Annotated in this window: 77 protein-coding genes, 1 tRNA gene and 2 pseudogenes; 58 read left to right on the forward strand and 22 right to left on the reverse strand. The window is 41.8% G+C overall.

All coding sequences use genetic code 11. The annotated features are described in order from the left end of the window. Positions 1–299: 299 nt before the first annotated feature. Positions 300–486: pseudogene (locus tag JMY09_RS14540) on the reverse strand (SAM-dependent methyltransferase); the annotation flags it as partial. A gap of 183 nt (positions 487–669) precedes the next feature. On the opposite strand from JMY09_RS14540, the gene JMY09_RS08950 reads away from it, so the two are divergent. From JMY09_RS08950 to JMY09_RS08990, 9 genes are all read left to right on the forward strand, one after another. Continuing rightward, positions 670–1,242: a YraN family protein gene (locus JMY09_RS08950; RefSeq protein ID WP_201623252.1), complete on the forward strand. Its 573-nt coding sequence runs from the start codon at positions 670–672 to the stop codon at positions 1,240–1,242. Between the two features lie 286 nt (positions 1,243–1,528). Continuing rightward, positions 1,529–2,320 (forward strand): BON domain-containing protein, encoded by a 792-nt coding sequence (locus JMY09_RS08955; protein WP_201623253.1) that lies wholly within the window; start codon positions 1,529–1,531, stop codon positions 2,318–2,320. 274 nt (positions 2,321–2,594) lie between these two features. Next, positions 2,595–3,590 carry an alpha/beta hydrolase gene (locus tag JMY09_RS08960; RefSeq protein WP_201623254.1) on the forward strand — a complete coding sequence of 332 codons (996 nt, stop codon included), beginning with the start codon at positions 2,595–2,597 and terminating at the stop codon, positions 3,588–3,590. Positions 3,591–3,803: 213 nt separating this feature from the next. After that, complete coding sequence (locus JMY09_RS08965) at positions 3,804–4,049, forward strand: BolA family protein (protein ID WP_201623314.1); 246 nt, start codon at positions 3,804–3,806, stop codon at positions 4,047–4,049. Positions 4,050–4,117: 68 nt separating this feature from the next. Next, entirely contained in the window at positions 4,118–5,386 is a 1,269-nt protein-coding gene (gene murA, locus JMY09_RS08970) for a UDP-N-acetylglucosamine 1-carboxyvinyltransferase (RefSeq protein ID WP_201623255.1), read from the forward strand. A gap of 246 nt (positions 5,387–5,632) precedes the next feature. Next, positions 5,633–6,358, forward strand: a complete 726-nt coding sequence (gene hisG, locus JMY09_RS08975) for an ATP phosphoribosyltransferase (protein WP_227677253.1) — start codon at positions 5,633–5,635, stop codon at positions 6,356–6,358. 244 nt (positions 6,359–6,602) lie between these two features. Next, complete coding sequence (hisD, locus tag JMY09_RS08980) at positions 6,603–7,898, forward strand: histidinol dehydrogenase (RefSeq protein WP_201623256.1); 1,296 nt, start codon at positions 6,603–6,605, stop codon at positions 7,896–7,898. A gap of 169 nt (positions 7,899–8,067) precedes the next feature. Continuing rightward, complete coding sequence (gene hisC, locus JMY09_RS08985; RefSeq protein ID WP_201623257.1) at positions 8,068–9,195, forward strand: histidinol-phosphate transaminase; 1,128 nt, start codon at positions 8,068–8,070, stop codon at positions 9,193–9,195. Positions 9,196–9,201: 6 nt separating this feature from the next. Beyond that, entirely contained in the window at positions 9,202–9,681 is a 480-nt protein-coding gene (locus JMY09_RS08990) for a DUF523 domain-containing protein (RefSeq protein ID WP_201623258.1), read from the forward strand. Positions 9,682–9,772: 91 nt separating this feature from the next. On the opposite strand, the gene JMY09_RS08995 is transcribed toward JMY09_RS08990, so the two are convergent. Then, positions 9,773–11,605: an anthranilate synthase component I family protein gene (locus tag JMY09_RS08995; RefSeq protein ID WP_201623259.1), complete on the reverse strand. Its 1,833-nt coding sequence runs from the start codon at positions 11,603–11,605 to the stop codon at positions 9,773–9,775. A 3-nt stretch (positions 11,606–11,608) separates the two neighbouring features. Then, positions 11,609–12,847 (reverse strand): beta-ketoacyl-ACP synthase II, encoded by a 1,239-nt coding sequence (locus tag JMY09_RS09000; RefSeq protein ID WP_201623260.1) that lies wholly within the window; start codon positions 12,845–12,847, stop codon positions 11,609–11,611. Positions 12,848–13,449: 602 nt separating this feature from the next. Between JMY09_RS09000 and JMY09_RS09005 the strand changes: the two genes are divergently transcribed. The 6 genes from JMY09_RS09005 (at position 13,450) to JMY09_RS09030 (ending at position 21,065) form a co-directional block, all read left to right on the forward strand. Then, the gene (locus JMY09_RS09005) at positions 13,450–14,796 is read left to right on the forward strand and encodes an EcsC family protein (RefSeq protein WP_201623261.1); all 1,347 of its coding nucleotides are present in this window, start codon (positions 13,450–13,452) and stop codon (positions 14,794–14,796) included. A 343-nt stretch (positions 14,797–15,139) separates the two neighbouring features. Beyond that, positions 15,140–15,514 carry a 30S ribosomal protein S12 gene (gene rpsL, locus JMY09_RS09010; protein WP_201570224.1) on the forward strand — a complete coding sequence of 125 codons (375 nt, stop codon included), beginning with the start codon at positions 15,140–15,142 and terminating at the stop codon, positions 15,512–15,514. Between the two features lie 206 nt (positions 15,515–15,720). Continuing rightward, positions 15,721–16,194, forward strand: a complete 474-nt coding sequence (rpsG, locus tag JMY09_RS09015) for a 30S ribosomal protein S7 (RefSeq protein ID WP_201623262.1) — start codon at positions 15,721–15,723, stop codon at positions 16,192–16,194. 428 nt (positions 16,195–16,622) lie between these two features. Beyond that, the gene (fusA, locus tag JMY09_RS09020) at positions 16,623–18,749 is read left to right on the forward strand and encodes an elongation factor G (RefSeq protein WP_201623263.1); all 2,127 of its coding nucleotides are present in this window, start codon (positions 16,623–16,625) and stop codon (positions 18,747–18,749) included. A 237-nt stretch (positions 18,750–18,986) separates the two neighbouring features. Further along, positions 18,987–20,177, forward strand: a complete 1,191-nt coding sequence (gene tuf / locus JMY09_RS09025) for an elongation factor Tu (protein ID WP_201621893.1) — start codon at positions 18,987–18,989, stop codon at positions 20,175–20,177. A gap of 255 nt (positions 20,178–20,432) precedes the next feature. After that, positions 20,433–21,065 carry a hypothetical protein gene (locus JMY09_RS09030; RefSeq protein WP_201623264.1) on the forward strand — a complete coding sequence of 211 codons (633 nt, stop codon included), beginning with the start codon at positions 20,433–20,435 and terminating at the stop codon, positions 21,063–21,065. Between the two features lie 132 nt (positions 21,066–21,197). On the opposite strand, the gene JMY09_RS09035 is transcribed toward JMY09_RS09030, so the two are convergent. Next, positions 21,198–21,407, reverse strand: a complete 210-nt coding sequence (locus tag JMY09_RS09035) for a hypothetical protein (protein ID WP_201623265.1) — start codon at positions 21,405–21,407, stop codon at positions 21,198–21,200. Between the two features lie 80 nt (positions 21,408–21,487). Here JMY09_RS09035 and JMY09_RS09040 point away from each other — a divergent pair, with 80 nt between their 5' ends. After that, on the forward strand, positions 21,488–23,395 hold the full coding sequence (locus tag JMY09_RS09040; protein ID WP_201623266.1) for a DUF637 domain-containing protein: 1,908 nt from the start codon (positions 21,488–21,490) through the stop codon (positions 23,393–23,395). Between the two features lie 80 nt (positions 23,396–23,475). Further along, positions 23,476–24,033 (forward strand): hypothetical protein, encoded by a 558-nt coding sequence (locus tag JMY09_RS09045; RefSeq protein ID WP_201623267.1) that lies wholly within the window; start codon positions 23,476–23,478, stop codon positions 24,031–24,033. 115 nt (positions 24,034–24,148) lie between these two features. On the opposite strand, the gene JMY09_RS09050 is transcribed toward JMY09_RS09045, so the two are convergent. Continuing rightward, positions 24,149–24,676 (reverse strand): PX domain-containing protein, encoded by a 528-nt coding sequence (locus tag JMY09_RS09050; protein WP_201623268.1) that lies wholly within the window; start codon positions 24,674–24,676, stop codon positions 24,149–24,151. 239 nt (positions 24,677–24,915) lie between these two features. Between JMY09_RS09050 and JMY09_RS09055 the strand changes: the two genes are divergently transcribed. From JMY09_RS09055 to rplL, 7 genes are all read left to right on the forward strand, one after another. Beyond that, a tRNA-Trp gene (locus tag JMY09_RS09055) sits at positions 24,916–24,991 on the forward strand. 53 nt (positions 24,992–25,044) lie between these two features. Continuing rightward, positions 25,045–25,530, forward strand: a complete 486-nt coding sequence (gene secE / locus JMY09_RS09060) for a preprotein translocase subunit SecE (protein WP_201623269.1) — start codon at positions 25,045–25,047, stop codon at positions 25,528–25,530. A gap of 73 nt (positions 25,531–25,603) precedes the next feature. Beyond that, a complete protein-coding gene (gene nusG / locus JMY09_RS09065; RefSeq protein WP_201623270.1) occupies positions 25,604–26,134 on the forward strand; it encodes a transcription termination/antitermination protein NusG in 531 nt (176 codons plus the stop codon). Between the two features lie 145 nt (positions 26,135–26,279). Further along, on the forward strand, positions 26,280–26,711 hold the full coding sequence (gene rplK, locus JMY09_RS09070; RefSeq protein ID WP_201623271.1) for a 50S ribosomal protein L11: 432 nt from the start codon (positions 26,280–26,282) through the stop codon (positions 26,709–26,711). Then, the gene (gene rplA / locus JMY09_RS09075; protein ID WP_201623272.1) at positions 26,711–27,412 is read left to right on the forward strand and encodes a 50S ribosomal protein L1; all 702 of its coding nucleotides are present in this window, start codon (positions 26,711–26,713) and stop codon (positions 27,410–27,412) included. Before rplK ends, rplA begins: the two co-directional genes overlap by 1 nt. A 501-nt stretch (positions 27,413–27,913) precedes the next feature. Continuing rightward, complete coding sequence (gene rplJ, locus JMY09_RS09080) at positions 27,914–28,441, forward strand: 50S ribosomal protein L10 (protein ID WP_201623273.1); 528 nt, start codon at positions 27,914–27,916, stop codon at positions 28,439–28,441. A gap of 122 nt (positions 28,442–28,563) precedes the next feature. Beyond that, positions 28,564–28,935 (forward strand): 50S ribosomal protein L7/L12, encoded by a 372-nt coding sequence (gene rplL, locus JMY09_RS09085; RefSeq protein ID WP_201623274.1) that lies wholly within the window; start codon positions 28,564–28,566, stop codon positions 28,933–28,935. 2 nt (positions 28,936–28,937) lie between these two features. Here rplL and JMY09_RS09090 read toward each other — a convergent pair whose 3' ends face one another. Next, positions 28,938–29,228 (reverse strand): hypothetical protein, encoded by a 291-nt coding sequence (locus tag JMY09_RS09090; RefSeq protein ID WP_201623275.1) that lies wholly within the window; start codon positions 29,226–29,228, stop codon positions 28,938–28,940. Positions 29,229–29,523: 295 nt separating this feature from the next. Between JMY09_RS09090 and rpoB the strand changes: the two genes are divergently transcribed. The 3 genes from rpoB to JMY09_RS09105 all read left to right on the forward strand — a co-directional run bounded on the left by rpoB (position 29,524) and on the right by JMY09_RS09105 (position 38,813). Beyond that, complete coding sequence (gene rpoB / locus JMY09_RS09095) at positions 29,524–33,642, forward strand: DNA-directed RNA polymerase subunit beta (RefSeq protein ID WP_201623276.1); 4,119 nt, start codon at positions 29,524–29,526, stop codon at positions 33,640–33,642. A 180-nt stretch (positions 33,643–33,822) separates the two neighbouring features. Beyond that, the gene (gene rpoC / locus JMY09_RS09100; protein WP_201623277.1) at positions 33,823–38,058 is read left to right on the forward strand and encodes a DNA-directed RNA polymerase subunit beta'; all 4,236 of its coding nucleotides are present in this window, start codon (positions 33,823–33,825) and stop codon (positions 38,056–38,058) included. A gap of 221 nt (positions 38,059–38,279) precedes the next feature. Beyond that, a complete protein-coding gene (locus tag JMY09_RS09105; protein WP_201623278.1) occupies positions 38,280–38,813 on the forward strand; it encodes a DUF6586 family protein in 534 nt (177 codons plus the stop codon). A 190-nt stretch (positions 38,814–39,003) separates the two neighbouring features. On the opposite strand, the gene JMY09_RS09110 is transcribed toward JMY09_RS09105, so the two are convergent. Then, positions 39,004–41,736 carry a penicillin-binding protein 1A gene (locus JMY09_RS09110; protein ID WP_201623316.1) on the reverse strand — a complete coding sequence of 911 codons (2,733 nt, stop codon included), beginning with the start codon at positions 41,734–41,736 and terminating at the stop codon, positions 39,004–39,006. A 190-nt stretch (positions 41,737–41,926) separates the two neighbouring features. Between JMY09_RS09110 and JMY09_RS09115 the strand changes: the two genes are divergently transcribed. From JMY09_RS09115 to JMY09_RS09165, 11 genes and pseudogenes are all read left to right on the forward strand, one after another. Continuing rightward, a complete protein-coding gene (locus JMY09_RS09115) occupies positions 41,927–42,973 on the forward strand; it encodes a pilus assembly protein PilM (RefSeq protein ID WP_201623279.1) in 1,047 nt (348 codons plus the stop codon). Next, on the forward strand, positions 42,973–43,641 hold the full coding sequence (locus tag JMY09_RS09120) for a PilN domain-containing protein (protein ID WP_201623280.1): 669 nt from the start codon (positions 42,973–42,975) through the stop codon (positions 43,639–43,641). The genes JMY09_RS09115 and JMY09_RS09120 overlap by 1 nt, the downstream gene beginning before the upstream one ends. Then, positions 43,638–44,360: a type IV pilus inner membrane component PilO gene (pilO, locus tag JMY09_RS09125; RefSeq protein WP_201623281.1), complete on the forward strand. Its 723-nt coding sequence runs from the start codon at positions 43,638–43,640 to the stop codon at positions 44,358–44,360. Before JMY09_RS09120 ends, pilO begins: the two co-directional genes overlap by 4 nt. Next, positions 44,360–44,893, forward strand: coding sequence for a pilus assembly protein PilP (locus JMY09_RS09130; RefSeq protein WP_201623282.1), 534 nt, complete (start codon positions 44,360–44,362; stop codon positions 44,891–44,893). Before pilO ends, JMY09_RS09130 begins: the two co-directional genes overlap by 1 nt. Positions 44,894–44,920: 27 nt before the next feature. After that, positions 44,921–47,272, forward strand: a complete 2,352-nt coding sequence (pilQ, locus tag JMY09_RS09135; protein ID WP_201623283.1) for a type IV pilus secretin PilQ — start codon at positions 44,921–44,923, stop codon at positions 47,270–47,272. Between the two features lie 179 nt (positions 47,273–47,451). Further along, positions 47,452–48,030, forward strand: a pseudogene (gene aroK / locus JMY09_RS09140) (shikimate kinase AroK); the annotation flags it as partial. A 317-nt stretch (positions 48,031–48,347) separates the two neighbouring features. After that, positions 48,348–49,448, forward strand: a complete 1,101-nt coding sequence (gene aroB / locus JMY09_RS09145; RefSeq protein WP_201623284.1) for a 3-dehydroquinate synthase — start codon at positions 48,348–48,350, stop codon at positions 49,446–49,448. Positions 49,449–49,539: 91 nt separating this feature from the next. After that, a complete protein-coding gene (locus tag JMY09_RS09150; RefSeq protein WP_201623285.1) occupies positions 49,540–50,601 on the forward strand; it encodes a hypothetical protein in 1,062 nt (353 codons plus the stop codon). Between the two features lie 886 nt (positions 50,602–51,487). Continuing rightward, entirely contained in the window at positions 51,488–55,951 is a 4,464-nt protein-coding gene (gene gltB, locus JMY09_RS09155) for a glutamate synthase large subunit (protein WP_201623286.1), read from the forward strand. A 206-nt stretch (positions 55,952–56,157) separates the two neighbouring features. Next, the gene (locus JMY09_RS09160; protein WP_201623287.1) at positions 56,158–57,579 is read left to right on the forward strand and encodes a glutamate synthase subunit beta; all 1,422 of its coding nucleotides are present in this window, start codon (positions 56,158–56,160) and stop codon (positions 57,577–57,579) included. Positions 57,580–57,830: 251 nt separating this feature from the next. Next, positions 57,831–59,066, forward strand: a complete 1,236-nt coding sequence (locus JMY09_RS09165) for an FUSC family protein (RefSeq protein WP_201623288.1) — start codon at positions 57,831–57,833, stop codon at positions 59,064–59,066. A 182-nt stretch (positions 59,067–59,248) separates the two neighbouring features. Here JMY09_RS09165 and JMY09_RS09170 read toward each other — a convergent pair whose 3' ends face one another. Next, complete coding sequence (locus JMY09_RS09170; RefSeq protein ID WP_256932936.1) at positions 59,249–60,379, reverse strand: ABC transporter substrate-binding protein; 1,131 nt, start codon at positions 60,377–60,379, stop codon at positions 59,249–59,251. Between the two features lie 406 nt (positions 60,380–60,785). On the opposite strand from JMY09_RS09170, the gene JMY09_RS09175 reads away from it, so the two are divergent. The 3 genes from JMY09_RS09175 to JMY09_RS14690 all read left to right on the forward strand — a co-directional run bounded on the left by JMY09_RS09175 (position 60,786) and on the right by JMY09_RS14690 (position 62,602). Next, the gene (locus tag JMY09_RS09175; RefSeq protein ID WP_201623289.1) at positions 60,786–61,583 is read left to right on the forward strand and encodes a 3-oxoacyl-ACP reductase; all 798 of its coding nucleotides are present in this window, start codon (positions 60,786–60,788) and stop codon (positions 61,581–61,583) included. A 75-nt stretch (positions 61,584–61,658) separates the two neighbouring features. Continuing rightward, entirely contained in the window at positions 61,659–61,922 is a 264-nt protein-coding gene (locus JMY09_RS09180) for a hypothetical protein (protein ID WP_201623290.1), read from the forward strand. A 545-nt stretch (positions 61,923–62,467) separates the two neighbouring features. After that, positions 62,468–62,602 carry a hypothetical protein gene (locus JMY09_RS14690; RefSeq protein ID WP_265088011.1) on the forward strand — a complete coding sequence of 45 codons (135 nt, stop codon included), beginning with the start codon at positions 62,468–62,470 and terminating at the stop codon, positions 62,600–62,602. A gap of 105 nt (positions 62,603–62,707) precedes the next feature. Here JMY09_RS14690 and JMY09_RS09185 read toward each other — a convergent pair whose 3' ends face one another. From JMY09_RS09185 to JMY09_RS14695, 5 genes are all read right to left on the reverse strand, one after another. Then, entirely contained in the window at positions 62,708–63,544 is an 837-nt protein-coding gene (locus JMY09_RS09185) for a Cof-type HAD-IIB family hydrolase (protein ID WP_227677254.1), read from the reverse strand. 237 nt (positions 63,545–63,781) lie between these two features. Then, a complete protein-coding gene (locus tag JMY09_RS09190; protein WP_201623291.1) occupies positions 63,782–64,630 on the reverse strand; it encodes a Cof-type HAD-IIB family hydrolase in 849 nt (282 codons plus the stop codon). A gap of 79 nt (positions 64,631–64,709) precedes the next feature. Continuing rightward, positions 64,710–65,030 (reverse strand): YbbR-like domain-containing protein, encoded by a 321-nt coding sequence (locus tag JMY09_RS09195; protein WP_227677255.1) that lies wholly within the window; start codon positions 65,028–65,030, stop codon positions 64,710–64,712. Positions 65,031–65,098: 68 nt separating this feature from the next. Continuing rightward, positions 65,099–65,845, reverse strand: a complete 747-nt coding sequence (locus JMY09_RS09200) for a hypothetical protein (protein ID WP_201623292.1) — start codon at positions 65,843–65,845, stop codon at positions 65,099–65,101. Positions 65,846–65,887: 42 nt separating this feature from the next. After that, positions 65,888–66,016, reverse strand: a complete 129-nt coding sequence (locus JMY09_RS14695) for a hypothetical protein (RefSeq protein WP_265088012.1) — start codon at positions 66,014–66,016, stop codon at positions 65,888–65,890. Between the two features lie 208 nt (positions 66,017–66,224). Here JMY09_RS14695 and JMY09_RS09205 point away from each other — a divergent pair, with 208 nt between their 5' ends. Continuing rightward, a complete protein-coding gene (locus JMY09_RS09205; protein ID WP_201623293.1) occupies positions 66,225–66,761 on the forward strand; it encodes an REP-associated tyrosine transposase in 537 nt (178 codons plus the stop codon). A gap of 87 nt (positions 66,762–66,848) precedes the next feature. On the opposite strand, the gene JMY09_RS09210 is transcribed toward JMY09_RS09205, so the two are convergent. Both JMY09_RS09210 and parC read right to left on the reverse strand, forming a co-directional pair. Next, positions 66,849–67,349, reverse strand: coding sequence for a hypothetical protein (locus JMY09_RS09210; protein WP_201623294.1), 501 nt, complete (start codon positions 67,347–67,349; stop codon positions 66,849–66,851). An 85-nt stretch (positions 67,350–67,434) separates the two neighbouring features. Continuing rightward, a complete protein-coding gene (gene parC / locus JMY09_RS09215) occupies positions 67,435–69,741 on the reverse strand; it encodes a DNA topoisomerase IV subunit A (protein WP_201623295.1) in 2,307 nt (768 codons plus the stop codon). Between the two features lie 466 nt (positions 69,742–70,207). Between parC and JMY09_RS09220 the strand changes: the two genes are divergently transcribed. From JMY09_RS09220 to JMY09_RS09245, 6 genes are all read left to right on the forward strand, one after another. Next, the gene (locus JMY09_RS09220; RefSeq protein WP_227677256.1) at positions 70,208–72,004 is read left to right on the forward strand and encodes a vWA domain-containing protein; all 1,797 of its coding nucleotides are present in this window, start codon (positions 70,208–70,210) and stop codon (positions 72,002–72,004) included. Between the two features lie 294 nt (positions 72,005–72,298). After that, positions 72,299–74,032 (forward strand): AMP-binding protein, encoded by a 1,734-nt coding sequence (locus JMY09_RS09225; RefSeq protein WP_201623296.1) that lies wholly within the window; start codon positions 72,299–72,301, stop codon positions 74,030–74,032. A gap of 373 nt (positions 74,033–74,405) precedes the next feature. Further along, positions 74,406–76,130, forward strand: coding sequence for an AMP-binding protein (locus tag JMY09_RS09230; RefSeq protein WP_201623297.1), 1,725 nt, complete (start codon positions 74,406–74,408; stop codon positions 76,128–76,130). Positions 76,131–76,626: 496 nt separating this feature from the next. Then, entirely contained in the window at positions 76,627–77,343 is a 717-nt protein-coding gene (gene rph / locus JMY09_RS09235) for a ribonuclease PH (protein ID WP_201623298.1), read from the forward strand. Between the two features lie 79 nt (positions 77,344–77,422). After that, on the forward strand, positions 77,423–77,914 hold the full coding sequence (locus JMY09_RS09240; RefSeq protein ID WP_201623299.1) for a hypothetical protein: 492 nt from the start codon (positions 77,423–77,425) through the stop codon (positions 77,912–77,914). 161 nt (positions 77,915–78,075) lie between these two features. After that, on the forward strand, positions 78,076–79,137 hold the full coding sequence (locus JMY09_RS09245) for a hypothetical protein (RefSeq protein ID WP_201623300.1): 1,062 nt from the start codon (positions 78,076–78,078) through the stop codon (positions 79,135–79,137). A gap of 303 nt (positions 79,138–79,440) precedes the next feature. Here JMY09_RS09245 and hemJ read toward each other — a convergent pair whose 3' ends face one another. The 6 genes from hemJ to serB all read right to left on the reverse strand — a co-directional run bounded on the left by hemJ (position 79,441) and on the right by serB (position 85,265). Further along, a complete protein-coding gene (gene hemJ / locus JMY09_RS09250) occupies positions 79,441–79,875 on the reverse strand; it encodes a protoporphyrinogen oxidase HemJ (RefSeq protein ID WP_201623301.1) in 435 nt (144 codons plus the stop codon). 68 nt (positions 79,876–79,943) lie between these two features. Then, entirely contained in the window at positions 79,944–81,077 is a 1,134-nt protein-coding gene (gene bioB, locus JMY09_RS09255) for a biotin synthase BioB (RefSeq protein ID WP_201623302.1), read from the reverse strand. Positions 81,078–81,368: 291 nt separating this feature from the next. After that, entirely contained in the window at positions 81,369–81,875 is a 507-nt protein-coding gene (locus tag JMY09_RS09260; RefSeq protein WP_201623303.1) for an SCP2 sterol-binding domain-containing protein, read from the reverse strand. A 284-nt stretch (positions 81,876–82,159) separates the two neighbouring features. Then, a complete protein-coding gene (gene aciT, locus JMY09_RS09265) occupies positions 82,160–82,567 on the reverse strand; it encodes an AciT family ciprofloxacin tolerance protein (RefSeq protein WP_227677257.1) in 408 nt (135 codons plus the stop codon). Positions 82,568–82,772: 205 nt separating this feature from the next. After that, positions 82,773–83,789: a DUF368 domain-containing protein gene (locus JMY09_RS09270; RefSeq protein WP_201623304.1), complete on the reverse strand. Its 1,017-nt coding sequence runs from the start codon at positions 83,787–83,789 to the stop codon at positions 82,773–82,775. Between the two features lie 156 nt (positions 83,790–83,945). After that, positions 83,946–85,265, reverse strand: coding sequence for a phosphoserine phosphatase SerB (gene serB / locus JMY09_RS09275; protein WP_227677258.1), 1,320 nt, complete (start codon positions 85,263–85,265; stop codon positions 83,946–83,948). Positions 85,266–85,653: 388 nt separating this feature from the next. On the opposite strand from serB, the gene JMY09_RS09285 reads away from it, so the two are divergent. From JMY09_RS09285 to JMY09_RS09305, 5 genes are all read left to right on the forward strand, one after another. Continuing rightward, a complete protein-coding gene (locus JMY09_RS09285) occupies positions 85,654–87,132 on the forward strand; it encodes a hypothetical protein (RefSeq protein ID WP_201623305.1) in 1,479 nt (492 codons plus the stop codon). Positions 87,133–87,271: 139 nt separating this feature from the next. Further along, positions 87,272–87,499 carry a PA3496 family putative envelope integrity protein gene (locus JMY09_RS09290; protein ID WP_201623306.1) on the forward strand — a complete coding sequence of 76 codons (228 nt, stop codon included), beginning with the start codon at positions 87,272–87,274 and terminating at the stop codon, positions 87,497–87,499. A gap of 259 nt (positions 87,500–87,758) precedes the next feature. After that, positions 87,759–88,316, forward strand: a complete 558-nt coding sequence (locus tag JMY09_RS09295; RefSeq protein WP_201623307.1) for a YecA/YgfB family protein — start codon at positions 87,759–87,761, stop codon at positions 88,314–88,316. Positions 88,317–88,547: 231 nt separating this feature from the next. After that, positions 88,548–89,003, forward strand: coding sequence for a heavy metal-binding domain-containing protein (locus tag JMY09_RS09300; RefSeq protein ID WP_227677259.1), 456 nt, complete (start codon positions 88,548–88,550; stop codon positions 89,001–89,003). Positions 89,004–89,048: 45 nt separating this feature from the next. Next, positions 89,049–89,516, forward strand: coding sequence for a YbjQ family protein (locus JMY09_RS09305; RefSeq protein WP_201623308.1), 468 nt, complete (start codon positions 89,049–89,051; stop codon positions 89,514–89,516). A gap of 226 nt (positions 89,517–89,742) precedes the next feature. Here the strand turns inward: JMY09_RS09305 and JMY09_RS09310 are convergent, their stop codons facing one another. Then, a complete protein-coding gene (locus JMY09_RS09310) occupies positions 89,743–90,903 on the reverse strand; it encodes a formate/nitrite transporter family protein (protein WP_227677260.1) in 1,161 nt (386 codons plus the stop codon). Between the two features lie 476 nt (positions 90,904–91,379). Here JMY09_RS09310 and JMY09_RS09315 point away from each other — a divergent pair, with 476 nt between their 5' ends. The 5 genes from JMY09_RS09315 (at position 91,380) to JMY09_RS09335 (ending at position 97,527) form a co-directional block, all read left to right on the forward strand. Continuing rightward, complete coding sequence (locus JMY09_RS09315) at positions 91,380–94,337, forward strand: valine--tRNA ligase (protein WP_201623309.1); 2,958 nt, start codon at positions 91,380–91,382, stop codon at positions 94,335–94,337. A gap of 85 nt (positions 94,338–94,422) precedes the next feature. Beyond that, complete coding sequence (locus tag JMY09_RS09320) at positions 94,423–94,860, forward strand: hypothetical protein (RefSeq protein ID WP_201623310.1); 438 nt, start codon at positions 94,423–94,425, stop codon at positions 94,858–94,860. Between the two features lie 48 nt (positions 94,861–94,908). After that, entirely contained in the window at positions 94,909–95,901 is a 993-nt protein-coding gene (locus JMY09_RS09325) for a hypothetical protein (protein WP_201623311.1), read from the forward strand. A gap of 78 nt (positions 95,902–95,979) precedes the next feature. Beyond that, complete coding sequence (locus tag JMY09_RS09330) at positions 95,980–97,305, forward strand: AAA family ATPase (RefSeq protein WP_201623312.1); 1,326 nt, start codon at positions 95,980–95,982, stop codon at positions 97,303–97,305. 3 nt (positions 97,306–97,308) lie between these two features. After that, positions 97,309–97,527, forward strand: coding sequence for a hypothetical protein (locus JMY09_RS09335; protein ID WP_201623313.1), 219 nt, complete (start codon positions 97,309–97,311; stop codon positions 97,525–97,527). Positions 97,528–97,624: the final 97 nt, after the last annotated feature.

Raw genomic sequence — 97,624 nt, forward strand, 5'->3', positions numbered from 1 at the left:
TATTTGGGGCTATTATCAGTCAGTGAGACCACACCGTTTTAATGACTATTTAACACCGCTAGAAAAAGAGAAACGCTACTTCAACAAAAACCTCTTATCAGGTGTCCTAAATTAGTTGACCACTATAATCGCACTATTATGTTCGTGGTAGGCCCATAATTTATTATGACCTTTTTTATTAGATGCTTCCTCTTTAGCTGCACCATTATCTGGCGGCATTAAAGAGTCTGATGAGTGGTTATCAGGGATACTGCTATTGTTCTGACTGAGCGTTTGGTCGGCACTGTTGTCTGTATTAGAGTCTTTATTAGACTTAGTGTCTATACCAAAATGCGCTAACAGTCGGCCAGAAGTACGGGTATCTTCACAAGCAATAATAGCCACTTGTTTGAGGGTATCCACCGCGCGTGCTGTCATATCGCCAAGGTTGCCAATCGGCGTGGCGACAATATATAGACGAGCTGGCATTTTGGTGGGAGCAGACATAAAAACCTCTTAAGCTTTATTTAGAATAGCTAAATATTAAGTAGAAAAAAAGGTTAGTTTACCATGTTGTGCTATGATAATTCTGCATTGAGCGTTTGTTAAACGGTTATAAATACTATTAGTGAGTTAACAAATCGGCTCTAATTATACTTCTGTTTATTTATACGGTTGTGAGCCCCTTATATGACTAACGATAATAGGACAAGCACCTACAAAGCTAAAGCTAGCTCTAAAAGTAGCCATACAGACAAGACGGTTAAAACTAATAATGCTAAAAATATTACTAATAAAAGGCTTACTGCCAAAGACAGTAAGCCAAGGGATCAAGCTCAACGTCCTTTATTAGCCACTTCACCTAAGCAGCTGCAAGGTAACTATTATGAGCAGCTGGCTTGTGAGTTTTTACAGCGGCAGGGTCTAACCCTAGTAGCAAAGAATTGGCAGCAGCCAAAAGTAGGGGAGCTGGACTTAGTGATGTTACAGCTAGGACCAAAAAGACCGACGTTAGTGTTTGTCGAAGTTAGACAGCGTCAACGCTCAAACTTTGGTGATGCTGCCTTAAGCGTTACTGCACGCAAACAGGCCAAAGTTATAAAAACCGCTCAGTACTTTTTACAACAGTATCCTCATTACGCTGACTATGAGTGTCGGTTTGATGTCGTGGTTTATGATATAGATAAAGGGCTAAGTACTCAAAAACAGCCTAATTGTCAGCCGAATTGGTTGATAAGTGCGTTCGTGGCTCAAGCTTGGTAACGTCCTATCATAAGTTATTGCCAATTTATAATGCTTACTACTTTATAATGAACCGTAATGTGGCAGATAACTGCTTTAATAGAGCTGTTTTGAAGTCGCCACCTATTTGAAGTCGTCACCGACAGACAGTAACCAATAAGGTATCGTTACCAAAAACCTAACGGCCAGCAGTGAAAATTAAGTAAAGTAGCGTTACGTTAAACCGCATATTTTAGATGAAAACCGCATTAGACCTTTAATAGCACTCAACAATCAACTTTAACCACCCTATTTTATGAGGCAGATAATGACAAGGATACATCGGTCCAAAAACCTTATCTCGTCACACCGAACTATGATCGGTGTCATGGCCATAACGGCTATAATCAGTACTGGCTGTACTACTAATTATCTGACCAGTAGTGCGCAAGGTACTTATGGGGTGCCAGTGACCGAACGTACTATTCCCCAGCGGTTACTTGATCGTAGTATTGAGCATACGGCCAAGATCAATGTTTATGCTTTAGATCAAAACCTACAACAGAACAGCCGTATAAGTTTTAATAGCTTTTATAGTGAAGTATTGCTCAGTGGTGAAGTGCCTAGTGAGACAATCAAGGCCCAAGTAGAGCAAGTGATTAGCTCTATGCCAGATGTGCGCCGCGTTTATAATGAGCTTAGCGTTGGCGTGGCTCGCGGCTACAGCGCTACGGTGCAAGATGGTTATATTAGCTCTAAGCTGACTGCCAAGGCATTCGCTAGTGATAAGATAAAATCTTCTCAAATCAAAACCGTAACTAATAATGGTGTGGTTTATGTGATGGGACGAATGACACCCACTCAGCAAAGTCTGTTAATCGATGTGGCTAATGATACTGCTGGTGTCACGGAGTTAGTGTTATTGACTACTTTAGTCAATGATAATGGCGCATCGATCAGCGATGAAGATATCATGTATGAGCGCAATTTGAACCCGACTGCTGAGGCCGCAGCGCTGCCAAACAATGCTCCTGTGGTTGCTCCGCTTCCAGCTATTAGAAGCAGTAGCGCTGTGCAAGGCTCATCTAGCCCTTATATTGATTTGTATAAGGATCCATAGCTTATTGATAGGCTGTCATTCGCTGTTGTATTAAGTAGTGCTATTTTTTATTTTTCTTTGCTCACAATCGTTAATAGGTTGTATAACAATGTTTCTATCCTTGGTCTAGGTTTAGCTATTCTTCACAATAAGCCCTAATAGATGTAACAGTAAAAATACGGCAAATATTAAACTAACGACTAAGATAATAATCAGATAGAAACAATGAGCAATAGAGTCCTAACTGGTCGAATTAATAGCGACTAAGCACTCAATACAACAGGGATACTTAATAATGAAGGATTCAGATCAAGCATCAGCACTATCAAATAATGAGTCATTGAATAGTGATAATGCTGATATACCTATTGCTAAAGTACGCGTCCTCAAGCTGGCTAGTATAGGGGTGAGTGCTGCCATAGCTTTAGGGGGGTTAGCTATCGCCACTCAGCAGGCACAAGCGCTATCGGCATTAGGTATCGTCAATGGTATCTCATCTAGTGGTGGTGTGGGTGTCAGTAAAGATATCGCTTATGGTGAGTCTAAGCTGCAAAACTTAGATATTTATTATCCAAAACCATTAGCGAAAGCGATGCAGGCACAGCATGCCATTAATGATAGCTATCCTATGGTAGTGTTCGTCCATGGCGGCTCATGGGAGAACGGTAACAAAGAGGATTATGCCTTTGTTGGTCAAAGCTTTGCGCAGGCAGGTTATGTCACGGCTGTAATCAATTATCGTAAAGCGCCGGAGCATGTTTACCCTGATTTTGTGCAAGATACTGCCAAAGCTATCGCTTGGAGTCATGATAATGCTACTAAGTTCCACGCTGATCCTAAGCGTCTGGCGGTAGTTGGACACTCGGCGGGCGCTTTTAATGCCATAGCAGCAATATCTGACGAAGATTTTTTGGCCCCTTATGGGCTTAGGGCTACTGATATTAAGGCAGTAGTCGGTATTGCTGGCCCTTATAGCTATGATTTCCGTCAATATGGTGGCACTAGTGCGTTCGCTGCTGATGCTACCCCAGATCAGGTGATGCCTGATCGACATATAAAAGGCTCGCAGCCTCCTTATCTACTGCTTACGGCGGAAAAAGATAAGATTGTCTATGATACTAATACTATTAAAATGACCAAAGCGCTTAAGGACTACGGGGTAACTGTTGAAACCGGTGTGATCAAAGGAGCCAGTCATGCTACTAGCATCGGCGCGATGGCTGCTCCTTTTCGTTGGGTCAATGATGTGCGCGCGCAAGTATTAACTTATTTAGACAAAGAGCTCAACTAAGCTGCGCTGAGATTGCATAAGTAGATGGCGACAGACAGTGCTGTAAGATAGTCAAACTCTTGTTATAATGTCGCCATTCTAAATATATTTTTTAATATTCTCACTATAGTATTTTTAATATTTTCACTATAGTGTTCACCCTATTTTTAAGCGGTTTTTTTAACTTGAGTTAAAAATAAACTTTCACCGCTGCAGACAGGATATTTTATGAGCATGAACGCTGACGATTTAATCGCATTTTTACAGCAGCATTATCCAGACGCTTTTATTGAAGCGGCTAATCAAGGTACTAAGTTCGATGTACGCGTAGTCGATGCTAGCTTCGAGGGTAAACGCTCAGTACAACGCCAACAAGCGGTCTATGCCTTAGTAAACGATAAGATTGCCAGTGGTGATATTCACGCACTAAACATTCAAGCCTTGACCCCTAGCGAGTGGGAAGTTCAACAGCAAAACTAAACACCTCGCCGCTACATTACTATTTTACTTATATCATTCCTTATCATTTTAATCAGGTTGTCACCCCTATGGATCAGTTTTTAATCACCGGCAGCAGTCGTATCGCAGGCGAAGTCAATATTTCAGGCGCCAAAAACGCCGCATTACCCTTACTTGCCGCTATGATATTGGCTGAAACCCCAACGACTTTGCATAACGTGCCGTCGTTACAAGATGTGCGTACTCTTATTAAATTGATTGGTGGCATGGGCATCGACATCGAAAAGCAAGAGTCTACGGTTACTTGCGACACTAAAAATATCGATAATTTTTATGCGCCTTATGACTTAGTCAAGACTATGCGGGCCTCTATCTTAGTGCTAGGGCCATTATTAGCTCGTTTTGGTGAAGCCGAAGTGTCACTACCTGGTGGCTGTGCCATTGGTTCACGCCCTGTAGATCAGCATCTCAAGGCCTTTGAAGCTATGGGTGCTGAGATTAGCGTAGAGAACGGTTATGTAAAAGCGCAAGCTCCTAAAGGTGGCAAGCTTATTGGCTGTAACTTCTCTTTTGATATGGTGACGGTTGGTGGTACTGAAAACGTCATCATGGCAGCAGCATTGGCCAAAGGCACTACAGTATTAGGCAATTGTGCTCTTGAACCAGAAGTCGTTGATTTGGCCAATATGCTCGTAGCTATGGGTGCTAAAATCAGCGGCATAGGCACAGCAACTATGACTATTGAAGGCGTTGAGCGTCTACATGGTTGTGAGTATTCTGTAGTACCTGATCGTATCGAGACTGGCTCATATTTGGCCGGCGCATTGATGACTCGCGGCGATGTAATTACCAAAAAGACTTCTTCTTTGTTATTGATTCCAGTATTAGAAAAATTTGAGTCGATGGGTGCGACGATCACTACAGGTGATGACTGGATTCGCGCTCAGATGACTGGACGTCCGCATGCCGTCGATATCCGTACCCAACCGCATCCAGGCTTTCCTACTGATATGCAAGCGCAGCTGATGGCTATTTCTTGCTTAGCGGATGGCACTAGTACTTTTATTGAGAATATCTTTGAAAACCGTTATATGCATGTTCCTGAACTGAATCGTTTGGGGGCTTCTATTCAAGTAGATGGTCATACGGCAGTGGTAAAAGGCGTTGAACACTTTACCGCAGCACCAGTAATGGCTACTGATCTACGGGCATCAATGTCACTAGTAATGGCTGCCGCTGCTGCTGAAGGCGAGAGTCTGATTGACCGTATTTATCATATCGATCGTGGCTACGAAGATGTTGAAAACAAACTACGCGCTTTAGGAGTCACTATCGAGCGTATCAATTCTAACGATTGATAATAATTAGCGTAATGGCGCGTTAAATAGCTAAGCTACTTCTAGTTAAGCGCTTGGCTATTTAAGTGCTTTGTTAGTTAAATGCCTAATAGTTTAAACGCCTAGCTATTTAAATGCTTAGTGATCGGCAAAACACTGGTACTTGGCTATAAAAATATCCTCTTTGCAGTGCTATAGAAGTTAAACATCTAATTGATGAGATGGCGTCGGCAAGAGGTAATAACCGTAGATGGACAAACAGCCCTTATGACTGATAAAACTGAGACTGATAAAAGCAACTTTGAGCAAACGGCAAGCTTGCAAGATGATGCTTTACTAAATGAAGTGGATAGTGAATTCAACGGTTTGACTTTGGCTCTATCTAAAGGCCGTATTCTAGAAGAAACTATGCCTTTATTAAAGGCCGCTGGTATTGAGTTACTGGAGGATCCTTCTGCTTCACGTAAGCTTATCTTTCCGACTACTAATCCTAATGTACGAGTATTAATCTTGCGGGCTAGTGACGTGCCTACTTATGTAGAACATGCTGCTGCTGATTTTGGTGTAGCAGGCAAGGATGTACTTCTTGAGCATGGCGCCAATCACGTCTATGAGCTGCTAGACCTAAAAATTGCTCAATGCAAATTGATGACCGCAGGTATCAAAGGCGCAGTATTGCCGCAGCGTCGCCTACGTATCGCTACTAAATATGTCAATGTGGCCCGTGCTTATTTTGCCAGTCAAGGTCAGCAAGTGGATGTGATTAAGCTTTATGGCTCAATGGAACTAGCGCCGCTAGTAGGATTGGGTGATTTAATCGTCGATGTGGTCGATACAGGTAATACGTTAATTGCTAATGGCTTAGAGCCGCTCGATCATATCTGTGATGTTTCTTCGCGTTTAATCGTCAACCAAGTCAGTTACAAGCGTAAATTTGCTTTGCTTGAGCCTATCCTTGAGAGCTTTAAAGCTAGTATCGCTACAGTTGCTTAAGTGCAGGCTCAAAGCCATTATTGGTTTAGTGGCATGAGCTAGAAGTTATGATTGATGATATGAATCACGGCTATACAAAATTTCAAACCAGTTTATAGCTATAAATTAATATAGCATGATAGACTGGTTTTGTTGCGTCTGTCCCTAGCGAATATAGAGCCCAGTAAGGGTCAGCTCTCTAGCTTTTTTTAATTTGACGGCTTTGATAGCTTTATGAATTTTGGTTTTAACATAGGATTGCGTTATGCGTCAACTGAGTACCCAAGATAATGATTTTGAGCAGCAATTGTCTGCTCTATTAGCCTTCGAAACCGTCAATGATGCTGAGCTGTTAAAAACGGTCGACGATATCATTAATAGAGTTCGTCAGGATGGGGATAAAGCCGTATTGGCATTGACCCAGCAGTTTGATGAGCATCCAGCAACCTCGATGGCTGAGCTGGAGTTGAGCCAAGAGTCTTTGGCGCACGCATTTGCAGAGCTTGATGAGGATGTAAAACAGGCATTGACTACTGCCGCATCGCGAGTACAGAGTTTCCATGAGCGCCAAGTGCAAGAGAGCTGGCATTATGAGGACGAGCTAGGTAACCGTTTAGGTCAAAAAGTCACGCCCCTGGATCGAGTAGGTATTTATGTACCAGGAGGTTTAGCCTCTTATCCCTCTTCAGTATTGATGAACGCTATTCCTGCTAAAGTAGCTGGAGTTAAAGAAATAATAATGGTAGTGCCAGCGCCAGCAGGGGTACTCAATCCCTTAGTATTAGCTGCTGCGTATTTGTCCAAAGTGGATAGAGTGTTCACTATTGGTGGCGCACAAGCGGTTGCCGCTTTAGCTTATGGTACAGACACTATTCCAGCCGTAGATAAAGTCACTGGGCCAGGTAATAAATACGTAGCAGCAGCTAAACGAGCTGTCTTTGGCCAAGTAGGTATCGATATGATAGCGGGCCCTTCTGAAGTATTAGTCTATGCCGAAGGTGAAAGTGGCGATCGTGCGGATTGGTTAGCGATGGATCTGTTATCGCAAGCTGAGCATGATCGTATTGCCCAAGCTATTTTTGTCACTACTAGTGCCGAACAGTTGGCTGAAGTGGCTCTAGAGATCGAAAAAGCATTAGCTGAGTTACCTAAAGCTGATATCGCTCGTGATTCACTACAGAATCGTGGGGCATTAATTTTAGTTAAAGACCGCAGTGAAGGTATGGCGTTAATTAATCGTGTCGCACCTGAGCATTTAGAGCTATCGGTAGATGAGCCTGATGAGCTGCTTGCTGATGTTCGTCATGCTGGTGCTATCTTTATGGGTCGACACACTCCTGAGGCTATCGGAGACTACTGTGCAGGTCCTAATCACGTGTTACCAACTTCGGGCACTGCCAGATTTTCCTCACCACTTGGGGTTTATGATTTTCAGAAAAAATCCTCAATCATCTATTGCACTGAGTCTGGTAGCAAACCTTTAGCCAAAATTGCGGATATTCTAGCGCAGAATGAAGACTTAGAGGCGCATGCGCGTTCCGCTCGCTATCGCTCTCAATAAAGGTGGCTCAAAGTATGAATGGCCAACTGCATAGCTAAAAACAGAGACAAAGCCCCAGACCTAACCACCCTTCTATAAAATCTGATGGGTGGTAGAAGATGTCAATGAAGGCCTGGTATTTTCAGGGTTTATAGGACTTTAATCAATAGCGCAAATAATAGGATGATTTATGAGTGAATTGAGAATCGATGATAGACTTTGGTCAGCGAAAGCCCGTAATTTGTCACCTTACGTGCCTGGTGAGCAGCCACAGCATGATAATCTGTGCAAATTAAATACTAATGAGAATCCATTCCCACCTTCACCAACAGTAGCTGCGGCGATTAGCCAAGTGTTGGCTGATCAAGCGGATGAGCTGCGTCTATACCCAGCGCCTGAGTCTGATGACTTGCGTCAGGCATTGGCCGAGTGGTATCAGCTAGATAGTAATCAAGTATTCGTCGGTAATGGTTCAGATGAAGTGCTAGCGTTAGTGTTTGCCAGTTTCTTTATGAAGGAGCGTCCGGTACTAACCCCTGACATTAGCTATAGCTTTTATCCTGTTTATGCGCAGACTTTTGCTGTTGAGCTGGTAAAGATTGCTTTAGCAGCAGACTTTAGCGTTGACCCTGATAGTTATCGTCAGCCTTGCAGCGGTATTATCTTTGCCAATCCTAATGCTCCAACCGGAATATTATTAGCGCTTGCTGATATTCGTAAGCTTGTCAGTGAACATCCTAATGCGGTAATAGTTATCGATGAAGCTTATATTGATTTTGCCGCTACTGATGATAACACTGCGGTCTCAGCCATAACCCTTATCAATGAGTTTGATAACTTGCTAGTGACTCAGACTTTTTCGAAGTCGCGTTCGCTTGCCGGTCTGCGAGTCGGTATGGCTTTTGGCAATTTATCGCTGATCGAAGCCTTAACCCGAATGAAAAACAGCTTTAACAGTTATCCGCTAGATAAGTTAGCACAAGCCGGTGCAAGAGCCAGTGTGTTAGACAGTGACTACTTTGAGCAAACCTGCCAAACTGTTATTAACTTGCGCGAGTCGTTGACCGCTGAGCTAACTGAGCTTGGTTATCAAGTGCTGCCATCACAAGCGAATTTCGTCTTTGCGCGTCCTAAGCAAGGTCATGCTAGTGAAGTAGCTAGCAAGCTACGTGAGCAAGGCATTATCGTCCGTCATTTTGATAAGCCACGTATCGAAGAGTATTTGCGTATTACTGTCGGCACTCAAGCACAGCATGAGCGTTTGATTGCCGCATTGAGAGCTATGCAAGCTGTTGATTCTGTCGATATTAGCGAGTAGTCAGGCATGGTTGCTAATAACGCTAAAGAAGCTTTGCTAGTTAGTGCTTGCCTACTAGGTCAGCGCGTACGCTACGATGGTGGTCATGCGCAGCTGGCTGATAATGAGCTATTAACCCAGCTGCGTAGTAAGTTTACCGTTATTGCTATTTGTCCAGAAATACTAGGGGGCCTAGCAACGCCGCGTCCAGCTGCTGAGATTCAACAGCGCGGTGGTGGTATAGAAGTAGTCGATTGTGCTGGACAGTCAGTGAGTGCCGCTTTTATTAAGGGTGCCGAGCAAGCTAGTATCATAGCCCAACAGCAGCAAGTCACCCGGGCTTTACTAAAGTCAAAAAGCCCATCTTGCGGTCGTGGTTTGATTTATGATGGCAGCTTTACTAGTCAATTGTGCCAAGGCGATGGCATCACCGTCCAGCATTTACAGGCATTAGGTATTGAGGTTTATCACGAAGGTGAGATTGGCTTATTATTAGATGATAATTAGAGCCTAAGATGCCGTTTATAACTTTTGTTTTATAAGCCGAATACTAGGGCGCGCTGAAATTATTTAGCAGTAGTAGGTTTTTTAACCTAGTTTATTTATCTGCTAAAACAGCTAGCAAGTTACCCACTTTATCGAGACATTCTTGATACTCAGCAGCGTAGTCTGAGGCGACAGTAATACCACCACCCGCCCACAAGCTGACTTGTTTTTCCCCAGTTGCTATTTGACTCGCTTGCAAAGTACGTATCAGTACATTCCACTGGCCACTACCATCGAAGTTCATATAACCCATAGTGCCACAATAAGCCCCTCGAGCGTCCACTTCTAATTCGGCAATAATCTCCACCGCGCGCTTCTTTGGCGTGCCTGTAATAGATCCTGCTGGCAGGCTACCAAACAATACTGCTAAGGGATGGGCATCCTGTTTAAGCTCAGCACTAATGGTACTGACCATGTGATGGACATTACTAAAACTTTCTATAGCGAATAATTGCGGCACTTTTACGCTCCCAGTCTTAGCGTATTTGCCTAAGTCATTACGTAACAAATCGACGATCATCACGTTTTCGCTGCGATCTTTATCACTATCGATTAACTGCTGCTTTAGTAACATATCTTGTTCGGTAGTAGCGCCACGAGGTGCTGTACCTTTAATAGGCTTAGTAAGAATATAATTTTGCTGGGTTTGCGAGTCTTTTATAAAGGTAAAAAACAGCTCCGGTGAGCAGCTTAATAACTCAAAATCATTATTATCTATGGCAGCACTGGCGCTATTACTAAGCGCTAGATAACCGGCAAATGGCGCTTGCGTATTGCGTTGTAAAGCTGGTAAATAATCTAAAAGTGAGTTGTTTTTTTTAGCTGGTTTAGTAGAGTTTGCTGAAGTATCAGAGTTCTGCAACACAGTAGCATTTGCTAAAGCAGGAGAGGGGGTTACAACAGTCGCAGTGGTCACAAAGCTACCTTGCCAAACTTGGGTCAGATTAATCTGATAACAGTCACCTTGCTGCAGATAACGCTGAGTCTGCGCAAAGGCAGTTTGATAGTCACTTTTATGCCACTTCGCTGTTAAGAGTAATGGGCTAAGTTTTGCAGTATTTTGCGGTGCTGTTTGATTAGCAGATTCCATTGTAGTCAGCTGATTATCTAAATGCTGTAACGCATCGATAATAGTGTTTAACACTAAGTCAGTTGCTGGTTTATCAATAATAGAAGTTGCAGGCCGAAAATTTAGCTGCCAGCCACTAGTACTTTTATCAAGGTAGACATCAGTAGCGTTATTGATACTTTGGCTAATAGGAGTCAAATAAATATCATAATGTCCAAGCACAGCACAAGGCTGTGAGGGCTGTTGGCTAGCTAGCGCTGGGCTCAGCTCGGCGGCAGCGATATCATAACCGATAAAGCCAATCAATCCATGCTGATAGCTAGGTTTAGCAGTAAGCTGACTAATAGGATCGCTTAAAAGGTGGTTGGGCTGATAGTTTTTATTGTAGTTATCACTGCTGTTATGATGGTCACTGCTGTTCTCGTTCTCATTGCTGTTATGAGCGCTGCTGTAAGCAATCAGCACCTGTTGCCAGTCGGCATAACTCATATAGTCAGTAGCAAGGGTCTGCTCATCACGGCAGGTGGTTAGTACTTTATAGCGCTGGGTTTTGTCTTTATCGTCTTGCGGTAGGGTAGAAGGGTTTTGCTCAGTATCGAAATACACTGACCAACTGACTTTAGGTCGCAAACCAATGATTGGATGGCCGTCATTATTTAGCCAAACCAGTTGCCACTGAGCATCGGCATCTATGGCGGTCAGATGCTGCTGTAATGGCGGTAAAATTTCTGCTGCTGACAAGCCAGCAAAACGCCATCGATTTACAATCGATGGCGTTTTTGTAGCAGATTCATTAGCACTAGCAAGTGTAGTCATTTATTAGGCATCAAATTTTTTGATAATTAGAGTGGCGTTAGTACCACCAAAGCCAAAGCTATTACTCATCAGCGTTTCAAGTTTGGCATCACGTTTTTCAGTGACAATGTCGAAACCTTCAGTAGCTGGATCTAAATTTTCGATATTGATACAAGGCGCTATAAAGCCTTCTTTTAGCATCAATAGACAGTATATCAGCTCTTGAGCGCCAACCGCACCTAAACTGTGACCAGTCATAGACTTAGTCGAGCTGATAGGGGGAACAGAGTCATTGCCTGCCGCGCCAAATACTTTAGCGATAGCCTTAAGTTCAGTGATGTCTCCTAAGGGCGTACTAGTACCGTGGCTATTGATGTAATCGACTGTATCTAGGCCTGCTTGATCTAAGGCTTGCTGCATGCAACGTACGGCGCCTTCACCGCTTGGAGCAACCATTTCAGCGCCATCAGAGGTCGCACCATAGCCAACAATTTCCGCTAAAATATTAGCGCCCCGAGCTTGGGCATGCTCTAAGCTCTCGACTACTACCATAGCGCCACCAGCGGCAATAATAAAGCCGTCGCGGTCTTTATCATAAGCGCGTGAGGACTGCTTAGGACTATCATTGTATTGAGTGCTCATCGCGCCCATAGCATCAAACATGCATGACTGCGTCCAATGCTCAGCTTCACTACCACCAGCGAGGACTACATCGGCTTTGCCCAACTGAATCAATTCAGCAGCATGGCCTATGCAATGAGTGGACGTAGCACAAGCAGAAGAGATCGAGTAGGAGGGGCCATGAATTTTTAGACCTGTTGCAAGCGCTGCTGATACCGAGCTGCTCATAGTTTTAGGGACGGCCATTGCTCCGACACCACGTAAGCCTTTTTCACGCATAGCATCGACAGCGATAACTACGCCTTCTGTGGAAGCGCCCCCTGAACCAGCGACTACCCCAACACGAGGGTTGCTATTGATAGTTTCTAATGACAGTCCAGACTGTTTGATTGCATCCAAAGCACAAACATAGGCATAAAGACTAGCATCACTAAAAAAGCGTTTCAGCTTACGATCAATGCCTGCAGTATCCAGCTCTGCTTTATCAACACTACCGCTTACTTGTGATTTAAAGCCATGCTCAGCATAAGACTCATTGAATACAATACCCGATTGCCCTTGCTGTAGGGCAGAGGTAACGGTTGCTAAATCATGTCCGATACAAGAAACAATCCCTGCTCCTGTGATAACCACTCTACGCATACTCTATTCCTTATGATGTTAAATGCTTATTTAAAATCTAGTTTATAATAAGCAATGACTGTTACGTCCATTTAATTTTATTGCAAAATATTTATTCAGTGTACAAGCATACCTTAATTGCAGCTATGATAGCTGATCAAACCTATAAAATCTTTGCTCAACGGTAAATTAATTTTAGAAAATATGTCACTCTCTAAATTAGCGTGGCTAAGTACAAAACTAAGACGGTAGCTAAGCAAAAAAATAAGCAAAAAACTAGGCCAGCTACTGATCCGAACTATTCTTTATTAATAATAGTGAAATCAGGGCTATTATCTGTAAATAAGTTATACCTTTAGATACAAACTTTATGACTGTAATAACATTGTTGACACTGACATCTTGTTCAAAACTTGGCTAAGATACCACTATAAATTATCGATAAAACTTGTTAATTATCAGCGAAGCTTGTTAGCGTTTATTGTTAACATGCAAGGATGTAAAGTTTTTAGCAGCGAATTTTTGAACACTGAACTTGAAGCTGCGAATTTTTAAGCTTCGAATAATGCACTGATTATAATACTTCTAACTTTTATACATATTACTAACTTAAGGACATAACAATGGCAAAGCGTAGCGTACTTTCTAAAGGTATCAGTACAGTAGGTCATTTTACTCGTAATAATCTTGAGCGTGTAGGCTCTCTTATCGATAGTGCTAACGCCAAGACTGGTAAGCCACGCCAATATAAAGCTGTGAATTTAGGGGATGAAGATTATCAACAAGATCTATTTCGTGAGCAAACCCTAAAAGCCACACAACAGTTACTAGGAACTCGCTTTGCGACTTATGGTAAGTATGCCAAAAAAGTCGTCCCCAACAGCTTATTCCAATCAACTGTTGATGGCGCATTTTCGCAAGTAGCCAAATTAGCCTCTACTTGGAGTCAAATTGATTTACCAAACGAGCATCGTTTCGCTGATATTTCAAGCTTTGATGATGAGCAACGTTATGCACTAGCTACTGATATCGCTAATCAAAACCGAGCGCTGGCAACTCTAGGCGGCTTGACGGGTTTAGCTGGTTTGCCAGGACTATTAGCGGATACCTTATGGCTGCTATTAGTATCACTGCGTACGGTTTATCAGTTAGCGGCGGTCTATGACAAGCCCTTGACTGGTAAGCAAGGGGTTAAAATGGCCTATGAATTACTAGCGAATGCTGATTTAAGCAAAATGCAAGAGAAGCAAGCATTGTTAGCTGGGATCGGAGTCGGTAAAGGCTTATTACAAAATGCACAAACTAGTGGTCTGCACAGCGAGCTGAAAAACTTAGGTTTAAAGAATAAGAACGTCAACTTCTATGCCGAGCAAGTAGACAGCATCGCTAGTCAAGTTGGGATAGATTTGGATCAGATTAATTTATCATGGATCCGTCGCTTGTTACCAGCTAGTGCGGTCATCGTCGGTATGCGTTATAACAGTCGTCTGATTGAAGAGGTTATCGGAGTAGCGCAAGCAACTTTTGCACCAGAGGCTAAGCTCGCTAATCGTGCCATCACTGACGATAGCGCTAGCGAAGCTGAAGTGAAAAAAGACGCAAGTACTGAACCTAGCCAAGAAGATAAAAAGCCAGAAGATAAAAAGCCAGAAGTCAAAGATCAGAAGACGACAGAGCAAACCGCTAGTCAGTCAGTTGATAAAGAAAAAGCTGCTGACAAATCGCAGGAAGCTGCTAGTAAAGAAAGCACTGATAAAGAAAGCACTGATAAAGAAAGTACTGATAAACAAAGTGCGAAAGTGGATAACAGCAAAAAAGACAGCACTGATAAAGAAAGTACTGATAAGGCTAGTGTTAAAAAAAGTGAAACTAATGCTGACAGTGCTGATAAATCTAAAAAGGACGACAAAGCGGATGTAGATACTGCTAAAAGTAACAGCAAACCACAGCCTGCAGAAGCAAAAAAGTAGCAGCAACTCGAAGTAACGCTAACTAATAGTGTTATTTAGTAGTTGAGACTATAACTATAAGTGGTGGTAATGATGGGGATTAACCCTTGAAAAACAAAACATTACCGCCATTTACTAGGAGCTCAAAGCAGTCACTGTATCGATTTACCAGCTCAAATGAACTTTATACACATCTTTCGGATGTTGTAAAGTACAAATAATGATAAATAGTTGAAATAGTAGTCACAAATCTTTATAATACATTGTCCTAAAAATGGGTACCCCTCAACTTCACGTATTATGTGTAGGAAAAGGTGGATTGACCCATTTTTTTGTTTTACACCCAACGGGAGACGGATGCCTTATGGCAACAACTAACCAATTAATTCGTAAGGGTCGCAAAACCATCAAGGAAAAGTCAAAAGTTCCTGCGTTGCAAGCGTGCCCACAGCGTCGCGGTGTATGTACTCGTGTATATACTACCACGCCTAAAAAACCTAACTCAGCCATGCGTAAAGTATGTCGTGTACGTTTGACTTCAGGCTATGAAGTTGCAAGCTACATCGGCGGCGAAGGTCATAACTTACAAGAGCACAGTGTTGTTCTTATTCGTGGTGGTCGTGTAAAAGATCTACCAGGTGTACGTTATCACACTGTTCGCGGTGCATTAGATTGTGCTGGTGTTAAAGACCGTAGACAAGGTCGTTCTAAATATGGTGCGAAGAAGCCTAAAGCATAATACTGATACTAGTATGCGCTTAGTTTCATTCGTACTACCCATTAACTGTGCATGGGATTGGTGTTGTTTCAAGACTCATATGCTGAGCTTATACCACATACCACCATGCAGTAAGGCTGACTGACAACTCACTACTACGCTCCATAAGTTAATAGCTGGTGTGAGATTGTGAATGTCAGACACTCCTGAAGACAAGGAAATTTATTATGCCAAGACGTCGCGTCGTAGCTACCCGTGAGATCCTACCGGATCCTAAGTTTGGTAGCCAAACCATCGCAAAATTCATCAACCATGTGATGAGCCATGGTAAAAAATCTACTGCTGAGCGTATCGTTTACGGTGCCCTAGAAACAGTAGCACAAAAGCGTAACATCGAAGATCCAGTAGCGTTCTTTGAAGAAGTGCTAGAAAACGTTCGCCCTATGGTTGAAGTAAAAGCTCGCCGTGTCGGTGGTGCAACCTATCAAGTACCAATGGAAGTACGCCCATCCCGTCGTACTGCCTTGGCTATGCGTTGGTTAGCTGAAGCTGCTGCAAAGCGTTCTGAAAAATCTATGGCATTGCGTTTAGCAGGCGAATTGAGTGATGCATCAGAAGGCAAAGGCAATGCTATGAAAAAGCGTGACGAAGTTCACCGCATGGCAGATGCTAACAAAGCATTCTCACATTATCGTTTCTAAGCTAGCTTAGAGATATAAGCATTTTTTGCAGTCAATAATTATCTGTGTTTAACAGTAATAGTTAATGATCATCTAATTGCTAAGCGTGGCTAACTGAATAATCAATTAGCCACGTTATTGTTTATTTACTCTACCGATTACTGCCAATATTTTTGATGCTAGCTAGGCTGTTACTATAGCCAGTTAGATATTTATTAGCGCTGGCAGCTATCTATCCCGACAGTATTACGACCCTTGTTTCACTGTCCGGTTATAAATTCTATAACTTTATATTCTTAACCTTTGCTTTTTATTGTCCGTATTAGGCTCATTAATAGTAGAACGCTAAAGCCAACTGCTGTTGCAGATGCCGCTTTTGTAGGATATAAAGTAGAGATACATCATACATTTATAATGTTTATGCAAACGACTTCCACTAGGAAAACACTATGGCTCGTATAACTCCCCTAAAGCGCTATCGCAATATTGGTATCTCAGCGCACATCGATGCTGGTAAAACCACTACTACTGAGCGTGTTTTGTTCTATACCGGTGTCAGCCACAAACTTGGTGAAGTGCATGATGGCGCAGCCACTATGGACTGGATGGAGCAAGAACAAGAGCGCGGTATTACTATTACTTCTGCTGCGACTACTTGCTTTTGGTCAGGTATGGCTAAACAGTTCCCTGAGCATCGCATCAACATCATTGACACCCCAGGCCACGTTGACTTCACGATTGAAGTTGAACGTTCTATGCGTGTTCTTGATGGCGCGTGTATGGTTTATTGTGCTGTGGGTGGTGTACAGCCACAGTCTGAAACAGTATGGCGTCAAGCAAACAAATACAAAGTTCCACGCTTAGCATTCATTAACAAAATGGATCGCGTTGGTGCGGATTTCTACCGTGTTGTAGAACAGATTAAAACCCGTCTAGGCGGCAAAGCAGTACCTTTGGTTATTCCAATTGGTAAAGAAGACGATTTCGAAGGTGTTGTTGACTTAGTTACCATGAAAGCCATCTATTGGGACGAAGCGTCGCAAGGTATGGAATACGAAGAGCGTGAAATTCCAGCAGAACTTCAAGAAAAAGCAGAAGAGTATCGTGAATACTTAGTAGAAAATGCTGCTGAAGCTAATGAAGAGTTGATGAATGAATACCTCGAAAATGGTGAATTGTCTGTAGAGCAAATCAACGCTGCTATTCGTCAATTGACTATTGATAACGAAATCATTCCATTGCTTTGTGGTACTGCCTTTAAAAACAAAGGTGTTCAAAAGATGTTGGATGCAGTTATTCAGTATCTACCAGCACCAATGGACGTACCTGCTATCAAAGGTATTCTTGATGACAAAGATGAGTCTGAAGGTTTCCGTGAAGCATCAGATGACGCACCTTTCTCAGCTTTAGCGTTCAAAATCATGAACGACAAGTTCGTTGGTAACTTAACCTTCGTTCGTGTTTATTCAGGCGTTATCAAGCAAGGTGGCAGCGTTTATAACCCAGTTAAAATGAAGCGTGAGCGCGTTGGCCGTATCGTACAGATGATGGCAAATGCTCAAGAAGAGCTTGCAGAAATTCGTACTGGTGATATCGCAGCCTTAGTAGGCATGAAAGATGTGACTACTGGTGATACTCTATGTGATGAAAGCAATGTTATCACCCTAGAGCGTATGGAATTTCCAGATCCAGTTATCAGCCTAGCGGTTGAACCTAAGACTAAAGCTGACCAAGAAAGAATGTCAATTGCTCTAGGTCGTTTGGCGAAAGAAGATCCATCGTTCCGTGTTCATACTGACGAAGAGTCTGGTCAGACTATCATCAGTGGTATGGGTGAGCTACATCTTGAGATCTTAGTAGATCGTATGAAACGCGAATTCAATGTTGAAGCTAACATTGGTGCGCCACAGGTTGCTTATCGTGAAACGATTCGTGACACTGTTGAACAAGAAGGCAAATTCGTTCGTCAGACTGGTGGTCGTGGTAAATTTGGTCATGTCTGGTTACGTCTTGAGCCTATGGATCCAGCGGGCGATGTTCTTTATGAATTCGCTGAAGAAGTGGTTGGTGGTACTGTACCAAAAGAATTCCATGGTGCGGTCGACAAAGGTATTCAAGAGCGCATGAAAAACGGCGTACTTGCTGGCTACCCAATCGTTGGCGTAAAAGCTACTTTGTATGACGGTTCTTACCATGACGTCGATTCGGATGAGCTATCATTTAAGATGGCTGGTTCTATCGCTTTCAGAAAAGGTTTCTTAGCGGCGAACCCTACGCTTCTTGAGCCAGTAATGAAAGTTGAAGTAGAAACTCCTGAAGATTACATGGGCGATATCATGGGCGATTTAAACCGTCGTCGTGGTATGGTTCAAGGCATGGAAGATCTACCTGGTGGCACTAAGCAGATCCGCGCAGAAGTACCATTAGCAGAAATGTTTGGTTATGCGACGCAAATGCGCTCAATGTCACAAGGCCGTGCTACTTATTCTATGGAATTCCAAAAGTACGCTGAAATTCCTAAGTCAGTTTCTGCTGAAATCATCGCTAAGTTCAACTCTAAAGATGATGACGAGTAAGTAATAAGTAGTTAAGAAACACCAGTTAAATAGGGCAGTATAGAGTTAATCTCTAGATTGCCCGCCTTAATTACCGCAATAATCCGTTAAAAGACTTGTTATTGGCTGTAATTTTCTTATAATATCTGCACATCGTATGTGCAAATTTTTAACATTTATCTTAATGTGGTCAGTATCGTCTTAACTCATGTACAAACATCCGTTAAGCACTGAACCCCAATAAAAGAGGAAATACTCATGGCAAAGGCCAAGTTTGAACGCAAAAAGCCACACGTCAACGTCGGTACTATTGGACACGTTGATCACGGCAAAACTACATTAACGGCTGCTATTGCAACTGTTGCGGCTATCACTTCAGGTGGCGAAGCCAAAGACTACGCGTCTATTGACTCAGCTCCAGAAGAAAAAGCACGTGGTATTACGATTAACACAAGTCACGTAGAGTATGACACTGAAGCTCGTCATTACGCTCACGTTGATTGCCCAGGTCACGCCGATTATGTTAAAAACATGATCACTGGTGCGGCACAGATGGATGGTGCTATTCTTGTAGTATCAGCTACTGATGGTCCTATGCCACAGACTCGTGAGCATATCTTGCTTTCACGTCAGGTTGGTGTTCCATACATCGTAGTATTCATGAACAAATGTGATGTTGTTGATGACGAAGAATTGTTAGAACTAGTAGAAATGGAAGTTCGTGAATTACTTAGCGACTATGATTTCCCAGGTGATGACACGCCAATCGTTCATGGTTCAGCTACTGAAGCGCTAAAAGGCTCACAAGAAAAATACGGTCAGCCTGCTATCGTAGAATTGCTAGGTATCCTAGACACTTATATCCCTGAGCCTGAGCGTGAAATCGATAAGCCTTTCCTAATGCCTATCGAAGACGTTTTCTCAATCTCTGGCCGTGGTACTGTTGTAACTGGTCGTGTTGAGTCTGGTATCGTTAAAGTTGGCGACGAGATCGAAATCGTTGGTATCCGTGACACTCAAAAAACTACTTGTACTGGTGTTGAGATGTTCCGTAAACTGCTTGACGAAGGTCGTGCTGGCGAAAACTGTGGTGTCCTACTACGTGGTACTAAGCGTGAAGACGTGCAACGTGGCCAAGTACTAGCTAAGCCAGGTTCTATCACTCCTCACACTAAGTTTGACGCTGAAGTCTATGTATTGTCAAAAGAAGAGGGTGGTCGTCATACACCATTCCTAAACGGCTATCGTCCACAGTTCTACTTCCGTACTACTGACGTAACTGGCGCAATCCAATTACAAGACGGTACTGAAATGGTTATGCCTGGTGATAACGTTGAGATGGGCGTAGAGCTTATCCACCCAATCGCTATGGACAAAGGTCTTCGCTTCGCTATTCGTGAAGGCGGCCGTACTGTAGGCGCTGGTGTTGTTGCTACTGTTCACGCATAAGCCACAATCCTAAGCTATAACTAACGCTAGCAGAGCGATCTGTTGGTCGTTAGCTAAAAAGCCACTCTCTTTATTGAGGGTGGCTTTTTTTTGGGTGATAGGAAGTAAAAGGTTAGTGATGTTTCAGGTATTAACAATGAATAATTTGATTGATTAGGTGAAGCTTGCAGTATTTAATAAATAGCTAGACTACAGCTTTTCATATTGCAGATGTGCAAATGGATAAGACAATTTTTGCTTCCGAAGGAAAATAAAATGAAGAATGAATTTTTACTATTAGGTAGTTTATTGATATTAACTAGCTGCGCTAAGCCAAACATATATGACCCTGGTGCTCAAATTATAGTGAATATAAATGATGACAAATACGTAATTCCGCTAAATCATATCACTAGACCAGATACTGGAAGTTATGCAAGCTTTGACACGAATATGGGTCTTAGTTATTTTTTTTGGCCAAGTGGTCTCGGTATGACAAATGAAGACAAAGATCCAAACGTTTTACAATATGATGCAAATATTGTGAAGTTTCATTGGACAGCTCAAAACTCTGGTATTGAAGGCAACGATATGTCTACAAGAGTAAATATCGTAAAAAAAACAAATCGTAAAAATACGGCACAAGATAAATTTAGGTTAAAAGCTTATATTGACAACAATGATGACTCAATAATAACCTACATAGGTAATATCTATCCTAATTCGCCGACTACTATACGATGTTTAATGGCAACTAACAAAGATCAGAATAGTGTTTGTCAGATGGAATACTTACATCCTATTTATAACAATAATATCTTGCTTGAGTTTTCTGGAAAAAACCTTGCGGATTGGCAGTCGATAAATGCTATGGCAGTCAACTATATGAAAAAATGGCATCAGGAATAGTCATCATATGCATTGGTTAATACTAAAACAACTTCTAATACGTGGCAAATTCGATTCTAAGAACTGCTAATTATTAATGATAATCAAAAAAGAAATGACCCTTAGCGCAGGCGGTGGCGCGGTTCGTACCACCTACATCACAGCTTTTCCTGTTGCTTTATCCTTAATCCAAATATTAGCGTAGCTGTCTCCACTGAACCATGACGTACCGATATCAGTAACGAAGTCTAATTGATAGTTTTTATTGGCTTCAGCGTTAAAGCTAATCTTAGTCGGTTTAGTATAGTGTCCCGCCATTTGATAGCTGACCGCCTGTTCAAATATGGCGTTGCGTCTAGTCATCTAGCATAGCCCTCCTTAGATTACCTATCACCAATCAAATCACCACCACGTACACTCAAGATAGAGAAAGCACGTTGTGGATGAAGACGGTCGATCAAGGCAGTGTCGTTACTACTGCCGCGCTACCTAAATTCAATCAAGTACCAACGATTACCTCACCTAATGGCGTGGTAGTAGCTGTCCCTGTTGAGGTTACTGTTGATGCCAACGCAAAAGCTAAAGCGGCTATCGAAAAGAGTCCAGCAGAGCTAGGTAAGATAGCACTTGAGCTATCTAAGCAGCCCGGCTACGAGTATCTCGCGACTCTAGACAAGAATAATGAGATCAACTGGGTACAAGTGGATCTGATTCAGAAGAATTGGGACTATACGCAAGAAGGACTGACGCCAGGGGCTGCAGCTTTGATAGCTATTGCTATTACTATTGCAGCAGGTCCAGCAGGTTCAGGTCTCACCGCATCTATGGTAGCGACTAATGCTGCTGGTATTGCGCTACAGACGCAAGCGGTTATTACACTCATTAATAATAAGGGTGGTATTAGTAAGACGTTAAAAGATTTGGCTAGTAGCGCTACTATACGTAGTATGGCAACAGCAGCATTGACAGCTGGTGTAGGAGCTAGATTAGGTTTAGGAAGTAGTGTTACTGATAGCTTTGGTCAAAAGCTAGCAAATGGGGTCAGCACTAGTCTTACTCAAGCCGTTGCTGATGCTACTATCAATGGTGTAAGTTTCGAAGAGGCACTGAAAAATAGTTTACTTAGTTCTTTAGTTGATGTGTTTGCAGCCAGTGCATTTACCAATCTAGTAAAACCTATTGACACTGATGAATTTGTTCGCAATCTTGCTCATAAATTAGTAGCTGCTAGTGTTGGTTGTGTAGCTGCTAGTGCCAAACAACAAAGCTGCGATGCTGGAGCACTTGGCGCTATGGTTGGTGAAATGCTTGGCGATTATTTAGTTGATGGAAGTCCATTAACACCCAAACAAGAATCAGATATCCTCAACGCTGCCAAGCTACTCGCAGGTTCTGTGGCGTTATTAACTAATGTTGATCTCAATACAGCAGCTAGTAGTGCTAGTTTAGCAGTTGAAAACAATGCTTTGCATCCAGGTGATTTTGTAAAAGTGGCTCGTGACTTTGAGAATCAATGCTTGAAATCAACGAATGCTGCACAATGTAGCTCTGCATTAAATAAATGGAAACAGACTTCTTACGATAGAGCTGGTTTAAAATCAAGCGAAGCTATACAAGGTTGGGAAGATTTTGCTTATTCAGAATATCAGCCTGCAATTGCAATTTGTAAGACTGATAGAAATTGTCTAGCCTTTGTTACGTCTAAGTTGGTTACTGATAGTATAAATTTTGCAGGTTCTTCTGTTGATTTGATTGAAGTTGCGCATATCGCTAAATTGTCAGCAGCTAAAATCATGAAAGATTCAGGTGCTTTTTTTGTCGCTGGTTTAGATGATTTTGGTTGGATGATTGGTTCAGGTGTTGTAACAGTTCCATCAAGGTTTACAGCCCCATTAATTTCTTTATATGCACAAAGTGGCAAGGTAGTTTCAGCCCCCTTATCTAAAGTACCTAGTATACTTGATCCTGCAAAATTTAGAAGCGGAATGCCATCTAGTTGGTTCAAAGCCTCATATAACCCAGCCACAAAAGCAGTGTCAATTTCTGTTGCAGAAATAAAAACAGCATCAGGACAAGTAGAAAGAGTCATGTCAGTTAGTGGTAATGCTTGGCATGGCGTTAATGCACCTAAAAGCCCAATCACATTGAATGGTATAAATTATAAGATAATAAAGGATATTCCGCAGAACCTAGCTGGTACTGCCAACCATGCTGGAAAAAATATTTTTGAGTACATCAATACCGCATATGCTAATCAGAGGGTTACCGTAAAATTAGGAGTTGAAAATACAAATTCTCGTGCACCAGGGTATGTGTGGTGGTTGAGGTACAGCTGTACGAGATCTATCTAGTAACAACAAGAATTTAAATATTACAATATATCAAGGATCTACGCTTGTACGTAATCCATAAAATTGAGGAGCTTTAATAAATGAGTCCATATATACAACAATTCATAGATGCTATAAGCCCAAATATATGCTGGGAATTATATCCTGAATACATTGAAGGGTTTACAGAATATCAAATAGATATTTATGCTGAAGCATTAGATATGGATATTAATGGAGCATTTAGACAATGGCTTTTGACCTTCGGAAAATGTTCTGGAGGTTTATTCACTCAAGATCACTTTAATCATTATCATGGTGGTAGTAATATTGAAGAAAATCTAGCATATTTAAAAATGTATCCAGAGTTTCGAAAAGACATGTTTGACGATGGAAGAATTACTAATGACCAATTAAATCTAAAACCATTTAATTTATATTGGGAAAATGAGGTTGACCATTATTTTATTTTGACTAAAGACCCTGAATTATTCGTCTGGTTCTATACTGATAGTTATGATAGTGACTATGCTATTAATACAGGACTAAAATTTGACGAATTCATCAAATTAAAAATAGGAAAATTGAGGTGTCGAAAAGGTATTTGGATCGATAAAGAAGACATAATTGAAATGTCTAGTTCTAACATTTTTAAATAAAGTCTTTAGATTTAAATCATCCAAATCTTTTTGTTAAAAGCCTTATATCTAACTACGTTTTAAGTAATGAAAATTTTTATCAAATAGACTTAAACACTGATGCTGATATTTTTAATTAATTATTGATAATAATAGGATAAGAAATAACCCTTGGCGCAGCAGGTAGTTGTGATCTTATCACATCCGATACAGGCTGCTGCGTTGCCTTATCCATCACCCAAAAGTCAACATAGCTATTTTTACTAAACCACTCCGTACCAATATCCGTGACGAAGTTTAATTGGTAATTTCTATTTGCTTCAGCATCAAAGATTATCTTAGAAGGGACAGCATAATGTCCACCTATTCGATAGCTAATCGTCATCGTATGCTCACCTGTAGCAATCGGATATATCGTATCCCATGTTGCGCTATAGTCTTCTTTACGTTCTTTCGGTACACGCTTCCCATTAATCTCCATAATATAAGCAATACGATCACCGACTAGGCTCATGTAGCCAGGCTCTGAGCTACCCATTATCGTTGCCGTCTGACCCAATACTGGTGGCTGATAAAGTAGCTCAGCGGGTAAGTCTTTAGTATTCTTCAGGCTCATACAGCCTGTCAATATAAGCAGCGCAGCTATTAATACAACTATTTTCATCTTTTATCCTCAATAGAATCCATTCGTGTGGTTATAATCTTATTTTATAGTGATTTTAGCAATGATTTATTAGCTATGTGACTTTATACTATTTGATTGGTCACCATCTATTATATTGTCATATTTATAATCTATTCCATGCCATAACATATAAGACAAACCCTCTTCACTAAAAAAATATACTGTTAAAACTTGCATTATATATAAAGCCATGTATAATAATCAGCCTTAACACCCCTAGGCGATTGGCTCAATTGGTAGAGCATCGGTCTCCAAAACCGAGGGTTGTAGGTTCGAGTCCTACATCGCCTGCCATCTTTTTTTATCCTATCTTTGTTGTAGTCTAGCAACTCCAAAGTGAGTCCTTTATGAGCAATGACCAAGATAACCTCGATTCAAAGTTATCTAATGCCAATGCGGTTACTGGCGGCATGCTGTCTAAAGGAAACCACATCTCAGCGACAAATACTTCTGCCGTTGAAGTGGCAAAGAAAAGCTCAGCAAAAGATATAGTATTGTGGCTATTAGCCATTGTTGCTTTAATTAGTGCAACTTTTGCCAATCAATATTTACCCGGTGTATGGCAGCCAGCCAACGACCTTTGGGTCCGTATTGGTATCATTGTTGTATTAGCAGTATTTGCATTATTTTGTTTGGCGATGACCCATCAAGGTACTGCTTTTAAAACCTTATTGAGCGATGCTGCAGTTGAATTACGCCGAGTAACTTGGCCAAGCAAAGACGAAACCTTTCAATACACATGGCAAACCATTGTCGTGATCGCGATTGCTGGGTTTTTTGTTTGGTTGTTAGATAACTTTTTTAACTGGTTCGTCGGTCTATTTATTGGTTAATATTAGAGGTATTACTCTTTTTTAACCCCAATTTTATTTATAACGACTTAGTTATAAAGATCAGGAGCGTGATATGCGTTGGTATATTGTCCAAGCGTTTTCAGGATATGAAAAACAAGTACAACGTTCATTAACTGATCGTATTAATCGTAGTGACTTCGCTGATTCTTTTGGTGATGTGTTAGTACCTACTGAAGAAGTCGTCGAAATGAAAGACGGCAAAAAGCGTAAAAGTGAGCGTAAATTCTTTCCAGGCTATGTATTAATTCAAATGGAAATGAACGACAGCACTTGGCACATCGTTAATGAATGTCCTCGTATTATGGGTTTCATCGGTGGTACTGCTGAAACGCCAGCACCCATTACTCAAGTAGAAGCTGACCGCATCTTAAACCGTCTTAATCAAGCTGAAACCAATCCACGTCCTAAGACTCTATTTGAGCCAGGCGAAGAGTTATTGGTTATTGATGGTCCTTTCACCGACTTTAAAGGTATGGTGGAAAAAGTCGATTATGAAAAGTCCAAGCTACAATTAACCGTAAACGTATTTAATCGACCTACACAGGTTGAACTTGAGTTTAGCAAAGTTGAAAAGCTAGACTAAATAACTATTATTAATGCAGTAATTATTAATTAATTCAGTATTCATCAACCGGGGAGCTGTTGTTAACTACTAAAGTTCTTTGAGACTCAGTCTCTTAAGTATATAAAGTATTTAACTGGCGCTATTACCCATTTAGGAGAAAATCATGGCTAAGAAGATTGATGGTTACATCAAACTACAAGTCCCAGCAGGTAAAGCGAATCCTTCACCACCGATTGGTCCAGCTTTGGGTCAAAAAGGCGTGAACATCATGGCGTTCTGTAAAGAATTTAACGCTGCGACTTCAAACCAAGAGCCAGGTTTGCCGATTCCAACTGAAATCACTGTTTATAGTGATAAGTCTTTTACCTTTATCATGAAGTCACCACCAGCTGCGTACTTATTACGCAAAGCTGCTGGTGTCGCTAAAGGTTCAGGTACGCCAAACACTGCTAAAGTCGGTAAAGTGACTCGTGCTCAGTTAGAAGAAATCGTCAAAACTAAAGATGCAGATTTAACCGCTGCTGATCTTGATGCTGCTGTTCGTACTGTTGCTGGTACTGCCCGTTCGATGGGTATTACCGTGGAGGGTGTATAATGTCTAAGCTAACCAAACGTCAAAAAGAAATCAATAGCCGTATCGATAATGATAAGCAGTACACTATTGAAGAAGCGGTACAAATCCTAAATGATTTGCCAGCGCTAAAATTCAAAGAGTCTGTTGATATTGCTGTTAACTTGGGTGTTGACCCACGTAAATCTGATCAAGTTGTTCGTGGTGCTACTAACCTACCTGCGGGTACTGGTAAAACTAAGCGCGTTGCTGTGTTCGCACAGGGTGCTGCTGCTGAAGCTGCTAAAGAAGCTGGTGCAGACATCGTAGGTATGGAAGATTTAGCAGATCAAATCAAAGCCGGTAACATGGATTTTGATGTAGTTATTGCTGCTCCAGATGCTATGCGTGTCGTTGGTCAGTTGGGTACAATCTTAGGTCCACGTGGTCTAATGCCTAACCCTAAAGTCGGTACAGTAACGCCAAACGTTGCAGAAGCTGTGACTAATGCTAAAGCTGGTCAAGCACAGTATCGTGTTGACAAAGGTGGTATTATCCATGCGACTATCGGTCAAGTTGGCTTTACTGCTGAACAAGTTATGCAAAATGCTCAAGCATTAATAGCGGATCTAAAACGCGCTAAGCCTGCTACTTCAAAGGGGATTTTCATTAAGAAGATCACTTTGTCTAGCACTATGGGTCCAGGTCTAACTATTGATCCTGTTCCTTATCGTATGGCCAAATAAGCTAGTTTTGATAAGCAAATGCTTTGAGAAAAATATTTTTACTATTTAGCTATTAGGCTTAAACAGTAATCCAATCAAATTTTAAAAATTAGGTCAGCGTAGTTTTTTGCTACGCTGTCTAAGACCGTAGGTAGAGAGCAGTTCTAAGGTATTTTTGATAGAAGACAGTAGTTGTTATCAGCTACTAGTTATTCTTATAAATAGCAACGAGTTGGTCTTGTTAATCGATGACAGATGAAAATCTTAATTGTCCTACGCAGACGGTGACCCACCCAGTTTAAGACTAGAGACGATAGGGTAGCATTACTATTAACTTAGTAGCGTTAGTTTATCATTCGACGTCATTCTGATAACGGTGCCGTAATCAGGCGTTACTTAAAACGAAAGTTTATGAGTAACGTGTCGTATCAAGTCAATCAACGCTGATAGCTTAATTTATTGAAGACTTAGGTCTTTAATTTTTATCTTGATAGTTGATTGGTAAGATTAAGGAGTTAACTTATGGCATTAACGCTAGAGCAAAAACAACAAGTTGTGGCTGAAGTGTCTGAAGTTGCTGCTAATGCTTACTCAGCAGTAGCTGCCGAGTATCATGGTATTGGTGTTGCAAAGCTTACTAAGCTGCGCGAACAAGCCCGTGATAAAGGTGTAGTTTTGAAGGTTGTGAAAAACACCCTAGCAAAACGCGCTTTTGAAGGCACTAAGTTTGAGTGCATGTCAGACAGTATGACTGGTCCATTACTTTTGGCTTTCTCTATGGAAGATTTGGGATCTGCTGCTAGAGTCATTTTTGACTTCAGCAAAGATAACAATGCTTTAGAGACCAAATTAGTATCAGTCGGCGGTGTGGTTTATGGTCCAGAAGAGCTAGAGCGCGTATCGAAACTACCAACTCGTGACGAAGCACTCTCTATCTTGATGGCTACTATGAATGCACCTGTGACCAAGCTAGTTCAAACTATGAACGCTGTTCCTAGTAAGCTTGTTCGCACTGTAGCAGCAATCAAAGACGCAAAAGAAGCTGCTTAATTGCTTGTTTTAACGTAAATTTATTATCGTTTGCTGCATTGATTGTTCATTCATTAAACTTTGGACAAGCAGTTTAAACGCTACTAGAATCAATTAATTTTATCAGATAACGGAGAGTTCTCATGGCACTATCTAAAGATGATGTGTTAAACGCAATTGCTGAAATGTCAGTAATGGATATCGTTGAATTAATCAGCGCTATGGAAGAAAAATTCGGCGTAACTGCTGCTGTTGCCGCTGCTGCACCTGCTGCTGCTGGTCCTGCTGCTACTGCTGAAGAGCAAAGCGAATTTGACGTTATTCTTACTAGCTTCGGCGAGAAGAAAGTTGGCGTTATCAAAGCTGTTCGCGAAGCGACTGGCCTTGGCCTAAAAGAAGCGAAAGATTTGGTTGAAAGTGCTCCAGCACCAATCAAAGAAGGCGCTAACAAAGCTGAAGCTGAAGAATTGAAAAAGAAACTTGAAGAAGTTGGCGCTACTGTTGAACTAAAATAAGTTCAGCTAAGCTCTAAATCTAAAGTTTTACAAAAAAAGCTGGTGATGCCTTGCATTGCTGGCTTTTTTTTATTATAATTACTAGCTTGACCTTTTGTGTCTGCCAATAGTCGTATCACAAGCGGTGGATACCCATCAAAAGGACACACGTTATACATGCAAGCAACCACAGTAGTTATGAGTAATAAATTAATATAGGCTAAACGTCGTTTGATGTTTGGCATTTTTCTGTGTCTGCATGCTTTCCCAATAATGGTAAATTTTGTTCCAATTTCAATTGATGTTTGTCTCATAGCCCTTTTGTAATTGTTTTTACCTACTATATATTATGTAGTTTAGCATGATTTTACTGTCAGTTCATAAGCTTGCCAACAGTGCTCGTAGACGGTAGATATTAGCGACCATACTAATAACGCATTGAGTTTGAATTTAAGCACTATTTTATAACCGTTTTAAAAGTATTTAAGAAAGGCTAGTTAAATACTAGTGAGTACGACTTTATTATCGTTTACGTTGCCAACTATGCATACTATTTATGCTTGCTGGTCACGCTTTCAATTTGTTTCCACGTTACTGTAAGGACTCCCGATGGCATATTCTTATACTGAAAAAAAGCGTATTCGCAAAAGCTTTGCTGAATTGCCAACTGTGATGGACATTCCCTATCTATTGTCTATTCAAGTTGATTCTTATGAGCACTTTTTGCAAGAGCACAAAAAGCCTAAGGCTCGTGAGAATACTGGTTTACAAGCTGCGTATTCCTCTATTTTCCCAATTGAGAGTCACTCTGGTAATGCTGAGTTACAATTTGTTGAGTATTACTTAGGCACGCCTGAGTTTGATGAGCGTGAGTGTATATTGCGCGGATCAACTTTTGCAGCACCTATGCGAGTTAAGATTCGTCTGATTATCAAAGACAAAGACAGCAAAGATAAAGATAGCAAAGCTGCGGTAAAAGATATCCGTGAGCAAAGCGTCTATATGGGTGAAATCCCACTGATGACCAATAACGGTACCTTTATTATTAATGGTACTGAACGAGTTATCGTGTCTCAGCTACATCGCTCACCAGGGGTGTTCTTTGATCATGATAAAGGTAAGTCACATTCTAGTGGTAAAGTACTTTATAACGCTCGTATCATTCCTTACCGTGGTTCATGGTTAGATTTCGAGTTTGATGCTAAAGACTTAGTTTTTGCTCGTATTGACCGTCGCCGTAAGCTGCTTGCATCTATTATTCTACGCGCTTTAGGTCTTAGTACTAATGAGATATTGGATCTATTTTTCCAAAAAGTAGCTGTATATAAAGGTGAAGAGCAGTTCGAAATCGACCTAGTAGCTGATCGTTTACGTGGTGAAATGGCTCAGTTCGATATCGTATCAGCAGAAGGCGAAGTGATCGTTGAGCAAGGCAAACGTATCAATGCTCGTCGTATCCGTCAGCTTGAAGAAGCGGGTATGACTAAGATTGCGGTACCTGATGAATACTTGTATGAGCGTATTCTAGCTGAAGACATCATCGTTAACGGTGAAGTTATTGCTAAAGCTAACACTCCTATTGATCATGAACTATTAGTCAAAATTAACTCGTTTGAAGCTAGTGATGCTATCAAACAAATTAGCATCTTGTTCACTAACGATATCGATCAAGGTAGTTATATTGCCGATACGCTACGTGCTGATAGTACTTCTAGCCGTGAAGAAGCGTTGATTGAAATTTATAAAGTTATGCGTCCAGGTGAGCCACCAACAGTTGAAACTGCTGAGAAACTATTCGACAGCATGTTCTTTAACGCTGATCGTTATGACTTATCAAACGTTGGCCGTATGAAGTTCAACCGTCGTTTAGGCCTTGAGTTCGATAATACTGACGATCCTGATATTCAGCGTGAGCGCAGTGTATTGACCAATGCCGACATCGTCAATGTTCTAAAAGAGCTGATTGAGATTCGTAATGGTCGCGGCGAAGTCGATGATATCGATCACTTAGGTAACCGTCGTATTCGTTCAGTAGGCGAAATGGCAGAAAACCAATTCCGTGTTGGTCTAGTACGTGTTGAGCGTGCAGTCAAAGAGCGTTTGAGCTCAGCGGAATCAGACAACTTATCGCCACAAGATTTGATTAACTCAAAACCTGTTGCTGCTGCAGTCAAAGAATTCTTTGGTTCAAGTCAGTTGTCACAGTTTATGGATCAGAACAACCCCTTGTCGGAAGTTACCCATAAACGTCGGGTATCCGCACTAGGACCCGGTGGTTTGACTCGTGAGCGTGCAGGCTTTGAAGTACGTGACGTTCATGATACTCATTATGGTCGTGTATGTCCGATTGAGACTCCTGAAGGTCCAAACATTGGTTTGATCAACTCACTAGCTACTTTTGCTAAAACTAACAGCTTTGGTTTCCTAGAGACGCCTTATCGCCAAGTAGTCGATGGTAAAGTAACTGACGTTATTGAGTATTTATCAGCTATTGAAGAAGTAGGTACCGTAATTGCACAGGCCGACTCCCCAGTAACTGCTGATGGTGCGCTTAGCGATGAGATGGTCAGTGTGCGTAGCTATGGTGAATTCGTACGTATGCCACCAGAAAAAGTGACGCATATGGATGTGTCACCAAGTCAGGTAGTATCAGTAGCAGCAGGTTTGATTCCGTTCCTAGAGCATGATGATGCTAACCGTGCCTTGATGGGCTCGAACATGCAGCGTCAGGCGGTTCCTACACTACGTGCTGATAAGCCGTTAGTAGGTACGGGCATGGAGCGTCACGTTGCTCGTGATTCTGGTGTTTGTGTGATCGCTAAGCGTGGTGGTGTCATTGAAGATGTTGACGCTTCTCGTGTGGTAGTACGAGTTAACGAAGATGAGATGATTGCTGGTGAAGCTGGTATTGATATCTATAACTTAGTTAAATACACTCGTTCTAACCAAAACACTTGTATCAACCAACGTATCATTGTTAACCAAGGTGATGCTATTGCTGTAGGCGATATTTTAGCCGATGGTCCATCAACCGATCTTGGTGAGCTAGCGTTAGGTCAGAACATTCGCATTGCCTTTATGCCTTGGAATGGTTACAACTTCGAAGATTCAATCTTGCTATCTGAAAAAGTAGTGAAAGAAGATCGCTTTACTACTATTCATATCCAAGAATTGACTTGTGTGGCTCGTGATACCAAGTTAGGTACTGAAGAGATCACTGGTGATATTCCAAACGTTGGTGAAGCGGCTTTATCTAGTCTTGATGAAGCAGGTATCGTTTATATCGGTGCTGAAGTAGATGCTGGTGATATCTTAGTGGGTAAAGTCACGCCAAAAGGTGAGACCCAACTGACCCCAGAAGAGAAACTACTACGGGCAATCTTTGGTGAAAAAGCGGCTGATGTAAAAGATACTTCTTTACGAGTACCTACATCAAGCAAAGGCACGGTTATCGACGTACAAGTCTTTACTCGTGATGGCGTTGAAAAAGATGCGCGTGCGCGTGCTATTGAGAAGTCACAGTTAGACAGCTATCGTAAAGATTTAAAAGAAGAGTTACGCATCTTTGAAGAAGCGGCTCGTGGTCGTATCAGCAACTTGCTTAACGGTCAAAAAGTCAGTGGTGGTTCAGGTCTAAAAGCCGGTACTGTTATGGCTGCAGTTGATATGAAAGATATGAATCTTGAGACTTTGCTTGATATCCAGCCAGTCGAAGAAGATATCTCTGAGCGTTTGACTCAAATTGCAGAATACTTAGTCGATAAGCAAAAAGATATCGATAGTAAATTTGCTGAGAAAAAACGCAAATTGACTGCTGGTGATGATTTGGCGCATGGTGTACAAAAAATCGTTAAAGTATATCTTGCGGTTAAGCGTCGTATTCAGCCTGGTGATAAGATGGCTGGTCGTCATGGTAACAAAGGTGTGGTATCACGTATTATGCCAGTTGAAGACATGCCTTATGATGAGCATGGCAACACTGTTGACATCGTACTAAATCCGCTAGGCGTACCTTCGCGTATGAACATCGGCCAGGTACTAGAGACCCATTTAGGTATGGCTGCTAAAGGTTTGGGCGAAAAAATAGATGGTATGCTTAAAGCCCAAGCAGCGATAAAAGATTTGCGTGATTTCTTAGACCAAATCTATAACAAAGTTGGTGGCGAACAAGTCGATCTTGATAGCTTAAGTGATGATGACATCATGGCGCTATCAGATAACTTGCGTGCCGGTGTCCCTATGGGTACAGCAGTATTTGATGGGGCGCATGAGCATCAAGTCAAAGACTTGCTTGAGCTTGCAGGTATGGCACGTGATGGTCAGCAAACGTTATATGATGGTCGTACTGGTCAAAAATTCGATCGTAAAGTAACGGTTGGCTACATGTATATGCTCAAACTTAACCATTTGGTTGACGACAAGATGCATGCGCGTTCAACGGGTTCATACTCACTAGTGACGCAACAGCCGCTAGGTGGTAAAGCTCAGTTCGGTGGTCAGCGTTTCGGTGAGATGGAAGTTTGGGCTCTAGAAGCTTATGGCGCCACTTACACCTTGCAAGAAATGCTAACCGTGAAGTCGGATGACGTTGAAGGCCGTACGCGTATGTATAAAAACATCGTTGATGGTGAGCAGTACATGGATCCAGGTATGCCTGAATCGTTTAACGTACTGACCAAAGAAATAAAATCTTTGGGTATTAATATTGAGCTAAAACAAACTCACTAACTAAATATGATTTCATAATTGATCATTTAGGTAGTTAACTAAAAGCAGTACGCTTATTGCTGCTGCTTTTAGGCATTTATCTCAACCCTATTCATTGCCTTCATTCATCTTAACTAGCAGTGCCACTGTAATTAGGGTGACAACGCTAGCAGATGATTATAAAGATAACGGAGAAGCAACTTGAAAGATTTACTCGATATCATGCAGAGCCCTACCAGCAATGGTAACCATGAGTTTGACAGTATCCAAATTACCTTAGCCTCGCCTGACGTTATTAAGTCATGGTCACATGGTGAAGTTAAAAAACCTGAAACTATTAACTATCGTACCTTTAAGCCTGAGCGTGATGGTCTATTTTGTGCCAAGATTTTTGGTCCAGTAAAAGATTTTGAATGTCTTTGTGGTAAGTACAAACGTCGTAAGTTCCAAGGCGTTATCTGTGAAAAATGTGGCGTAGAAGTCACTACTGCTAAAGTGCGTCGTGATCGCATGGGTCATATTGACCTTGCTAGCCCAGTTGCGCATATTTGGTTCTTAAAGTCATTACCAAGCCGCATCGGTCTATTGCTAGATATGACTCTACGTGATATCGAGCGCGTTTTATATTTTGAAAGCTACATTGTAACTGAGCCTGGTCTGACTAGCTTAGAGAAGTATCAGCTTTTAGACGACGAAGACTACTATAAAGCTCTAGAAGAGTTTGGTGATGAGTTCGTTGCTAAGATGGGTGCAGAAGCGATTCAAGACTTGTTAAAAGATATCGATTTAGATATCGAAATTGATGAGTTACGTGAAGCGATTCCACAGACGGGTTCTGAGACTAAGCTTAAAAAGATGTCTAAGCGTCTGAAGTTATTAGAAGCCTTCCGTGATTCTCATAATAAGCCTGAATGGATGGTAATGACCATCTTGCCAGTACTACCACCAGATTTGCGTCCTCTAGTACCGCTAGAAGGCGGTCGTTTTGCGACTTCAGATCTTAACGATTTATATCGCCGCGTTATCAACCGTAACAACCGTCTTAAGCGTTTGCTTGAGCTTAGCGCCCCTGACATTATCGTACGTAACGAAAAACGTATGCTACAAGAGTCAGTCGATGCGTTATTAGATAACGGTCGTCGCGGTCGTGCTATCACTGGTAGTAACAAGCGTCCATTGAAATCTTTAGCGGATATGATTAAAGGTAAGCAAGGTCGTTTCCGTCAAAACTTACTAGGTAAACGTGTCGATTATTCTGGCCGTTCAGTAATTGTAGTAGGTCCAACACTACGTCTACATCAGTGTGGTCTACCTAAGAAAATGGCTCTTGAACTTTTCAAGCCTTTTACTTATAACAAACTATTGTCACACGGTTTAGCGACGACGATCAAAGCTGCTAAAAAGATGGTTGAGCGTGAAGAGCCACAAGTGTGGGATATGCTAGCGATGGTTATTCGTGAGCATCCAGTGCTACTTAACCGTGCACCAACCCTACACAGATTGGGTCTGCAAGCGTTTGAGCCAGTATTGATTGAAGGTAAAGCCATTCAGTTGCATCCACTGGTTTGTACCGCGTTCAACGCTGACTTTGATGGTGACCAAATGGCAGTTCACGTGCCATTGACCCTAGAAGCACAGCTTGAATCACGTGCCTTGATGATGTCTACCAACAACATCTTATCACCTGCTAACGGTGATCCGATCATCGTACCATCACAAGATGTGGTATTGGGTTTATATTACATCAGTCGCTCGTCAGTGAACGTTAAAGGCGAAGGCATGATCTTCGCTACTGTTAATGAAGCGCTACGTGCTATTGGCTCTAACGATTTACATGTTAACGCTAAGATCAAAGTTCGAGTAACTGAAACTACTATCGCAGAAGATGGCACTCGTACTGAAAAAACTAGCCTAAAAGAAACCGTAGCAGGTCGTTTATTAATCTGGAACATTATGCCTACGGGCATGGCGTTTGAAGAATGTAATCAAGAGATGACTAAAAAGAATATCTCAAGATTGATTAACTCTTGCTATCGTAACTTGGGTGTCAAAGACAGCGTTATGTTCGCTGACCAATTGATGTACCTTGGTTTTGCACAAGCCACTTTATCTGGCGTATCGATTTGCTTAGATGATATGGTCATTCCACCAAGTAAAAAACAAATTATTGGTGTAGCAGAAGCCGAAGTACGTGAAATTGAAGATCAGTTCGAGCAAGGTTTTGTGACAGCAGGTGAACGCTATAACAAAGTAGTCGATATTTGGTCACGTACCAATGATAAAGTCGCCAAAGCAATGATGGACAACTTGGCAACAGATAAAGTAATCAACGCCCAAGGTGAAGAAGAAGAGCAGAAGTCTTTTAACTCTATCTTTATCATGTCAGATTCTGGTGCTCGTGGTAGTGCGGCACAGATTCGTCAGTTGGCAGGTATGCGTGGTTTGATGGCTAAACCGGATGGCTCTATTATCGAGACGCCGATTAAAGCTAACTTCCGTGAAGGTTTGACTGTACTTCAGTACTTCATATCAACTCACGGAGCGCGTAAAGGTCTAGCTGATACTGCCTTGAAAACTGCTAACTCAGGTTACTTGACTCGTCGTTTAGTCGACGTAGCACAAGATTTGGTTATCACTAGCGATGATTGTGGTACTGAAGTTGGCTTGCTAATGACTCCGCATATCCAAGGTGGCGAAATCATTGAGAAGCTTGGTGATCTAGTATTAGGTCGAGTAACTTCACGTGATGTTACTTATAATGATGATGCTGATAAAATCTTAATCCCAGTAGGGACTTTGATTGATGAGCATTGGGTTGATGTGCTTGATGACAACGCTATCGATGATATCTGGGTTCGTTCAGTTATTACTTGTGATGTAGCTCATGGTGTTTGTGCGCAGTGTTATGGTCGTGACCTTGCCCGTGGTCATAAAGTTAACATCGGTGAGTCAGTTGGTGTAATGGCCGCTCAGTCTATCGGTGAGCCTGGTACTCAGTTAACCATGCGTACGTTCCACGTAGGTGGAGCGGCAAGCTCAGCTTCTGTAGATAACAGCATCTCTGTCCGTAATGGCGGTCAGGTTCATTTCGAGAATATGAAAACTGTTGAGCACATTGATGGTCACTTAGTTATCGTATCTCGTTCAGCTGAAATTGCCTTGACCGATGAGTTAGGTCGTGAGCGTGAGCGCTATAAAGTGCCTTACGGTTCAAGCGTACTTGTGAAGAGCGAAGATCATGTTGAAGGTGGTCAAACTATCGCTAAATGGGATCCGCACACGCATCCTATTATTACTGAGTTTGCGGGTAAAGCACGCTTTAGTGATATTACCGATGGTCTGACAGCTACTGTAAAAGTTGATGACGCTACTGGTATGAGCTCGTTTGAGATTCTTGCTACCCGTGATCGTTCAAGCTCAGCCAAAGATTTACGTCCGGCTATTATCTTGAATACTAATGAAGGTAAAGAAGTGGTTTACTTCTTACCTGCTGAAACTATCATTCGTGTTGGTGATGGTGAAGAAGTGGCTGCTGGCTCAATCTTAGGCCGTGTACCACAAGCCTCTTCAGGTACTAAAGATATTACCGGTGGTCTGCCACGTGTTGCTGACTTATTTGAAGCCCGTCGCCCGAAAGATCATGCCATCATGGCAGAGATGACTGGTGTAGTGAGCTTTGGTAAAGAGACTAAAGGTAAAAACCGCTTTATTATTACTAATGAAGACGGTGAGATCCATGAAGAGCTAATCCCGAAATGGCGTCAAATCAACGTTTTTGAAAATGAGACAGTAGCTCGTGGTGAAGTGATCGCTGATGGTCCACAGAATCCACATGATATCTTGCGTCTAAAAGGTCAGACTGCTCTTGCTGACTATATCGTAAACGAAGTTCAAGATGTTTACCGCTTGCAGGGTGTAAAAATCAACGATAAGCACATCGAAGTTATTATTCGTCAGATGCTGCGTAAAGTTGAAGTTACTGATGCTGGTGACTCTAATCACTTTAAAGGTGATCAGGTTGAATACGTTGATATCAGAGCATTGAATGCTAAACTCGAAGCAGAAGATAAGTTCCCAGTGAAGTTTGAGCGTCAGTTGCTAGGTATTACTAAAGCAAGTTTGGCTACTGAAAGCTTTATTTCAGCAGCATCTTTCCAAGAAACCACACGTGTATTAACAGCGGCTGCGGTAACTGGTAAGATTGATGAGCTACGCGGTCTCAAAGAGAACGTGGTTGTTGGTCGCTTGATTCCAGCGGGTACTGGTCTTGCTTATCATAAAGCACGTAAAGACAAAGCTGAGAAAAAACTACAAGATAAAGACTTGAATGCCTCTTTCGATAATACGGCGTTTGATATGAGCATCGGTGGTAGCGATAGTAAAGACTTTGCTAGCTTTGATGAAGCCTTTGCTCAAGAGCTTAATCAAGATAACTAATAGAGTTATTGTTAATATTAATAGCGTTTTTATCAATATTTTTATTAACAGTAGTTCTCTATTACAGCTTAGATAAACTGAGAAGCCAGCCAAGTTGCTGGCTTTTTTGTCTCTAAAAATTACTATGTATTTTGTAAGAAATCTGTGATGGAAAATAGTAAACTGGATAATAGACGGTAGTTTTCCAAAGTTTTAATGACCTTTATAAGGATAGTAGACTCATGGCAGGTAAAACTCGTGTTGCCAAATATCAAGCAGATCGTACCAATCAAAAGCTATATTTTTGTCGTTTAGCCTGTCAAGCAGCTGGAGATAGTACTGATAAGCAGCTTTATCAAGCGCATTGCGAGACGGCTATCTTTCACTTGTATGGCACTTATTTAGCTTTTCTGCAAGAGTTAGGACACTTCTATGGCTTGAATATGAGTGCACCAACGATGGTAGACATCGAACAGGCATTAAGTGCACGTACCCAAGTTTCACCAGAGATACAGCGTCTACAGCTGCTACAACAACAAGGATTCTTAGCTAACGTTGAGCGTGCTTATCAGCGTTGTCTCTATGCGGTACAACCCGAAGAGATAGAAACTCAAAGTGCAGCTATAGTTAATAATCAACCGCCAGCTCGTGATTTGATCGTCAACGTTGTGACTTTGTCTAATCAGTGGTTACCAGATGATGCTACTATACGTGAATGGCGACAGCAGTTTTTGGACCTCATCGAGCAACTGCGAGCCGGTATGGTGGAGTTTTAACCACTGAGTATCAGTAGGCTGTGCAGCTATATCGTATCGAATAACAAAACCAGATTGTATTAAACAGCAAAAAGGCTTATTCAGTATTAATTGAATAAGCCTTTTTTATTACCGTACTGCTTAATAATTTATATAAAGTTGTAAGCTTATAAAGTTAGCCGCCATAAACCATGATGACTAGTAAGCTTAATTACTCGGGCGTTGATGATAACTGGCCGACTGGTGCTGGGGTTACCGTCTTTGGTATTCTAGCATTACGTGGTTGATCGCTAGTACTAGTAGCCTTGGTGCTGTCCTTGCTGTTGTTAATCTTAGCCGCACTAGTAGCTGCTGCTTCATCTATCTCAAGCACTGGTAACGGACGTTGCTGAGTCTTAAGTTTGACAGGTTTGGCTACACCATTACCGCCCTCATCTTCCTCTTCACTAGTAGTAACTGCGCCCTCATCAGTCATCTCTATGATTCGTAACTTTTGTTTTTGCGACTTTGATTTGTTATTCAAAGATACCCACTGACGAGGTGTGCCCTTCAGTTGGGCCCGCATAAAGTCCATCCACACTGGTAGAGCAGCAACACCACCATACTCACGGCGACCAAGCGTTTCAGGCTGATCAAAGCCCATCCATACTACAGTAGTGTTAGTAGGGTGAAAGCCTGCAAACCAAGCGTCTTTGGCTTCGTTAGTAGTTCCTGTCTTGCCACCTATATCGTCACGACCTAAAGCGCGCGCTTTTACCGCTGTACCACGCTGCACTACATCACGCAAGATACTGGCCATATCATAAGCTACTTTTGGCTTTAGAATACGGGGAGCCTGAGTAGCAGTCACATACTGAGTAACTGGCGCTTTGAGACGATCCGCTGCTGGGCTAGCATCATACATATTGAGGTTAGCACTTTGGTCTGCTGAGATACTGTTAATATTCTGCACGCTATCCTCTGTACCATCTGCCGTTAATTTCTTGGCATCTTTTGCAGCCTCAGTAGTGTTTTTACTGGTTTTAGAATCAGTGGCAGCTAGTAAGGTTTCTTCAGCCCGTTTATTATAATCTACAACTAATTTTTCATTAAGCTTCTGCAAGCCCTCATTAAAGCACAAGGCGCAAGCTTGTTGAGGATTGGCTTGGAATAACATTTTATTATCGTAGTTATAAATCTGCTCAATAAAGTAAGGCTGAATACGATGGCCACCATTAGCAAAAGTAGTATAAGCAGTCGCCATCTGTAAAGTGGTGGCTTGACCCGCACCTAGAGCTAACGATAGGGTAGTAGGTAGTTTTTCTTTATCCAAGCCAAACTGATCTAATAAGTTGCGAGCATCGGAGATCCCAATGGCTTGCAGTAAGCGAATAGACACTAAGTTACGGGATAAATATAAACCACGGCGTAAAGTAATATCCCCTAAGAAGCGCCCATCAGAGTTCTTTGGCTTCCAGTCACCTACTTGAATAGGACGGTCAGAGACTATACTGTCAGGACTATATCCTTTTTCTAGTGCAGCGGTATAGACTAAAGGCTTGATAGTTGAGCCAGGTTGACGCCAGCCTTGTAACGCTCGGTTGAACTTACTATGATTAAAGTCAAAGCCACCGACTAAGGCGTTGACGGCACCAGTATCAGGATGCAAAGATACTAAGCTACCTTGCACTTTAGGTATTTGTCCCAGTTTCCAGTTACCACCTTCAGTCGGTATCAGACGAACAATATCTTTTTCACTGACAATCTGTGAGGCATTGCTAGGGGAGCTACCAAAACGGTCGGCAGAAATATACTTACGTGCCCATCTCATACCTGACCAATTGACGGTAACCGTTTTACCAGAAAGCATAATAGCTTCAAAGCTACTGGAGTTAACTTTAGTTACTTTAGCAGGTGACATATTAGCGTAGCGTTGGAAACTCTCTAGTGGCTTGTCATTAGCTTCAGCACCACGCCAGCCATGACGATGGTCATAATCAACTAAGCCTTTTAATACCGCTTTTTCTGCATCTAGCTGGGCTTGACTGTCGACAGTCAAACGCACGCGCCAACCCCCATTGACTACTTGTTCACCGTAACGGTTGACTAAAGCATAACGAGTCATTTCTGCCAAATAAGGCATGTTGACATCGAGTTTTTCTTGATACAAGTTGAGGCCAATTGGGGATTTAACGGCTTCATCATGCTCAGCTTTGCTAATATATTTGAGCTTATACATTTGGCCAATAATCCAGTTACGGCGTACTAAAGCACGGCTAGGATTAGCAACCGGATTATACTTTGAGGGCGCTTTAGGTAAGCCTGCCAGCATCGCCATTTCAGCTATAGTAAGCTTATCAAGAGATTTACTATAGTATTTTTTAGCGGCTGCACTAATACCGTAAGCGCCTTCACCTAAATATATCTTGTTGACATATAAAGTCAAAATTTCTTTTTTGCTAAGCTCGTCTTCCATTTTCCGTGCGACAAAAAGCTCAGTCAATTTGCGGTCTAAAGTACGCTCAGGAGATAAAAAATAGTTCTTAGCAACCTGCATAGTAATAGTCGAGCCACCCGTTTGCGTATCATCATCGGTGACTACTTCAGTGACCGCACGACCAAGGCCCTTAATACTGATACCACTATGTTGGAAAAAAGAGGCATCTTCGGCTGCTAAAAAAGCATTGGTGAAATTCTTTGGAATCTCATCATAGCTCACGGGTAAGGAGAGGCGATTGCCATACTGACCTATCAGTTTGTCATCGCTACTATAAATCTGTAGCGGCATCTCTAATTTGGCAGTCTTTATTTCCTGCAGACTGGGCAGAGTAGGCGATAAATACATCGCCATACCATAAAAACCAATCGGCACAGCCAAGGCTATAATTATAGCCAGCGCCAGACAAGCAATAAAAAGGCCCACCAAAAAGTGGATTAAACGAGCGGTAGCATGTTTTTTAGCCATAGGAAACTTATCATTTAAAATTTGCATTAAATTCTACATTATACCTCGAACAAAACTAGTAAGTCATAATTAATGTGTAAATCGGGGCTAAGGAACCCCTAAATACTTGAAACTAGTATTTAAGTAACGTATTGTATTTAAATATTACTATTAACTATCAATTTGTAAACTTATATAAGGCAAATAACTTGTGGGGCTATTTTCTTCCAAAGTTCAAGGACTGATAGGAGTGGACATAAGTTCTACTTCTGTCAAGATGGTTAATATTCAGCGTGAGCAAGGCCTATTTCATTTGAAGTCTTATTGCATAGAAACTTTGCCGGTAGGAGCAGTGGTCGATAAGATCGTTGTTGATACCGAAATGGTGGGTGAGTCCATTTCTCGCTTGGCCGAACGGGGGCAGGTTTCTGGTAGTGCCGCAGCAACATCGGTCTCAGGGTCAGCAGTCATTACTAAGATTATTGACATGGATATGAGATTAAATGATGCTGAGCGAGAAGCGCAAATACGTCTGGATGCTGATCAATACATTCCTTATCCTTTAGAAGAAGTTAACTTAGACTTTGAGGTGGTTGGCCCCTCATTAGTACATGACAGTATGGTACAAGTTCTGCTGGCAGCTTCGCGTTCAGAGAATGTAAATCAACGCATTGATGCTCTGACTTTTGGTGGACTTGAAACGAAGATTGTGGATATTGAGTCACATGCTATAGAGCGTGCCTTCAGCTTAATGGTAGACAGCTTGCCTGAGCTAATAGCTTTAGTCGATATAGGTCATAACCAGACCACTTTATATATTGTCAAAAATGGTGAGTTTGTTTATAGCCGCGAGCAGCTATTCGGTGGTGCACAGCTAACAGAAGCGATTCAAAACCGTTATGGCTTGTCTTTTGAAGACGCTACTTTTAATAAGCGTGAACTTACTTTACCAGATGACTATTATCCAGAAATTCTCACGCCATTTATAGAAAACATCGTTCAGCAAATAACACGCTCTTTGCAGTTTTATTTTTCATCCAGTCGACACAATAATATAGATCACTTAGTGATGTCAGGTGGTAGTAGCTCTATTCCTGGTTTAGCGGGCATGGTGCAGCAAAAGCTTGGCAAGCCGGTGACTATAGCCAATCCTTTTATCAATATGACTATTGATCCTTATATAGATAGTGAGCAGCTGAACGTTGATACCCCAAGCTTGATGGCTGCTTGTGGTCTTGCCTTAAGGAGTTTTGACTGATGCCACGTATTAATCTACTGCCATGGCGTCGAGAAGAGCGTCTGCGTCGTAACAAAGAATTTATTACCTTAGCTACCGCTATCACTCTATTAGCATTTCTATCAGCGTTTGCTACTTGGAGCTACTTCAACAATCAGCTTGAAGAACAACTCGATGCCAATGCGCTGATCACTAAAGAAAACAGTCGTTTAGACGCGGTAGTGGTTCAGATTGATAGTCTAGAGCAGCGCCGTGAAAATATTATCTCTCGTATGCAAGTGATTCAAGATTTGCAGGGTCGGCGTCCGATACCAGTACGCTTATGGGATGATCTCGCTAAAGCCATTCCACCCGCATTATATTTGAATAATCTCAAGCGAGAAGGTGATCTGATCACTTTGACGGGTATGGCTGATAACCCTAATGTGGTATCTAGCCTAATCCGTAATTTAAACAGTAGCCACTGGATGGGTAATTCTGCCGTACGTAATATCCAGCAAAACATTGCCGCCTACCAGTCAGAACCTAAACTTAATGCGCCGCTACCAACTGGTAAACAGCCACGCCCGATATATGCTGAGGACCGCTACGTGCAGTTCGTCATTACTACTCAAGTACAAGCCGCAGTCTCTACAATGGTAGATGATGATGCGATAGCAGTTGATACTGCTATTGGAGGTAAGTTATGAAACTTATCCCTAACAAATCACTATTAAAGAATCCAAAGCTTGCTAGTACTAAAGCGCTGGAGCCTACCTTTAATCTTGCTAATTTTAGGCGCAACTTTGAGTCATTAGATAATGATAACTATGGCAGCTGGCCCTTAGTAGTTAAGGTGAGTATATTGCTGCTAATAGGGGTCTTCATTGCCGCTTTATCGTGGGCCCTACCCATCAGTAGTAAAATTGATGAAATTGGAGCCGCAGAAAGTGAACAGCAAGTATTGCTTGCAAGCTATCGGCAAAAAGAGTCCCGTGCTCGACATTTAGCAGCTTATAAAGCGCAAGTGAGTCAAATGGAAACGCAGTTCAATACCTTGTTAGATCAGTTGCCTAAAGACACCCGAGTATCAGAGTTAGTAGAAGGTATTAATATGACAGGGGTTGGCAGTAATATTCGTTTCCAAGATATCTCTGTTGAGGCTGAAATTGAAAATGAGTTCTTTATCGAACAGCCTATTCGTATCGCCGCCCTTGGTGAGTATCATGAGTTCGGGAGTTTTTTAAGTGGTCTTGCCACACTACCTCGCATTATTACTATTCACGATTTTGAAGTGAATAACCCGCAGCCAACCTTAGAAGCCATACCTGAGCTGAAATTAGTGCTACAGACCAAGACCTACCGCTCAAAAGAAGCGGTAACACAAGAGGCGCTAGTAGATGCTGATGCCTCTGTAGGGAGTAACTAATGAGTATTAAGCCACGGTCTATGCTAGTTACTTTAACCGTTATTGGGCTAGGGCTATCCGGCTGTAGTGATCGTATTGGCCTAGCTTCGCAAGCAATGGACACTATACGTAACCAAGCCACAAAGCCGATTGAGCCGCCGCCACAAGCACAGTTAATCAAGGACTTTGTCTACAGTGCTAACTTGCTACGTAGCCCATTCTTACCTCCCAGTTTAGTCAATCTACAAGGTGCAACTACAGCTATCGATGGTGTACGTCCCGATATCAATCGCGTTAAACAACCTCTAGAACAGTACGGGCTGGCGCAGATGACCTTCCGTGGCATGCTGACATCTTCTAAAGGTCAGCAATATGCTTTGATACAGCGTCCTGATGGCTCAATAGCTAGTGTCAAAGTAGGAGATTATATCGGTTTAAATAATGGCCGAATTGTTGAGATTACTGCTACCCAAATTAATTTGATTGAAATTGTACCTGATAGCCGAGCTGGATTCGTTGAAAAGCCACAGTCTCTGGTTTCTCCTATAAGTTAAGTAGATGTTTTTTTTGAGGAATGAATAATGACAGTACGCAACCACAAGGGAATGATGATGAGTAACCGCGTATTCGCCACTTTTACAATCCCTTCCTACAATTTTGTCATGCCTATATTGGCTGTCAGTATGCTAATGATTAGCAGCAGCGCTTATGCTGAACAGCGTATTAATACCTTATCAGTAGTGAAGACAGCTCCAGCTGTAACACAGTTACGTTTAGGATTTTCAGAAATTCCGACATTACCTGCAGCCTATCAACTTGATGATCCCAGACGTTTAGTATTAGATTTTGAGCAAGTTCAAAACGGTATTACTAGTCGCTTGACTGACTATAATATCGGTATGATCAATGAAGTTACTACCTTAAGCAATGACAGCACTACTCGCATGATTGTGGGTCTAAAACAAACTGGCAGCTATACTACGGCTATTAGTGGTAACGATTTACTGCTTACTATTACTGAACCTAATCAAGCGCTAGCGACTACCCCTAAGGTCTACAACAGCGTTGAGGTCATTCCCACCACACCGATCACTAATAGTGTTGCTAACGTTGGCGTAGCCGTTAATAGCAGCACTAAAACGGTGCCGACTGATACTATGATGGTACGAGTCAACCCACTACTAGACCCTAGACTAGCCGCCACACAAGTGGCTCGTCAGTATAGCTACGATGGTTTGACGGCCCTTACTTTTGCAGCTGATAACCATGGTGGCGGTAATGTCAGTATTGGGCTCGCTAATGAGGCTATTCCGGTAGATGTGCAGCGGCAAGGCAATAAGCTAGTGATACGCATGACTGGTAGTACGATTCCCAGAAATTTGCTACGCCGTCTTACTATTAATAGTGGGATAGTCGCTGGTGTCGATACTCAAAATCAAGGTCAAAATGGGACTATTACTATTAATATGACCGAAGACTACGAGTACCAAGCTTATCAATCAGGCAATCAGCTTACTATAGCGATTAAAAAACCTGAGCTGTTAGGCGAGCCTACGCTTGAGGAGAGAGTCTATACTGGTGAAGCATTATCTATGGAATTCCAAAATGTGGAAATCCGTAGTGTGTTAGATATCTTGGCACAGTTCACTAAGATGAATGTGGTGGCTAGCGATTCTGTCACTGGCAACATTACTTTGCGTCTTATCAATGTTCCTTGGGATCAAGCCCTAGATATTATTTTGAAAAGTAAAAATTTAGCAAAGCGTGAGAATGGTAATGTGATTTTGATCGCCCCTGCTACTGAGCTTGCAGAACAAGAAGCTAGTGAGCTTGCCGCTCAGCAAGTAGTGCAAGCCTTTTCTCCTTTGCGTACTGAGTACATTCGCTTGAGCTATGCTCGTGCCGAAGATGTTTTATTATTAATTTCTGATGGTAGTGGACCTTCTAATAGTGGTGACGGGTTTGGTGCTGTTAATACGGGTAGCAATCAAAATAATAATACCTTGTTGTCCAATCGTGGCACAGTCACTATTGATAAACGTACTAATACTTTAATTATTAAAGATGTGGCAGATAGTATTGAAAATATACATAAATTAATCAGTAAAATTGATATTCCAGTACGCCAAGTGATGATTGAGGCACGTATTGTTAGTGCTACCGATACCTTTAGTAAGGAGATTGGTGTGCGCTGGGGTCTATTATCTAATGGGGCAGCTAATAATCGCAACCTATTGGTTGGCGGCAGTGACCAGACCCTATGGGATTTAAAAGACTTCGATATCGAAACGACTACTGTCAATGGACAGTCGGTCTCTTATCCGTCATACGATATTAGTCGCCCTGATAATCTAAACGTTGATTTAGGCGTAAGTAATCCTGCAGGGAGCATTGCCTTTGGTCTGTTGGGGTTATCAGATTTCATGTTGGATCTTGAATTATCAGCATTACAAGCGGATAATCGCGGCGAGGTTATTTCTACACCCAAAATTTTGACTACTGATAAACAAACCGCTAAAGTTTCTTCTGGTACGCAGATTCCTTATCAGGAAGCGTCGGCTAGTGGTGCTACTACCACTAGTTTTAAAGAAGCCGCATTGAGCCTTGAGGCTACGCCAAATATCACCCCTGATGGCAAAATCGGTCTGCAGTTAGTAATTACTAATGGCACACCAACTATTATCAATAATCAGGTCGCCATTTCTGAAGACTCGATTTCCACTAATGTCATTGTTGAAGATGGCCAAACTATCGTATTAGGCGGGGTGTTTAAAAACCGTATTAATAATGGTGTAGATAAAGTACCATTCTTAGGAGATTTACCTTATATTGGTCGTGCGTTCCGTAGAGACGTTCGTAGCAATAATAAAGAAGAATTACTTATCTTTATCACTACGAAGCTGGTTAACGATGGCATAAATCGTTTAGAATAAGCGGCGGCATTTAAGACACTATAAAAATACAAGCTTAAGCGCTTGTTTTTTTATGGGCGCAAGGTTATTGCTAAGGGTTATGCTTTGGGCAGCATTATTTTATCAACAATAATCAACGCTCATTACTAGCTAGAATATTAATGACGTTGTATGATAGTTAATTTATCTGAGTGAGTGTTATGTTGGAGGAATTACCGTCGGTATTTATAGTCGGGCCGATGGGAGCTGGCAAGACCACCATTGGCCGTTTGCTTGCTAAGCAGCTGGGCCGCGAGTTTGTGGACAGTGACTGGTATGTTGAATCGCAAACGGGCGCTGATATTGCTTGGATATTCGCGAAAGAAGGCGAGGCAGGCTTTCGGGCGCGCGAAACTCGAGCCATTGATGAGCTAACCCAGTATAAGCAAATTATCCTTGCCACTGGTGGTGGTGCAGTCATGTCTGCTGAAAATAGAGCGTTCTTGCATCAGCGTGGCATTGTGGTTTACCTAAATGCACCAGTCGATGTACAGATGGTACGTACAGCGAAGGACAAGTCACGTCCTCTATTACAACAGCCTAATCCCAGAAAAATACTACAAGAATTATATAAAAAACGTGATCCATTATATCGACAAGTAGCGCACATTATCATGCCTACGGGCCACACTTATCCACGGAATATGGTCAATCAGTTACTGCAACAGCTGCAGCGTTTTTCAGTAGTCAAGATAGAACAAGCTCTGGATACTGATATGGATACTGAGTTAGAGCAAGATACTGACAGTTATAGTAGTCCTGAGCTCATAAAACCAGATAGTGAATTAAATAGTGCAGCTACTGTAGATGACGGTATTGATGCCCCTAAGAGTATTAAAAGTAGCACTGTTGATACTGATACTGATACTGATACTGATACTGGCTTAGAGCTGACCACTGATAATGATTGTTTAGTACCATCAGCCTCTGTTGCTGACCGTAATGAACTTTAACTATAGTATTTTTTATAGCGCCATATTTTTATAGCTAATAATGTTTATAGCATAATAATTTTTGAAGCTAACCACTTTCAAACCTAACCATTAGGAAGTATGAGATGACTACCGCATTAGTGGAAGATGGCTTAATTGTACATACTCAAAGTCACGATTATCCAATAGTTATTACGGCACAAAGCGGTAATAAAACTAGTAATATGGCGGAGCAAATTACTTCCTATATACGGGGTAAGCAGCTATTAATTGTGACTAATGAAACGGTTGCGCCTTTATACTTAGCGGCATTACAAGCGCAACTAGAATTGCACTTTAAGGTGGCGGTCTGCATCCTAGCTGATGGAGAACAGTACAAAAATCAGGCTAGTATCGATAAAATATATGATGCGCTAATGGCGCAGCACTTCAACCGTGATGTTACTTTAATTGCGCTTGGTGGTGGTGTTATCGGTGATATGACAGGCTTTGCAGCGGCTAGCTTTATGCGTGGGGTTGATTTTATCCAAATACCTACTACTCTATTGTCGCAAGTGGACTCCAGCGTTGGTGGTAAGACTGGTATCAATCATCCACAAGGTAAGAACATGATTGGCGCTTTTTGGCAGCCGCAGATGGTACTAGCGGATATGAATACTTTGCAAACGCTGCCTGAGCGTGAGCTATCCGCTGGATTAGCGGAAGTCATCAAATACGCCCTGATTATGGATATTGAGTTTTTGGACTGGCTTGAAGAGCATCTACCAGCCATGATGGCTTTGGATTTAGAGGTTCTAGCGATAGCAGTAAAACGCTGCTGCCAGTATAAAGCTGATATTGTGGCGCAAGATGAGCGTGAAGCAGGTATACGAGCGATATTGAATTTTGGTCATACCTTTGGTCATGTGATCGAGACACATCAAGGTTACGGTAATTGGTTGCATGGTGAGGCAGTTGCGGCAGGTATGGTACAAGCGGCTGAATTATCGCAAAAGCTTGGCTGGCTCAGTGATAGCGACGTGGCTCGAGTAAAACGGGTATTGAGCTTAGCGAAACTGCCAATTACGCCACCAGCTATCGATGTAGACACAGCGTTAAAACTAATGGGCCACGATAAAAAAGTCAAACAAGGACAAATCCGGCTGATTTTGTTAAAATCATTAGGTGAAGCCGTATTGACAGACGAATTCGATGCGCAGTTGCTTACTGAAGTGCTGTCATCCTAAGCGGCATACTAATTGTTTATAAGCTAATAGCTGTTGATAAGCTATTGGCTGTTGATAAGCGTTAATTAATTACTTTTCCAAGGAAACTCCCATGGCAGCACCGAGCTCTACGACTAGCTCTAGCAGTAAGTCAAATCGTCGCCAAGCACTAATTTGGTTAATGATGACTTTGCTGCTCGGAGTGGCCACTGCGCTGCTTTGGATGGTCAGCCAAACCCCTGCAATTGGAGCCAAAATTGAGAATGCTCCTATTGCTGCACCTGAAGCATTAGCTAGTGAGCTTGAACAACCTCTATCTATTGAGTCTTTGCATGAGCTGGATAATGACATTCAGCCTATTGATTTTGAAGATACTATTCGAGATTTACGCAATTATCCAGACGAGTTCAAAGATAAGCGATACTTGCTTGCCAATAAAGGCAAATGGACTGTACAAGTGATGAATGTCGCCGAGAATGAGGTGATAGTCAGCTATCTAGAAGGTCGAAAAGATAGAGATAAATTTGCCTATTTCCGCTATCGCGATGAGAACAAACAGCTGCGTTATATGCTTACTTATGGTCTATTAAATAGCTCACAAGAAGCAGTAGGGGCGGCAAAATTGGTAGATTTTGGCTTACCTGCTGACGTAAGTGTGCTATCAGAAGAGATTAATCGCTACACTAGTATTATCGACAATTATGAGCGTTCGCAACCCATAAAAGATCTAAGTACTAGACGCTCACGCTCAGTAAAACTGAATCCTACCAAGCGTGAAGTACCTGTGCGTCAAAAAGCGCCAGTAGTTCCTAAAGTTAGTAATGATAATCAAGAGGCCGCTTCTAAGCCGTCTAGTAATCAGTCTAATACTAATAGCACTGGCAGTATTAGTCAGTCCGCCGACACTTCAGATACCTTATCAGTCAATGAAGAGCGCACCTTATCATCTGAAAATTCTGATGATGCTAAAAAGGAGGATAAAGCTACTAAGGCTGAGCCACAAGTCAAAAAGCCACCGGTAGTAGCCACACCTAAACAACCAAGTTCGGCGAGCAATCCTGATAAAGCTAGTGAAGGCAGTAATAAAAAGAATAATAGTGGCGCTGATAAGAGCACTACTAACAAAGGCAATAGTGATCCTATTAAGCAACTAATAGAAGAGAAGAGTAAGTAGCTTTTAGCTAGCAGTTTTCGATCTAGCGGTTTTTTCTAAATAGCCGCTAGAGTCGGGATTGCTGTGGTTAACTTTTATTAGCAAATTTTTTTGCTTTTTTTTTGACAATACGCTTTAAAAGCAATAAGTGACTGGTGAGGTTTTTGCTAGTACAAGCACGGATATTAAAGGTAGAATCATTCATAATACTTGCAGAATAATGTCGGTCAGTCACTGGTATCGCCTAGTTACTTATAGAAGTAGCACAGTGATTTAGTCTTCATTTTTAGTAGTTAGCCACTGACGTTATTATCTGATTTTACGCCAGTAATTAACTATAACTATCCAATGATTTGTAAAAAAGACTAGATTTTTTCGCTATCATTAACTAATATGATTAAGGGACTTATTCTGTATAGTTATGGTAAATTGTTGGAAATACTGCCTATTTGGGTAAATTTTTCGTCTCTCACTGTTCTAAGCGTTATTAATTGCTGTTGATCACAAAGGTCAAGTAATCGCTAATTCTCTTCTGTTTATTTATAGTCCTTATTTGGGTTAAAGAAGTGATTGAACTTAGAGCGTTTAATGTCCGAGCGTTGATAAGTAGATTATTATCGGTTCAATAGCCATCACTCTATCATCGCTCCTATCGTATTTACGGTGTCATTCACCCACATACACCATCAATCAACTATTAGCGCTTGAGCTATTTTGCCAAGTAGCTAACCGTTCTGCTGCAAACCAAACGGATAATTACTAACGACTCGTATCAACAATATTATGCAGTGTACGAATTCAGTTTTTGATCCGGATACTAGAATAATTTAGCCCGTTCTAACTGCGTCATTCAGTACATGTTACGCATTGTAGCCATGAACTGCTCGCTCACTTAAAAGGACTAGCCATGTCAATGATTTCATCACACACACATCTGGCCACTCCAGATGATTTTTCTGATAACTGTGGTTTTGGCTTAATCGCTCACATTGAGGGACAAGCCAGTCACGATTTAGTTAAGACTGCCATTCATAGTCTCAGCTGTATGACTCACCGCGGCGGTGTTGCTGCCGATGGCAAAACGGGGGATGGCTGCGGTTTGCTACTAGCCACTCCTAAAGCATTTTTTCAAGCTATTGCTGCTGAACAGCAGTTAACCATTACTGATAACTTTGCAGTAGGGATGGTATTTGTCAATTTGGACGAGACCAAAGCTAAGTATAGCGAACAAGTACTAGCAGAAGAGATCGCTGCGCAAGATTTAGAAGTAGCTGGCTGGCGAGAAGTACCAGTTGATTTAACTATCGTTGGGGAGATTGGTCGTGAGACTCTACCCGCATTTAAACAGATATTCGTTAATGATCCTGCTAACTTAAGCAGTGAAGACTTCAATCGTAAGTTATTTGTAGCACGCAAAAAAGCAGAGCAACGTCTAACCGAAGATGAGCTGTTTTATGTCTGCTCGCTAAACTGCCAAACTATTATCTATAAAGGCTTGGTAATGCCGTCAGATTTGCCAGCGTTCTTTACGGATCTAAAAGATGAGCGCTTGGCCTCACATATTGTAGTGTTTCATCAACGCTTCTCGACTAACACTTTACCACGCTGGCCTTTAGCACAGCCATTTCGTTATTTGGCCCATAATGGCGAATTGAATACTATCACTGGTAATCGTAATTGGTCTGAGGCTCGTACGCCAAAATTAAAATCAGCTAAATTACCAAATTTGAGTGAGTTAACACCGCTAGTGAATAGTAGTGGCTCAGATTCTTCAAGCTTAGATAATATGCTTGAGGTACTGATGTCAGGTGGTATGAGTTTATTTCATTCAATGTCGATTCTAGTGCCACCAGCTTGGCAAAATGTCGATAGTATGGATATGGACTTACGCGCCTTCTATGAATTTTATTCGCAGCATATGGAAGCATGGGATGGGCCAGCAGGATTAGTGATTCAAGATGGTCGTTATGCGGTGTGTATGCTCGATCGTAATGGCCTGCGCCCGTCACGTTGGGTCACTACTAAGAACGGCTATATCACCGTAGCATCGGAGATTGGCGTTTGGGACTATGCCCCTAAGGATGTGCTTGCCAAAGGTCGAGTTGGCCCTGGTCAGATGTTGGTTATCGATACCTTGACGGGTCAGATTATGGATAACAAGACCATCGCCACGTTATTAAAAAAAGCCCATCCTTACCGCAAATGGTTACGTGAACAAGCGACACGTATTCGTGATGATGAGCGTATCGAAGAAGCGCTAGCGGCAAAATCTTGTCGTGGTGTGGCGCTAAAGACTTTGCAAAAAATGTATCACGTAACTAATGAAGAGCGTACCGAAATTATTCGCCCCAACGCTGAGAATGGTCAAGAGCCAGTAGGCTCTATGGGTGACGATACACCAATGGCGGTACTATCACAGCAAATCCGTCACGTTGGTGATTTTTTTCGGCAGCAGTTTGCACAAGTGACCAATCCGCCGATTGATCCTTTACGCGAATCGATTGTAATGTCATTACAAACTTGCCTTGGTGCGCAGACTAATGTGTTTGCGCCTTCTGCTAAAGACGCTCATCGCATTATTCTTTCGTCGCCTGTGTTATCTGCGAGCAAAATGCAGCAGATTGAGAACCTTAATGATACCGCCTTTCAAATCGCACGTATTAATTTAAATTATGATTTGAATCTAGATTTAGCTACGGCTATTACTACTATTTGTGAGCAAGTAGCTGCTTCCATTAGAGCGGGTCAGACCCTCATCGTATTGTCTGATAAAGATATTAGCGCTGACAAAGTGCCAGCCAATGCCATTATGGTCACTGGTGCGGTTCATCACTACTTAATTGCGCAAGGTATTCGTACTGATGCCAATTTGATCATTGAGACTGGACTGGCACGGGATTCGCATCAAGTAGCAGTACTGATCGGCTTTGGGGCGACTTGTGTTTATCCTTATTTGGCTTATGACGTCATTGATGATTTGGTAGCGACTGGCGAGCTTCTGGGTGATCCGATTCAAGCGCGTGTCAATTTCCGTAAAGGTTTAGATAAAGGGCTACTAAAGATTTTATCGAAGATGGGCATCTCTACTATTGTTTCTTATCGAGGTGCGCAACTGTTTGAAGCGGTTGGTCTCTCTGAGCCAGTAGTCGCTATGTGCTTTAAAGGGGTGCAAAGCCGGATTAAAGGGGCCACTTTTGAGGATTTAGCGGCCGATCAAGCGCAGCTAGCTGCTAATGCTTTTAAGCGTCGTATGCCTCTCGATCAAGGCGGTCTACTCAAGTTTGTTTTCAATAAAGAATACCATGCCTTTAACCCTGATGTGATTAACAGCTTGCACACAGCGGTACGCACTGGGGATTATGAGAACTATCGTAACTATGCTGACTTAGTTAATAGCCGTCCAGTGGCAACCCTACGCGATTTACTACAGCTTAAAACTGATAATCCTATCGCTGTCGATGATGTTGAGGACATCACTAAGATTTTGAAGCGTTTCGATTCAGCGGGTATGTCATTAGGTGCTTTATCTCCTGAAGCCCATGAGTCTATCGCTATGGCGATGAATACTATTGGTGGGCGCTCAAACTCTGGTGAGGGCGGGGAAGATCCAGTACGTTACGGTACTTTGCGTAACTCCAAGATTAAGCAAGTAGCCTCAGGGCGCTTTGGGGTGACTCCTGCTTACCTGCGCTCAGCAGAAGTGATGCAGATAAAAGTTGCTCAAGGGGCGAAACCAGGTGAGGGTGGTCAGCTACCAGGTGGTAAGGTCAATGCCTTGATTGCACGCTTACGTTATTCAGTGCCAGGGGTGACCTTAATTTCGCCACCACCGCATCATGATATTTACTCGATCGAAGATTTAGCCCAGCTTATCTTTGATCTTAAGCAAGTCAATCCAGACGCCTTAGTATCAGTAAAACTAGTGTCACGCCCAGGCGTCGGTACTATTGCTACTGGAGTAGCTAAGGCTTATGCCGATCTGATTACTATCTCAGGTTATGATGGCGGTACGGCGGCCTCACCCTTGTCCTCTATCCATCATGCTGGTTCACCTTGGGAGCTGGGTTTAGCTGAGACTCATCAATCCCTAAGAGTTAACGGTCTGCGTGACAAAGTACGCATCCAAACTGATGGTGGCCTCAAAACAGGTCTCGATGTGGTAAAAGCTGCTATTTTAGGGGCAGAGAGCTTCGGTTTTGGCACGACGCCTATGATTGCAGTTGGTTGTAAGTACTTGCGTATCTGCCATCTGAATAATTGTCCGACTGGGGTAGCCACTCAAAAAGCTGAGCTACGTGATCAGCATTATATCGGCGAAGCTGAAATGTTGATTAACTTCTTCAAGTTTGTCGCTACTGAAACTCGCGAATGGCTAGCCGCCTTAGGTGTGCCTAGTATGGAAGAGTTAGTCGGCCGTACTGACTTACTGGAGATATTAGAAGGCAATACTGATAAACAGCGTCATCTTGATTTAACGCCTTTATTGTTCAGCCATCCTGCTAGTGCAGGCAAGCCACAAACTTGCCAAGTAGAGCGTAATGCGCCCTTTGATAAAGGTCTACTCGCTGAGCAAATGATCAGTGATATGCTACTAAATATCCGTAAAGGATTAGGCGGTGACTATAGCTATTCTGTTGGCAACTGTGACCGCTCGATTGGCGCTCGTATCTCTGGTGAGATTGCTCAATTATGGGGCAATCTAGGCATGAGTGATATGCCTATCAATCTGCATCTAACCGGTACGGCTGGACAAAGCTTAGGAGTCTGGAACGCTGGTGGATTAAACATCGAGCTTGAAGGCGATGCTAATGATTATGTTGGTAAAGGTATGGCAGGTGGTGAGATCGTCATTTATCCGCCCAAAGATTCTAGTTTTGTTGCTCATGACACAGCGATCATAGGCAATACTTGTCTCTATGGTGCGACTGGTGGCAAGCTATACGCTGCGGGTACGGCAGGCGAGCGCTTTGCGGTACGTAACTCCGGTGCTCAAGTAGTCATCGAAGGCACTGGGGATCATTGCTGTGAATATATGACTGGCGGTATTGTCACCGTTCTTGGACCTACTGGCCTTAATTTTGGTGCAGGTATGACGGGTGGTTTTGCTTATGTCCTCGATATGGAAGGCGACTTCTTTGATCGCTGTAACCACGAGCTGATCGATCTAAATCGTATCTCTAGTGAGCAGACTGAAGAGCATCGTATTTATCTGCAACAAGTAATCGAGAACCACGTTAGCAAGACCAACAGTGCATGGGGACAGACTATATTGGCTGACTTTGAGCATTATGTGCGTAAGTTCTACTTGGTTAAGCCTAAGGCTGCCAGCTTAGTAAGCGTACTTAAAACTACCATGGCTGATCCACAATAATAGGGTCAGTTAACCAGTTAAGGTAAGATTTTACATAAGTTTTTAGGTAAATACAGTATTGAGTCATTAACCCTCAATAGTTAAATTTTTCCAGCAGGTCAGTAGTGTTATTTGCTATCTAGCAGCGTATCGGTCAACAGTCCCTACGTTGCTAGAGGCTCACCACTTCCCACTCTAGAAAAGCCTATTATAGAAGAGATAATATTATGGCAAAACGTTTAGAGAACAGTTATCAGTTTTTAGATGTACCACGGTTAGAGCCGCTCAAGAAAGACATCGTCACTCGTGCTACTGAGTTTGTAGAGATTTACACTCCATTTGAAAGTGAGGCAGTAGCTCAGCAATCACATCGTTGCCTAGAGTGTGGTAATCCGTATTGCGAATGGAAATGTCCCGTACATAACTATATTCCTAATTGGCTAAAAATGGCTACTGAAGGACAGATTTTTCAGGCTGCCGAACTCTGTCATCGCACTAATACTTTACCTGAAGTCTGCGGACGAGTTTGTCCACAAGATCGGCTTTGTGAAGGGGCTTGCACCCTTAATGATGGCTTTGGCGCAGTGACTATTGGTAATGTTGAGAAGTACATCAATGATACGGCCTTTGCACTGGGCTGGCGTCCAGATATGTCAGAAGTGGTTTGGACAGACAAAAAAGTCGCTATTATTGGTGCAGGCCCTGCTGGTCTTGGCTGTGCTGATATCTTAGTCAGAAACGGAGTGACTCCGGTAGTGTTTGACAAGCGCCCTGAGATTGGTGGTCTTTTAACTTTTGGTATTCCAGAGTTCAAGATGGAAAAAGACGTCATGCGCAATCGCCGAGTTATCTTTGAAGGTATGGGCATTGAGTTCCGTCTTGAGACTGAAATCGGTACTGACATTAGTATTGATGAGCTAATGAATGACTATGACGCTGTATTTATGGGTATGGGTACTTATACTTATATGCGCGGTGGTTTCGCTGGTGAAGAGCTCGACGGGGTGCACGATGCGCTTGATTTCTTGATTGCTAACGTCAATCGTTGCAATGACTGGGAAAAGAGTTCAGAAGACTACATCGATCTAAAAGGTAAAAAAGTAGTCGTGTTAGGTGGCGGTGATACCGCAATGGATTGTAACCGTACTAGTATCCGTCAAGGTGCTGAAAAGGTCGTCTGTGCTTATCGCCGTGATGAAGAAAACATGCCAGGTTCGCGCCGTGAAGTAGTCAATGCTCGTGAGGAAGGGGTAGAGTTCTTATTCAATCGCCAACCTACCGAGATCATCGGTCTCAATGGCAAAGTAAATGCGGTCAAGGTCATCACAACCCAGTTAGGAGCTCCAGACAACCGTGGTCGCCAACGTCCTGAGCCCATTGCTAATTCAGAAGAGATCATTGCTTGTGATGCGGTAATTATGGCCTTTGGCTTCCGTCCTAGCCCTGCCGATTGGTTTGGCAGTCAACAAGTTGAGATGGATAGCTCAGGGCGGGTACTAGCGCTTGAAAAGCAAACCTTTAAGTTCCAAACCAATAACCCTAAGATATTTGCTGGCGGTGATATGGTTCGTGGTTCTGACTTAGTAGTAACCGCTATTTGGGAAGGCCGCGAAGCTGCTGAAGGTATTTTGGACTTCTTAGCCGTATAGTTCTATACAGTAATACGAGCCATCAGCCATGGTTTGATAAGCTGTGGCTAGCCTTAGTTTATGACGCCTTCTACCTATTAATAGCTGCATTATCTATTAATAGGTAGAAGGCGTTATTTTTTGGTAAATATGTTATATTTTATCCTTAGTAGTTATTACTAATGATGCATTACTAACGACGTATCACTAACGATTTATCCTTGATGCTTATCGAGTATTTTATATTTCTTTTTATATAAGAGTGCCTTTGCGTGAAATTAGCGATTTGGCAATGGATTACTGAGCCAATTATTGAACCTTATTCGCGTTACCAGCACGCCGATGTTTTGCATGCGGTACGTTTAGGCGTTGCAGTAGTTATTGCTTTAGGACTGAATAAGATCAGTCATTTCCCCCATGGCGAATGGACGACTATTACCGTATTTGTGATATTGGGTTTGTTACAGTATCAAGGCGCGATTTATACTAAGGCTAAAGAGCGCATATTAGGCACTTTATTAGGAGTGATAGTCGGGTTAGGGTTTTTGTGGTTAAGTAAAGATATTGGCATTTGGCTCTGGGCTTATTATCTACTGATTGGGATTATCAGTAGTATTATTGGCTATATGTCAGTCAGGCAACTTGGCTATATTGGTCTATTGACTGGCATTACTATGTTGATGATTATCTCAAATCCCGATCAAAGTAATATCGGTCAGGATGGTCTGTATCGAGCCCTTAATATTCTATTCGGTGCCATTATAGCCGTAGGTGCGACTTTGATATTACCGCTAAAGTCCACTTTGATGTATCGGTTCTTGCTGGCTAGCAATCTTGATGACTGTAGTAATCTTTACGCTAGCGTAGGTAGCCATATCAATCCCGAAGTGCTGACTCACGAGCCTTTACAGCACTCAAAATCGCTAGAGGTAACAGCTACCCGTTATGCTGCACAAAACGCTCTACCAGATATACCGGTTAATAAAGCTTTAATCAAAGCCCTACAGCAGATCAATAAGCGACTGTTAGCAATGCGGCCACATATTGCCGCCACTGCTAGCGAAACAGGGGTAGATAAAGAAGCGATAGAAACCATCCAGCGTAGTCATCGCAATATGATAGGCACTATTGATCTACTATTGAGCGCTGCACCACGATTAGCTCACATCGAGATTGACGAGGATAATCATATCTTATTGTTGCACTATCAGCGTGAGCTGACCCAAGCGATGCGTCATATAGCAGCAGTGTTGCGCAGTCCTAATAATGAGGTGTTTCGTCCTATTACTCGTATTAAGGTATCGCAATATCCAAGCGTGCAGCATTTGAGCTTTGAATGGCAAGGTTACTTTTGGTTGATTCAAACCTTACAATCACAACTACAAGAGCTTAGCGATCTACTACAATCCACTAAGTCACGCTGGTTTGCAGGCTCTGGGGTTCGATATCAACGCCGTGAACAACGACGAATTAAAAAGAAGGGCAGTGAAGCTGATTTGCATTTATAAAGATACGAACGCTGCTAAGCGCCCAGTATTTACAAATAGTTAAGCATAAAAAAACGCTAACCTTTCAAAGGTAGCGTTTTTTATTTTTTAAGGCAGTTATTTGAGCTATAGCTAACTCACTCATTGATTAACTAGGGCACGGATTTATCTGCGCCATTATTTAACTAATGGTAGTGATGCTATTAACGACCAGTTTTTAGTTTGTCCCAATACTGCTGATAAATTTGCAGGGCTTCATCACCGACATCTTCTTGGAACTCAGCTTTCGCTAAAGTTTCTTTACTGGGATAGATTGTTTTATTGTTACGCACTTCATCTGCCATCAGCTCACGTGCGGCTAAGTTTGGTGAAGCATAGCCTATCTCTTCACTGACTATTTTGGCATTTTCAGGCTGTAATAAATAATTGATAAATTTGTGTGCTGCATCGACGTTTTTAGCATTCTTTGGAATGACAAAATTATCCATCCACAATATTGCCCCTTCGCTAGGGTACTTATAGACTAAGCTGGTTAAGCCTTCATTATTAGCCATCACCGCTTCGCCATTCCAGGTCATACCGATATTGGTCTCGCCTTCGATATAAGGGATACGAGTAGCATCTGAGTTAAAGGTCTTAACGTTAGGCATCAAAGTAATGAGCTTGTTGTAAGCAGCTTTAATCTCATCAGGGCTGCTACTATTACCAGAATATCCCAAGGTCAATAGCGCCATGCCAAATACTTCACGCATATCGTTCATCAGCATGACCTGATTTTTGTACTCAGGGCGCCATAGATCATTCCAGCTATTGACAGTCGCAGGGTCGAACTTATCACCATTGATAGCTATGCCAGTACTGCCCCACATATAGGGAATCGAGTACTTATTTTCAGGATCAACTTTGGTATTAGTAAATGAGGTGTCTAAGTTCTTAAAGTTACTTAGTTTCGACTTATCAAGCTCTTGTAATAAGCCTTCTTTGGCCATTTTTTCGACATAATAAGTTGAGGGGATAGCAAGGTCGTATTGGCTTGAATCATCAAGGAGCTTGAGCTTAGCGTACATTGCCTCATTAGAGTCAAATGTGGTGTAATTGACGTTGATACCAGTCTCTTTTTCAAAGCCATCAAGAATCTCTTGTGGCATATACTCCGACCAGTTATATAGATTAAGGGTTACCTTACTAGCAGCAGCTGCACCTTCGGCTGGTGCCTTATCAGAGTTGCTACAGCTAGCAACAGCTAGTCCCATAGCTGCACATAATAATGCTTTGGGTAATAGGCTAGTAAGAGTGGCGGTGCGCATAGATAGGTGGGATGATGACTGGGTCAAATTAACTCTCCTAAAGTAAGACAAATCAATAAAAATAGAGGTTTAACAAGTAAGTAGCAGTAGGCTAACTAGGCTTTTAAGAGCCGCTAATAGCTACAATGTTACTGTTATGGTTATAACATGGCATAATTTAAAGGGCAACGCTTTGAATCTGTGAGGTTTTAACCAAAGTCTAACTAGTAGTCAAGGGTTGACTGGGCCACTGCCAGTAAGCAACCATGCTATGATAGGCTTTTTTTGCTCTAGTTAAACTGAGTTATAAAAGCCAGCGTTTTTAGTGTTTATTAGGCGCTGTTGACCCTTCACAACTAGACACTGCTGTGGTCTATCATTCAACAAGCCTTACTTAATCGGTAGGTAGTCGCTACTGAATTGATAATAATAAAACCCCATAGGATAATCAACTATGATTAACAATCAGACCGTTATACCAGCTTTGCTAAGCGATAAAGTAGTCATTGTTACGGGCGCAAGCCGTGGACTGGGCGCGCAAATCGCTCAGCAAATGGCCGCAGCAGGCGCAAGCGTTTGCGTTAATTACCTTAAGAGCAAACAGGCTGCTGACCAAGTCGTAGCAGAGATTGAAAAGGCAGGTGGACAAGCTTTTGCTTACCAAGGAGATGTGACAGATTTAGCACAAATGCAGGCTATGGCAGCGCAAGTTATCGAACGCTTTGGACGCATTGACGTATTAGTTAATAACGCTTTGCCAAGCTACCAGTTCAATCCAAGTGCTGATTATACTAGCATCGAAACCGTGCAATGGGCGCATTTTTCGCAGCAGATAGATGGTATCGTCAGAGGCGCTGTCAATACAGTGCAAGCGGTATTGCCCCAGATGAAAACTCAACAGATGGGCAAGATTATCAATATCTCTACCAATTTAGTGTATAACCCAGTAGTGACTTACTATGACTATACTACTGCCAAATCGGCCTTGATTGGGCTCACTCGTAACTTAGCGGCTGAGCTTGGGCAATATGGTATTCGCGTTAATCTGCTGGCAGGCGGGTTGCTAAAAACGACTGATGCTAGCAAATTAACTACCGAAGAGGTGTTTGATTATATCGCGACAACTACGCCCTTGCGTCAAGCTACTTCCGTGGCAGACTTTGCCAATTCAGTACTATTAATGGCCTCTGATTTGGGTGCAGCTATTACTGGTCAGTCTATTGCTGTTGATGGCGGTTTGACAATGCCTTGATACGCCTTGATAGACCTTAATAGGCTTTGATAAATTGTCAATAATAAGTTTTAAGGTACAAATAAGAGAGATGCAATGAGGAATCGCAAAATCGCTGGAGTAGTCAGCGCGGTGATAGGGCTATGTGCCATTATGGCTTTTTTTAATACCGGTATGGATACGCCGCTGTTAGGCTGGCCATTAGAAACTTATCTTGGGGTGGCTTTTACTATGGCTTGGCTGACTAACATGCCAACGTGGTTGGCTTATTCGCTAGCTGCTGTGCTATTTATAGTAATAACTATGGGGCTTTATAAGCTAGGCAGTTGGGTTTATGGATTGGTCATGGGGCGAGGTTGATTGAGTCTAAGTTTAGCCAAAAAAAAACAAGGATTTAACAGCATGGCCTCAGCATTGCGTTCTTTAACCGATAGAAATATGCGGGCCATGGGCAATATTACTTTAAGGGTTCGCCTCGGCGCTCGTCCCTCACGCAAGAGCAGAACATAGTTCTCGCCATACGAACAGGCAGTGCTCTGCTGCTTCCGTCCTCGCTCGCGCAACAATAAAAACCTGATATACATTTGAGGTCGTTAAAGTGTCGAGTAGGGTGCGCCCCGAGCACCGTTTAATAGCTAGATTTTAGAATTCATTAGGTCTGCAATGAGCTAATAATAGGGAAAGAAATGCAACTCAATACTTCTGAAAAAAAGAATTGTTAAGCAACTTCGAAGTTGATTTTGAATATGATTACGTTATATATCATGAAAAATTTTATAATTTTCGATAAAGAAAGACGATCCGAAAATACAAATTTTCTAGCAAAGATTTACGACAACAAAGGTAGTTATTTATCGACTATTGCATTTTGTGAGTCTGAAATACGTTATAGAAAGATAAATATTATGTATAGTTGGGGTTGGGAGGTCGACAATGGACTAAAAACAGTCTTTGGTGTCACTAGTGCATGGATGTTTGATTTTTGGCATGGATTTGATTTTATAAAAGAGGTTTATACTGACCGTAATAGATTTTATTAAGCAGCGCAAGCTAGGTTTTTAACTCTGTATTAAAACCTTGTAAAGTCAGAGTGCTGGGTTAAAAACCCAGCCTACAAAAGCTAAGCCTACGAAACTGTCAAAACTTTAAGCCTGCTGCCCCACAGACAACTGATCAAGCACTGCCTGAATACCATACTCTTCAATAGTGCCTGTGACCAAATCGGCACGCTCTTTTAGCTCAGACTTAGCATCACCCATTGCCACCGCAAAGCCAACTAAATCAAACATTTCTAAATCGTTCATGCCATCACCAAACGCCATACAATCCTGCGCGTCAATATTATAATGTCGGCAAACATCTAAAATACCGCGTGCTTTTGAGGCGTCTACTGGCAAGATGTCAGCACCTACTGTGTGCCAATGTACCAGCTTCAATTCATCCTGAGCAAAGTCAACCTCTTGCATTTTATCTTGTTGATTATTGAAAAATACTGAGCACTGATAGACGGTATTTGACTTGTAATAATCAGGATCAAGAATAGAGTTTGGCGTTATGGCATTGTATTCGCGCAAACGCTCGTTCTCTTTTGACCAAGCGATATGAGTGGCTGAGTCAAACTTATGAATAAGATCGCCTTTGTGGCATAAGTTCACAATCTTATTAGTTTGCGCCTCTGATAAAGGGTAATGGCTGATAATGCCATCCTTATTAAAGCTGTATTGACCATTCATACAGATAATAGCGTCCAATACATTGGCATCGAGTAGCGCTAAGATATCAGAGGGTAATATTGCTTTAGAGCGTCCTGTGGAGATAATAAGCTTGATGTCACTGCTGGCAAGTTGTTCTAGCGTGGCTTTATTGTGCTCGGCAATAATTCCGTTACGGCTCAGAGTATCATCAATATCGAAAAATATGATCTTAGGCGTAGGGATATTATTACTCATAATCTCTTGGGCAACTTTGTCTTTAATAAACATGGTGATCCTATTATTTTCTATTTATTCAAATGTTACTATAATCAGCCTAGACCATTAAATAAATAGCTATAAAGTAATGCTTGCCTATTATGCCTACCTAGCGCTTATCCTGTAATGCGGTTGAGCCAGTAAGCATACATTGCAACATAGCAGGTAATAAGCTGGCTTTGCTCGCTATCTTGATTATCAGGCTCATATTTATGTAATTTACTGCACCAAAAGGTCAGCCTAAACTGATCAAGCATAATTTTGCATAATAGGATTCAATACCCCTTGAATGCCTTGCTCTTCAATGGTGCCAGTAATGAGGTTGGCACGCTCCTTCAGCTCGTCTTTAGCATCACCCATTGCCACTGCAAAGCCGACTAAATCAAACATTTCTAAATCATTGAGCCCATCGCCAAATGCCATGCAGTCAGCGGCATCAATACCGAAATGAGCGCATACATCTAAAATACCACGCGCTTTTGAGGCATCTACGGGCAAGATGTCACCAATAGCGTCATGCCAATGCACCAGCTTTAGGTTGTGCTTAGCAAAATTAACGTCCTGCATCTTCTGGTTTTGATCATCAAAGAATACCGAGCACTGATAGACAGTGTTTGCCTTACAATACTCAGGATCAATTAGGCTTACGTCTTTAATTTTATCGTGATATCTATTTTGCCAGTCATGCAAATCTGACCAGGCAATGTGGGTGGCAGAATCAAACTTGTAGATTAACGCACTATCAACACACAGTCCTGCAATGGTAGTCGCTTGACTAAGAGTTAGCGGGTAGTCACTAATCACCTGCTGGTTGTTAAAGCTGTATTGCCCATTCATACAGATGATGGCATCTAAGACATTGTCTGCAAGCAGCGCTTGGATATCTAGCGGTAATATCGGCTTTGAGCGTCCCGTTGAAATAACCAGTTTGATATTTAAGTCTGATTTGGCCAGTGCTTCAAGGGTGGCTTTATTATGCGGGGCAATCTCACCATTGCGGCTTAAGGTATCGTCAATATCAAAAAATATCATTTTTGGAACAGGGATAGAGACGGGGTTGATGTTTTCTAAGCTTTTGGTTTGATTTGAGGTGGGCATGGAAGTCCTTTTTCTAATATTATTAAGGTTTCTTGTTATATCGTTTGCTAGGTTAAAAACCTGGCCTATGCTAGCTACTTTAAATTTGGTCGTTAAGAGGTGGAGGTGAATATAACGCTGTTTCCCAATCTTCGTAAGGCGGATCAGCGCTGAAGTTAGGATCACAGTATGCTCTCAAATAATCAGTTGCACGTTTTTCTGCATACTTAGCGTTTAAAACGTTACCTTTCTTATCTAATTCCAACACATTGACATAGATTGCAAAGACTTGTTCTATGGCACTCGGATCACTTCCGTACAAATCTAAATAATCGATACCTTCTAGTGTATTCTGAGAGCCACTGGACATGAAATAAACGAAAGTTCTTAGTGCGCCGCTAAAGCTATTGCTTAGTTTCATTTTTTATATTTCCCAAAATCATATCTATTGCTTCAAAGTCTAGCCTACGGCTGTTATGTTAGTAACAGTCATTTTTGCAAAAAACGCTTTATCCGATGTATGATATCTAATACGTTAGAACGTATAGAATTTTTACACTCTATTTCTGGTTTATCGAATTCTGAAGCTCCTGATATAATTTCTTTATACTGGTATGAAATACTATCTGCCTGATTTTCCACACTTTCACCATCGTAGATCAATTGCTCATATATTCCCAATTTACCTTCTGGATATTGTGCTTCCCACAAATCACTTCTATTTAGAATATCTTGATAAGAGTTTTCAAATCCCACTTTATCAAACTTGTACCACTTGCCGTCTTGTATAATTTGATGCTCAGCTCTCATTAAGTTAAATTTTTTATAAAAATTATCTATGTTAATAGCATCTCCATCATCTATGGCTTGCCATAAATTTAATATGGCCTCTGTTCTATCCTCAACATTACAAGAGCTTTTCAAACGTTCAATATATCTTAATGTACTAATAGTTAGAGCTTGTTCAGTTGATGGGAATGTAAACCCTAAGCCATTGACAACCTTTATAAAACCGTTGAAGTTATCAACTTGTTTAGAGTTTAAACCTTCTATTGGTTCGTAATACCAAAAATAAAGCATAGCGTCATGGTAGTAACCCTGTTTTTGCCACTCTTCGATATAATAGCTGTAAAAACCATATTCTTGTTCATCGATTCTCCAGTGTTCAATCATAAGCTCTACTAGTTCGTCGAGGAACGCTATCTGAGTAACGCTAAGCGCAGAATTTAAGTCCATTTAAATAACTCCCAATCCTCCAACCTCAACACTAGTCACATTCTAAAAGCCTCTTGGTAACTGGCCACCACGGCTTAAGGTATCGTCAATATCAAAAAATATCATTTTTGGCGTGGGGATAGAGACGGGGTTGATGTTTTCTAAGCTTTTGGTTTTGTTTAAGGTGGGCATGAGTGTCCTTTTGTATTAAAGCAGCCTTGCTTAAGGCAAGGATTATTTTAGCACTGTGATTACTAGTGATTATAGAAGTGGCCTTAACCATTTGTAAGCGGTTATTCTGTAACGGATTTTCTCACGCTATAATTAGATACAAGCTAGGCCGTAGGCTGGGCTTTTAGCCCAGCATTCTATCTAGGCAGACAAAATAAAGGTAAAAAATATGCGAAACTACCTTAGAAACAACTGTAAAGGTGGCACTTATTTTTTCACCATGAATTTATTAGATCGAAAAAGCCAACTTCTTACCACTCATGCTAATCAATTTCGACAAGCCTATCGAATAACCAAACAAAATCATAATTTTCAACTTCATGCGCTAATATTATTGCCTGATCATATCCATATGCTGATTACTTTAGCAGAAGAAAGCGATAATTATGCTGTCATTATTTCAAGTTTAAAAACTCATTTTTCTCGTCAGATAACCAAGTCAGATGATGAAATAATAAATCATTCTAGAATTAAAAAGCGTGAACGCGGTATTTGGCAAAGGCGATTTTGGGAACATAGAATCAGGGATGAGTTAGATTACCAACGCCATATTGATTATATTCATTACAATGCAGTCAAACATGGTTATGTGGAGCGTCCTATTGATTGGCCGTATTCGACTTTTAAAAAATGTGTAGATGAGGGGTTTTATTCTTCTGATTGGGGTGGGGTAGGTATTGACGGGTTTAATTTAGATTATGATTGATTTTAGGGGTTTGAGTTCAGTTTTTTGGCATGGTTTGCTGGGCTAAAAGCCCAGCCTACGCTAATTATATCTCGATAGTTAAAATAATTACTTGTTATAGTTTAACAGAACTTTTTCAACTGACTCTTTTAACAAGTAACTAGTTTTGATGAGGTAAGCATTAATATCAATCCATTCACTTTGCTTCTCATACTGCCAACTATCATTACTGATGACGGCAACTTTTCTTATATAGGGTGACTCCTTCCAGTACATCTTCTCAGAGAAGTGTTTTTGAATCTCGTTTGAATTTTGCTGTAAGTATTCGAAAATTCTAATATTTTGCTCTAAACTAATAGCATTTCTTTCATCTTTTGAAAGCTTAGATTTTCTAGGAACTTCAGGACTTGAGTAAATAACCAGAGTAACATTTACACTAGTTTGATTTAAGTTCACATACACGCTGACGCCATTGAACTCAGTTTGCTTTACTATACCCTTCTTACTAGTTGTACTATTATTTGCATAGATATTATCATAACCTGAGATTCTGGCTTGAATAAACTGATTCCAAAATTGCTTTTTAAGTTCATCCTTTGCTTTATTCATAATGTTCTCTTTTATGTTTATATCAAATGAATGGAGTACAGTTGAGCCATCGTAGGTTAGCATTTTAAACGCAAAAAATACGAAATCACCCTACCTCAACACTAGTCACATTCTGAAAGCCTCTTGGCAACTGGCCACCACGGCTGCCACGTTTGGCAGTATAATTCGCTAAGTCCATCGGTTTTAAGGTCACATGACGTTTGCCCGCGGTAATGATTAAACTATCTTGCTTGCTCAATGGGGTGATAGCCAGCACTTCCTCATCAGTTTTTAAGGTAATCATCTTATTGCCTTTACCACGGGCTTGTTCAGGCAGATCATCCAAAGCAAAGATCAATAAGTAGCCAGCGTTAGTTACCACGGCGATATGATCAGGTGTAGCTTTTACAGAACCATCATCGCTGCTATTAGCATTAGTACTAACATTGTCATTGGCATCAATACGAGCGACTGGTAATAGGCGACTATCAGCCGCTAGAGTGATGATGTTTTTACCGGCTTTTTGATTGCTATCAAGATTGCCAATGGTATTGATGAAGCCGTAGCCTTGCGAGCTGGCAAGGATAATACGCTGCTCATTATTGCCAGTTAATAGCTGCTCAAAGTGTGCGCCAGCTGGTGGCTTCAGCACGCTAGTCAATGGATCGCCTTGACCACGCGCGGAGGCTAAATTATGGGCGTCAATACTATAGCTACGTCCAGTACTATCAAGGACATAGATCTTCTCATTAGACTTGCCACGCACATAAGCTTGGTAACCATCTCCAGAGCGATAGCTCATAGTGGTAGGGTCAACATCATGACCTTTGGCAGCACGTATCCAACCAGCTTTTGACAGCACAGCCGTAATCAGCTCGCTCGGTACTAGATCAGACTCTTTTAGCGCTTGTGCCTCTTCACGCTCTGCTAGTGGTGACATGCGATTATCGCCATGAGCTTTCATATCTTCAGTAAGTTCATCAATAATCAAACCAGTTAGGCTTTCAGGATTATCTAAATACTCTTGAATAATGGCTCGTTCTGCGACTAGCTCATCCTGCTCACGTCTAAGCTCGAATTCTTCTAGTTTTGCTAATTGACGCAGACGAATATCTAAGATGGCATTGGCCTGAATCTCACTCAGATCATAGCCTTGCATCAGCGCCAGCTTTGGATCTTCCTCTTCACGAATGATGCGAATCACTTCATCGATATTAAGATAAGCAATCAGTAAGCCGGCTAAAATGTGCAGACGCTTATCGATTTTATCGAGGCGGTACTGCAAGCGGCGTACGACCACTGAGCGCCGACAGACTAGCCATTCTTCTAGGATATCTTTTAGGTTTTTGACTTGTGGCTTACCATTTAAGCCAATCATATTCATGTTGACCCGGTAGTTACTCTCCAGCTCAGTAGTGGCAAACAGATGACTCATTACTCGTTGCACATCGACACGGGTAGAACGTAGCTCCAAGACGATACGGCAAGGGTTTTCGTGATCAGATTCATCATGAATATCGACTACCCAAGGCAGTTTTTTATCGGTCATTAGTTTAGCGATTTGCTCTTGGATCTTATTACCCGAGACTTGATAAGGTAGCGCATCGATGATGACGAGGTTCTTTTCCTTATCATCGATATGGTAAGTGGCGCGCATCTTATAACTGCCACGTCCAGTCTCATACAGCGCTTGCAGATCTTTTTTGCTAGTGATGATTTCGGCACTAGTAGGTAAGTCTGGGGCTGGTATTGATTGGGTGAGCTGCTTAACCGATAGTTCAGGGTTTTTGAGCAGACGGATAGCCGCACGGACTACTTCATTAAGATTATGCGGTGGAATATCAGTTGCCATACCAACGGCAATACCAGTAGTACCATTCAATAATATATTAGGCAAGCGAGCAGGTAGAGTAGTCGGCTCTTGCATAGTGCCGTCGAAGTTATCTTGCCAATCAACTGTTCCTTGCCCTAATTCTGCCAGTAAAGTATTGGCATAAGCCGACATTTTAGCTTCAGTGTAGCGCATAGCAGCAAAGGATTTGGGATCATCAGGACTACCCCAATTCCCTTGACCCGTAATCAGCGGATAGCGATAACTAAACGGCTGCGCCATGAGTACCATAGCTTCGTAACAAGCACTATCGCCGTGCGGATGATATTTACCCAGCACATCACCGACAGTACGTGCCGACTTTTTGGGTTTAGCTGTAGACTTAAGACCTAGCTCGCTCATGGCATAGATGATGCGGCGCTGGACAGGTTTTAGACCATCAGCAATATTGGGCAGTGCGCGATCCATGATGACGTACATGGCATAGTTGAGATAGGCTTGCTCAGTAAACTCGGCTACTGAGCGCGTGTCTAGCGCATCGTCCGCTAGAAGGGGAGTATCGTTATCGATAATATCAGACATAGAATAAATTTCGCTTTTATAGTGATCAAAAATTTGCTGCAAATAGGGTGCTACGTATAAAGTGTCTACTGTTAACTAGATAAGTATTTATTATTATAAGTAGAATAAATATAAATATCATGCATTCAAAGGCGCTTGGCCTAATTAGCATAGTGCGTTCAACATCTAGGCCAAAAATAAAATAAGCTAGCGCTATCGTAAAGGATATTGCCGCAATTAAAAAGCCATCTATGACAATAAACGACAGGTCATGACGTGCCAATGCTGATTTTGTTTATAGCTTTTATCCCCTAAGATTAGTATAGTGATTTTAATGGTTTTTTATTATTTACTTAGTTGATTAGCAGCTAGTAACTGGGGCTGCAAAGGCATTATCGCTGAAGCGGTACTTAGTAGTCCGCAATGACTTTAGAGCTATGACTTTAGAGCAATGATAACTATCTCCTCACTAAACAGGACGCCACTCATGTCATCAATTCAGTTAGCTCATACTCGTATAACTATTATGACTCGCAAAGCGTTAGTGTTAACGACGCTAGCTGGCTTAGGACTGAGCGCCTGTAGCACGCAACAGATGGTTCAATCTAGTGCCGAAAGTGTCAGTACCATTGCTAGTACAAGTGCTAGTCCCACTAATACTCAAGCTGTTGCTCCAGCGCCAGTTGTAGTGGTCTCAGCAACAGCAGCACCGCAACAAATGGCTAGCGCTGATTACGCGGCTAACCCTAGTATGCTCATCCGTGCTGTGCCACAAAGCAAGATAGTCCGACCATCGCCCTTTATAGTAGCAGAGTCTCAGTCAGGCGATAATTATCAGGATATAAAACCTAACTTAGTACATAAGACTAGTGAGATGGCGGTAGCTACTTTATCTATAGATACTGATACTGGCAGCTATGCTAACGTGCGCCGCTATCTTAATGAAGGTCGGCTGCCGCCAGTTGACGCCGTACGTGCTGAGGAGCTGATCAACTATTTCAATTACCAATTCGCTGATGGTAAGCGCGTAGCAGGTGCACCCTTCATGGTTGCCACCGAAGTGGTTGATTCGCCGTGGGATAGAGCCGATCAAGGTAATAAGATTGTCAAAGTCGCTATCAAGGCGGTCGATACTAGCTTGGCAACGGCCAGTAATACTAGCTTGCCGCCAGCGAATTTAGTGTTTTTAGTTGATGTCTCTGGCTCTATGTCCTCCAACGATAAGCTGCCGTTAGCACAAGCCTCTCTTAAACTGCTAACTCAGCAGTTACGGGCGCAAGACAGCGTTAGCATTGTCACTTATTCTGGTAGTACTAGCGTCGCCTTACCTGCCACTAGTGGTGATAAAAAATCAAAAATAATAGCGGCTATCGATAGCTTGACGGCAGCAGGCTCGACTAATGGTGAAGACGCCCTTATGCTCGCTTATAACCAAGCTGAACAGGCGATGCAAAAAAAGGGTATTAATCGTATTGTCATGCTCACTGACGGTGATTTTAATGTTGGCATTAGTGACGTCAATGAAATGCTAGATTTAGTTAAAGCCAATCGTGATCGTGGCATTTCTTTATCAACTTTAGGGTTTGGTCGCGGTAATTTGAATGATTATATGATGGAGCAGATGGCCAATAATGGTAATGGCAACTATAGCTATATTGATAGTCTGACAGAAGCTAAAAAGGTCTTTACTGATGAGCTAGGAGCGACTTTCAATACCGTAGCCAAAGATGTGAAGATTCAGCTTGAGTTCAATCCGGCTGTGGTTAGTGAGTGGCGCTTAATCGGCTACGAAAACCGAGTGCTTAACGAGCAAGATTTTAATAATGATAAAGTTGATGCTGGCGAGTTAGGCGCGGGAAAAGCAGTGGTTGCTCTATTTGAAGTCACGCCGACCGGCCAAGTTGGTCTCTATAGTGAGCGGCGCTATGCCAGTGATAAACGGGATAAAACAGTAGCTACTACGCAACAAGCCAATGAGCTGGGCTTGCTAAAAATACGTTACAAGTCTCCTGAAGGGGGCAGCTCTAAACTCATTAGCCAAGCTATTATCAATAATAATCGTGACTTGAGTAATGCTAATATCGATACCCAATTTGCCATTGCAGTCGCCGGATTCGCGCAGCGCTTAGCTCAAAGCGATTATATCAACGAGTGGAGCTTTAGGGATAGCGGTAAGTTGGCTAGTAAAAGCATCACTAGCCAGCCGAGCAGTGATACAGACGGTATACGGCGTAATTTTGTTATCTTAACTGAACTGGCCGACGCTCTTAAGAACCATAACTAAAGACAAGCTAACCATAAAAATATGCTCCAACTTATACCTAGTTGCTTATAAGTTGGGGCTATTGATTGTTAAAAGTGCTTAAGGCTATTAACAAATGCCCCCTTACTTGGGCAGACGAGCTTAGTCAATAAGGTGAGGGCTTTATAACAATATACTGATCTAACCAATGATATTAAAGGTCAAGTGTCTTTAAGGACTGAAGTAGCAATCTTTTGTATTGAGTAGTCTGTGCAAAGTGTGTATGTTAAAGAATAAAGGGCTATTCAGCATATTACCATTAGGAGAAACCAGATTATGGACAATCAAATGCCAAGCAATCCAACCCGTCATAATAAAAAAGTTTGGCTCAAAACGTACGAAGATCTTGGGCTCACTTATGATATCGTAATGCCAGCCGATAATACCTCGCTGATTGATATTTTTGAGAATAGCTTTGCCAAATATGGTAATAAAACCGCCTTTATATGTATGGGTGCATCCATTACCTTTAAAGAAGTGGATGAACGCAGCAAACAAGTAGCCGTTTATTTGCAGTCTCTAGGGTTAGTCAAAGGCGATAAAGTAGCCGTAATGATGCCTAATGTTTTGCAACTTCCAGTTGCGGTCATCGGTGTATTACGTGCAGGCCTGACCTTAGTGAATGTCAACCCTTTGTATACTACTAAAGAGCTTGAGCATCAACTAACAGACTCCAATGCCAAAGCATTGATCATGGTAGAAAACTTCGCTAAAACTTATCAAGATATAGGTCGCAAAGTAGTCGAGCATGTGGTCATTACTGGTATGGGCGACATGATGGGTACGCTTAAAGGCTTTATGGTCAATGCTGTCGTTCGTCATGTCAAAAAAATGGTCCCAGAATACAATATTGCTAACAGTGTCAGCTTTAAAGCGATGCTAAAAAAATCTTCTGCCAGTAAATACAAGCGTCCAACCGATATCAGTCTGGCAGACATTGCGGTACTACAATATACCGGTGGTACTACTGGTGTGGCCAAAGGGGCTATGCTGACCCATAAGAATCTAGTGGCTAACTTAGTACAAAGTAATACTTTTTTAGGCACCGCTTTTGACGAGTTCGATAAAAGAGGTGAGCAGCCTGTTATCCTGACCGCTTTGCCGCTTTATCACATCTTCTCCTTCACTGTCTGCGGTATGTTTGGTATTTATCGCGGTTGTGCTGGTCTACTAGTGCCTAATCCACGCGATCTTGATAGTTTGATAAAAGCCTACAAAGCCAATCCACCTTCGTTCTTCCCAGCAGTCAATACTCTATTCAATGCTTTAGCTAATAATGAAGAGTTCAAAAGTATGGATCACAGTAAGCTAGTGGTCTCTATGGGCGGTGGTATGGCGGTAGTCAGTGATACGGCAGAGAAATGGCGTCAAATCACTGGCAATATTATCCTACAAGGTTATGGTCTCTCTGAAACCTCACCAGTAGCGACCGCCAACCCTATTACTAGTGTAAGCTTTAGCGGTACTATAGGCTTACCTATGCCCTCAACTGATATCGCTATCATAGATGATGCTGGTAATGAAGTAGAGTTAGGCGAGCGCGGCGAAATAGGGGTTCGCGGTCCACAAGTGATGAAAGGCTATTGGCAGCGTGAAGAGGCGACTCGTGAATCTATGACTGACGATGGATTCTTCTTAACAGGTGATATCGGCATTATGGCTGATGATGGCTATGTGACTATTGTCGATCGTAAAAAGAATATGATCTTAGTATCAGGTTTTAACGTCTATCCGAATGAAGTCGAAGAAGTGATGGCGGGTCATCCTCAGATCATAGAGTGTGGCGTTATCGGCGTTCCCGATGAGAAGAGTGGCGAGATACCGAAGATTTTTGTGGTGCGTAAAGACGCCAGCTTAACTGAGGAGCAAGTCCTCGATTATGCTAAAGAGCATTTAACTGGCTATAAGCGTCCTCGTTATGTTGAATTTATCGATGAGCTGCCTAAATCAAACGTTGGTAAAATTTTGCATAAGGATCTGCGTACGATGGAAGAGAAAAAAAATGCCTAGTACGGGGTGGTTATAGTGAGTTGCTAATAGCTATATAAGTATAAGCTGCTTCAGTGCTATAACTCACTCACTACTGCGTTAGCATTAAATAAATGGATGATAAGGCAGCTTAATAACTGCTTTATCATTTTTTTATGTCAAAGTTTTGAGCAAGAGTAAACTATAAAAGATAGGATGATAAGGCTATAGATCGATAGTGTTGATGCTAGAGAATTTACCACAAAACTGCTATAGTGCCAGCAAATACAGGCTCAAAATCAGTAGCCTAGGCATAGTTTTTTGCTATAAATTGATATCAATATAAGTTTTTATAGAACTCAAAACCCTAGATTATAAGCCAGTCAACTACAATAAAGCACAGGATAATCAACCGATGGCACACGCTACCCAATTCCCTACGATGCCGAATATTCCGAGCGATAGACCTTGGCTCGCTGCTTATGAACGTTATAATATCGATGCGACTATCGACATGCCTGATGACGAAACCTCACTACTAGAAGTCTTTGAGCGCAACTTCCGTCGCTATGGTAAAAAGCCCGCTTATATCTGTATGGGCGCTGCTATTACTTTTAAAGAGTTGGACTTATATAGCCGCCAAATAGCCAGTTATCTGCAATCTCTAGGCTTAGACAAAGGGGACAAAGTCGCAGTGATGATGCCGAATATCTTGCAGTATCCGGTGGTGGCTTTGGGTATTATTCGTGCCGGTATGGTACTAGTGAATGTCAATCCGATGTATACCAGCCGTGAGCTTTCACATCAGCTGCATGACAGTGGCTCTAAAGCTTTGTTCATCGTTGAGAACTTTGCAAAAACTTATGAAGACGCCGAAGACAAAGGCGCAGTTAAGCATGTAGTGGTCTGTAAGCTGGGCGATATGCTGGGTCTGCTAAAAGGCACGGTAATCAATCTAGCAGCTCGCTATGTCAAAAAAATGATCCCTGCTTATAGCTTGCCCCATAGCACTAGCTTTAAGGAGGCTTTGGGTAAAGAGTCAGCTAGCGCATATCAGCGCCCTGACTTGAACCTCAGTGATGTGGCATTGTTACAATATACGGGTGGTACTACTGGCGTTGCTAAAGGGGCTATGTTATCGCATGGCAACTTAGTGGCCAACATGCTACAGATTAACGCTTTGATGAATAGCGCCTTTGAAGATGATGCTACTGCTGATAACGTTATCTTGACTGCACTGCCACTTTATCATGTGTTCTCCTTTATGGTCTGTGGTATGTATGGCATGTACAAAGGCTATGCGGGACTATTAATTCCTAACCCTCGTGATCTAGATGGCCTCATCAAAGAGATGGGCAAATATAAGCCATCTTTTATCCCAGCGGTAAATACTTTGTTCAATGGCTTAGTCCAGAAAGAAGCCTTTGCAAACTTAGATTTCTCTAATCTAAAAGCAGCTATCGGTGGTGGGATGTCGGTATTGCCAAGCGTAGCTAAAGACTGGCACAAAATCACCGGCTTACCTATCGTTGAAGGATATGGTTTATCTGAAACTTCGCCAGTAGTAGCCTTTAACCCGATGACCATCGCTGAGTTCACTGGCAAAATCGGCATACCTGCTTCTAGTACTGATGTCATATTAATCGATGACGAAGAAAATGAAGTGGCTATCGGTGAGCGTGGAGAGGTTAGTGTAAAAGGCCCACAAGTGATGATTGGCTATCAAAACCGTCCGGATGAGACCGCAGAAACTTTTACTGCTAATGGCTACCTAAAAACTGGTGATATCGGCATCATGGACGAAAAAGGTTTTATTAAAATCGTCGATCGCAAAAAAGATATGATTATTGTTTCAGGCTTCAATGTCTATCCCAATGAGATTGAAGAAGTGATGTCTGAGCATCCAGGAGTCTTAGAGTGTGGAGCTATCGGCATACCCAACGATCAGCGTGGTGAAGATCCGAAGCTATTTGTGGTCAAAAAAGGCGAAGTTACTGAGCAAGAGCTAATAGATTTCGGCAAAAAACAATTGACTGGCTATAAGCGTCCTCGTCACATACAGTTCGTCACTGAACTGCCAAAATCTAATGTAGGCAAAATACTACGTAAAGAATTACGTAAGATGGAAGGCTTAGAATAATCAAATATTGATCGTTTGTCGTTTGTCATCAGCCATTAACTCAGCTGCTGTGATTTTTTAGCCAATAATTAGGGCTGCAACCACCCAGTTGTCAGACCAGCAATGCAATTGTAAAAAGCTATAGCGCTATTAGAATAAGTTTTGGTAGTCGCTATAGCCTTAACCTTAGTAACAGGCCTAGATATTCACCGCAGTGTTTTATTTTACCTTGGCTAGGGTTTAAATCGGTTGCAGTTCCCGTTGATTATAGTTAGGATTTAGGCTTAATAAAGTATCACTGCTATCTGCTTTTCTTGCTATTGAATCGAGGTCACGTTAGGATATCTCAGTTATTTTGTCCTCAATCATTACAAGATATTGTCGTTAATAGCTCTATATCTAGCAGTAAAGGCTGCATTTGTCTGATAACAAGCGCTGTTTATGTCATTGAAAAATATATGATCACTCATTGTTTAGCCCTCTAAAACTATTTATTATTTCTATACTAGGATACCTTATGCGTATTGATAACCGTGAGCTAGACCAACTTCGTTCGATCAGCTTTGAGCGTCATTATACCAAGCATGCTGAAGGATCAGTGTTGGTCAGCTTTGGCGATACCAAAGTATTGTGTACTGCCAGTGTTGAGTCCGGTGTCCCGCGCTGGCTAAAAGGCAAAGGTAAAGGCTGGATCACTGCCGAATATGGCATGTTACCGCGCGCCACTAATACTCGTAATCAACGCGAAGCTGCCCGTGGTAAGCAGTCAGGACGTACCCAAGAGATTCAACGCTTGATCGGTCGTAGCCTAAGAGCGATGATAGATCTCAGCAAGTTAGGCGAAAATACTATCTACCTTGACTGTGATGTACTCCAAGCAGATGGCGGTACTCGTACTGCTAGTGTCACTGGTGCAGCTATTGCCCTAATTGATGCCCTAGAAACTATCCAAAAAACTAAAAAGCTAAAAGCCGATCCGTTAATTGGCTTAGTGGCTGCGGTCTCCGTCGGTATGAAAGATGGCGTGGCGTATTTGGATTTAAATTACCAAGAAGATGCCAGTTGTGATACTGATCTAAACGTAGTGATGACCCAAAAAGGCGAGTTCATTGAGCTACAAGGGACTGCTGAAGAGAAGCCATTCACCCGCGCGCAAGCAGATGATATGTTAGCATTAGCTGAAAAAGGCATTGCTGAGCTTATCATTATGCAAAAAACAGCTTTAGGCTGGTAAGTAGTAGTAGTAAGTACTGGTGATTTTGTTTTATTCAGCAGTTGAGACGTTTTATCCGCTAATTAATAGGTAGTACTGCATGCTTAAACTGACTGATGATGGTGCCAAAATCACTTTGCAAGGGCAGCCGCCAGCAGGGGATAACGGGCTATTTTGGTTTGGTTCAGCACTGTTGGTAGGGGCAGTAGCCGTAGTATTGGCTATGAGCCTGCTACCGGAGCGCTTATCGATCGGCGCTCTAGCATTACTTATTATTGGCAGCTTTTTCTTTAATCGCCAGCGCCAACAGCGCAAAAAAGCTATGAGTGGCGTTATCAGTAACGGTATTCTATGGGTGCGCAATAGCGAATTAGTGCATGATAATCAAGGCAAGCGTGAGCAGATTCATCTAGCTGATGATGATCAAATCACTGTGCATGGCGAGCAACTGCAAATTATTGCTGCTGATAATAGCTGCAAATACCACATCATTGGCTTTGATACTATGCAAGAGGCGCAGGCCACCAAAGCTATCCTACAAGGGCAAGTGATTAATAAACGCTCTGTCAATATTAAGCTTAATGCTGACTAAACCTTTGGTCTGATTTTATATACCTGCTATCCCTGTCAAATAACTAATAGTACTTGCGACTTGCCCCTATAATAGTTTATAACTACAGCTTCTACCTTTATCGCTGCCGAATTTAATGTCCTAGCGATTTTGTTTTTTTGCTGTTTTGCCAGGAGCTGATCATGTCGTTAACATGGATGATTGCATCGAAAACTGTCTCATCTAAGACCATAAATCTGATACCAGTAGCGATTTTGGCTTTGTCTGTTTTGAGTGTCCCAAGCTTTGGACACGCTGATGATATGAGCCAGATGATTGCTCAAAAAACCACACAAACTATGCTGCCAGTACCCGCCGCTAGGGTTAGTACTAGTTCAAGCATTCGACGTGCAGCGCCCCCTTCAGCAGCAACGCCTACTTATAGTAATATTACTAATTACAACGCTAACAACTCTAGCCTCAACAGCTCTAGCTCTAATAGCTATGCCTCTAACAACTCTAACCTTAACCCTTCTAACGCTATTAGCTATACCTCTAATAACTCTAACCTTAATAGCGCTAATCCCAACAGCTCCAATCCTAACAGCTATGAGCCTAGTAGTTCTAAATCTAGTGCATCTCGCGTTATTACCGCCTCTGCTGCTAGCAGTTATCGTTATCCTCAAGTATCAGTAGCGTCGCCAGTAGTATCCTCTGGCTGGTCAAACACTAGTAGCTCCAAGATTACTGCCTCTGCTGCCCCTAGTAGTTATCGCTATCCTCAAGTATCGGCAGCGCCAGCAGTACTACCAGCGTTCTTATCGGGCAACTATGACAATGTGGATAGTGAGTATTTGCCACTACTCAGCACTGCTGAATTACAGAGTAGCAAGGCGGCTCGTGGGGTGATCAGCATTGCACGTACTATGGCGCTCAATGAACGTACTATCATTCAAGGTGGCTGCTGGGACTATCTAAATGCCGTGTTTAACCGTGCTGGAGTCAGCCGTAATACGCTACACAAAGGCACTTATAGAGAAGGGCCTTATGCTAATAGTAGTGAGATTGAAATTGGTGATTGGCTGTATTATATTAACCACGGCTATAAAGGTATCGAACACAGTGGTCTGTTCGTCGGTTGGGTTGATGAGTCAGCCAAGCAAGCGTTAATGCTCAGTTATGCGGGCGAGAATCGCCGCGAGCCTGCACGTTATCGAGTTTATGACTTGAGTAATGTCTACCAAATCATGCGCCCCATTATTTAAGCTATAGTCGATCTACTATAAAATACTAGGTTAACCAATGAAGTGCTACTGGGATGAATTTTGTGCAGTCTCTGGGCACGCAGCACACCAGAAAAATTCATACCATTAGCACGCGGTAATGGCTGTACTCTTTTGATTTAGGATTAACTCTAGTTTGAGTATCCGCTTTATAAAACAGTCGGTTTCATTGTAGGGTTAAACAAAAAAGCGTCCATAGCTAATAAACTAGGGACGCTTTTTTAGGACTTATACTAAGCTTTCACCTTACTAATAGGGGGCAGCTTAGCTGTGGTAAAATCAGCTTTAAAAAGGTTTTACTATGACTAAAATCACAATAATCACTAAAGCAAAGACTGGCACTTCATTAAACCAACGCCAGAATACATGAGACTTATACTGTGGGTTGTCTACTAGCTTTTTACGATAGAAGCCACAAGCGCCATGATAGCCTGAAAGCAGGATGACTAGTACTATCTTGACGTGCAGCCAGCCTTGAGTTTTGTATACTTCCCAGCCCGATATCACCATCCACAAACCAAAAATCCAAGTAGCGATCATCGCTGGCGTCATGATACCGCGATACAGCTTACGCTCCATAATAACAAAGCGCTCTTGGCTAATAGTGTCTTCACTCATTGCATGATAGACAAACAGTCTTGGTAAGTAAAAAATAGCTGCAAACCAACAAACCACAGAGATAACATGCGCCGCTTTAACCCAATTAAAATAATCTGCCATACTCATTTTCCTAATGTCGATATGCTGATAGCTATATTTGAATGCGGGCAAGCTTAGCGCAGATTGCTTTAGTTTGACAGTGCTACTTGTGACTTATGACCACTCATAGCATCGAGCACAGGCAATAATTTTGCAGCTTTTGGCGCTGCAAATTGCTTAGTTAAGCCCAGTTCGCGCAGTAAGCGATCATCATTGGCTTGACTGGCATTACCAGTGGTTAACAGCTTATCACCATAAAAGAATGAATTAGCCCCTGCCATAAAGGCTAAGGCTTGCTCGGCATCAGATAGACTCTCACGTCCGGCTGATAGGCGCACATAGCTAGTAGGGCAACAAATACGAGTTACCGCAATAGTGCGAATCCACTCAAGCACAGATAGCTCACCTTCTGCTAGTACTTTATCGCCTATCGGTGTGCCAGCAATAGGAACTAGTAAGTTGACAGGGATAGATTCAGGAGCCTTAGGCATTTTGAGTAATTCGTATAACCAATCTACACGATCATCACGGCTTTCACCCATACCGACGATATTGCCACTACAGACATTAATACCTGAATCACGCACATTGTTCAGAGTATCTAAGCGATCATCATAGCTGCGCGTACTTACCACTTGCTCATAGTAGCTTCTAGAAGTATCGAGATTATGATTATAATAGTCTAATCCAGCATCGGCTAATTGGCCTGCTTGTTCAGGGTTGAGCATACCTAAGGTCATGCAGGTTTCAAGCCCTAAACCTTTGACTTCTTTGATTAGCTCGACTACATAAGGCATATCTTTGGCACTTGGATGTTTCCAAGCGGCACCCATACAAAACCGTGATGAGCCAGTCGCTTTAGCACGTTTGGCCGCAGCAATAACTTTATCAATCTCTAAGCGTTTTTCTGCTTGTAGCTTAGTTTTGTCACGATGATGACCAGACTGCGAGCAGTAACCACAGTCCTCAGGACAGTTGCCAGTTTTGATCGATAATAAAGTGCTAATTTGCACCTCATTAGCGATGAAGTGTTGGCGATGAATGGCTTGGGCTTGCGATAATAAATCTAGCAATGGCAATTCAAAAAGCTGAGCGACTTGCTCACGGCTATAGTTATTAACAGGCTCAATAGCTTCTGTAGCTAATGCTTCAGGATTGAAATATTTGCCTTTGGGGAGAGTAGAAGTAGGAGTAGGTTCGGTAATACTAAGCAATCCTGCCATGATAAATCCTTGGGTAATAAGTAGCACAACATTTGAAAAAGCTTCGATAATAAAATTTCATTAGGGTGTATTGAGTTATTCAAAAACTAAAGCGTGGTTTATAAGAAGAGTAGCACTAATAGTAACAGCGACTATTAATTAGTAAATAAAAAATTTATATTATAAAAAAATTACCACATAAAAAAAGGTTGCAGCAACCGTAGTATACCGCAACCTTTATAATAACAGCAGAGTAGTGCTAAGTGACAGCAATAATGCTTCGTGTCATACAGCAGCTACCTACTAGGGCAATTATTTACCTAGTTTATGCTTAGCAAAGCCGATCCAATGCTCAGCGAACTGCTGGGCTTTATAAACATAAGGCTTAGCATTTTGGATATGAGGTTTTAGCTCTTCTGGGATCTCTGGTACGATATGTTTTGCCAGTTTATTGAACCACATTAGCAAACTATAATCGCCCTCAATGCTTAAGTTACCTTCTTGAACAGCAGTCATAAAGGCCGGCAAGCTACCTTTAGTCAATAGCTTAACACCAGTCATTGAATCTTTAAAATTGATAGTTAAGTCAGCTTTTTCAGCATGACCACTACGCTGACTAAACTCACCATTATCGAAGCTAAAGTAACGAGCAATATCAGACTCTTCGCTTGCAAACTCAATAGTTACCTTACGCTCAGTCAATAGTGCTTTGAAGTCTTCGTTATTGCTATCAGCAAGCATAGACAAGCGATAACCAACTACCGCTAATAGTACATCTAAAGGATCAGATTTTACATCCAAAACAGGAACAGTAAACATGGTCAAACTCCTAAAAGTGGCTAAAAATAAAACGTACTTTATAGCAATTATCACTATAATCATATAGTTAAATTATAACTCATTCTTCAGCCGGTACTCATTAGTATTTGCGTAGACAGCTTTAAGTATGTGTAACAAAGTAATAATAATCGATAAAAAAAGCGCCAATAGTAGGCGCATACTTTTACCATAGTTATCAGCCAACGTCGTCTCTAAACCAGCGGTGTTTTTAAATATTGGTCGTGTCTTTAATCAATAGTAGGCCAAATTAACTACTGAAGATACTACTCAAAACGCGGCGTATAGTCATCATCATAAATAGGACTGTGCTCAATATAACGGGCTGTTTCAATCTCACGCTGCTGTTGCAAAGCTGCACTAACATCATCATAGCGTAGGGCTCGATACAGCACCCAAGCGAATAAAGGTAGCCAGCTAATGCCCATAGCAGCGACATAACCATGCCACTCTGTTAGGAATGTCCAGCTCATGAGTAGGCTGTGAATGACCTCAACGGCTAACCAATACACCACCCCGCCCAATACGTACCAAAGTAGCCAGCGCTGCGAAGAGAGCGCAATAGCTATGATTAGACTGATTAACAAGCCATAGCCCAATAGGGCGCCACTGCTCAAGGTGGCTATCGACATGCTGGATAAGTAGCTACTAGCTAATAATGTTAAAAGCATCATTCATCTCGCTCTGCAAAAGGTGAATTTCAATAACACCATTATGAGAGTTCTACTGGTAAACCGAAAGGCTAAAAGGCGACTTTGCGACAACCGTTGACGTCTATTTTTAGCAGCAATAGGCCACTTTTTTAGCGAGGTGTAAGTGCGTCTTCAAGCTTAGCACTGACAGCTACTAAGCTTAGCTTTAGTGAGTAGATTGCTTGAATTAGCTGCTACGATGACCCCACCAAGATAGCAACGATACTAATACAGCACCTATTAACATAAGGCCTAAAGTCGTTAACCAATGAGGGCCAGTAGGGTATAGCCAAGGGGCGACATTATGGGTAGCTTCTGTCGCTAAAGTCCCTAAAGAATCAGTTTTCCAAGGCCATACTTTTACTAAGGAGCCAGCGATAAAGCCAGTCAGAAGCGCTAAAGTCGCTTGATAATAGCGTGACAATAGCCACTTAAGCATTCGAGTAAATAACAATAGCCCCGTTAGCATGCCAGCCATTAAAGTGAAGATAATAGTTAGATTAAAGCTATGTACTGCCTCCAACACGGTGTCGTAAGCGCCTAATAATAATAAAATAAAAGAGCCGGAGATTCCGGGTAGTATCATGGCACAAATCGCTATGGCTCCAGCGAAGAACAAGTAAGGTAAGCTTGGAGTAGTAGTCAGCAAGGGCAGACTGCTAATAGCTACTGCTGCAATCGCACCGATAATGAATAGACCCATTCGTGCTACAGTCCAGCGAGTAATCTCGGTCAATAAAATAAGTACAGTGGCAACTACTAAGCCAAAGAAAAACGACCAGATCAATAGCGGCTGATGCTCTAATAGGCCTTTAATAATACCAGCCAAAGTGACAATACTAGTGCCAATACCTAGCAATAAGAACAACAGAAAAGTCGCATCAACTTGACGCCATACGGCTAATAAGCCTTTGACTCCGCCTTGCAGACGGAACACTGACCACAGATGAGGACCGATGCTACTAATAGCATTGATCAAGCGCTCATAGATACCAGCAATCAGGGCAATAGTACCGCCAGATACGCCAGGGACAACATCCGCAGCCCCCATAGTCATGCCTTTAACATATATCGCTAGTAGTTGCTTAGGGCCGTCTTTACTAGAGGGCGCTGGCTCATGAGACAAGCTTGACGACTTTGTTGATGTTACAGTGGATGGCTCTACTAACGAGTCATCTTGCTGTGGGGATTTCAATGCCGTCATGGACGACTCCTTGTACCATAATAAGGGTGAAAAATAAGCCGAGAGAACGATATAATCGCTGACTCAGCTTATAGAGTAGGGAAGAATGATAACAGTAGGTAATGGTCAGCTTAAGCAACGCTCTATAGTCGGGCAATTGCTTGAGCTTATAAATATTTACGACTGTTTGGCAATAAATGCTGGATAGCCAAGAGCGTAGAGGACGCCTTCAAGACCAGTGACATTCACCGCAGCATCAGCACGCGCTTGTACGATAGATTTAGCACGGTAAGCTACCCCTAAGTCAGCACTAGCCATCATTGGTAAATCATTAGCGCCGTCTCCAACACAGACTACTTGCGACATAGCGATACCTAAGCGTTCGGCGGTATGGGCAACGATAGCGGCTTTTTTGGCACCATTGATAATAGGCAATTGAACATGACCGCTGACTACACCTGCACTGATATCTAGGTTATTAGCATGGACTTCATCTATGCCCAGTTGCTCAGCGATATAGCGGGCAAAATAAGTGAAGCCACCAGAGACTAGTACGGTGTGATACCCTAACGCTTTTAGAGCGCTGATAGTAGTATGAGCACCTGTCGATAGGCTGAGTCGTGCACAAATCTCATCAAGTACTGAAGTTGGAACCCCTTTTAATAACGCTACTCGTTGGGCAAAAGACTCATCAAAGTCGATCTCACCGCGCATGGCCGCTTCAGTGATGGTGGCTACTTGTTGGCCAACCCCAGCAGTCTTAGCCAACTCAACGATGACCTCTTGTTCAATCAAAGTTGAGTCCATATCGAAACAAGCCAGTTTATGGGTGCGCAACATATGGCCAATAGATAAAATATGACAATCTACTAAGTCTGCGTTATCGAGCCTAGGTTTTGCTGAAGTATTGGCAGAATGGCTATTGTTTTGCGCCAGTTGATGCTCTGCTAAGTCATGACGTAAGCGTGAAGTCAGCTGCTCGTCAATCATATGCGCAGCGGCTACTTTTTTGCCAGCATGCATTAGGGTATCGGTGACTGGTACTAACAGATAACGAAAAACTTGCGCAGAGACAAACGCTGGCTTAGCAGTAGTGTTAGGAGCTGCAGAACTATCTGATGGGTTATGGGGCTCGGCCTTACTACTGTTAGCATTATTCTCATTACTGCTATGGATACGGACGCCTGCCGTTACATAAGCTGGGCTAGTCATTGTATGCTCAATAGGAACCTCTACAAAGCTGGCTTCTTTATCTTCGGCTACAGTCACTAAATGCCAGTTCGGTTGCTCGTCAACCCAAGACTGGACATACTGATGAATGTCTAGAGTAGGTACTTCTACCGGCAGCACTACTATTAACGCAAACAAAGGCAAAGATTGCAGCGCATCAAAATCATGCAAATTAATATCATCAGGTAGTAATTCCGCGATAGAATTGACGGCCTGTTGCCAGGCTTTGCTGTCTTTTGGTAACGAGTATGATGTATTTTTTGCCATGGCTTAATTGTCCCTTGTATGCGCAGATAAGATTAGGAATAATAACAGCTTTAATAGGTAGCGCCTATAGATGAGCTGTGAAGTAATTTTGCCATAGTTTGGTAAGCTTGGCTTATCATAATGGCTGTTATAAGCGGTTATACATTAACCGTTACTAATTATGAGACACTATTGGTTATAAAAGGTAAATCCCTCGACAAAAAAGCGTTATGATAATAAGGTACGCTTATTTGCTTGTTAAAATAGGGCTTTGAGCAATAGATCGTCGTTTTGTCACTGCTGTGGTCGAGTGTTCAACACACCCTAGTAGTACAAGCAGCATACTTTTCTGGAAAATAAGCGAAAGTCTTGTTTTTTAATTTTCTCCTTCAAATAAGTCTACTCTATCATGATGTATTTAGCGCCGCGGCAAGGGTTGTTTGCCATTATTATTCTGGTTAGTTTTTGTCTGCAAACTCTGTTATTGGTGATCAGTACCGATCAACAGTTGAGCAAAAGTCGGGCGCACAAAGGCGAACAAATGGTCACCCAGTTGATCGATGAGGCACGCCTGTCTTTAGAGAATAAAGACCGAGTCAGCCTCAGTGTAATCGCCAATCGTTATACTAGCGAGCAGGACGTTGCGCGTTTAGTGATCAAAGACAGCAATAATGAGATTTTGGTGCCAGTAGGTAATGCACCTATGCAAAAAGGCATCACTATTGATCAGAAAGCGACTAAGGGTGATGCGGTAATCGGCAGTGTGGCGCTAACCTTAAAAGATATCAGTAAAGGCGAGATTATCGCTATGCAGTGGCCATTTGTCATTGGCTCGCTATTGTTACACTTATTACTATTAGCCGCTTACGGCTATATCGCTCGTCCTACTAAGCAGCAAATCAACGCTTTAAGTCGCGAAATTGACAACTTGCATCGTGATACTTATGCAAAAACTAATTCGTTAGACAGCAGACGACAGTCGAATGCTGATACAGAAGATGCTGATAGTAAAACCTATGATAGGGAAGACCCTAATAATAAAGCACCTAATAGCAGTGCTAATCCTATATCTACTAAAGGAAAAAGTACGGGTAGCGCTGTTAATACTGCGGTCATTCATAACGAGCTCAATGCTTATCTCAAGTCGCAACAGGGTACTGGCAGTGTAGAGGAGCAGGCGTTAGCCTCTGCTGATACTCGCTCATCAGCTACTGAAACCACTATCGACCTATTACAAAAACCAACTTTTAAGTCGCAAAAATCCGTTATAGCTACTAATAAATTGTCTGCTTCGCGCAGTTATGATAGCGTAAGCGTGCAAGTTAGATTCCATGATGAATACAAGATGCTAGAGCGCTTAGCGCCTGAAATGCGTGTGCCTTATCTGGCACTATGTACCCAGCTATTTAATGAGGCTTTGTCTGAGCTATTACAGTTGCCTTTGTTATTAGGGGTTAGCGTGATTAATGAGCCTCATTTTGAAGGTAATGGTGCAGTAGCATTACTAAAAGCGAATAACAGTCATGCTAAAGTTGCGCTGGCAGGAGTGATGTTGGGTAAGCTGTATTTGATGCTTAATAAAATCATTCATGACAAGCACATCGAGCTGTCGAAATTTGCCTTGCCAGTGACGGTTGGGGTCAGTGATGAAGCGCAAAGCGAAGCCATGGCACAATTGCTCAAAAGTGTGGGAAAAAAGGAGCAGATGCTGATCTTGCTACCTAATGAGGGGCTGAAGCAAATTGCTCATCATGTCAAAGTCTACAGCCTCAAGCGCCCAACCACCGTTTATGAACGTGAATGTGCCGTATTTGAAGGTGGTAATGATGCTATGATTCAGCGCTTAGCAGATGTGCGTAATGCCGTATTAATGACTGGGAATGAGTGATAAAAATAGCTAGCAGCGCCGCACGGCGCTAATAGCAAACTAACGATAAATGCAAAAACTATTGACAACGTCTCATAGAGACTTTATAAGGCATAGGTATCTATGTTTTTTACCCTTTTACTACTGACAGGAGCTTGCCATGAGCGATGCTGATATCGACGATGATTTTGACGATGATTTTAGCGATGATGATGATGCAAAGATGGTTGAAGAAGCAGAGACTAGTGTGCGTACGCGTTTAAGCAGCCTAGAAAAACGACGCTTGATTGACAATTTATTAGAAGAAAAACGTCTGGCTAAAGAGCTAAAAGACGAGCTTGATGATTTAGATAACTTTGATGAAGATGGTGATGATTGGGAAGATTAGTATAAAGGATTTTCATCTTATTTAAATAAGCTATCAAAGTAGTTATATTGACTACCAAAATAGCTATAGATGTCACTATCCAATCCCTTATCACAATTAAGTTATGCTAAGCTAGTTACTGTATTAAGACGGTTATTTTACCTATTTTTGCTATCTCTCTTTTATGATAATATTTTCCCATTTGACAGATGATATGTTGTGAACCAAGCTGATTCTTGAGTTCGCAGCGTTACTGTACGGATGTAAGGACCACTGTAATATGAGTAATCCAATGAGCTTTGACGAATTATTAGACTACTTGGATAACCAAGAGAGCCAATATGTGCTGGATAGTGTGGCTATGCATGGTTTCTTAACTGCTACGATTATCGGTCCTGCATTACCGAACTGGCTAGACGCACTGTTTGAAGGTCAAGTGAGTAAGCTTCCAGAAAACGTGGTTGACGGTGTTAAGCGCTGGCGCAAGTCGATTATGGACGAGCTAAAAAATGAGACACCTATCGAGCTACCGTTTAGTGAAGATGTCGGTAATGAAGAAGTAGACTTCGATTTCTCTGAGGAATCTGATATCGTTGCTTGGTCGATTGGGTTTGTCGATGCCATGTATGGTGATGAAGCCAGCGATTGGATTCAAAACGAAGATACCGCTGAAGATGTGGCAGTATTGACTTTGCCTATGATTGTACTTAGTGGTATCGACGATGAAGACCCTGAGCTATTACAGATGCGTAGCGATGAAGACAAAATGGCGCAGATGGCCAATAGTATCGAAGGCAATTTAACTGAGTTGTTTTTATTGTTCCATACTAATGACTAGTTGCTGATAGTTAGCTACTGATAGTGAATAGACGCGCCTATTAAGCAAAAAGTTACCTATCAACAAGTTATTATTAGCTACTATATTAGTAACTTTGAGCGTGGTGGGCTGCACGACAGTGTTTTTATTATAAAAACCATAGCAACGATGCACTTAGGCAGTACTAATAAAAGTTCAGAACACGCTTATCTAGATGCACTCTGTAAACATATAATCGATGAGGTTTATTAATTGAGTAATATTCAACTGTCCAATCTTGAGCACTTGCCTAATTACCAAATCACTGAGCGTTTAGATGTGGTTTATGGTAGTACTGTGCGCTCAAAGCACGTAGGTAAAGACTTATTTGCTGGACTAAAAAACATCGTTGGTGGTGAGTTGACGGCTTATACTGAGCTGTTAGACGAGTCTCGCCAACAAGCCATCGATCGTATGATAGTTAAGGCGGAAGCTTTAGGCGCTGATGCGGTAGTGGGTCTACGTTTCTCAACCTCAAGCATTGCTCAAGGAGCCGCTGAGCTGTTCGTCTATGGTACGGCAGTCAAAGTAGTAGCTCTTCAGCAGCAGCAAGCTACGCATTATCAGCCACCCATCGCTCCTCATGATCAAGCAAGCCATTACCCAAGTGCGCCAGATCAAGCGCCAGCACCTGCCGAAGATTTACCGCGTTTTAATCCTTTTGGCTAGTTGATTAGTTAAACAGCTAATGCTTTTTATGATAAGAGACAAGCCATGAATAACTCTGTTACCCAAGTGCTGTTTAATTACGCGCCGCTTGTTATATTGTTTGTGGTCGGCTGGTTCTTTGGCTCCCGTCATGAGCGTCAACATTTAGCACGACTTGCGATCTCTGAACAACAAGTAAGTCACGTGATCGTTTCTACGGAACGTTTTTATCAGCCAGCATTAGCTGATCATAGCCAAGGCGAACTGGTATTAGGTAGTGTCGTTATTGCTCAAGATTATTTTAAGATGATCATTGCTAGAGTGATGAGTCTATTTGGCAAAAACCTAACTACTTATGAGACTTTGCTAGATAGAGCACGTCGTGAGGCAGTAGTGCGTATGCGTAGCCAAGCTCATGCTAAAGGTTATAACCACATTTACGGTTTACGCCTTGAAGTTAGCAATATTAACCAGCTTGGCAGTATGGTAGAAGCTATCGCTTATGGCACAGCAGTAGTAAGTATTAATCCTTAAGTGATAAGCATTAAGTGCTAAATAACAAAAGAACCAGCTAACACGCTGCAATAACGATTTTATAATGACCAACGATGCCACAAAGCTAACCCTTAAGCTTGTGGCATTTTTTATGAGTTAGTACTCAGACACACAGTTAAATAGTTAAATAGTTAAATAGATACATAGCTAGACAAGTCTACTCATTCACTACTTTTCATACCTCACAACTGATAGCTGACAACTGCTAGCGTAGCCGTGAATTCATCCGCGCCGCTTTATGTCTTTTTTCATCCTTAGCTTGCTGTTTATTCTGTTCAAAATCGAATAAAAAGGTGCGGTTTTTAAGAATAGCTACGAATACTACGCCGCCAATAGTATTACCGACTAGTACAATCCCTAAGAAATATAAGTAGCTCAGCAAGCTCACTGTATGACCATATACTAAGGCCGAAAACACTTCGATGTTACCCACAATACTGTGATGCAAGCCCAAAAAGCCAATGCTACCAGTAATCAAAGACACTAGTAAAATACGGCTTAGGGTGTCGCGTGCTGAGGTCACTAGCCAAGCGGCAACCCCCATCATCCAACCGGCTAAGATTGAACTCCCAAAGATCACCCGCCACTCAAAATCTAATACGTGCTGCGCATAAGCATCTATATCAGCGCTGCTGAACAGCTCCATATTAATCCCTAAGCCGATCACTAAGGCTGCAAATAGACAGCCACCGACGACATTACCAGCGATAACAATACCCCAAAGCCGCAGCAGTTTTCGCAGTGGCTCTATGCCGTTGAGGACTGGTAGACTAAGTAATGAGGTTTGCTCAGTAAATAACAAGGATTGACCGATAACGACGATAATAAAGCCGAGTGGATAGAGTAGCGAGGCCAATACCATAGCGTAATGGCTAGGTAGAACTTCGCTCAAGAGTGCAAAGGCTGACAAAATGACAAACAAGCTAAAGCCTATCTCCAGACCTGCGGTAAAAGCGCTAGTAAACAGCGACCCTAAAGAGCGATTAAAGGTTTCGTTAGCATCAATGACTTGCTCAACTAAGATGCTGGCATAGCTTTTAGGCGCGCTGACATTGTCATCGTTAGCGACTTTTTTAATCGCTTCTTTATCTTCCTCACTAATGCCTTCAGAAAAATCTTCGTCTTTTAGATGTTCAGTGACAGCCTCAGTGACGATTTCAGTAACTGGCTCAGTAACCGACTCAGTAACGGCCATAGGACTATTTTCGTTGGTTTTACTGTTGTCACGGTCGCCACTAGCATGAGCACTAATGACTTGAGAGTCGCAAGCGAGTTTAGCTGATTTTGACTCAATAGCGGTTGACTCATCGCTGTTTGCGTTGAGGGCGCTTGACTTACTAGGGGTTGACTCAGGAGTTTTGGTCACAGGCAGCTCGCTGTTTATAAGAGGATAGCTTTAAGCTTAGCAATGTCTATTTTAGAGCATAAGCGCTGTCTATTATGTTGAGTGTTAAACCGATTGCTGTTGTTAATTGTTTATCGGGTGGCTTAACTGATTTTACCTCTCTACTATGCTTATCTATCCACTGTTGTTAACCTTTTACCATAGCGCTAAATATAGAGGGCATTGATGATCGACATATAGGCTATCTGTAAACAGGCTATAATGACTTTAAAGACCTATTAGTTATAGTGAGAAAATAGCTATTACTCTACAGCTGGCAGCGGTGGTTAGATCGTAATAAGCAAAAAATAGACTCTATTTTTAAGCGGCTATACGCTTAAATTAGCTAAGCGCTAACAAAATTCTGTCATCTGCGTTAAAATCACTTTATCAATTATTTTAAATTTTTTATATCCATTTTTTATCACCTCCATTATTAACCATAAGAATTTTTTATTATGAGCAATCCCACTAACAAAACCAACTTAACCCAATCTATCCAAGCGGCCTTAAACCAACTTGAAAACGCCTATAGTCCAAGCGATGTTGAAGCTGGCATGTATCAAGGTTGGGAAGAAAGCGGTTATTTTGCCCCGACATTTGATAAAGAACAATCCTTCTCTATTGCCTTGCCACCGCCGAACGTCACAGGCTCGCTGCATATGGGTCATGGCTTTAATAATGCCATTATGGATGCGCTAACTCGTTATCATCGGATGGATGGTGATAATACGCTATGGCAACCAGGTACCGACCATGCTGGTATCGCCACCCAAATGGTGGTTGAGCGTCGTCTCAATGCTGAAGGTATCAAGCGCCATGACTTAGGTCGTGAGGCTTTTATTGATAAAGTCTGGGAGTGGAAAGAAGAGTCGGGTGATAATATCACTACTCAAATTCGTCGTTTGGGCAGCTCTGTTGATTGGAGCCGTGAACGCTTCACTATGGATGATGGCTTATCTAATGCAGTAAAAGAGGTGTTTGTACGTCTGTTTGATGATGGCCTAATCTATCGCGGTAAGCGTCTAGTCAATTGGGACCCTAAGTTTCAGACTGCTTTGTCGGATTTAGAAGTAGAGAACCATGATGAAAAAGGCTCGTTATGGCACTTCCGCTATCGTTTCACTGATAAAGCTATAACCACTCAAGATGGCAAAAACTATCTAGTAGTAGCGACCACTCGCCCTGAAACCTTATTAGGTGATACCGCAGTAGCAGTCAATCCTAGCGATGAGCGCTATGCGCATTTAGTGGGCAAAACCATTACTTTGCCCGTTACCGGAAGAGTAATCCCTATCGTAGCTGACGATTATGTCGATATTGAATTCGGCACGGGCTGTGTAAAAATCACTCCTGCTCATGACTTTAACGACTATGAATTGGGTCGCCGTCATGAGTTGCCATTGATTAATATTCTTGATGGACACGCTAATATCTTAGCGGATATGGAAGTGTATCCGGATCTGCAAACTCGTGACCCTGAGCTTGAAGCCACGCCAACTGACCATAATGGTAGCCCTTACGCTGGCGTGGAACGCTTTGCTGCCCGTAAGCAAGTAGTCGAACAAGCCAAGGCAGAGGATTGGCTAGAAGATATCGAGGACTACGCACTTAAAGCGCCACGTGGTGATCGTAGTGGCGTTATCGTTGAGCCTTGGTTGACCGATCAATGGTACGTGGCAGTAGACAAGCTAGCTAAGCCAGCCATTGATGCGGTAGAAGACGGTAGTATCGAGTTTGTGCCAGCGCAATATAAAAATATGTATATGGCTTGGATGAATGATCTGCAAGACTGGTGTATTAGCCGTCAGCTATGGTGGGGACATCGTATCCCAGCTTGGTATGACGAAGAGGGCAATATCTATGTGGCACGTGATGAAGCAGAAGTGCGTAGCAAATATAGTTTAGCCCAGAGCATTAAACTGCGTCAAGATGAGGATGTCCTCGATACTTGGTTTAGCTCGGGTCTTTGGACTTTTAGTACTCTGGGTTGGGCTGATGCCGATGCCGATGCAAAAGTGATGGAGACTTTCCATCCTACTAGCGTGTTGGTCACGGGCTTCGACATTATCTTCTTTTGGGTAGCCCGCATGATCATGATGACCATGCATTTTGTCAAAAACGAAGATGGCACACCGCAAGTACCGTTTAAGACCGTTTATGTGCATGGTCTAGTTCGGGATAGCTTTGGACAAAAAATGTCTAAATCTAAAGGCAACGTGCTCGATCCTATCGATATCATCGATGGTATCGATCTTGAGACGCTAGTCAATAAGCGCACTAGCAATATGATGAACCCGAAAGACGCGGCTAAAATTGAAAAGCAAACCCGTAAAGAGTTCCCTGAAGGTATCCCAGCCTTCGGTACTGATGCACTACGCTTTACTTTTACCTCTTTAGCTAGTACTGGCCGTGATATCAATTTCGATCTAAAACGAGTTGAGGGCTATCGTAACTTCTGTAATAAAATCTGGAACGCCAGTCGCTTTGTATTGATGAACTGCGTCGATAGTGAAGGTACGGCTAAGCCTATCGATCAAATGGCTCGCCCAGAAGTTTGGGAGTTACCTGAGCGCTGGATCATGAGCCGTCTGAACTCTAGTATCCAAAATATCCATCAGCATTTCGCTCAGTATCGTCTCGATATGGTCAGCCACGATATCTATGAGTTTATCTGGAATGAGTATTGTGATTGGTATGTTGAGCTTGCCAAAGCGAGCCTGAATGATGACTCAGTATCTGCTGAGCGCAAGGCGCAAATCCGCTATGTACTGCTACATGTCTTAGAGACGGCGCTACGCTTTACTCATCCTATTATGCCGTATCTCACTGAGCAGATTTGGCAAACTATTGCACCGCTATTAGATCGCAAGGCTACTGAGAGCATCGTTATCGCTAGCTACCCAAAAACTGACTCCACACAAATCAGTGAGCAAACCGAAGCTGATATGGCCTGGTTACAACAGCTAATTGCGAGCGTGCGTAACATTCGTGGCGAGATGAAGCTGGGCAATGCGGTACGTCTGCCTGTGTTATTACAAAACATCTCGCAAGCGGAAGATGAGCGCCTAGCCCGTATCGCTAATCAGTTTAAGGCATTAGCAAAAGTAGAGAGCTTAACGATCTTAAAAGCTGGTGATGAGGTGCCACTGTCCTCATCGAGCATGATTGGACAGCTACGCATATTAGTCCCTATGAAAGGGCTGATCGATCCGACAGCTGAGTTAGCTCGTTTGGGCAAGTCATACGACAAGCTAAAAGGACAAGCGGAAGGTATCGCCCGTAAGCTAGGTAATGAAGGCTTTGTCAGTAAAGCGCCTGTCGAAGTGGTAGAAGCTGAGAAAGCAAAACTGGCTGAGTTAGAAGGGCAGTTGACAGCGATGACCGCCCAGATGGAAGAGTTAAAGGCTTTGTAGGTTAATGTAGAAATTGGAAAACAAAAAGGTACTTTTGAAGTACCTTTTTGTTTTTGCTTGATTAATAATTCTCAAGGAAAATAATATGATTAACAAATTAGATGAAGAAGCAATTTTTGAGCACAATGTAGTTATGATTAACATAAATGCTTCAATTGAAGATAGATCTGAATATGATGCAGTACGTTATGCTTGGAAAGTAAAACCTGAGACAGTTGGCCAAGCTGATTATGTATTAGCGGTTGCTCATGGCAAAATCGTTGGAGTCTTTATTGCAGATAAATGGAAAGCAGCCACGTTGGAGAACTTTCCAGAGTACACTAAGGTTGCAGCAGAAGGTAGATTTGGTTTTGTTGGAAGAGAGGCACCTAGAGATGTTGAGCAGCTTTACATGGGTAAAAGCATCTCTAATGATTATCGTAAAAAAGGTGCATCGAATCCTATTAGATATAATTATAAGTATAATTCTAAGAAAAACTCAATAATACGGAAAGTATTTGTAAATGGTGTGAGAGCGAACTAGAACGATTCGGTATTATTCATAACACCTCATTTAAACTGGAACCTGCTTATGGATAGTATTTATTTCAAACTGCTCATTATCCTGTTGCTACTGGCTATCCCTAGCTATTTTTTCTATCGTAGCAGGGTGCAGGACTCGCCAAAATATCGTCAGTTAAAGACCTATTCCAATATCGATTATGATAGAGAAGAGTACTATGAGAGTCCCTCTAAAAGCGCGCTACTGTATGTAGCGACTTTAGGCAATCATGAAAAATCAATAAAAAGTAGACACTCCTACGATAATACTTATGAGCAATATAGCTTTATCTTTAATAAAGTCACTGAACTGCAAGAGAAGATCAATCTTGGCATCGCTAAGTTGGAACAAAACATAGCTTTGATCCTAAAAGAGCTAAAAACTAGCAGTCGCTTAGTCACTGATCCGACTACGGTGAAGACGGTGATAGAGGCGATCAAAAGCACGGATAAAATTGATAGCCAAGTTGATACTATCGATGGTCTTGGCTTCACTAAAGCCGCTCGGTTGAAAACTTGGTTTCCATCATTCACTGTCTTCACTGGCATTATGGCGGGACTACTGACGATAATGGTGATTTGGTTCTTACTATTGGCTCTGGGCGGTAGCGGTACGAGCCTTTTGAGCTATGTGATAGTGTTGGTTATTATGATTATACCTATGATTGCTTTTTCAGCCTTTAAGTCGCGTGCCAATACTAGCAAGTTTGCGCAGCAAGATAAGGTGCTGATAGGGAGGATACAGTCCATTTTGGACAATTCAGAAAAGCTGGAAAATACGGTTATTCTGCTCAGTACTAATAACCGTACATTAGAGTCTTATCTGAGTGAAATCACCGCTATCAATGCCGAGGTCACTGAGGCGCTGTATAAGAATAGTGCTTATATTAAGGCGGCTAGGAAGTCGAGGGCACTGTTTAAAAGGGATGATTATAGTAAAGAAGAAATTGAGTTATCAAATAGGATAAATATGGCAGTTGATGGCTTGCGAGCAGAGGTCGAGATTAGTTCTTTGTTGGGTTGAGATTAATTATTATCAATATGATAGCTTCTACTTTTTAAATATATTTAAAGCAATGCAATTGACCATTAAGGTATTATTATGAAAAATGAACACTATAGTTCCCAGACAACTGTTATAGATAGATTAATAATTAAAGATCTACATGGTGATAAAGATCTCAATGTAGATATACACCATAATTGTTTAATTATAGTTGGTGATAATGGATTTGGTAAAACTAGTGTATTGAACATAGTTTACTCAATACTTAGTGCGAACATGAAACACTTGAAAGATGTAAACTTCTCAGCAGTAGAACTATATTATACAGATCCTAATACTGAAGAGGCTGACTTTATAAAAATTAGTAGGGTAGAGCTTAGTGTCTATGAAAGCTTAAATAATTCAAGAAGTCACAAAAAAGATATAACTTTTAATACAAAAAATTCAAAAATAATCAAACATTATATGAGTAGCAGAATGATTGATTTATTTGAAAACGATCCAAACAATTCTAGTATTGAAGGAATCGAAAGTTTGTTCAATGAATCGAAATCTGAAGTAACTTTTGATAATTTATTTATAAAATATGAAGAGATTAAAAATAAAATTTCTATAGCTAAAGATAAGTTAAATTTTCAAACTTTATTTCTTCCAACATATCGTAGAATTGAGCAAAACTCTGAATATTTTGGTCTTGACGAGGTAGAAGATAATAATATAAATTTTGGTATGAATGATGTAAAAGCTGCTATTAAAAATATTACAGATGAAATTATACAATCTTCAATTAATTGGGTTTCAAAAGTTAATGGCGATATTATTAATGAAATTATAAATATAGAAAAAGCTACAATTATTTTTGATAAGAACAATGAAAAGCAAATAAAGAAGACTTTGAATAGGATTGATGAAAAACACCTTAATAAAGCAAGTAAAGATAAAATATTCGAGTTGATTGAAAGTGGTGAAATTGATGAAAATGAAACTCTTGTTTATTTTCTAAATAATATGCTCAAGTTATATAAAGAGCAAAATAAGAATGATAATAAATTAAAAGATTTTGCTAAAATATGTAATAAGTATCTTAAAAATAAGCAAATAAAATATGATGAAATAAAGGTAAGCCTAAAGGTAGTTAAATCTATTTCTAATGAAGAAGTGGATTTCAGTTTATTGAGCTCCGGAGAAAAACAAATAATATCTATTTTTGCTAGACTAGTTTTAACTAATGATAAAAATATAGCAGTAATTTTTGATGAGCCTGAGATATCTATATCTATTAAATGGCAGAAAATGATTTTGGAAGATATATTTGAGCTAGAGAATTGTGGCTTTCTCATAGCTTCTACTCACTCCCCTTTCATATTTTCTAACAGACTACAGCAATATGCTGTAGATATTGAAGAAAAGTTAGGAGTATAGTTTATGAGTTTAGTTGATGAGATGTTATCTGAAGTTGAAGATCATTCTGTACTATTTATTAAGTTTATGGACATCTCAAAATGTGAGGAATACAAGAGTAAAAAATTAATTCCTTGTATAGTGGAAGGCGACGAAGATTATAGCTTTTACAACCCTAAACTAAGACTTCTACTAGAAGCTAAAACGGAAAAAATTAGACCTCTTGCAAAAGTCATAGGTTAAGCTCAAAATTAACAACACCGGCGAATAGCTTCATTCTAAGATCATAGCGCTGACGACGGTTACGATATCTATGAGCCACGATTTTGAACAATTTAAT

Source organism: Psychrobacter urativorans (assembly GCF_904846695.1).
Lineage (GTDB): Bacteria > Pseudomonadota > Gammaproteobacteria > Pseudomonadales > Moraxellaceae > Psychrobacter > Psychrobacter urativorans.

Bases quoted from the DNA above. Each gene is read 5' to 3' on its own strand.
- rpsL (WP_201570224.1), top strand. From the start codon at position 15,140: ATGGCAACAACTAACCAATTAATTCGTAAGGGTCGCAAAACCATCAAG.
- nusG (WP_201623270.1), top strand. From the start codon at position 25,604: ATGCGTTGGTATATTGTCCAAGCGTTTTCAGGATATGAAAAACAAGTA.
- JMY09_RS14695 (WP_265088012.1), bottom strand. From the start codon at position 66,016: ATGCCCACCTTAAACAAAACCAAAAGCTTAGAAAACATCAACCCCGTC.
- JMY09_RS09270 (WP_201623304.1), bottom strand. From the start codon at position 83,789: ATGACGGCATTGAAATCCCCACAGCAAGATGACTCGTTAGTAGAGCCA.
- JMY09_RS09220 (WP_227677256.1), top strand. From the start codon at position 70,208: ATGTCATCAATTCAGTTAGCTCATACTCGTATAACTATTATGACTCGC.
- rplJ (WP_201623273.1), top strand. From the start codon at position 27,914: ATGGCATTAACGCTAGAGCAAAAACAACAAGTTGTGGCTGAAGTGTCT.
- JMY09_RS09200 (WP_201623292.1), bottom strand. From the start codon at position 65,845: ATGGACTTAAATTCTGCGCTTAGCGTTACTCAGATAGCGTTCCTCGAC.
- JMY09_RS08950 (WP_201623252.1), top strand. From the start codon at position 670: ATGACTAACGATAATAGGACAAGCACCTACAAAGCTAAAGCTAGCTCT.
- rplL (WP_201623274.1), top strand. From the start codon at position 28,564: ATGGCACTATCTAAAGATGATGTGTTAAACGCAATTGCTGAAATGTCA.
- JMY09_RS09205 (WP_201623293.1), top strand. From the start codon at position 66,225: ATGCGAAACTACCTTAGAAACAACTGTAAAGGTGGCACTTATTTTTTC.
- JMY09_RS09225 (WP_201623296.1), top strand. From the start codon at position 72,299: ATGGACAATCAAATGCCAAGCAATCCAACCCGTCATAATAAAAAAGTT.
- JMY09_RS09175 (WP_201623289.1), top strand. From the start codon at position 60,786: ATGATTAACAATCAGACCGTTATACCAGCTTTGCTAAGCGATAAAGTA.
- JMY09_RS09285 (WP_201623305.1), top strand. From the start codon at position 85,654: ATGATGTATTTAGCGCCGCGGCAAGGGTTGTTTGCCATTATTATTCTG.
- JMY09_RS09185 (WP_227677254.1), bottom strand. From the start codon at position 63,544: ATGTTTATTAAAGACAAAGTTGCCCAAGAGATTATGAGTAATAATATC.
- hisG (WP_227677253.1), top strand. From the start codon at position 5,633: ATGACTGATAAAACTGAGACTGATAAAAGCAACTTTGAGCAAACGGCA.
- serB (WP_227677258.1), bottom strand. From the start codon at position 85,265: ATGGCAAAAAATACATCATACTCGTTACCAAAAGACAGCAAAGCCTGG.
- JMY09_RS08960 (WP_201623254.1), top strand. From the start codon at position 2,595: ATGAAGGATTCAGATCAAGCATCAGCACTATCAAATAATGAGTCATTG.
- JMY09_RS09295 (WP_201623307.1), top strand. From the start codon at position 87,759: ATGAGTAATCCAATGAGCTTTGACGAATTATTAGACTACTTGGATAAC.
- JMY09_RS09130 (WP_201623282.1), top strand. From the start codon at position 44,360: ATGAGTATTAAGCCACGGTCTATGCTAGTTACTTTAACCGTTATTGGG.
- secE (WP_201623269.1), top strand. From the start codon at position 25,045: ATGAGCAATGACCAAGATAACCTCGATTCAAAGTTATCTAATGCCAAT.
- JMY09_RS09245 (WP_201623300.1), top strand. From the start codon at position 78,076: ATGTCGTTAACATGGATGATTGCATCGAAAACTGTCTCATCTAAGACC.
- JMY09_RS09330 (WP_201623312.1), top strand. From the start codon at position 95,980: ATGAAAAATGAACACTATAGTTCCCAGACAACTGTTATAGATAGATTA.
- JMY09_RS09260 (WP_201623303.1), bottom strand. From the start codon at position 81,875: ATGTTTACTGTTCCTGTTTTGGATGTAAAATCTGATCCTTTAGATGTA.
- pilO (WP_201623281.1), top strand. From the start codon at position 43,638: ATGAAACTTATCCCTAACAAATCACTATTAAAGAATCCAAAGCTTGCT.
- JMY09_RS08955 (WP_201623253.1), top strand. From the start codon at position 1,529: ATGACAAGGATACATCGGTCCAAAAACCTTATCTCGTCACACCGAACT.
- JMY09_RS09320 (WP_201623310.1), top strand. From the start codon at position 94,423: ATGATTAACAAATTAGATGAAGAAGCAATTTTTGAGCACAATGTAGTT.
- JMY09_RS09335 (WP_201623313.1), top strand. From the start codon at position 97,309: ATGAGTTTAGTTGATGAGATGTTATCTGAAGTTGAAGATCATTCTGTA.
- hemJ (WP_201623301.1), bottom strand. From the start codon at position 79,875: ATGGCAGATTATTTTAATTGGGTTAAAGCGGCGCATGTTATCTCTGTG.
- JMY09_RS09180 (WP_201623290.1), top strand. From the start codon at position 61,659: ATGAGGAATCGCAAAATCGCTGGAGTAGTCAGCGCGGTGATAGGGCTA.
- gltB (WP_201623286.1), top strand. From the start codon at position 51,488: ATGTCAATGATTTCATCACACACACATCTGGCCACTCCAGATGATTTT.
- rplA (WP_201623272.1), top strand. From the start codon at position 26,711: ATGTCTAAGCTAACCAAACGTCAAAAAGAAATCAATAGCCGTATCGAT.
- JMY09_RS09305 (WP_201623308.1), top strand. From the start codon at position 89,049: ATGAATAACTCTGTTACCCAAGTGCTGTTTAATTACGCGCCGCTTGTT.
- JMY09_RS09195 (WP_227677255.1), bottom strand. From the start codon at position 65,030: ATGAAACTAAGCAATAGCTTTAGCGGCGCACTAAGAACTTTCGTTTAT.
- parC (WP_201623295.1), bottom strand. From the start codon at position 69,741: ATGTCTGATATTATCGATAACGATACTCCCCTTCTAGCGGACGATGCG.
- JMY09_RS09120 (WP_201623280.1), top strand. From the start codon at position 42,973: ATGCCACGTATTAATCTACTGCCATGGCGTCGAGAAGAGCGTCTGCGT.
- murA (WP_201623255.1), top strand. From the start codon at position 4,118: ATGGATCAGTTTTTAATCACCGGCAGCAGTCGTATCGCAGGCGAAGTC.
- JMY09_RS09050 (WP_201623268.1), bottom strand. From the start codon at position 24,676: ATGAAAATAGTTGTATTAATAGCTGCGCTGCTTATATTGACAGGCTGT.
- hisC (WP_201623257.1), top strand. From the start codon at position 8,068: ATGAGTGAATTGAGAATCGATGATAGACTTTGGTCAGCGAAAGCCCGT.
- JMY09_RS09325 (WP_201623311.1), top strand. From the start codon at position 94,909: ATGGATAGTATTTATTTCAAACTGCTCATTATCCTGTTGCTACTGGCT.
- rph (WP_201623298.1), top strand. From the start codon at position 76,627: ATGCGTATTGATAACCGTGAGCTAGACCAACTTCGTTCGATCAGCTTT.
- JMY09_RS09240 (WP_201623299.1), top strand. From the start codon at position 77,423: ATGCTTAAACTGACTGATGATGGTGCCAAAATCACTTTGCAAGGGCAG.
- rplK (WP_201623271.1), top strand. From the start codon at position 26,280: ATGGCTAAGAAGATTGATGGTTACATCAAACTACAAGTCCCAGCAGGT.
- pilQ (WP_201623283.1), top strand. From the start codon at position 44,921: ATGACAGTACGCAACCACAAGGGAATGATGATGAGTAACCGCGTATTC.
- JMY09_RS09040 (WP_201623266.1), top strand. From the start codon at position 21,488: ATGAAGACGGTCGATCAAGGCAGTGTCGTTACTACTGCCGCGCTACCT.
- aroB (WP_201623284.1), top strand. From the start codon at position 48,348: ATGACTACCGCATTAGTGGAAGATGGCTTAATTGTACATACTCAAAGT.
- JMY09_RS09210 (WP_201623294.1), bottom strand. From the start codon at position 67,349: ATGAATAAAGCAAAGGATGAACTTAAAAAGCAATTTTGGAATCAGTTT.
- JMY09_RS09230 (WP_201623297.1), top strand. From the start codon at position 74,406: ATGGCACACGCTACCCAATTCCCTACGATGCCGAATATTCCGAGCGAT.
- JMY09_RS14690 (WP_265088011.1), top strand. From the start codon at position 62,468: ATGTATAGTTGGGGTTGGGAGGTCGACAATGGACTAAAAACAGTCTTT.
- rpsG (WP_201623262.1), top strand. From the start codon at position 15,721: ATGCCAAGACGTCGCGTCGTAGCTACCCGTGAGATCCTACCGGATCCT.
- JMY09_RS09035 (WP_201623265.1), bottom strand. From the start codon at position 21,407: ATGACTAGACGCAACGCCATATTTGAACAGGCGGTCAGCTATCAAATG.
- JMY09_RS09090 (WP_201623275.1), bottom strand. From the start codon at position 29,228: ATGAGACAAACATCAATTGAAATTGGAACAAAATTTACCATTATTGGG.
- JMY09_RS09290 (WP_201623306.1), top strand. From the start codon at position 87,272: ATGAGCGATGCTGATATCGACGATGATTTTGACGATGATTTTAGCGAT.
- JMY09_RS09005 (WP_201623261.1), top strand. From the start codon at position 13,450: ATGGCAAAGCGTAGCGTACTTTCTAAAGGTATCAGTACAGTAGGTCAT.
- JMY09_RS09315 (WP_201623309.1), top strand. From the start codon at position 91,380: ATGAGCAATCCCACTAACAAAACCAACTTAACCCAATCTATCCAAGCG.
- JMY09_RS09150 (WP_201623285.1), top strand. From the start codon at position 49,540: ATGGCAGCACCGAGCTCTACGACTAGCTCTAGCAGTAAGTCAAATCGT.
- JMY09_RS08965 (WP_201623314.1), top strand. From the start codon at position 3,804: ATGAACGCTGACGATTTAATCGCATTTTTACAGCAGCATTATCCAGAC.
- bioB (WP_201623302.1), bottom strand. From the start codon at position 81,077: ATGGCAGGATTGCTTAGTATTACCGAACCTACTCCTACTTCTACTCTC.
- JMY09_RS08995 (WP_201623259.1), bottom strand. From the start codon at position 11,605: ATGACTACACTTGCTAGTGCTAATGAATCTGCTACAAAAACGCCATCG.
- rpoB (WP_201623276.1), top strand. From the start codon at position 29,524: ATGGCATATTCTTATACTGAAAAAAAGCGTATTCGCAAAAGCTTTGCT.
- JMY09_RS09030 (WP_201623264.1), top strand. From the start codon at position 20,433: ATGAAGAATGAATTTTTACTATTAGGTAGTTTATTGATATTAACTAGC.
- aciT (WP_227677257.1), bottom strand. From the start codon at position 82,567: ATGATGCTTTTAACATTATTAGCTAGTAGCTACTTATCCAGCATGTCG.
- JMY09_RS08990 (WP_201623258.1), top strand. From the start codon at position 9,202: ATGGTTGCTAATAACGCTAAAGAAGCTTTGCTAGTTAGTGCTTGCCTA.
- JMY09_RS09110 (WP_201623316.1), bottom strand. From the start codon at position 41,736: ATGGCTAAAAAACATGCTACCGCTCGTTTAATCCACTTTTTGGTGGGC.
- JMY09_RS09190 (WP_201623291.1), bottom strand. From the start codon at position 64,630: ATGCCCACCTCAAATCAAACCAAAAGCTTAGAAAACATCAACCCCGTC.
- JMY09_RS09160 (WP_201623287.1), top strand. From the start codon at position 56,158: ATGGCAAAACGTTTAGAGAACAGTTATCAGTTTTTAGATGTACCACGG.
- tuf (WP_201621893.1), top strand. From the start codon at position 18,987: ATGGCAAAGGCCAAGTTTGAACGCAAAAAGCCACACGTCAACGTCGGT.
- fusA (WP_201623263.1), top strand. From the start codon at position 16,623: ATGGCTCGTATAACTCCCCTAAAGCGCTATCGCAATATTGGTATCTCA.
- hisD (WP_201623256.1), top strand. From the start codon at position 6,603: ATGCGTCAACTGAGTACCCAAGATAATGATTTTGAGCAGCAATTGTCT.
- JMY09_RS09000 (WP_201623260.1), bottom strand. From the start codon at position 12,847: ATGCGTAGAGTGGTTATCACAGGAGCAGGGATTGTTTCTTGTATCGGA.
- JMY09_RS09045 (WP_201623267.1), top strand. From the start codon at position 23,476: ATGAGTCCATATATACAACAATTCATAGATGCTATAAGCCCAAATATA.
- JMY09_RS09105 (WP_201623278.1), top strand. From the start codon at position 38,280: ATGGCAGGTAAAACTCGTGTTGCCAAATATCAAGCAGATCGTACCAAT.